This window comes from [Zimmermannella] bifida NBRC 103089 (genome assembly GCF_001570925.1).
Classification (GTDB): Bacteria; Actinomycetota; Actinomycetes; order Actinomycetales; family Microbacteriaceae; genus Gulosibacter; species Gulosibacter bifidus.
Map to the genome: position 1 here is coordinate 115,343 of NZ_BCSP01000003.1, position 115,343 is coordinate 230,685.

Sequence of the window (115,343 nt, forward strand, 5' to 3'; positions counted from 1 at the left end):
TCGGTGTGTTCGCGCTGCTCGGGCGAAGTGCGCACAACAGCGCACTCGACTTCGGCGGCTGGTTCGGCACCGCGTCGCCGTTCCTGGTGGCGCTCGCGGTGGGGTGGGCGCTGGCGCTGGCGCTCGGGATTGACCCGACGCGCGTGCGCCTGCCGGAGCTTGTGGTCTACGTGGTCACGGTCGCGCTTGGGCTTGGAATCCGGGTGCTCACCGGCGAGACTGCGGCGCTGCCGTTCGTGCTGGTGACGGCGGGGGTGTTGGCGGTGTTCTTGTTGCTGCCGCGACTGGTGATGCAACTGGTTACGCGACGCCGGTAGGCTCCCGACTGCGCCGCAGCGTTGCCGGGTATGGGTAGCGAAAGTTTCCGATACCGCCGGGTTCCTCCTTTGGAAGGATGTTCATGCGCTGTAGGCGGACAAATCGTGCAATCCCACATATGCGTTACCTAGACTGTCGGCAACGCAAACCCAACTTGCAGGAGAACACATGTCGAGTTCCGCGCTTAAGCGAAACCCATATTTCAACGGGCAGATTCAGAACGCCCCGCAGCAGCAGGCCGCACCGGCCGGCTACGGTCAGGCGCCGCAGAGCCAGTACGGCCAGCCACAGTACGGCCAGCAGTATGGCCAGCCGCAGTACGGTCAGAACGCGTACGGGCAGCAGGGCCAGCAGTACGGCAACCCACAGAACTTCCCATCGGCTCCCGGTCCTGAGCACCTGAACCGCCAGTTCGACATGCCGTCGCCATCGGCCGACAGCATGGACCGCATGACCGTTGAAGACTCGATCGCCAAGTCGGCTTCGCTGTTCGCCGTTGTCGTTGTGGTCGCGGCGATCAACTGGTTCATCGCCCTCGCCTCGCCCGCGCTCGGTATGGGGCTTGCAATTGCCGGTTCGCTCACCGCACTCGTGCTCTCGTTCGTCCTCGCGTTCAAGCGCGAGCCGAGCGTGCCGCTCATCATGCTCTTCGGTGTTGCTGAAGGTCTGCTCGTCGGCGGCTTCTCGGCAGCCCTCGAATCGATGTACAGCGGCATTGTGATCCAGGCCGCGCTGGCCACGCTGATCGTTATCGGCACCACGCTCGCGCTGTTCACCTCGCGCAAGGTTCGCACCACGCCAAAGGTCACCAAGTTCTTCATGGTTGCCGGCCTCGCTTACCTCGCGTTCTCGCTGGTGAACTTCGGCCTTACCGCGTTCGGCGTTATTGACTCGCCGTTCGGTATGCGCACCAGCGTCGAAATCTTCGGCATTCCGCTGGGCGTATTCCTCGGTATCTTCGCGGTTGTCATGGGCGCCTACATGCTCGTTGGTGACTTCGAGTTCATTGAGCAGGGCTCGCGTTCGGGTGCACCGCGCAAGTACGGCTGGATCGCCGCATACTCGGTTGTCTCGACGATCATCTTCATCTACATCGAGCTGCTGCGCCTCATCGCAATCCTGCGTGGCGACGACTAATTCGACGCACCGTTGAGGTTGCGTAATGCGGGTCCCGCTTCGGCGGGACCCGCATTCGTTTCCGCCGCGTGCTGGCGCCGCAGCTGAAGTGGCAGCGGCGGCGTCTCGTTGCCAAATGTGCTGCGACTCATCAAATCGGCGCGTTGTGGCGAATTTTGTGGGTGATATTGCCGGTTTTGATGAGTGGCGGCACGCCTCGCGTGTGTGCGCCGTGGAGGTTGCGCGGGGACCGACGTCGTTTGGCGCATCAATTTGGGGTGTTTGGCGCGGATTTCGGCATGAATGTCACGTTTTGATGAGTGAAACGACGCCGCGGCGGTCCAAGCGTCACAAATTTCAGCGCAATCAGCCGCTCCCCGGCTGCACCGCCGGGTGCTGGTGACAACGAAAACAACTTGCTGTGGCGGCAGCCGTCAGCTCAGGATGCGGCCGACCCAGGATGCGGTCGGCCCAGGATGTGGTCGGCCCAGGATGTGGCCGGCTCAGGATGCGGCGGGTGCAGGAATCGACTGGCTCAGGATGCGGTGGCCACAGGGCAGCTCAGCGCGGCGCGCACCGCCCTCGGGTCGTCGGCAAACACGGCATCGACGCCGGTCGCAGCCAGCGACTGCCAGTAGTCAGCAGCGCGCCCCGCAAACTCCGGCGGCAAGAACGTGTCTTCGCCACGCAGAGTGTAGGTGAGCACCTCGAGACCGCGAGCGTGCGCGCGCGACACGAGATCCGCATCCAGCAGCGTGGTTCGCACCGAAACACCGTCGAACCGCGCGGCGGCATCATCGAGCCCGGCATCGGTACATCGCGATGGCCCTTCCTCGCACGGGCGCACCAGATCGGCGTCTTCCACCAGCACGATGCGTTTGGCGTCGAGCAACCGCGGCCACCAGCTGGCTGCTTGTAGCCGGTCGAGCAACGGTGCCTCGAAACTCTCGAAGCGCACGCCGCGCAGAGCTGGCGCATCCCAGCAATCGGCGAGCTCACGGCCGAGCATCTCGACATAGTCAAACCCAGCGGCGCACATCATGGCATCGCTCTTGAGCTCAATCACCAGCCCGCAGTGTCGCCCGCGGGCGGCACCGGCGGCATCCACGAGCGCGACGAGCTCGCGCAGGCGAAGCAGCCCCTCTTCGCCAGAGTGCGCGTGCGATTGCGGGCGAAGCTGGGGGAGTCGCTCGACCGCGCGCAGCGTTTGCAGCTCGGCCCAGGTGAAGTCGTCGCTGTGCCACCCGGGCAGCCGGTCGGTCGCGGTGCGGCGGCGCTCGGCAAATTCGGGATGCGCGGCCACGTCGGTCGATTCGTCGAGGTGCGACTCGTGCCGCACCAGCAGCACGCCGTCGCGCGTGGGCACCACATCGGGTTCGACCAGATCGGCACCGTGGGCGATGGCGAGCCGGTAGCTCTCGGCCGTGTGCTCAGGAAGGTGGCTCGGGGCTCCGCGGTGGCCGATGATGCACGGAATGTCGGATGCCATTCGCCCAGTTTGCGCGTGCCGTGTGAACAGCGGGCAACGCGGTTCGTGAACGATCAGCGACTTTGCGAGATGCCTCGGCCAATTGGGTAGTGACGGATGCATTGGGTGTCGGAGGCAGCCCATAGGGTCGTTGGCAGCGTCGGTGGTTAGCCAACAACCGCTTCGTGTGACGCGGCTGCGTCGATGACGGCGGGACGGACTTCGGAGACGCAGACCCTAGGATGAAGGAGCCATGGAGATTCTGCTGCCTGACGATCACGCGTACCCTCGACCGGACATTCCGGCGCAACTTGTCGACGGGTTGAACCCGCCGCAGCGCGAGGCGGTTGAGTATCGCGGCGATGCCCTGCTCATCGTCGCCGGTGCGGGTTCGGGCAAGACCCGCGTGCTCACGCACCGCATTGCCGGGCTGATCGCAACGCGCGAAGCCTGGCCGAGCCAGATTTTGGCAATTACCTTCACTAACAAAGCCGCCGCAGAAATGCGCGAACGCGTGGGACAGCTGCTTGGTGACTCGGTCGAAGGCATGTGGATCTCGACGTTCCACTCGGCCTGCGTGCGGATTCTGCGACGCGAAGCCGAACGATTCGGCTACCCGCAGGGATTCACCATTTATGACTCGGCCGACTCGAAGGCGCTAATGAAGCGCATTGTGAAATCGCTCGAAGCGGAGTCGCTCGGCGTCACGGTACCGACAGCCCTCAACCGCATTTCGTCGTGCAAGAACGAACTCATCGACCCCGACGGGTTTGCGCGCAAGACCGATCTGACGAACCCGCGCGAGCAGCTCATCCTCGAAATCTACCGGCAGTACCAGCGCGAACTGCAGCGCAATCGCGCGTTTGACTTCGACGACCTCATCGCCCAAACGGTGTGGTTGTTCCGCGCGCACCCCGATATTGCCGCGCTCTATCAGCGCCGATTCCGGCACATCCTCGTCGACGAGTACCAGGACACGAACCACGCCCAGTACGCGCTGATTCGCGAACTCACCCGGCCGGTTGCGGCCGAGAACGTGCCGCTCGATACCCGCATCCAACTCGCTGCAGACGGCAGCATCCCACCCGCGAGCCTGACCGTGGTGGGTGACTCCGACCAGTCGATTTACGCATTTCGTGGCGCCGATATCCGCAACATCACCGAGTTTGAGCGCGACTTTCCGGGCGCGAAAACGATTCTGCTCGAACAGAACTACCGCTCGACACAGACGATTCTGGATGCGGCCAACGCGGTCATCGGCAATAACTTCGACCGTCGAGTAAAAAACCTGTGGACGTCGGCCGGTAGCGGCAAGCAGATTCAGGGGTACGCGGGCCGTTCGGCGCACGACGAAGCGCAGTTCGTGGCCGACGAAATCCACCGCATCCACGGCACTGGCGTCAGCTACAACGACATGGCCGTGTTTTACCGAACGAACGCGCAGACGCGTGCACTCGAAGAGATTCTGATTCGCGCGGCCGTGCCGTACCGACTCATCGGCGGCACGAAGTTCTACGAGCGCGCCGAGGTCAAGGACATCGTCGCGTACCTGATGTCGATCGCGAACCCGAACGATGAGCTATCGGTGCGCCGCATCATCAACTCGCCGAAGCGAGGCATCGGCCCGGCCAGCGAAACGACGATTTCGAACTACGCGGCCGATAACGACATGTCTTTCCGCGAGGCGCTTCGGCAGCCGGATGCGATGGGTTTCGGGCTAAAGATCCGTAACGCCGTTGCCGAGCTCGCCGCGGCCCTCGACGAAGCCGAAGCATCCTGCAACCCGCAGCGCCCCACGGGGGCCGTACCGGTTGCCACCATGCTGGAACGCCTGATCGAACGCATCGGCTACATCGAGAAGCTGCGTGCCACTGGCAATCCGCAAGACGACGCGCGTGCCGACAACGTCGAAGAGTTCGTCAACGTCGCCAAGGAATACGACAAGCAGAACCCGAGTGGCAACTTGGTCGAGTTCCTCACCGAGGTCGCGCTCGTTGCGGCGGCAGACGACATTGACGATGAGTCGGGAGTGGTGTCGCTGATGACGCTGCACACGGCCAAGGGCCTTGAATACGACACCGTGTTCATCACGGGCGTCGAAGAACAGCTGTTGCCGCACAAGATGAGCGCCGACGAGCCGGGTGGGCTCGCCGAAGAACGCCGCCTGTTCTACGTTGGCATTACCCGCGCACGCAAGCTGTTGCACTTGACCATGGCGATGTCGCGCACGCAGTACGGCGAAACGGCGCCGTCGCTGCCGAGTCGTTTTCTTGACGAAGTCCCGAACGAACTCATCGACTGGAAACAATCGCCGGCCGAGGTGCTGTCGGCACCGATGATGCGCGGCGGTGGCGGCTATGGCGGATCGAGCTACGGCAATTCCAGTTACGGCGGCTACGGTCGCGGCGGTGGCCGCGGCAATAGCGAACTCGGCGTTGCTCGCGGCTCGGGCCTCAAACAATCGTTCAAACCAACCCGCGGCAACCGTACCTTCGATAATCAGGTCACCGGCAAGGTCAAGGACAACTCAGCGCTCGAGCTCGCCTCGGGCGACCGCGTGCGCCACACCGACTTCGGCGAAGGCACGGTGCGCGCCGTGCTGGGCGTCGGCACCAAGCGCATTGCCGAAGTGGACTTCGACACGGCCGGTCGCAAGAAACTGCTCATCAAGATTGCCCCGCTCGAAAAGTGCTAGCGAGCGCGCTAAGGTCGCGGTCGCAAATGCATAGATCGGCGTGCGAAGCGCGGCGATCCGGATGCGGCCGGTAGGGTAATGCAGTCAAGGAGCGGTGCGACCCTGGTCCCGTTGCGCGATGGTGGGCACTTGGGGCGCGGATTGGTGAAGACACATGGATTTGCTCGAATACCAGGCACGCGAATGCTTCGCGTCATGGGGCATCCCGACCCCACTGGCGATCGTTGCCGCAACCACTGACGATGCTGAACAGGCCGCATCCCAGCTCATTGCTAACGGTGCGACCGGTGTCGTCGTCAAAGCCCAGGTGCCGACCGGTGGTCGTGGGAAGTCGGGTGGCGTGGCCGTGGTCGCAGACGCGCAGGCCGCACGCGAAGCTGCCGTCCGCATCCTGAACCAGCCGATCGCCACCCACCGAGTCGAATGCCTGCTCGTTGCCGAGGCCGTCGATATCGCCGAGGAATACTACGCCGCGGTGCTGCTCGATCGCGATGCTGGCGGTTACCGGGCACTGTTCTGCGCCGAAGGCGGCGTCGACATCGAAACGATCGCCAAGAACTCGCCCGATGCGCTGCTGCAGCAGGCCATCAACCCGCTCGACGGGTTCGATGTGGATGCGGCGCTCGCTTTCCTGCAGCCAGCCGCGCTCCCCGCGCCGGTTCGGGCACAGGCCGCCGAAGCGCTCGCCAAGTGCTATCAATTGCTGCGCGAAGGCGACGCCACACTGGTCGAAATCAACCCGCTGGCACGAACCACCAGCGACCAGGTGATCGCGCTCGACGCCAAGATCACGCTCGACGACAATGCGGCCTTCCGTCATCCAGAACGCGCGCACCTGTACGCCGCCGACCGCATCCGCGACCCGAACGAGCGAGCCGCGAGCGAAGCCGGCCTCAACTACGTAAAGCTCGACGGCGAAATCGGCATCATCGGTAATGGTGCCGGGCTCGTGCTCTCGACGCTCGACATCGTTACCACCGCGGGCGCGGCCGCCGGCGTTCGCCCCGCGAACTTCCTCGACATCGGTGGCGGGGCCTCGACCGAAACAATGGTCACCGCACTGCGCGTCGTGCTCGGCGACCCCCAGGTACGCAGCGTCTTCATCAATATCTACGGCGGCATCACCGCCTGTGACCTCATCGCCCGCGGCATGCTCGAAGCCCTCGAATCGCTTGCCACCGGCAACGAAACAGGTGCCGAAATCAAGCCAATCGTGGTGCGCTTCGACGGCAATGCGGCAGAAGCCGGGCTCGCGATCTTGCAGCAGGCAGCGCATCCGGCCGTCACTGTCTGCGACACCATGCACACCGCCGCCGAAACGGTCGTTGCCCTAGCCACCACCCGCGAGGAGCGCTAACGATGTCGATCTATCTGGACCGCGACTCGGTCATCATCATCCAGGGCATCACCGGCGCCGAAGGTCGCAAGCACGCCCAGCGCATGCTCGCCGCCGGATCGAACGTCGTCGGCGGCACCCACCCGAAAAAAGGCGGGCAAACGGTCACTATCGCCGGCCGTGAACTGCCGATTTTCGAATCGGTGGATGCGGCGATGCGCGCAACCGGCGCCAACGTCTCGGTGGTGTTCGTGCCCCCGGCACAGGCGAAAGCCGCCATGCTCGAAGCCGCCGAAGCGCGCATCCCACTGCTCGTGGTCATTACTGAGGGCATCCCGGTCAATGACACGGTCGACGCGCTTGCCCGCATCCGTGAACTCGGTGCGACGCGGATGATCGGCCCGAACTGCCCGGGCATTATTTCGCCGGATGCGGCGCTCGCGGGAATCACGCCGGCATCGATTTGCGGTTCCGGTCCCGTTGGCGTCGTCTCGAAGTCCGGCACGCTGACCTACCAAATCATGCACGAGCTGCGCGACCTCGGCGTCTCGACCGCGATCGGAATTGGCGGTGACCCGGTGATCGGTACCACCCACATCGATGCGCTCGAAGCGTTTGAACGTGACCCAGACACGCGTGCCATGGTGCTGATCGGTGAAATCGGTGGCGCGGCCGAAGAACGCGCGGCCGAGTACATCGCCGAGCACATCACCAAGCCCGTCGTGGCCTATGTGGCCGGCTTTTCGGCGCCCGAAGGTAAGACGATGGGGCACGCCGGTGCCATCGTGTCGGGGAGCGAAAGCACCGCCCAGGCCAAGAAAGCAGCACTTGAAGCGGTCGGTGTGCGCGTGGGAGAGACGACGGCGGAAACCGCGGCGCTGTTGCGGGATCTGCTTGCCGACAACTAGACAATTCGAGCGGGGTCCTCGCCGCGAGATCTCCAAAGTGGTGCAAATTTCAGTGGTCGGAGGTGCATAGCACCTCCGAGACTGCCAGGGTGCACCAGTTTGGAGATGCTCGATTTAGCAACTGGTTTTTCGGCAGCCGGCGGCTTGCCGAACGGGAGCCCGCAACCACCTCGACTACGCTCAAGTGCGCAATGTCACGCATCAGCACCATCCTCGCCGCCCTCGCCGACACCGCACTCGCGGTGGCAGTTGGCGTGCTCGTCCCGCTCGCGATCGGCACGATTGGCTGGTTCGCTTCGGGCAGCTACCAATCGGTGGATTGGGAAGTCACCCTCACGGTGGCGTTGGCGATCTGGACCCTCGGCCTGAACAGCGCTGTTGGTATCGAGATTCAGCCGCGGGACTATCCCGCGCTTGGCCTGGCCGAACCCTACGGGTTCGTGTTTGCGATCGCGCCGCTCGCGGTCACCGCACTCATCGCGTGGTTTGCGTACCGCACCGGCCTGCGCATCCTGAACGACGACGAAGACGAACCGTGGCTCGCATTTGCGGCGAGTGTGTTCGCCTTCCCGCTCATAAACTTTGCGGCGATCTCGATGCAGCCCGCCGAGAACGTTAGGCTCGAACCGACCGGCGTGCTCGTTGGCGGCTCGCTGCTGTGGCTCGGATTCGTCGCGATCGGTTTGCGTGTGTGGGAGTACGTGCCGTGGGCGGCGCGCCTGGGCGATGCCACCGGTGATGTGCTGCAATACCTGCGCGAGAGCCTGCGCAACGCCGCAGGCTACATTTCGGGACTCGCAGTGGCGGCTACCGCGCTGATGATTGTGGTGCTCTTCTTGCGCTTCGGCGAGGTCATCGGGCTCATGCAGATGCTGCAGCTCGATGGCTGGGGCGTCAGCGCCCTAGGACTTGCGCAGCTGGCGTACCTGCCGACGTTTGTGGTGTGGGCGATGAGCTGGATGCTCGGGGCCGGATTCGACCTCGGCGTCGGTTCGCACGCCGGCCCCGGTGGTACCGAAGCCGGGCCGCTACCGGTGCTGCCAATGTTTGGCCTGATTCCCGACGGCATCGAACCGTACTGGTGGGCGATTCTTGCCGTACCCGTTGCGATCGCCGCTGCGTTCGTGTTCGTGAGCCGGATGTTCGGGCTCGTGTCGGATGCGGGCACTCGGTTGCAGCGTGCCGTCGCGCCGCTCGGTGGGGCAGCGGTGGCGGCAATCGCGATGTGGTTGCTCGCGTACCTATCGCAGGGCGGCATCGGGCCGGGACGCCTGGTGCAGTTCGGGCCCAATGCTGGGCTGGTGCTTGTTGCATCGCTCGGACTGTTTGCGGTTGGTGGGCTCACTGGCGCGTTCGTGCCATTGCACGCGGTTGATCCGGGCCGCGAACCGGATGCAGATCGACGCGATGCCGATGCACACCTCACCGAGCCCGTGTTCGCCGACGAACAGGGCCTGCCGGTGCGGCGGGCACCGCGAACGCGCACCTGGCGCGACCGGATCCCGGGTGGGTTTGCGCCGTGGGACGACGCCGATGATTCCGACCGTGGTAGGGATGCAAAGGGTTCCGATCACGACGCGACCGCCGAGTTTGATCTCGACGAATTTGCCGAGCTCGACCGCAAATTTGGCGGTGCCGACGCCAAGTTCGACGGCGACAACGATGAGGCTGACGCGCATCCGACAACGGACCTCTCGGATGTTGACGTTGAAGTGGGAGACCGCACCGACCAAGCAATCGCTCATGTCGATGGCGAAGATACTTTTGCCGACGCAGCAAACGGCGATGCCGCATCCGCAAACACGCGACGTCAGCGCAGCACTATCGAAACGGATGCGGACCCCGGTCCATCGCGCCCGTCGCGCGGGCGTCGCGACAGTTCGCTGCGTGACGTGCTCGACCGTCCGGGCGAACCCGATATCTACGCCGACCTCGACTAGCACCGTGCGTGTCCGGGGCGACCGTAGCCGTCAAAACCGGCAGCACTAGGGTGTTGCGGCGCCGCGCGATAGAATCGACCGGTGCTAAACGTTGTCGTACTCATTTCTGGGACTGGCTCCAATTTGCGAGCCCTCCTCGAAGCCATTGACGACGCCGAACGCACGGGTACCCCGATGGGCGCCCGCGTCGTTGCTATCGGCGCGGACACTCCCGAGGCGAATCTCGCCCTCGCCACCGAACGCGGCATCCCGACGTTCGTCGTGCGCCCGCGCGACTACGAGAACCGTGCGGCCTGGGGCGATGCACTGCTGCAAGAAGTACAGCGTTTCACGCCCGACCTGACCATTCTCAGCGGCTTCATGCGGCTCGTTCCTCCCGCCTTCGTGGAGGCGCTCGCACCCGCACTGCTGAACACGCACCCCGCTTTCCTGCCCGAGTTCCCGGGCGCCCACGCCGTTCGCGATGCGATGGCCGCGGGCGCCACGCAGACCGGCGCCACGATCATGATCGTCGACAACGGTGTCGATACCGGACCAATCATCGAACAGCAACGCATCCCGATTCATCCCGAAGACACCGAAGCAACTCTGCACGAACGCATCAAGGTCGTTGAACGCGACCTGCTGATCCGCACCGTGCAGGGCATTGCCAACGGCACCATCAACCTCAAGGAGATCGCCGCATGAGTGCGCCGAAAATCACCGAAGCCCGCCGCGAACGCAACCAGGTCGCCATCCGTCGCGCCCTAATCTCGGTATCCGACAAGACCGACCTGCTGAAGCTGGCGACCGCCCTCGGTAAGGCCGGCGTCGAGATCGTCTCGACCGGTTCGACCGCGGCCCAGATTCGGGATGCGGGCATCGCCGTTACCGAGGCAAGCGAAGTGACCGGCTTCCCCGAGATGCTCGACGGTCGCGTCAAGACCCTGCACCCGGCAATCCACGGTGGTCTGCTCGCCGACCTGCGCCTCGAATCGCACGAAAAGGCACTGGGCGAGTTTGGCATCAAGCCGTTCGACCTGGTCGTCGTCAACCTCTACCCGTTTGCCGAAACGGTCGCGTCGGGTGCCCAGGGTGACGACGTGGTTGAGCAGGTCGACATTGGTGGTCCAGCCATGGTTCGCGCCTCGGCAAAGAACCACGCAAACGTCGCCATCGTGGTGTCGCCCAACAACTACGACGGCATCATCACCGCCCTCGAAAACGGCGGCACCACCCTCGAACAGCGCCGCAAGCTGGCCGCCGAAGCCTTCGCACACACCGCCGAATACGACGCCAACGTTGCTGCCTGGTTTGCCCAGGAAACCGCAACCGAAACGGCGAATGCAACCGACGCAGCTGCAGAATTCCCCGCATCCCTCGAACTCACCGGCAACCTCGAGGCCACGCTGCGCTACGGCGAAAACTCGCACCAGCAGGCAGCCCTGTACCAGCTGCCTGACGGCCGCGGTATCGCGCAGGCAACCCAGCTGCACGGTAAGGCCATGTCGTACAACAACTACGTGGATGCGGATGCCGCGCTGCGTGCGGCGTACGACTTCGATGCACCAGCCGTTGCGATCATCAAGCACGCGAACCCCTGCGGTATCGCGGTAGCACCGGCTGGTCTCGATGATGCTGCGGCCATCGCCGAAGCTCACCGCCGCGCTCACGCTACCGACCCGGTTTCGGCCTTTGGTGGCGTTGTGGCAGCGAACCGCGAGGTCTCGGCAGAAATGGCCGCGACCCTCAGCGAAATCTTCACCGAGGTTGTTGTGGCTCCCGGCTTTGCTGCCGAGGCTGTTGCAATTCTCAGCGCCAAGAAGAACATCCGCCTGCTGCAGTTGCCTGCCGGCTACGCGCGCGAAGCCGTTGAGGTGCGTCAGATCTCAGGCGGTCTGCTGGTGCAGACGCCAGACTCGTTCGTCGGCAACCAGATGCACGCCGGCTGGGAACTCGTTACCGGTGAAGCCGCCGACGAGGCCACCCTGCGCGACCTCGAATTCGCCTGGAAGGCCTGCCGCGCGGTGAAGTCGAACGCCATTCTGCTTGCCAACGACGGCGCCGCAACCGGCGTCGGCATGGGGCAGGTCAACCGCGTTGACTCCTGCCGCCTCGCCGTCGATCGTGCCGCCGACCGCGCGGCCGGATCGGTCGCCGCATCCGACGCGTTCTTCCCGTTCGCTGACGGCCTGCAGGTGCTGATCGACGCTGGCGTTCGCGCTGTCGTGCAGCCCGGTGGTTCGATCCGTGACGAAGAAGTGAAGGCCGCTGCCGAAGCTGCCGGCATCACCATGTACTTCACCGGCGAACGCCACTTCTTCCACTAAGCCGACGCAAATTAGGGGAGCGGTCGCCCGCACACGCGACCGCGACCGCTCCCGTCACACTCGCATCCGCATCCTCGACCGAAGCTCGACCCGAAGGCCATCTTGACCGAACACACCGAAACCACCCGCAACCTCGGCAAAGCCGTAGGCATCGCGGCCCTGCTCACGCTGTGCGCCACCATGTTCGCCACCAACGAGCGCGACATCACCATGGTGCTGCCTGCTTGGGACACGTTCATGCGTGCCTTTGGCATCGCCCTGGTGCCCACCGTGATCTACGCCGCGGTCATGTACCTCATCGGTTCGCTGTGGCGGTTGGATGCGGCGTGGAAGGCTGCGATTGCGGCGCTCGCAGGTGCGCTGGTTGGTCATGGCCTTGGCTACATCTTCCAAATCCTCTCGAACGGTGCCGAACTCAATGAGACCGCGTGGCAGCTCATCCTGACTGAGCCGCTCGGACTTTCATTCCCGTTCGTCATCAGCGCTGTCGTGATCGCCGCGATCGTCGTGCCGCTGGTGCTGCGCGACCGCGACGAAACCGAAACGGATGCGCGCTCGATGCGCCGTCCGGCACCGATTGCGGCCGTCGGCTCGGCGTTCATGCGCGTGCCTTCGGACGAGTTCCTCTCGTCGCTCGACGACGAAACGCAAGACCGCGCCAACGAGCAGTGGGAAGCGGTTGTGGCGATGCTCGAAGAACACGAGTGGGGTACGCAGGCAATCGGTGGCGCCGAGCAAGAGCACGATTCGCTCTACCTTGCCGACACTGCGCTGGTGCTCGGCGAGCAGGTCATCATGGCGCAGCCGGCCAAGTCGGATGAACGTCGACTGTTCACCGAGGTCCGTCGCGATCTCGAGGGTGCCGGCGCGATTTTTGATGAGCTCGAAGCTCCGGCCGAGTTTGACCCAATGGACGTCGTGCAGGCCGACGGCGCGCTCTACGTGGGCGTCGGTGCTCGCACCAACGCGGCAGCGCTGCGCGGCCTGCGTCGCTTGGTTACCGCGCGCGGCTACCGCGTGATTGCCGTTCCGGTAGCTGGCGGGATGCGGTTGGCTGAGGCCATGTCGGTCCTGCCCGATGGCACCAAGCTCGTGTGGGCCGAGGCCGTGCAGACGCCGAGCGTGCTCGGCGGGTTCATTGCGGTTCCCGAACCGCGCGGTGCGGCAGCAATCGCGCTGGACGCACAGACCATCGCGATGTCCGCATCCGCGACCCAGACCGCCGAACTGGTTCGTGCGCTCGGGTACCGGGTTGAGCTGCTTGAACTCGATGCGCTTGAAGCCAAGGGTGTGACCCTGCCGCGCATGTTGCTGCTTTCGCGCTAAGTTGCTGCCCACACCTGCTCGCGCCGACGATTAACTGTCGGAATGCGAAACGCCCCGTGCTTGCGCGCGGGGCGTTTCGACGTATCGGTGTGGTCTAAATGCAAAGTAATCTTTGCAGCGCTGGCTGTGAGGAGCGCCGGTTTGGCGACCTGACTCGCTGTGAATCTGCGGCAGAATCCCGGATGCGGACGGCCCTAGTCGAGTTGGCGACTGCCGATAATCTCGCCGTAGGGCGTGGTGTCAGTTTCGACGAAGCCGAGCGCGGTGAAGAACTTGCCCGGACCGTGTTCGCCTTCTTCCCAGATGGCGAACACGCGGTCGAGTCCGCGTCGACGAGCCTCGTCGAGTACGGCGTTCACGGCAAATCGACCGATTCCCTGACGCTGGTGATCGGCATCGACGTTCATGCGCAGGATAGTCGCGCGGTAGAGCTCGTCGTCGGTGGCGGGGTTGAAGGTGGCCATGATGAAGGCGACAACTTTGCCCTCGTCTTCGATGACTCGTGGCCACATGGTCTCTTGGTTGACGTATGCCTCGGCGATGGAGTGCGAAACTGGCGCAACAAAGGCCTCCTGACCCGGCTTCAGGGTCAGCGTGTTCGCCGCGACAACGTTGTCTGCGGTAAGTGGAACAAGTTGTAGTGCTGCCATGGCTGGAGCCTATACTGCCGTACTTGCAAGACTCCCGAAAAATCGCGGTACGTAGGACCCATGCGAGGTGGTGGAGCAGCGGATGCGAAACGCTGGGCATTTGCCCGGTGATGACCCGTTAATGAGGTTGCGCGAACTACACTGACATGAAGTTAAGCGAACCCGCGCGTGGCGTGGTGCGCCGAATGGCTGCGGGTGATCAGCAGCGTGGTTCGTTGATCTGAACTCGGAAGCGATGGAGGCCGCCGAATGGCGAAGAAGACAGCGGAGACTGACCGCTCAATCGAAGTGCTCGTGCGAGTTGATGGGCAGGGCGAGTTTCGAGACGGTGTCGAGCTGGTTCGTGCTTCGGCAGCGAATGCGGATGAACTTCGCGGCGAACTCATGGAACGCGCGATGCGTGCCGCGATGGAGTCGGGTGCCAACATTTCGGTTCGCATCATTGACGTCGACGGCATTTACCAACTGATCTGCGGCGCAGACGGATCGCTCGACCAAATCGGGGGAGTTGAACCACTGCAGCCCGGTGACACTGAGCTCACGCCAGCAACCGATGAGGCAGACGACGGCGAAGCGCAGACTGCCGACGAAGCCGACGAAGCCAACGCTGAGCCACGCGCTGAAATTGATGACGCCGACCTCGAGCACGCCGACCAGCACCTGCGGGAGCAGCGTGACGGCGGCTACCGCGAACTCTTTGTAGACGGTGCTGACGCCGTCTCGCAGCAGGTGCAGGAACCGTTCGTAGACGACCCAGCCACGCGCATCCCGCGCGAAGACATGCTCGCGCCGAGCTATGACGAGCTCATCACCCACAGCTCGGAAATCGACGAGATCGAAGACGCCCCAATTCAGCCGACCGGTCTCTTTGACGACGAGATTGCCGACGGTCTGGGTGAAGAATTCGATCAAACGGCGTTCGCAGATAGCAATGCGTCGGCGGATGCGACCGGTACCGCAGACGACCAGCTCGACTCGCTGCTCGCAACTGAAGAAGAACTGACCCCGGCGCAGCGTGGCCGACTTGCCGCGTTGAAAGCGGTGCGAGAACAGCGACGTGCGCAAGAAGAAACCCCCAAGGAGTGGGCGCCAGCCTTCCTCCGCGATCGCGGTGCTGCCGCAGAAGCAGCGAAGCAGCCAGCCGAGCCCACATTGCCGACCGCACCGGCCGCATCCGCGCCTACTGCCGCAGTTGCTGGCGGCGCTGGTACAACAGCAGCTGCCACGGGTAACGCACCAACGCTCGATGACTTCTTTGCCGACCGAAAGCCCGAACGCGCCATTCCCGCAGAACAGGGTTGGCGGGCCAGCGTGCGCCGCATGACCGGTGGCGCCATCACGCTCGGCCCGGGCAAGCGTGAACAGGCTGAGCGTGACGAACTCGCATCAATTCGCCGGGTGTTCGACGGACCGCGCACGATCGTCGTGGTCAACCCCAAGGGTGGCGCCCACAAAACCACCGCGACGCTGATGATCGCCGCGATGTTCGGCATCCACCGTGGTGGCTACACGCTCGCCTGGGACAACAACGAGACCCGAGGCACCCTCGGTTGGCGTTCGCAGCCGGGAAAGAACACGACGACCGCGGTCGACCTGCTGCGCGAACTGCCACGCTTCGCCATTTCAGGCGGCGCCACGATTGCCGATATCGACCGCTTCGTGCGCAACCAGGGCGACGCCAAGTTCGACGTACTCGCCAGTGACGACGACGCTGCCAGCGCCGCAATCATCGACGATGATGCCTTCAGCCGACTGCACTCGATGCTCTCGCGCTTCTACCGCGTCATGGTCATCGACACGGGAAACAACATGCGCGCATCCAACTGGGAAGCCGCGCTCGAAGTCGCCGACCAACTCGTGATCATCTCGACCGCGCGCGAAGACACCGCGGCCTCGGCTGCCTGGCTTGCCGACGGTCTGCGCGAACGCGGCTACGAAGACAAGCTCGCCAATGCGGTGACGATTCTTTCGTCGCCGAGCGCAAAGGAAGACGCGGAGCTCACCAACAAGCTGCGCAAGCACTTCGAAGCGCTCACCCGCGCGGTGGTTGCGGTGCCGTACGACCACGAATTTGTTGGTGGTGGCGCGTTGAACACGCAGCGCTTGGCACCCGAGACGCTGCGCGCGTGGCGACACGCAGCCGCGGTCATCGCCGAAGGACTCTAGGCCACCGTTAGGTCACTGCACGCTGGATTAGTGTTGTCCCATTCGTCGAGTCGATTAGCACGATCCGCTCATGTCGAAGCAGCCGCACTAATCTACGGCGCTGCGTCCGGTACCCGGTGGTCGGGAGCTCGTTCGGCATAAGTTGCACAAAATCGCGTTTATATCGCTGTGAGAGCAACATAGGCTCGATTTTGTGCACCTTAGTGCAAGTAGTCCTTGGCAACCTGCCCTCACTGCATGCCGGTTGCGGTGCAACCATCGACCGTGCCGCGCCGCTTCGTCGACAGGCTACGATTTTGGGATGCAGTGCAGCGTTCACGTAACCACCCGTTCGGCAGCTCCGAGCGAGCTTGACGACATCATTGACGGGCTCGACGCCCGTGCCGGTGTCGTGCTCGCCTCGGGCGTGGAATATCCGGGACGCTACACACGATGGGACCTCGGCTTCATCGACCCGCCGCTGGTGCTAGAAGGGCGTGGATTCGGGCTCGAACTTCGCGCGCTGAATGAGCGCGGACGAGTGCCGCTGGCGGCGTTTACCGATGCGCTCAGCGCGACCGAGGGCATCCACACCGAACCCGTTGCCGGCACCGAACTGCCGGCGCTGCGCATCACCGTTGCCCCGCAGCGCGACGAGATTCTGCCCGAAGAACAGCGCACCCGCCGCCGCTCGAGCTTCACTGTGCTGCGCGCCATGCTCTCGGCCCTGCCGAAGGATGCACACCCGCACCTCGGGTTCTACGGGGCGTTTGGCTACGACCTCGTGCGGCAGATCGAAGCACTCGATGCACCCGAAAGCGGCCTCGACGGTCAGCGCGACATGCTCGTTTACCTGCCCGACAGCATCCTCGCGGTTGATCGGCAACGAGCCGACGCCTACCGCGTCGATTTCGACTTCACCTACGCGGGTGCGTCAACCGTCGGCGTCGAACGTACGCCCACCGCGGCGCCGTTCGTACCACCGGCGTCATCGGCACGCGCGAGCCGCGACCACGCGCCCGGAGAATACGCCGCACTGGTGCAGGATGCGAAAGCGTCGTTTGCGCGGGGAGATCTGTTCGAGGTCGTTCCCGGTCAGGCTTTCCGCGAGCCGATCCGCACGTCACCGGCCCGCGTTTTCCGCAATCTGAAGCAGGCCAATCCGGCACCCTACGGTGCGCTGATGAACTTTGGTCGCAACGAGTTCTTGGTGACCGCATCGCCAGAGATGTTCGTGCGAGTTGACGGCCGCCGCGTCGAAACGGCGCCGATCTCGGGCACGATCGCCCGCGGCAGCGACGCGATCGCCGACGCCGACCAGATTCTCGAGCTGCTCAATAGCGACAAAGACCGCCACGAACTCACGATGTGCACCGACGTCGACCGCAACGATAAGTCGCGCATCTGCGAGCCCGGTAGCGTGCGCATCATTGGTCGCCGCCAGATCGAGCTCTACTCGAAGGTCATTCACACCGTCGACCACGTTGAGGGCCAGCTGCGTTCGGGGTTTGACGGGTTGGATGCGATTGCCTCGCACATGTGGGCAGTTACGGTTACCGGCGCTCCAAAGATTTGGGCGATGCGCTTCATCGACGAGCACGAGCGTTCACCGCGCACCTGGTACGCCGGTGCCCTCGGCGCGATCCTCGCGGACGGCACCGTCAATACCGGCCTCACCATTCGCGCGGCCATGATTCGTGACGGCATCGCCGAGGTGCGCGCCGGTGGCACGCTGCTCATCGACTCGGATCCGGCCGCTGAAGAACGCGAAACCGAGATGAAGTCGCAGGCACTCCTCGATGCCATTACGGCGGATGCGCCGCAAACCGCACCCGAAGCAACCGAAACGGTCGCGGCGGGCGCGGGACACCGCATCCTGTTCTTCGACCACGAAGATTCGTTCGTGCAAATGCTCGCCGGGTACATGCGCGAGACCGGCGCCGAGGTATTTACCGTGCGCGTACCGCGCGGGGGATTGGCGGCGGATACGATTCGCGCACAGATCCGTGCCTGCGATCCGACGCTTGTCGTCATGTCGCCGGGGCCTGGCAACCCGCAGGACTTTAACGATGCCCGGATCCTTGCCGAGGTCGACGCTGCCGGGTTGCCGGTGTTTGGTGTCTGCCTCGGGCAGCAGGCGATGGGCGAGTACTTTGGTGCGTCGCTCGGTCAGCTCGACTATCCGTTGCACGGTCAAGAGCGGGATGCGGTCGTCGTGGCCGAGGGGTTCCTGGATGCGTTGCCGCAGCGGTTCGTGACCGGTCGCTACCACTCGCTGTACATCGACCCGGCCACGCTGCCAGACGCACTCTACGTCGTGGCCAGCGATGACGACGGCATTCCGATGGCGATCCAACATCGCACGAAGCCCTGGTTCGCCGTGCAGTTCCACCCGGAGTCGCTCATGAGCCTGCGCGATCGCACGGGCAACCGCATTATTGACGCCGTACTGCAGCAACTGGGAACGCCAAACAACGCCTGATCAACGGACGGATTCGGGTTCGGAAAAGTTCACGAAATTTTCGCTATTGCGCGCACCCGGTTTGCGATTAAGATCGCAGAGCCGCGTCGACCGGACGCGAACCAATTTCAGCAGGCTGAGCACACCGCAACCCCGAACATCCGGTTGCGTGCAAAACGGTTAAGCGTTGACTGCACGGTGCATTTTGACGGTGCATCGTGACGGTGCATCTTGACGGTGCCCCGCACCGCGGAATGCAGATGCATTCCGCGAGGGACATCAACCCGCCCACCACGTTGCTCAGCCACGTTGCTGCCCGAAGCACGGCGTCACTGCCGCGCAAATGAAAGGACACCGACGTGACCAATCGCATTGAATTCCGTTACCTCTCCGAAGAAGACACGATCGCCGCGGGCGTCATGGACATGGCAGCGTGTGTAGACGCGATGGAAGAAACGTTCGCGCTCTATGCCAGCGGTGACTACCGCATGGCCGGTCCGAACAATGATTCGCACGGCGCGCGCATGATCTTCCCGGACGACCCGCCGTTCCCGACGATGCCGAAGAACGACGATGACCGTCGGTTCACGGCGATGCCGGCCTACCTCGGCGGCAGCTTCGGTACCACCGGCGTCAAGTGGTACGGCTCGAACCCGACCAACCGCGAACAAGGTCTGCCTCGCTCCATCCTCACGTTCATGCTGAACGACACCGACACCGCCGCACCGCTGGCGCTGATGTCGGCCAACCTGCTCTCGGCTATGCGCACCGGCGCCGTTTCGGGCGTGGCTGCACGCTACTTCGCGCGCGGTGACGCCCGCGTTGCCGGCATCATCGGCCCGGGCGTTATGGGGCGCACCACGCTGGCGGCGCTGGCGGTTGCTTGCCCGATGCTCGACACGGTGCAGGTTCGTGGCCGCAGCCAGCAGGGTATCGACGACTTCAAGGCGTGGGTTGCCAAGCACGTGCCGCAGATCAGCACGATTGAAGTGATGGACTCGATCGAGGCTGCCGTGCGCGGTGCCGATGTCGTAGCGTTCTGCACCACCTACCGTGCGGGCGACCCCGACAGCTACCCGATGTGTAAGCGTGAATGGCTCGAGCCGGGCGCGTTCGTGACCATGCCGGGTGCTGCCAACATCGACGAAGAACTCGAAGCACAGGATGTCCGCAAGGTCGTCGACAGCTACGGCCTCTACGAAGCCTGGGGCATGGAATACCCGACCCCGACGCACCACCATGTTGGCATCATCGGCAACAAGTTCCTTGACCTGGTGTCCGACGGCAAGATCCGTCACTGGGACATCGAAGAACTCGGCCCGGTCGTTGAACGCCGTAACGAAGGCCGACGCAGCATGGAAGAAATCGTCATCTGCTCGGTCGGTGGTCTGCCGATCGAAGACGTTGCCTGGGGCACCGTGGTGTACCGCAACGCCGTCGCGAACAACATCGGCACCGTGCTGCCGCTGTGGGATTCGCCATCGCTCGCCTAGCCGTGCGGGTATTGGTTCCGTAAACACCCAGTAGGGTGCGCCGCGGGGCGTCGGCTACTGCGCGGTGGTAGCGGGATGGACACCTGCTACCGCCGCCACGTTAGTTCGTTACGAACCTGAACTGTTCATGAATGCTATTGGTTTAGTGAATGCATTAACTTATGCTGAATATTTCGGCGACGAAGCAAGCATGCGACTTCACGCCGTAACCGGCAATCCGAATGTTTCGCGTTGAGCGGATGTTCTGGTTGTGGGGCCGCAGCTTCGTGTGCGCGACCGTGGAGTATTCATGACTGCTTGGAATCGATCCGGCGCCATCACTCAGTCCAGTTCTGCAAGGCGTTCGCGCTGGCGGATGTTCGCCGCGAGCATTGGGACGCTAGCGCTCACTGCAGCGACACTCTTGCTGCCCGGTTACGACGCGCAGGCCGCTACGAAGACCTACGAACTCTCGGGTGAGTGGGTTGACCAGCCCGAATCGGTGCGCTCCGAAGTTGAAGTTCTCGGCACCCGTTGGAAGTTCGACATCAATGATGATGGTGCAGCACCATCGAAGGAGGTCGTGCCGAACAACGTCGTCACCATTACGCTCGAGCATGCTCGCTTCGAGACGATGCCTTCGACGTGTCTGACCGAAGGACCGGATGCATCCGGTAACGAGGTTGCCCCCGCTTCGTCGATCAGCGAAGACGGCAGCACCCTCACCTGCAACCTCGGTAGCCGCGTGCAGGGCACTGCCGAGCAGCTGTTTGCCAGCGTCGTGCCTGTTGGCAATGCCGGTGACCTGGTCGGCGCCAGTGCAAGCTTCGGCGGGCAAACCGTCGAGCTGCCGAAGATTCCGATCACCAACGCGTTTTGGATGGATGCGAAGTTCAACGGTGGCGGGCCGCAGTCGTACACGGGAGACCCCGGCACCGAACAGTTCGTCAACTTTCCGTTCTCGCTCAGTCACGCGCGCAACACTCCGGAAGGGCCCTCATCCGTTACGTATGATCTGACCATCGAACACACGGGTCAGGCTACGAACCCCGAACTTGCGATCCGTGGTGCCGGGTGTGTTGCCAATAACCGTATTCAATCCGGTTACCCGTATTCGGCTGACGGTCATGACACGAATATGACCACGCGTTTCCCGGACTGCACGCTTGAAAAGACTGGACCGAAGACCTTCCGCTTGACGCTATCTAACCTGGACTATTCGCAAGGTCCGGAACTCGACTCGAACGGGCAGCCGCTGCCGTTGGGCAAGGATGTCATCGCCGCCGGAATGTTGGAGTTGCAGTTCCCGTACAAGCCCAATGGCGGGCAGGTAAAGCTCACTGCTTCGGCACCGACCTACACGGCCGCTGACGGTCAGGTTTCGAAAGACGATTCGGGGAACAACGCCAACGCTGTGCCAGTAGTTCGCGGCGGTTGGACCGGCGGTTGGGTGGTTGCTGCGCAGCGACCGGAGGCGTACCCGGGCTCACCGTGGACTGACACGTCTCGTGCACCCGCCGGAGCCACCATCATGTCGACTGGTTCGGTCAAGATTCCGCACCAGTGGAATCACAAGGATCACTGGGTTTGCAAGGTGCTTGATACGGATCACGTCACCTTTCAAGCGGCGCGAGTGAATATCAATGGTGACGCGAAACCCAACCTGTATTACGACACCTCGTATACCGGCGAAATCTGGTACTACACTGGGGAATTTGTCGACCCAGTGACGGGAGCCGCAGTCGACCCGAACGCGTTCCCGTGTGGCACGGTCGAAGACATGAACAATCCTGCGGCGGGTAGCCCGGCCGGATGGTCGACGACGCTTCCAGCAGACCTGTCCACGGTTAAAGCGGTCAAGGTTCGCGTGCCGAAGTCGATGGCTGGGCAGGCGACCACACCAAACGGCTCGGTGTTTTTGACTGTCGACCAGCAAATCAAGCCAGACACTCCCGTTGGTACCGATATCTGGACATGGACCGACACCTTGGAAGAGGGCGGATACGACTGGAAGTTTGATCCAGAAAGTCGAGAAGGTGCGGTCTATGACCGTACGACGAACCCGGCCAATGTGAAGCCGTACGGCATCAAGACACCGGACCTCACCTACCCCTACGCGGGCCCGGGCCGTGACGTGCTCCGTGTCGTCGGCTCGCAGCCGATCGTCGAGAAGTCTGTCGCAAAATCCGAGTATGGACCCGGCACCAACGTGGACTACACCGTCAAGTACGGCCTCGAATCGAACCTCGCGAATCCCGCACCCGACCAGGTTGTCGTAACCGACACGCTGCCTGTGGGCCTCGAATACGTGCCCGGTTCTGCCAGCCTCGAGCCGGTTGTCAGCGGTAGCCCAGCAACCGGGCAGACGTTGACCTGGACGATAGACGGGGTCATGCCAAACGACCCGCTGGCTGAGTTGACGTTCCAAGCCAAGGTTCCCGGCGATGCGAAGCCGGGAAGCGAGCACGTAAACAAGGTGACCGCGAAGAGCCAGGGCATCACTCGCGCGGCTGAAGCCGAGTTCGTCGTGCCCGACTCGGGCAACACTTCGCTGCTGAAGACCACCGAACACGACGTCATCGACAAATCCAAGAGCGAAACCACGAACTCGTGGACGGTTGCACTCACTTCGACCGACCCGAATGTCTCCGAGAAGACCGATCTGATCGACATCCTGCCGTATGTGGGAGACGAGCGAGGCACGATCCTTACGGGCGACTTGGTGCTGGATGCGGTGACCGCTCCGGCGGGTGCCACGGTCTACTACACAACAGCCGACCCCGCCACGATTGACGAAGATCCCAAGGCCGATAGCAACGGCGGTTTCGCCACGCCATCGGCCATGTGGTCGACGGACTACACCCCTGATGCGACCGCGATCCGCATTGTGGGCGGGCCGATTGCCTATGGCGAAACGCAGGAAGTGAAGATCGACGTATCGGTTCCGGATGCGGTGCCGGGCGACAAGCTGGTGAATACGGCAGTTGCTCGCGCAACGAGCACTGAGATGCGGATGCGGGCCTCGAACGACTTTGAGGTGATCGATTCGACGATTCCGACGGAGACTCCGACGGAGACGCCGACGGAGACGCCGACGGAGACGCCGACCGAAAGTCCGTCAGAGACTCCGACCGAGACTCCGACTGCAACCCCGACGGATACGCCTACCGAGACGCCGACCGAAAGTCCGACTGCAACCCCGACGGATACGCCTACCGAAACTCCGACTGACACTCCCACGGATACGCCGACTGACAGCCCGTCAGCATCGCCGACCGTGACGCCATCGGAGCCGCCAAGTGAGTCACCAACGGAATCGGCCACCGACGTGCCGATCCCGCCAACCGAAGAACCGGTACCGCCAACCGACGATGAACTCGCCGGAACCGGTGCCGACGATTGGCAGCCAATTGCGGGTGGCGCAGCCGCGGTGCTGCTGGCCGGTGCCATCTTGCTGATGCTGCACCAACGGCGCACACGTACCACCGCGTAGCACGCACACATTGGCCGTGGTGACGTAAACGGTGTCGACGCGCCGTAACGTCACCGCGGCACACAAAAACGGGCGGGGAAGCAATTCATGCCTCCCCGCCCGTTTTCGCTTGGCCGCACTGCGCGATTCGCAGCGATGCTGCCTTAGCGGAAGACGATCGTGCGGTGTCCGTCGAGCAGGATGCGGTGCTCGGCAAACCACTTAACGGCCTGCGTCAGCGTGCGAGATTCTTCATCCTGGCCCATCGCCTGCAACTGCTTCACCGTGTTCGTGTGGTCAACACGGCGAACGTTCTGTTCGATGATCGGACCCTCATCAAGATCCGTGGTGACGAAGTGCGCGGTGGCACCAACGAGCTTCACGCCGCGAGCGTGGGCCTGGCGGTAGGGGTTGGCACCCTTGAAGCCCGGCAAGAACGAGTGGTGAATGTTGATCGCCATGCCGGCAAGTTCTTCGCAAAGCTCCGGCGACACGATCTGCATGTAGCGGGCAAGCACCACGAGCTCGATCTGCTCTTCGGCGATGACCTCGCGCACGCGCTGCTCAAAGGCCGCCTTCTCTTCGGGGCCGGTCACCGGCAGGTGCTCGAAGGGCACGTCGTAAAAGCGCGCCAGATCGCCAAGCACCGCGTGGTTGGCCATGACGCGGGGGATCTCAATAGGGAGGTAGCCCGAACGCTGGCGGAACAACAGGTCGTTGACCGCGTGCGCGGCCTTCGAACCGAGGATGAGCGTGCGCAGCTTGCGCTCGGCGGGGTCGACCGTGATCTTCGCTCCCAAGCGTTTGGCAACCGGGAGCACCTCGGCCTGTAGATCAGCACCGTCCGCCACCGAAACTTCGGTGCGCAAGAAGAATCGGCCGGTGTCGGTCGAGGAGAACTGCTGCAGCTCTTCGATATTGCCACCGGCAGCAACGACCGCGCCGGTCAGGGCGTGCACGATGCCTGGCGTGTCGTCGCACACGAGCGTGATCACCCAGTGCGCGCGCGGATTTTCGATTTTCTCGGTTGCAAACTTCAGATCGGTCACCGCACCAGCGTAACCTCGAGACGTGACCAATACCGCATCCTCGCCCGAAGTGCGCCCGATGCCGTGGGCACAGTTACTCGCACTCGCCTCGGCCACGTTCATGTCGGTCACGATCGAGATGCTGCCCACCGGCGTCATGCCGATGATGTCGCACGACCTGCAGGTCAGCGAATCACAAATTGGCATGCTCATGACGATCTTCGCGATGTCGGTCGTATTCACCTCAACGCCGCTCATGTACCTGCTGCGGCACGTGCCCAAACGCATGCTGTTGGTTGGCGTCTTGTCGACCTTCGCAATCGGCACCATCGGCTCGGCACTGGCCAGTTCGTACGCGCTGCTGGTCGTGACCCGAATCATCACCGGTGTTGCGCACGGTGTCTTTTGGGCATCCGTCACCGCCTATGTTGGCCATCTTGTACACCGCTCGCAGCTCACCACCGCCGTCTCAATTACCTCCGGTGGCGGTGGCCTTGCGTTCGTGCTCGGTGTGCCGCTGGGTACGGCGCTCGGCCAGTGGCTCGGATGGCGCACCACGTTCTTCGTGCTCGCGGCACTCTGCCTTGTGGTCGCGGCACTGTTGCTGCGCATCATGCCGGCGCGCGTAGCCGAACCGCAGACCGACACCGCGGCAATCGAGATCCAGCCCGCACCGACCGCCATTGGCGACACCGAACGCGTCGGACGGGGAGCGGGGCTGCCACCACGACCCAAGAAGTCGATGCGGCTGGTCATTCTGGTTTGTCTGCTTTGTGGCCTGACGATCACCGGACACTTCACGTACTACACCTACGTCTCTATTCAGCTCCTTGGGCCGATGCAGCTGCCCGAGCAGTGGCTGGCAATCGCGCTCTTTGGCTACGGCGTCATGTCGTCGATCGCGACGTTCCTCACCGGCTCCCTCTTTGCCAACCGGTCGAGCCTCGGGTTCCGCATCGCGTATCTGCTCATGCTCGCCGGTGGTGCGATCGTGACGTTCTCGGGGGCAAACCTGTGGTTTGGGATGCTCGGGCTCCTGTGCTGGGGCGCGGCAATGGGCCTTATGCCCACGCTGCTGCAGTCCCGCCTGCTGGCCGTGGCGCCAAGCAAACACCGCGACATTGCCAGCGCCATCTACACCTCGGGCTTCAACCTCGGCATCTCCAGCGGCGCGTATTTTGGTGGTCTGCTGCTCGACGAGTTCACCATCTCAGCGCTCGGACCGGCCTTCATCATCATCATCGGGCTCGCCGCGGCCTACTCGATCACCCTCGATACGGTTTCGGCCCGGCGACAGCTGGCGCAATAATTTGTCGCATTCCACCGGCCACTAGGCTTGAGCAGTAACTAGGCAACTAGACTTATTCACCAATACGGGCCACTTCACCCGAATGCGCTCGTTCCCCATACCCATCAAGTCCACCGTCGAAGTCGCCTCAACCCAAAGCGACCGGCGCGCGAACTGATGTAACGCATCCGCAACGCCCCGAAGCCACGGGGAGAAAACACCAAGGAGTACGCGTGACCGACTACCAGAACCTGCCGCTCTCGCAGGTCGACCCTGACATTGCTGACGTGCTGCGTGGCGAGCTCGACCGCCAGCGCAACACCCTCGAAATGATCGCCAGCGAGAACTTCGTTCCTCGCGCCGTCCTCGAAGCCGTCGGCAGCGTGCTGACCAACAAGTACGCCGAAGGGTACCCCGGTCGCCGCTACTACGGTGGATGCGAAGTTGTTGACGTAGCCGAGAACCTCGCGCGTGACCGTGCCAAGGAACTCTTCGGCGCCGAATTTGCAAACGTACAGCCGCACTCGGGTGCCAGCGCCAACGCTGCAGTACTGCACGCGCTCGCCAAGCCCGGCGACACCATCCTCGGTCTGTCGCTTGACCACGGTGGTCACCTGACCCACGGCATGAAGATCAACTTCTCGGGCCGCCTCTACAACGTTGCCGCTTACGGCGTGAACTACGAAACCGGTCGCATCGACATGGACCAGGTTCGCGAACTCGCCCTCGAGCACAAGCCTGCCGTCATCATCGCCGGTTGGTCGGCCTACCCACGTCAGCTCGACTTCGAGGCGTTCCGCGCAATTGCCGATGAGGTAGGTGCCTACCTTTGGGTCGACATGGCACACTTCGCCGGTCTCGTTGCCGCAGGCCTGCACCCGAACCCGGTGCCACACGCCGACGTCGTATCGACCACCGTGCACAAGACCATTGGTGGCCCGCGCTCGGGCATCATCCTCACCAACAACGCCGACCTCAACAAGAAGATCAACTCGGCAGTATTCCCCGGCCAGCAGGGTGGCCCGCTCATGCACGTGATCGCCGGTAAGGCAGTTGCGTTCAAGCTGGCCATGACCCCTGAGTTCAAGGACCGTCAGGAGCGCACCCTGCGCGGCGCCCAGATCATCGCTGAGCGTCTCTCGCAGCAGGACGTTCGGGACGCCGGTATCGCCCTCACCACCGGTGGCACCGACGTGCACCTCGTACTCGTTGACCTGCGCGACGCCGCGATCGACGGCCAGCAGGCCGAAGACCTGCTGCACGAAGCGGGCATCACCGTTAACCGCAACTCGGTGCCGAACGACCCGCGCCCGCCAATGGTCACCAGTGGTCTGCGCATCGGTACGCCAGCACTGGCCACCCGCGGCTTCGGCGACGAGGAATTCCGCGAGGTTGCTGACGTGATCGCCCAGGCACTCATGCCAAACGCCGACGTTGAAGCACTCCGTGCTCGCACCACCGTGCTTGCCGAGCGCTTCCCGCTCTACGCTGGCCTGGTGTACGCATGACGGCCATCCGCCTCGATGGAAAAGCCGCTGCAGCACAGATCAAGCAGGAACTCCGCGAGCGAGTAGACGCACTGCGCGCTCGCGGGGTTACCCCGGGCCTTGCCACGGTGCTCGTGGGTGATGACCCGGCATCGAAGCTGTACGTGGGCGGTAAGCACCGCGACTGTGCCGAGGTTGGCATTGAGTCGATTCAGGTGGAGCTGCCGGCAACGGCAACGCAGCAGGAAGTCGAAGCCGCCCTCGACCAGCTCAACGCCGACCCGGCCTGCACCGGCTACATCGTGCAGCTGCCGCTGCCGAAGCACCTCGACCAAGACGCGATCATCGAACGAATTGATCCTGACAAGGATGCGGATGGACTGCATCCGACCAATCTTGGTCGCCTGGTGCTCAATGTGCGCGACGAAATCACCACGCCGCTGCCCTGCACCCCGCGTGGATGCATTGAGCTGCTGCAGCGCAACGGCTACGACCTGAACGGTAAGCACGTTGTCGTGATTGGACGCGGGGTAACTGTCGGGCGCTCGATTGGTGCGCTGCTCACCCGCCGTGACATCAACGCAACCGTGACGCTCACACACACCGGTACGCAAAACATGGCCGAGATCTGCAAGTCGGCCGACGTGATCGTCGCCGCTGCCGGTGCGGCCCACCTCGTGACACCCGAATGGGTGAAGCCCGGAGCTGCCGTGCTCGACGTAGGTGTTTCGCGCGTGCCGAACCCCGAGACCGGCAAATCGAAGGTGCTTGGCGATGTTGACCCGGCCGTGGCCGAGGTTGCCGGCTACCTCTCGCCGAACCCTGGTGGCGTAGGTCCCATGACTCGCGCACTGCTGCTCGCCAACGTGGTGGAGACCGCAGAGCGTCTGGCGTAACCACACGTACGACCTGCACAAACCGGGATGCTGTTTCGACGGCATCCCGGTTTTGTGTTGTTGCGGCGCGGGCGAAGGCTGGGGAAGCGCTGAGCCTGCAATAGGAGTACTTGACGATGTTTCAAGTGGCAGTGGGGAATGTTGGCATGACTACCGACGCGTTCGCAGAACACCTGCCCAAACCGCAGGATCGCGATCACTGATACCGGTCGACTGGCGTTCGGCGATTATCGAGCGGCGCTCAGCGAGATCCTCGGCGAGGGCCCACGTTGAGGCGCAGCCGGAGATCATTCGTAGCGTGAACTACGCGTCGCGGCGTGGGCCAGCCTCCGCAAATACCTGCTCGATGAGTGGCTCGCCCCAGCCATATTCGCCGTACGCATCGCGCACGTCGTTCGCAAACGCATCCACGTGTTGCTGCTCAATGATGATCGCAACGGCACCACCGAACCCGGAACCCGAAAGGCGCGCACCGTAGGCTTGGTTTGCCAGCGCGATCTCGCAGATCAGGTTGATGCGGTCGCTGGCGACCTCGAAGTCGTCGCGCATCTGGCGGTGCGATTCGTTCATGAGCGCACCGAATGCGCGCATGTCGCTCGAGCGCAGGGCACGGGCGCCGTCGAGTACGCGCTGCATCTCGTTCAGCACGAAGCTGGCACGGCGGCGGTCGGTTTCATCGATGTTCGCGGCACGTTCGAATTCTTCGGCAGGAACTTCGCGCAGGTACTGGTAGCCGAGTGCCTTGGCGACACGGTCGCAGGCATCGTGGCGGTCGGCCACATTGCGTTCCCAATTGCGGTGCGTTTCGCCCGAGTAGACGAGCAGTTCGACGAGTCCGAGCGCACCGAAGTCGGGTGCGGGGATGGGGGAGGCGTCGTTGCCGCGGGCGTCGTAAAAGACGCCGTGATTCGTGTCGGCGAGCAGGCAAGTGATGTGGTCGGCGGGGCCCGACGACGCACGCACATAGGCACGCTCGACGCGGTAGCCGAACTCGGCCAGACGCTGGTTGCTCAGGCCGAGGCCCCACAGGTCGTTAATGGCGAGTGCGACGGCACCGCAGACGGATGCGCTGGACGCGAGTCCCGCACCTACGGTCACGTCGGTCGTCAAGAAGATGTCTAGACCGGTTGGTTGAATCAGCACGGCCTCATCGCCGTCTGCTTCGGTGCGTTCCGAGTTCGTTTCGGCAACGAACCCGAGCGCGGCCCAGATCACGCCGAGGGGGTAGTCGTACCAGGCGTGCTCCTTTGGTGGGAGCAACTGCTCAATCGTGGTCTCGACCTCAAAGTCAGCGAGATCGCTGCGCACACGAATCGTGGAGTCCCCGCGGCGCGAGACGGCAACTGCCGAGCGCTTCGCGATGGCGTGACCGAACGTGAGGCCGTCCTCGATGTCCGTGTGGTCGCCCATCAGGCTGACGCGGCCTGGTACCGACCAGATTCCCTCTGGGTGGGCTCCGTAGGTCGAAACAAAACGATCAGCGACAACACCGGTCGTGTTACGAGTCATGGTTCTCCTGAAAGCAGCGGGGTGCGCAATCAAAGCTGCGGTCTGCACGATGCTACGCGTGATTGTTGAACGCTGCGAAATTTCTGCGCGGCCAGTGCGAAAATCCGGAGTGTTTCAACAACACGACGTGGTGAGGAACCAAGGTGTCATACCGAGTGAAATTTCACCTGAATTGCAGCGGGCGTTGATAGCGTCCTGCCATGTCAACGCACGACACCGCTCACAACGACGTGACCGCATCCGCGATGCGGGAGTAGCGCTGAGGCTGGCGCGACCGCATCGCGCGGCGCCGCGGCCTACCGCGTGTGGCGTAGTCGGTACGGTTCGATCGCTTCGCGAAGGCCTGGCCACGACGTCGCGAACCCGGGGTGCAGGGGACGCTCGGTGACCGCATCCACCGAAACCCAGCGAAGTTCTGCCGATTCGGTGTCGTTTGCTGAAGGTTCGAACGACTCGCTCGTGGTCACCACATACGTCGTGTAGCTCCAAAATCCCAGGTCAAAGGTGTGTTCGTGGATGCGCGTGAGCGGGGCTGCAGGCACGCTCGCTTCTTCGTGTGCCTCGCGCAGCGCGGCCTCGTACGGGGTTTCGTTGCGGTCACGGGCGCCGCCTGGGATGCCCCACGTGTCGCCCTGGTGGCTCCACGGCGCGCGGTGCTGCAGCAGCACGCTGTCGCGTTTCGGGTCGAAGACGACCAACCCCGCAGCACCGTAGCGGCCCCAATAACGTCGGCCCTCGGGGGAGGACACCCAGCCGTCGCCCGAGTAGGCAGTCGGCGCGGCAAGCAGCGAGCACACTGGCAGCAGCGCCTCGCGCTCGGTGGCATTCAACAGCTGCAGTGGTTTCGGTAGGCAGCTCGAAGCGGCGTAGTCGAGCATGTCGGCGAGCGTGGCGAGTACGCGCAGGCTGCCGTGGCGGTCGTTGGCGTGCCACAGCGGCGCGAATGCCGACGCCGCCTGCGGGTTTCGGGAAAGGTCGACCGTGATCTCGGGGAACAACCCGGCCAGCACCGAATACCAAACATCAAATCCGGCGGCCAGGTGCGCCGCACCCGTGGCATCGCCCGAGGTGCCGATAATGAACGACTCGGGCAGTGCTTCGCGCAGTTCGCGGATGCGGGTGGCCGGGTCGGTCGACGCCGGGGTTTTCCACGCCGTTACGTTCGGGATTTCGGCGACCGAGCGGTAGAGCTGGTCGTCGAACCGGAAGTTGGTCGTAGTCGGGTTGTCGTACGCGACGATCGGCAGGTCGGTGGCGGCCGCGACATCAACAAAGTGCTGCAGCACTTCGGATGCGGTGAGCGGCTGGTACGAGACGGGTGCGAGCAGGAGCGCGGTTGCGCCCGCATCCTGTGCCTCGAGCGCGTGGGTGATGGCTGCGCGGGTGCTTGGTGCGCTAATGCCGGCGGTTAGTGGCTTGCTGGTGGACCCGGCCGCGATCTGTACGATCCGGCGACGTTCTTCGCGCGTGAGGTACGCGAAGTTGCCGGTCGAACCCAACACCGTGACCGCATCCACCTCACTGGCATCGAGCCGCTCAAGGATGCGGGTGAACGCGGCCTCGTCAATCCGCTCGTCGCGCATCGGGGTGAGTGGGAAAGCGTTGACAGTCACACTCGGAGCTTAGCTACTTCGTCTCCGAAATCCGTCCGTCGACAACGGTCACAAGTTCGTCGAGCGCGTCGCTGTGAATGAGGTCGTGCGTGACCAGCAGCGTGGCGGTGTCGCGTTCGTGGGTGAGACGAGCGATGAGGTCCATGATCTCGGCGCCCTTTTCTTGGTCGAGCGCACTGGTGGGTTCGTCGACCAGGAGTACCTCTGGGTCGTGTACGAGACCGCGAGCAATCGCTACGCGCTGACGCTGACCGCCCGAAAGCTGGCTGGGACGCTTGTTTGCGTGCTCGAGCATGCCCACCGCATCCAGCAATTCATCGACCTTGGCGCGGACGCGATCGCGGCGCCGGGCCTTGCCGCTACCGCCGAGCTCCGCCATGACCTGCAGCTGTTCGCGTGCCGAGAGCGCCGGTAGCAGGTTCGACTGTTGGAAGACGATACCGATATGGTCGCGGCGAAGCTCGGTGGCCTCGCTGCGGCTGAGGGTGGCGGCATCGACCGCGGCGTTGCCGTTGCCGATCAGTACGCGTCCCGAGTCTGGGCGGATGAGGGTGGCCGCTACGGCGAGGATGCTCGACTTACCCGAACCCGACGGGCCGGTGATGCCGGTGACCTTGCCGTTGGCCCCGTGCAGCGTGACGTTGTCAACGGCGGTGATGCGCTGGGTGCCGTCGGGGAAGGTGAGGGTGACGTTTTCGAGAGTGATCATTGGAGTAGTCCTTAACGCGTGAGTCGAGCTGCGGTTAGCGGTTGCTGCCGAGAGCGGTGAGCGGGTCGGCCTTGGTTACCGAGCGCAGGGCGACGGCGGCACCGCCGAGGCCGAGGACCGCCATGATTCCGGCGGGAAGCAGTGTGGTCAGCGGCGAGAGCTCGAAGGGGAGCGCCTGGCCGGCGAGCGCGCCGAAGCCGACAACGGCCGCGAGCCCGACCCCGATGCCAGCGATCAAGACGATGAGCGCCTGACCGAGCGCATCCTTGATGAGCGACGAGGTGGATGCACCGAGTGCCTTGAGGACGGCGATGTCGCCGGCTCGCTGCATGGTCCAGACGGTGAAGAACGCGCCAACAACCAGCGCCGAGATGCCAAAGAGCAGCGCGATCATGAGGCCGAGCGAACCGATTTCCGATTTGAAGGCTTCGAGCGCGGTGAGGCTTGCGAGTGGGGCCTGTGCCGAAGTGTCCGTGTCGGCAGCGATGGCGTCGTAGTCGGCGTCGCCGGACACTGCGAGCAGTGTTGGGTTACCCGAGCCGCCGACACGGATGCTGGCTTCTTGCCAGGCGGATTCGGTGAGCGCGATGACGGGGGTGTGGCTGTACCAAAGGTCTTCACCGACGGTGGCGACGGTGAAGTTGGTGCCGGTGATGTTGATGGTGTCGCCGGTGGTGACGCCGAGGTCGTCGGCAGCGCCCTTTGAGAGGCCGACTTCGTCGTCTGCGGTCGGGACGATTGCACCGAGGTCGTTGTCGAGGGCGTCGGCAGGCATGCCGAACAGGGCGACGCCGGTGGCTTCACTCGCGGGGGCTGGGGCGCTGTCGACCTTGGCCGAAGCAACTTCGGGGGCGTTGCTGCTGGGCTTCGCGGGGGCTTCGGATGCGGCGCCGGCGGCTGCGCGCGACTGCACGATTCCGATTGCGGTCACGTTCTCGACGCCCGCTGCATCCTGCCAGCTGCGTTCAACCGAGGCTGAGATTTCTGAGGTGGCGTAGCTCGGGGAGCCTTCGGAAGGCTGCTGCAACACGATGCGGTCACTGGGGATCTGCAGCACGGCGGAAATGTTCTGTGCTGCGAGGCCGCCGGTGAGGCCCGAAAGGAATCCGACGAGCAGCGTGATGAGCGCTACGACAGCGCCGATGAGTAGAAAACGACCGCGGGCGTGCCGTAATTCGCGCCAAGCGACAAACATGTGAACCTCCTCTTCGCACACCTTGTGCGAGCGTTGGTTCTAGCTTCGTGATTTGCGCGTTCTGATACATCGCCTGAAGTTGCGGAATGTGGTTCAACCAAATGGTTGAGGTGGATGCGTTCGGTCGCGTTTCCTTCCCGTGAATCGGAGTGAAAATGTGCCCTTCTGCTGCCGCATAAGGGCACATTTCCGCCCCAATGTGGGGTGGTGTGTTGGGAGGAGCTCACCAAGGGGTTCTCGCCAACACAGGTCATAATCGAATGAGGCACCCCCTAATGGGAGTGCCCCATTCGATGGTGGACCTTCGCAGGTGCTTCTCAAAAACCCCGGAAGCCACTGAAAACCCTGATTTCCCGCGTTATCAAGGGATCCCGGCGCGGTCGGGGCAACCCGCCGCGCTCTCGGATCGCCGGTCAGCGCGGTCCTGTGCGCGAAAAATTCGGCTCAGACTCAAACCCGTTTGGGAGCCTCGAATCGAGCCGAACTGCTGGCTCGTACGCCGACGGTGTACCTGTTCGCCAGCTCGCAGCTCGATTCAAGGTGCATCGCGGGACTGTGAGTGAGATCGCGAGGCGTGCCGGACTCGAACCCCGCGTGCCGACGTAGCCGCAGGCGGTTCGTGAAGAGGCGACCCGCCTGTATGCCGGCGGTCTCACCTTGGTGGAGGTCGGTGCCGAACTGGGCATCAGCCACAATGCGGTGCCTTCCGCCGTTGTCGCGTGCGCTGGAACCGTACGCCCCTCGGGCCACCGCACCAGCTCCGTCTGATCCCTGCCCTCCTGTTGCCGTCGGCCGGGCTGATCCACCGGCTTGGCGTCCGGGCGCACCTTCCTCACGACTGAAGGAAGCGACATGGGCTGCATCATTGAGCAGACCAAGGACGAAGAGACCGCCAGGATCGCGCTTTCTCTATTCTCCGAACAAGGCGATCCCGTCACCGGGTGATTCATCCAGTACGTTGGCGCAATGGAAGCGGTGAGGCTATTGGCTCGCGATGGTGCGGTGTCAATCCTGAACAAGGAGGCGGCTCCGCTTTGGCGGAAGCACTTTCGACCTGACCAGCAGCTGAACGCACTGCGCGACGTGCTGCGGGCAACAGAGAAGCTCGGGCTGTCGCTTGTGGTGCCCGACCCGCACGGTTTCCCGGCGTCTCTCAACGACCTTGGTGAGCGCGTCCCGTACCTGCTTTGGGCGAGAGGTGACGTGCCACTCTTCGCCGGTGAGTTGGCCTCGCGGTGCTCAATCACCGGCTCTCGCGCCGCAACAGGCTACGGAGAGCACGTCGCTGGCGACACCGCGTCGGAGCTCGCCTCACAGGAAAAAGGTGCTGGTTTCTGGCGGGGCGTACGGGGATAAACGCGTCGGTTCACCGGGCGACGCTGGCTGCGTGCGGGTACGCCGCCGCGGTGATGGCGAGCGGTATCGACCGCCACCTACCCGGCTGGAAACCGCGAGTTGCTGGAACGAATCGGTGATCGTGCGTTGCTGGTCAGCGAACAGCCGCCGGATGCGGTGCCGACGCGTGGGCGGTTCATCGCGCGAGCGCGTCTCGTGGCTGCCCTGTCGGGATCGACGACGATCGTCGAAACAGCTTGGCGGTCAGGTGCCCTGGCAGTGGCGCACCAGGCGAAGGAGCTTGGCCGAGTCGTTGGTGCTGTTCCGGGACCCGTGACCGGTGCAACGAGCTCCGGAACCCATCGACTCTTGCAGGAAGGAGCGGGCAGTCTGGTTGCTGGCGCCTCGGACTTGCTGGAACTGCTCAGCCGAGGTGCAGATTCATCTCGAACTCGTGGCGTCCAACATCAGCCCGTGACCCAAGGCGTGCCACAGCGGCCGCCGTCTCCGAGCGCGCCGGTGCACGACTTGTAGTTAGCGCGATCCTACCGACGCAGGCTCTTCCTGTTGCTCGACCTGGGAACGGCGCACTGCCGCCGATTCGCGCAGGCGTGCTCGGATAAGCAGGACAATGCTGACCGGACCGATGCACACCAACTTGAGTGCACTCCAGATACAGACCAAGACGACGAGGTGTAGCCACCTCGGCCCGCCATTCGCTGCGGCCTCGGTGCTGAGGTTGGCAATCAGCAGGTACGGGATTGCCAGCAGCATGGCGGGTAGGCCCCACTTCAGCCCTCGGCGCGTGCGGATCGCGTCGAGCAGGACGTTGCTGGGCCTGCAGCGCCGCATGAAGTTACGGATGCTGGTACTTGCGGCCCACAGTAGGCGGATCATGGCTTCGTTCCTCTCCATCGCATGGTGCATCAAGTGAGGCCGTGCATTGAAGAGTGGCTACGAGAGCCTGCCGCAAGCGGGGCATTACATAGGAGGATTGGCCCCATCTCCACGATACGCCTAATCTCCGACACGCGGAAGGACTCGGTGTTCGAGCGCTATTCGACTGAGACTCGTCCGATACAGGTCCAGCCCGTTGACGCTCACAGTCTGCGTGTCACGCGATGGAGTCGTGGGGCGCGTCGTCCTGGTTTGTCCCGCACGGGCGAGTGCGGAACGTGCCCGCTCGGCGTCGATCTTCTGTGCTTCGGACGTCTGCGGCGTCCCAAGCGGAGTGTCGTCGGTGATGCGGTAGCGGTCTCGGTAGGCGGCGACTACTCGTGCGGCTTTCCGCCAAGTCGCGGCGCGGCGGGGCGTTGGGCGGCGTGCCGAGTGCTATTAACCAGAGCGTTGTCCGTGAGGGCGCCGTCGAGGACGGCATCGGTGCGGGATTCGATGAGTGCTTCTCGTTCGTCTAGCGCGGCTCGCATCTCAGTGTCGTGTACTCCGTCTGCGTGTGGGTTGAGACCGGCGATGAGCCTCGGTGCTTTACTGGTTCGACCCCATCTGACAGTGCGCGCGGTGGCATGGGCTACCTGGTAGCGGATGACGGCGGCGATGTCGTCAGCGTCTCCGAAACCTCGGGCCGCGATGAGGCGTGGGAGCATTGTCTCCATGTTGTCGTGGGTGGCTTCGGCGCGGCGAAGCTCTGCGGTCAGCGGGCCGGATGCTTCGGACTCAACCGCTGCTTGGGCTTGTTCGTCGGTGAGGCCGGAGGTTCGCACGAGGGACGCCCATCGATCGTGCTGGGCTGCGGCGGTGGCCTCGTACTCGGCGGCGAGCTGTGCGACCGACCCCCACTGCTCCTGCTCAGCAGTGATTGTCTCGTGAGTGGAGAGCTCTGCTCCGACGAGGTGGAGGACGCCGGTCAGGACGCTGCGGATGGACGCGTTCGGATCGTCGCCGGGGTGTGGCTGCTGGTGGTCGTCGGCGCGGTCGAGGATGACATACGCGTGGTTGGCCGCTCGGACTCGGGTCATGGAGACGTAGAGGTTCTCCCTCGTCGCGGTCAGATCGACCAGGACGTGGGCGGTGTCGCTCGTGACGCCTTGGGCGCGGTGAGCGGTGACTGCGAATCCGAGATCGACATGCTCGGCGACGTAAGCGGCGGGCAGCACGATTGCACCGCCGTAGGAGCGTCCAGGTCTGCGGATGGTGAAGCTTCCGTCGTCTCGAACGTCGGTGACAGTCCAGATGTCGCCGTTGCGCACCCAAACGTTGCCGTTGCTGGCCGTGATCTTCCGATCGTTTCGGCGGATGATCACGGTGTCCCCGATACCCGCATGGGCTCCGTCGCGCAGCTTGACCTCTCGATCTTGGGTGAGAGTCTCATCGATGAGGAGGTCAGCGCGGGCACGCTCGTTGAGAGCGGTCACTTGTTCGCGGGTCTCGGCGATCGGGACGGTGATACGCCCGTCGTCTCGGTCAGTCCGCCAAGCCGCGTAGGCGGCATCGGTCATCGTCTCTGCGTCGCCGTCACGGATGCGGTCGTGGGAGAAGCAGGTATCGATCACGGAGGTATGTCCGTGGCGCAGGTCGAGGGAGGCGAGCTTCTCCCACTGGTTGCGGAAGCGGTGGACGTCGATGAGTTCGGCGGCGTCGGTGTGGTCGTGGGCAAGCATCGAGAACGCGCCACCGGCGTCGACCGATTGGAGTTGGGCGTAGTCACCGACGAGCAGCACCTTCGCGCCCGCCTGTTGCGGGAAGCCGCTGATTCGATCTAGGGACAGGGTGCCGTCCAGGGATGCTTCGTCGACGATGACCAACTGGCCGGCGGTGAAGTTGAGTCCTTTGGTGAGGTGGTTCTGCCACCACATCGCGGTGTTCTTGGTCTTGATCCCGGGATCGTCGGTGAAGCCTGCGCGGCCACGGCCGACGCGGCGAGTCCGACCGCGGAGCTTGTGCCGTGCTCGGCTTCCCATGCTCGACGGAGCGCGTTCATGGCCGTGGTCTTGCCCGCCCCAGCCGGACCGATCAGCACATCGCGCGCCCGCCCTGAGACCGCGATCCGTGTCAACGCATCTGCCCGATCCTCACCCGGCAGCATCCCGTCCGCGTCGGGCTTGCGGATGACGCCCTTCACGGTTGTGAGGGAGACAGTGGGGCCGGTGAGGTCGCGGGAGCGTTCAAGGAGTCGGTCTTCCGCAGCGAGTTGGTCCTCGGAGGTGAAGACCTCGGAGTTGACCTGCCGGAACACCGACGTGCCATCGTCGCGCCGGAACGCTACGGGCGAGAGCGACAGCTCGGGCGGGGTGAGCCGGAGGGATACGAGCTGGGCGGCGTCGGTGACCATCGCGATCACCGATACGCGATCGCTCATGGTGGCGAAGCGCCACCCCATCGTCTGCCTCGCGGCTTCGGCCATGAGGTTCCACCTGCGCCAGGTCGAACGCCTCTCGCCAACTGTCTCGACGACGGAGCCGCAGATGTCGCGGATCACGTCGAGCGGGATGTCGCCGGTATGCAACAGCAACGGCCGGTCGTTGTCGGTCGCGTCCATCGCCCAACGGGTCGCGTCGCGACCGAGGATCGCGGTGGATCGAGTTCGCCATTCCTCGGTCAGATCGGCGAGGGACCGGATCTGCTTGTCGGGGCGTGTGGAGAGAGTCGCCTGCGCGCAGAGCTTCATCAGCGCTGCTGGTGTTGGGCGGCGGCCGTGCGCGGCGATGTATTCGTCGATGAGGAGGTTGGTCTCAATGTCGATATGGCGCACGCGGCTGGAGAACTCGCTAACCAGGGTTTCGGGAGCGGCGGTGATGGCCCAGGTCGGGTTGCGGTCGCTGCCCATGTCGCGGGCCTCCACTCGACGCCGAAGATGCGGGTCATGTGGTCCGCAAACACCGCCTCATGCAGCTCCGAGAACGCGACGGCGGCAGCGTGCATCGGCCTGCCATCCAGTGAGCGCCACTTCCCATCGAGCTTCGTCTTGGCCTTATTGCTGATGACGACATGGGTGTGGAGGTGGGGATCGCCTGCACGGGAGCCGAAGTGATCGAACGCCGTCGCGATCAGCCCCTCGACCTGGACCTGCGCAACCGCTCCGTCGCCTGCGGTTGCGCCTGTGCGAGTGGCCGCAACCTCCCATGCAACCACCTCCGCAACCGCCCGGTGATGCGCCGCCCCGATCATCGCCTGGACCCCGCGTCGGCGACCGCCCATAGCACGCTCGCGGACATCGGGATCGAGAATGTGAAGTCGAACCGCGCCACCACACGACGCACCGCGCAGGCATTCTCCTCGGTCACGATCAGTGCGACAGCCTCACCCTTCGCGCCAGGCGTCAGATCGGCATTGAGCTTCGCGATCCGGGCCTCGATCCGCTGCTCCGTCGTCTTGAAGGCAGGGAATGCGAGCCCGAGTTGCTTGCCGGTGACCGGATCACAGGCCGAGCCCATGAGGAGCTGGAGTTGGTCTTCAGAGACACAGTCACCTACGACCAGTTCGCCCATACCGAGAACCGCGACGCCTTTTCCGCGCCACCGACCCGGTGGTGTGCCTTCCTCGATGAAGTAGCGGGTCAGCGGCGTCGGTTGGGGGGCGGTCACCGTCGACGGACGCGACGGTCTTTAACAGGTACTTGCACCCACCCCCGCGCTCATCACAAGCATTGAAACCGTCATCACTGCGTCCTGTCCTGGCCATCAGATGAGGACCGCAAAACCGCTACCGAAGGCGCCAGCCCAGGGACTCAACCTCGACCTGCAAGAGGCGTGTCCACTCTGGAGATGAGGCCAAGAGGCGGGCGGCCTGAGTGACTGGAATCGGCGCTATGGGCGGGTCACGGCGGGTGACGTGACCTCGGAAGTGAGAACGGCGCGTGTGGCGTGATCGTGCACCTGACAGGTGACCAGCCCGGCATCAGTTCACGAAGAACCGAGGCCGGGGTCACCCGTCATCCGGAGGCCTCATGCATGACCAGGAAGACCAGCCGCGCCGACTCAAGATCGGGTTGCTGTTCAGCGGCTAAGGCGGTCTCGACCTCGCCGTCGAATACGTCTTCAACGCCATAACCGTGTGGTTCTCCGAACTCAACGAACCCGTCGCGCGCGTCTTCTCACGCCACTGGCCCGGCGTCCCGGACCTCGCTGACATCACCACCATCAACTGGAATGACGTGGAGCCCGTGGACATCCTCATCGGCGGCTTCCCCTGCCAAGACGTGAGCACGGTGGGCAAACGTGCAGGCCTCGCACCCGGCACTCGCTCCGGGCTATGGGCACACATGGCTGACGCCATCGACGCACTCCAACCCGAGTGGGACGTCATCGAAAACGACCGAGGGTTGCTGCCCTCACCGGCGTCGCGGCCACCAGTAGAAAGAGGTAACCGTGAACCACGCAACCCGAGCGACGCCCCCCCGACGATGCAACCCTTCGCGAATTGGAACCCGACTCGTGGCATCTGGGAGGCAACGCAGCTCGACTTCTACGGGGTCACGGCGCCGTTCTCGGCGATCTGGCCGTCCTGCGGCTGGATGCTCGATGGATCGGCCTACCGGCTTCCCTTGTCGGCGCTCCTCACCACCGCCTCCGCGTCTTCATCCTCGCCCACCGCACGCTGCCGCACCCCATTCGCGACGGACTCCTCGCGCGGCGACGAGACCCTCGATCAGGTGCGGGCACGGCGTGGAACGATCGCGTTATCGCACCAGATCATCGACTTCGCGCTCCACGGACCGCATGGCTCGCCGGCCAAGAGGCGCGAGTCGGAGACGCTGTGGTCCCTGATCGACGGACTGTACAACGATGGGGACGCTACGCCGACGCCATCGCCCGATGAGAACACATCACCGGACGACCAGCACCAGCCCCGACGCTCCTTAGCGACGCCGACGGCCCCGCTCAGCACCCGCGTTCGTCGAATGGCTCATGGGCCTGCCGACCGGATGGGTCACCGCCACTGGTGAGCTGACGCCGAACCAGCAAGTCACCGCACTCGGCAATGGCATGTTAACGCTACTGGCAACGGCTGCGTTGACCGGTGTTACGCAGTTGGGGAACAGGACTGCGGCCCGCTAGCTGGGAAGAGCACGGGCACGAGCGGTCGTCTGCGCGCCTCTGCGGCCTAAGTCAGGTGTCCTCGGCAGCTTGCGGGTAGACTTGCAGGTGGCTGTGCGCTCGCCACCAGATGGTTGTTGCGCACCGGAGCACACTGGCTCAAGGAGGACAGATGACTGACGTGCAGGATCGCTGGCTCTCTGTCGAGGAGATTTGCCAACACCTCGGAGTGAGCAGTGACACCGTCTACCTTTGGATCGACCGCTCAGCCATGCCCGCTCACAAGATGGGGCGAAACTGGAAGTTCAAGCGTGAGCAGGTTGACGCTTGGATGGAGGCTGGCGGTGCAGCCGGCGACGCACGCGAAGAGGCCTCAGAAAGCGGAGCCATATGACCACGCCCCGCATACGAATCAACGCCGTAGACCTGTTCAGCGGGGCTGGTGGACTGACCCACGGCCTTGCCAAGGCAGGAATCAACGTTCGGGTCGGCGTCGATGTCGACCCTGCATGCGAGTACCCGTACACGGAGAACAACAAGTCCAAGTTCCTTCTGAAATCGGTTGGCGACATTGAGTCGGACGAACTTGCTACCTACTACCTTCCGAATAGCGTTCGTCTGCTGGCTGGCTGTGCGCCGTGCCAGACGTTCTCTTCCTACAACCAGAAGGCGTCAAGCGACGACGACCGATGGTGGTTGCTGCGGCACTTCTCGCGGCTCGCGGGAGAGCTGCTCCCAGAGCTAGTCACGATGGAGAATGTGCCCGGCCTGCTCGACCATGCGGTCTTCGATGAGTTCGTTGCATCGCTCAAATGCAGCGGTTACGAGGTATCCAAGCAGGTAGTCAACTGCCAAGACTACGGTGTTCCCCAGCACCGGAACCGACTGGTTCTCCTCGCTTCGCGCCTTGGTCCGATCAGCCTGTTCACCCCCGCTCAGTTCAAGGCGAAACCGATGAGCGTTCGCGAGGCGATCGGCAACGGAAAGGTGCCAGCCCTGGCAGCGGGGTCAGCAGATGCAACAGATCGCCTGCACCAAGCCTCCGGACTGTCCCCGCTGAATTTGCGAAGGATCAAGGCGTCCAAGCCTGGCGGGACCTGGCGTGACTGGCCCGACGAACTTGTCGCCGAGTGCCACAAGAAGGAGTCCGGCAAGACCTACCCCGGCGTATATGGTCGCATGGCTTGGGACGAGGCCGCCCCCACCGTGACCACTCAGTTCTACGGGTTCGGCAACGGACGCTTCGGGCACCCATCCCAGGATCGAGCGATCTCTTTACGAGAAGGAGCCATCTTGCAGGGCTTCCCCCCGAACTACCAGTTCGTCGCGCCCGGTGCGCCCGTGCACATGAAGACCGTCGGCCGGCTCATCGGCAACGCAGTACCTGTCACCCTTGGCGAGCTCATCGGTCGGAGCATAAAAGCTCACGTCAAGGCTCATCGCGAGGATGTCCTCCGCCTGCTTGTCGAAGGCGAGCTCGCATGACGCCAGACCAAGCAGCCTCAGGTCAGACTGTTCCTGAACCCGGCCAGCTCGTCGAGGTACGTCGTCGCCAGTGGGTTGTGACCGAAGCGCCGACGGGGAGCGCGCTGCCCGGAACACATCCGCAGCATCTCGTCACACTCTCATCCTTGGACGAGGACGCGTTGGGGGAAGAGCTCCAGGTGATTTGGGAACTTGAGCCTGGTGCGCAAGTCCTCGAAAAGGCGGGTCTGCCAGAGATCACAGGCTGGGACTCAGATGACCGGTTGGAAGCCTTCCTTGATGCAGTGCGCTGGGGCGCAGCGACCAACGCGAACCGCACGTTCCTCCAAGCACCATTCCGCAGCGGCATCTCCATTGAGGACTATCAACTTGACCCACTCGTCCGAGCCATCGACATGGCGCGGGCCAATCTCCTCATCGCCGACGATGTGGGCCTCGGCAAGACCATTGAGGCAGGCCTGGTCGTCCAGGAGTTGCTGATCCGGCATCGAGCCCGCACGGTTCTCGTCGTTTGCCCAGCGAGCCTTCAGATCAAGTGGCAGACCGAAATGCAGGAGAAGTTCGGCCTGGAGTTCCGAATCGTAGATACGGAGTACGTCAAGCAGATACGACGCAGTAGAGGAGTCCACGCGAACCCGTGGACCTCGTTCCCACGGCTCATCACTTCAGTGGATTGGGCCAAGTCAGGCGAGGGCCTGCGGCTACTCAAGGACATCCTCCCTGGCGCGAATACGTATCCGCGTAAGTTTGACGTCCTCATTGTCGACGAGGCCCACAACGTCGCGCCCGCCGCAGCCACGCGATATGCCATGGAGAGCCAACGAACCAGGCTGATCCGGACCCTCGCGCCCAACTTCTCCCACCGCTTGTTCCTGACCGCCACCCCGCACAACGGCTACCAGGCATCCTTCACGTCGCTGTTGGAGTTGCTGGACGACCAGCGTTTCGCTCGATCCGTCATGCCAGATGAACGACAGCTGCAACGCGTCATGGTTCGCCGCCTCAAGAGCGATATCACAGACCCGGACGGGAAGCGCCTCTTCCCCGAGCGGAAGCTGGTCCCGCTCGAAGTCGCTTACACCAACAGCGAGACTGAAGCACACGCGCTGCTTCAGCGTTTCATCGCTGACCGCTCAAAGTCCGTCGGCGGCGGCAAGTATGCGTACGGCACGGATTTCGCTCACAAGCTCCTCAAGAAGCGATTGTTCTCTTCCCCGCTCGCGTTCGCGACGACGCTCGCTCGGCACCGCGAGACCCTGAGCTGGGGCTCACGCACCTCGAAGCCCCACGACGCCCTGGATGATCGCGTGTTGCGCAAGGCGATCCTTCGCGCCGAAGAGGATCAAGCAAGCGACTCAACGCTAGAAGATGCTCAGCACGAGGCCATGGAACTGGCCTCCGAACTAGCCGCGCCGCTGACCCAGAGCCAACGCGACACCCTGGACCGGTTGACCATCTGGGCCGAAAGCGCTCGCAACAAGCCGGACTCGAAAGCCGAAGCGATCCTCGAATGGATCGAGTCGCATCTCAAAGAACCCGATGGTCAATGGAACAGCAAACGCGTCATCCTGTTCACTGAGTACCGCGCCACGCACAGTTGGCTCCAGCAGATTCTCGCGAGCCGCGGGTACGGCGGCAACCGCTTGGCGTTCCTTCACGGCGATGTGGAACCGGATGACCGCGAGAGTGTGAAGGCGGCCTTCCAAGCTGATCCGGCGGTGTCCCCGGTGCGCATCCTGCTCGCAACAGATGCCGCTTCCGAGGGGATTGACCTCCAGAATCACTGCAACTACCTCATTCACGTTGAGATTCCTTGGAATCCGAACGTTATGGAGCAGCGCAACGGGCGCATTGATCGCCACGGTCAGAAGGAAGACACCGTCTTCATCTGGCACCCTGTGGGTCGATCACCTGGTGTCAGGGCACTCACACCAGGTGAAGTTGTTGGCGACCATGAGTATCTGATGCGAGCGGCCAACAAGGTCGAGACCATCCGCGAAGACCTCGGAAGTGTCGGACCTGTCCTCGCCCGGCAGATTGAAGAGATCATGCTCGGCCGGCGGAACGGCTTCGACACGGTCTCGGCTGAGGCCAACGCAGCTCGCACCCGCCGAATCGTCGCTGCCGAGCGTCAACTGCGCGATCGTATTCAGCGCCTGCACCAGACCCTCATCCAGGCGCGAAGCGAGTTTCGCATGTCGCCAGAGAACATTGAACGCGCAGTCACGGTGGCCCTTGACTTGGCCGAGAAGCCTTCTTTGACCCCGGTGAAGCTTTCCGGCGCGCCGGACGCCGTCATGTTCGCTGTACCTGAGCTCACTGGTTCCTGGGGCAAGGCGACTCGTGGGCTTGAGCATCCACACACCCAGGAGCGGCGCCCGATCACGTTCGATCATGAGGCTTCGAAGGGCCGCGATGACGTGGTGCTTGCGCATCTCGGGCACCGACTGGTCCAGATGTGCTTGCGCCTCTTACGCGAGGAAATCTGGAAGCCGGACGACACCAAGAAGTTGCACCGTGTAGCCGTCCGAGTAGTTCCGGACGCCCTTGCCGCGCGTCCCGCCGTCCTGCTTTGGTCGCGACTCGTCATCACAGGCGGAGATCACCGGCGGCTTCACGAAGAACTCACCCTGTCCGGGGGCGAGCTTGGCCACGACCGTTTCAGCCGGATTACCCAGGTTACCAAGCGTGAAGAGCTCCTCGCAGCAGCCGCTCCGGTCGAGCCGACCGATGCGCTGTTCGCCGTACTCAAGGAGAGATTCGCGAACAGCAAGCAGTCCATCATGAGCGCGGTCGAAGCCCGATCCAAAGAACGCCTCGACAGTCTCGACAAGACCCTCAACGACTGGCTGATCCACGATCTGACTGACCTCCACTCTGTTCTCGACGAGCTCGAAGAAGCAATCACAAGAGAGCTCAAAGCCGACGACGCCGAGAGCGATCTCTATCTACCTGGCCTGTCTCCGCATGAGATGAACCAGGTGTCCAAGCACATCGCTGCCCTCGAAAGCCGACTCGCCCGCATCCCGGCAGAACGCGCGGCGGAGGAGGCCGCTATCAAGCGTCAATACGCCGATCCGGTCGCACGCACCTTCCCCGCAGCGGTGATCTTCCTGGTCCCAGAGTCCATGGCCCGGAGGGGGTGAACGCGTGGTAGCGCAGCCACAGCAAGTTGAATGGCTCTCGTTGGTCGAGACTAGCGGGCCGTTCCTGACACTCACTGTCCTCGAACAGGCGTTCCCACAAGGCCTCGAATCAATCGAGACCCCTCGGTGCCAGCGGCTCCGCTATGCCTACTCTGAGTGGCGCGATGCCGTCGACGAGGATGATGAGCTTCTCCCTCAACTTCACGACGCCTGGGTGAATCTGGTCCTCACCGAGCTGCTTGAGTTCGACGAAGAGTCGGCAACACCGCGCTCCTCCTGGGTGGGCGGTGACCTGTCCATCTCGTCGTCCGATGGGGCCGCGCACTACGGACCCACATGGATCATCCACGCTCCAGGTTCAACTGACCCGCGCGCGTTCATCGCAGTGACTCACCCGGACGCTGATCTGGAGTCCGCAGCTCAGACAGACGACTGGATCGCAAGCGAAGTGGAGCGCATGACCCTGCTGTGCCGCGAACACGGGGTTCGAGTCGGGATCGTGACGAACGGCGAATCGTGGGTACTCATCAACGCGCCCGCAGACGCACCCTCTGGGAAAGCCGTCTGGCGCTCACGCTTCTGGTTCCAAGAGCCAGCGACGCTCAAGGCGTTCCAGTCGTTGCTCGGCGTGCGACGATGCTTCGGACCCACCGACCAGACCCTCGAAGCACTTCTCGACGAGTCGCTGAAGCACCAGGAGGAAGTCACCGACACTCTAGGTGAGCAGGTACGCCGGGCCACCGAAGTCTTGATCCAAGCGCTCGACAAGGCGGACCAGGACCGCAACCGGGAACTCCTGCGCGATGTGCCGCCCACGCTGCTCTACGAGGCCTCCCTCACAGTGATGATGCGCCTCGTGTTTGTCCTATGCGCCGAAGAGCGCGGCTTGTTCCTTCTCGGGGACCCTGTATACGATGAGAACCTCGCCGTCTCAACCCTTCGCGGCAAGCTCGCTGAGGAAGCAGACCAACTGGGCGATGAAGTGCTGGAACGCCGCTTCGACGCCTGGGCGAGACTATTGGCCGCGTTCCGCGCTGTGTACGCGGGCATTGAGCACGAAGACCTGCGACTGTCGGCCATGGGTGGCTCGCTCTTCGATCCGGACCGATATCCTTTCCTTGAAGGCCGTGCGATGGGCACCTCATGGCTGGAAACCACTTCGCAGCCCTTGCCGATCGATAACCGTACTGTCCTGCTGCTCCTAAACTCATTGCAGGTGTTGGAGCAATCTCATGGCGCGCTTTCTCTGTCTTATCGAGCTCTGGATGTCGAGCAGATCGGCCATGTCTATGAAGGCCTACTGGACCACACAGTGGTTCGCGTTCCGGACATCACACTCGGCCTTGAGGGCTCAGCGAAGAACCGCTATCCAACCATGAGCTTGGCTGAGTTGGAGTCGCTGCGATTCGAACACCAAGACACTCTCGTCTCCAAGATCGCCGAAGAGACGGGGCGAACTCCAACGACGATCGGAAAAGCACTCACGAGGCCGGCGTCAGATACAGTTCGGGCTGCCCTCCTCAGTGCGTCTAATGGCAATGGTGCGCTATTCGAGCGCATAGCCCCGTTCGCCAACCTTGTCAGAAACGATGCCTGGGGTGAGCCGATCATTTACGAGGCACACTCGTTTATGGTGACGCCCGGCGCCCATCGACGAGAAAGCGGCACACACTACACTCCGAGATCGCTTACTGAGCAAATTGTGCGCGTCGCGCTTGAACCTCTCGTCTACGTCGGACCAGCCGAAGGGAGAGCGAGAGACCACTGGGCGCTCAAGACCTCGGGGGCGCTTCTTGATCTTAGGATCTGCGACCCGGCCATGGGGTCGGGGGCGTTCCTCGTGCAGACCTGCCGGTATTTGGGAGATCTGTTGATTGAAGCGTGGGCGCGCGCTGAGGCTGACGGGCTTGTCGTCACGTCTGACGGTTCGACTCTGGAAGCACTTGGGTCACATGAGCCGATGCCTCGAAACCTGAATGAGCGGATCGTTGTGGCCCGGAGACTGATCGCCGAACGATGTCTGTATGGAGTTGACATCAACCCACTCGCCGTCGAACTGGCGAAACTCTCGATCTGGCTTGTAACGCTGGCCAAGGGGCGACCCTTTGGGTTTCTGGATCATAACCTCCGCCCTGGAGACTCATTGCTCGGGATGCACTCGGCCGGACAACTCGCCTCGTTCTCAATGTCTGCGTCGTTGGATGTGCACGTTCAGCCGACCGTTTTTACCCAGGTTGTCGAGGACGCGATAGCCGAAGCTCTCGCGCTCCGTCGACAATTACGTGCAACGGACGTTGCCGACATCTTGGACGTCGAAAACATGGCCGCGCTGGATCGAATGGCTCGTGCTAGGACACAGCAAGTGTCACTCCTGGCGGATGCGGTCCTGGCAGAAACGATTCGCTGTGAAGGGAAGAAGCGGTTGCTGCGAGCCGCGCTTTCTCACGTCAGTACCACAGCGATGGACTTTCTTGATGGTCACGAGGAAGCAACGCGTGCGATCTCTTCGATTATTCGAGACGGATTACCCACAGAGCGCCCCTTCCACTGGTTTCTGGAGTTCCCCGAAGTGTTTGACGGCGACAATCCGGGATTTGACGCGGTGTTGGGGAATCCGCCTTACATTAACGCGGTCGAGATGTATCTCGGAGATTCCCCTGTAGCTCGCAAGAAGTACTATTCCAGGCATTTCGCTGCCGCAGTTGGGAGCTATGACGCATTCGTGCTCTTCTACGAGCGGGCGATGACTGTTGCGGCCTTTGTTTCAACCATCGCGATGTTAATTCCCAACAAAGTTCTCAGCGCAGAGTACGCCGAGACCCTACGAGATCAAATAGTCTCAACATCCGCCGTGTACGCGCTGATCGATTTCTCGACAGCCGACGCATTCTCGGCGAGTGTCTACCCAGTTGCGCTTGTGATAACAAAGCCGTGCGTGGATATGAACTGCGTCGTTCTTGATGCGTCGAGCTCCGTCCGGTCCGTGGCTTCTCAAAGCTCTCTACAGACAGCACCGAGACACCTGTGGTCATTCTTACTTACGGACTTCGCTGATCTTCTCGGGGAAGCCCTATCAGCGAGCGTCGACCTCGGCAACTACTTCGACGTTTCGGCATCCGCAACGGTGTCGGAAGCCTACGAGATCGCGCCGTTCGTTCGATCCAATCGAGATGAAGCCCTCCCACCGGGACATGCACGCTTTATTGTCAGCGGGAACGTGAGACGATCCGCTACGAACTGGGCGGACTCCCCTGTTCGATACCTCAAAGAGCGGTACGTCTTCGCGTCAGTTGACCTGAGCGGGCTGCCCTCGGCGAGGAGACTCCAGACACGGACGCCGAAGCTCATCATCTCGGGCATGGCAAAACGTCCGACGGCCTTCTTCGACGCGGTCGGCGAGTACTGCGCGGGTGTCTCCACCGTGATCGTCATACAGGCCGACGAAGAAGGTATTTCACTTGAGACTCTGGAGCACGTCCTTAACTCTCGTGCTGGCGCATTGATATATAAAGGGCTCTACGCTGGCCTGAGTCTCGCTGGCGGATACCTGCGCTTCGGGTCGCCGCAAATTGCGGCTTTCCCGATCCCGAAGCGTCTCGCGCAAAAGCGCAGCTACGAAGCCGAGCTAGACGATGATGAAGTGGCCCGGCTCTACGGATTGGAACCCGAAATAGTAGATGCCGCCTTCGTTCGCAACTTTGGAGAGGGCGCTCTTACGTCCGCTCACGACGAACCTTCGACGAACGAGTAAGGAAGTTTCGATGTCAAATGCATGGGCGATAGCTGGCGATCTCACGCATCGTGAGAGATTCGCTGTGAGCATTGGGGCGAGCGACTTCGGCGCCAAGGCGCACAAAGGTGACGGACTGTTGTTCGCCGTCAATGGACTGGCTGTGGCCGTCGGGCGGGTTTATCGGACAAGGGAGACGGATGGCGGCACCACCGTTTATCTGGACACGCTCGCTCGTGCTGTTCGGCCGGTACCGCTCGAGAATCTGGACCTGCCCACGGTTCCCACGGGGGCTTCAATCCGACTTGAATGGGACGCATTCGAGGCCGCAGCAGCGGAGCTGACGGGAAAGCGATTCGACGCGTTACCTGCGCTGCCCGGAAAGACGAAAGAGGAGCAAGCCTATGTGCGAGAACTCCTCCGCCTCGCTGTCGTCGACGATCTCCTGGGGCCCGCGAACGGGCCGCACGAAGAGATCGTGGGCATGAGCGTGCGCGACCGGTACCTGGTGGGAAAGCTCGCGCCTCTGGACCCTGCGCACAACGCGCCACAGAACTCAGAGTTCGCTGAGGAAGAGATCACCGATGGCGACACGCCTGCTGATCTCCGCGTCTACGGGAACGAGGCACACATCAGCCGCGATTCCGTACCGGCCACGAGTCCGGCCGAGGAAGACGACGAACCAGAGGTCAACGCCTCAGAGAGCCAGTCATTGGTTCCGTCGTCCATGGGACTGACGTTCTGCGTTCCGGAGGACCAGCAATCTGTCGAAGTCACGGTGTCGTGGGGCCGCTACGAACGAAGCAAGTCGGCAGAGTCGGGGAAGCGTTGCTGGAAGCGAATTCCCGCTGGTGGCAAGGTCACGCTCACGCTGAGTGAAGGCCCGCTCACGCCATGCACCCTCGACACCGAAGTCCCCGAGGTTCGCCTCCAAGGCAGCGTCAGCCAGGCGGTCGGCCAAGGCGACCGCCTGGTGACGCTGTTTCTCGTCAACGGGCAGACCGAGCCGCATCAGAACCGTGACCAAGCCTGGGTCTTCCAGCCGGAGATAGTTGTACGAGACGACGCCGGCGGCGCTATCTTCCGCCGTCGGCCGTTGCTTGATGTGGAGCAGCACGACGAAGAACGGTTGTCGCTGGAGATGATCTACAGAAGACGCGTTGAGTTCGCAACCGGTCACGGAACCTCGGTGCATGCGGTGGTTAGTCGGTCCGACCCTGAACTGGCGACAGAAGTGCGGACGGCGGTCATCCCCGATCAGGAAATCCAGATCACCGAGGCCCCTGGGGCCGACCCTGCCGACCGCGCTGCGCTACGCGAGTTGAGGACGCAAGGCTCGCTTGACATGGAGAAGCTGGCTGATCCTGCGGAACTGTCCGACGACGAACTTCTAGCGGCACTCACTGCCCTCACAGGAGACTATGGGGACTGGATTTCAGAGAATCGCGCTGCCATCGGGGTAGCACACGAGGGTTATAACCCCCAAGCTCAGGAAGCTATGGAGCGCTGCGAGCTCATCCTCGAACGGCTCAAGGAAGGCACCTCGACGCTGCGCCTGAACACGGATGCCATGTCGGCGTTCCGCTTCGCCAACCGCGCTATGGCGCAACAGCGTGTTCGCGGCATCTACGCTCGCAAACGTCGCCAAGGCGACGCGGTAACGGTCGACGAGCTGAACATCCCTGCGAACCGTACGTGGCATCCTTTCCAATTGGCTTTCCTGCTCCTATCTGTCCCAGCGTTGGCAGACCCCGAGCACGCGGACCGGATAGAACCACTGGCCGCATACGCCGACTTGCTCTGGTTCCCAACCGGTGGTGGAAAGACCGAGGCGTACCTTGGTGTCGCGGCCTTCGCCATGTCGATCCGGCGCCTCCAAGGAACGCTTGGAGGCTTCGATGCCACGCGCGGGCTTGCCGTCATCATGCGCTACACGCTGCGCCTGCTCACCCTGCAGCAGTTCCAACGAGCATCCACCCTCATCTGTGCAATGGAAGTGCTCCGCAAACAAGACCCCGATACCTGGGGATCGGAGCCCTTCACTCTGGGCCTCTGGGTTGGCGGGAAGGTGACGCCGAACCGAACAGAAGACAGCCACGACGCGATTGAGAAGGAGCGCGACAACCGCCACGACACAGGCTCAACGCCCGCGCAGTTGACCAGCTGTCCCTGGTGCGGTTCTGCAATTAACCCAGGCCGAGATATCACTGTCGAGAAGTATCCTGGCGCTGGCCAGACCTTCATCTATTGCAGCGACAAGTACGGCCGGTGCGATTTTTCCAAAGCCCAATACCCCGAGCTTGGACTCCCAGTCGTTGTGGTGGATGAGGAGATTTATCGTCGTCCACCGTCGATGCTGATCGCCACCGTCGATAAGTTCGCGATGATGGCGTGGCGCGGACAAACGCGGACACTGTTTGGTTCCGCCACGTTGGAATGTCCGCGTCATGGCCTACTCTGGCCCGGGAGTCCTTGCCAAGGCAACCACAAGGCTGAGCGGGGCAAGCCCGCGACCAGGGTGAAGGCGATCTCACCGCTCCGGCCACCTGACCTCATAATTCAGGACGAGTTCCACCTCATCAGCGGACCACTCGGAACGATGGTTGGCGTCTACGAGACGGCCGTTGATGAACTTTGCACCTGGAGCCTGGACGAGAAGAAGGTCCGGCCGAAAGTCATCGCCTCGACCGCCACCGTCCGAAAGGCTGAGGAGCAGGTCAATAACGTGTTCCTACGCCAAGTGGCGATCTTCCCGCCACACGGGTTGGATGTCGAGGACAACTTCTTCTCGGTGCAGCGCTCCACAGAAGACCGGCCCGGTAGGCTTTACCTTGGAATCTGCTCACCGGGGAGCTCCCGGCCTGCGGTGCTCATCCGTGTGTACGTCGCAGTGCTCACTGCCGCGAAGACTCTTTTCCAAGACTTCGGTGCTGCGGCAGACCCCTACATGACCCTCGTCGGCTACTTCAACTCGCTACGTGAGCTCGGCGGTATGAGACGCCTGGCCGAGGATGATGTGCAGACCCGTGCATATCGGGTCGAGATGAGCGACGTGAGCCGTCCGGGCCTGACACAACGCTCGGTAAACCAGGTGGATGAGCTGACCTCAAGAGTGACGAGCAAGGAGATTCCGCAGAAGCTCGACCGGCTGGAGTTGCCGTTCAAGGAGAAGTGGGAGTCCGGAGAGGTCCGCGCCTACGACATCGTTCTTGCCACCAACATGCTGTCGGTTGGTGTTGATGTGAACCGTCTCGGCCTCATGGTCGTGAATGGACAGCCGAAGAACACCGCTGAGTACATCCAGGCTACGAGCCGCGTCGGGCGCTCGTTCCCCGGTCTCGTTGTCACGGTCCTCACCTGGAGCAGGCCGCGCGACCTTTCACACTACGAGACGTTCGAGCACTATCACTCGACGTTCTACAAGCACGTCGAAGCTCAATCTGTCACACCGTTCGCCCCCAGGGCACTCGATCGTGCCCTGACGGGCGCCATGGTCAGCCTTATGCGTCTTGGAAACGACTCTCTGAACCCGAATTTCGGTGCCCAGCTAATGGACAAGACCTCGGGTCCAGAAGCAACCCAGGCGATCGAAGCCGTCTCGGAACGGGCATGGAAAGCCAAAGACAAGGCCGCGCGTGATCTCGTTCTCGGGATGGCCCGTGACCGGACGGACCGTTGGGCGAGGGAAGCCAAAATGGGTGGGCGCCGTCTCGGCTACGAGACTGAGCGCCGGCAGGGAGATGTAGTCGGGTTGTTGCGAAAGCCTGGCACCCAGGCGTGGGATGAGTTCACTGTCCCGATGTCCATGCGGGAGGTAGAACCAGGTGTCCAACTCGTCATGGACGCGTCAAGACGCTCCGCTGACGCTCCTCCTTGGAAACCACGCCCCCGACCTAGTGATGGAGGAGCCGCATGAGTACGAACAACCACGTCGTCGGACAGGTCCGTCCGAGCCAGCTCCTGTGGGCCTACGGACCTGGTTCTATCGTTGATCTACCGAACCTGTCTGTGGTCACGATGGGGCTCAACAAGTGGGACCCCAACCGGTGTCCTCCAGTCGAAGAGGCCAGGCTGCTCGCCGAGGTCAAGCGCGTCCTCGGTCCGCAGGTGCAGCGGCTCCGCATCCCTCCGTTCCTCCAGGAGGATCGCCCTGACCCGTTCTCTGCCGAGGGCCGTGTTGGCGTCCCGGTCAGTCCGTTCCCGCGGTGGCTGCGTTGCATCAAGTGTGGACTTCTCGCCGAGTATGATTCGGGCCTGTTCGACATCAAGAGTTTTCCGTACCGGCCAGAGCGAACCCACTTCCTGCACACGAACTGCGACAAGGGGAAGCACGCGGACGCCGTGCCCGCTCGCTTCCTCCTTGCATGCCGTAACGGGCACCTGGACGACTTTCCGTGGGACTGGTTTATCCACGGTGGATCGGACTGCAAGGGCACGTTCCGCTTCTTCGAGCGGGGCGCGTCTCTGCAAACTGAGAACCTTTGGGTGAAGTGTGATACCTGCGATAACGCTCGCTCGCTCGTCCACGCATTCGGGAAGGGCGCCGCGGACAATCTCCCTGCGTGCCGGGGGCGGCATCCCCACCTTGACTCGTACGAGGAGTGCACCCAGGAACCACTCACGATCCTGCTCGGTGCGACCAACAGTTGGTTCCCCGTCACTCTCTCTGTGCTTGCCATCCCGCTAGAAAAGAACCAACTGAGCCAACTGGTCCTTGATGGTTGGGAGCACTTCGCGGACGTGGAGGACGAAGCCGAGCTCAGAGGTATTGTCAAGACCCTGATCCGAACCACTGCAGTGCCCGGAATCGACAAGTGGGATGTCCCGAGCATCTGGAACGCGATTGAACAGCGTAAGACCGGAAAAGGCATTGAGGTCGTTTCAGAAGGCGAGGTCAAAGGTCCGGAGTGGGAGGTATTGACCTCAAATAGTCCACCGAGCGACTGGCCCCACTTCATGAGCACAACCGTTGCTCCACCCGTTGGGTATGACACTCAGGTCAAGCGCGTGCTTCTGCTCGAACGGCTCCGAGAAGTCAACGCACTCATTGGATACACCCGAGTCGAAGCGCCCGAGGAAACGAGCGATCCTGATGAACGCCCACCAATGGCCGCGCTCACGCGAGGCACGACGGAGTGGGTGCTGGCCAGTGAAGTGCATGGCGAAGGAATCTTCATTGAGTTCAATGAGTCCGTCATCGAGTCGTGGGAGCAGAATGCGCACGTAGCCGACCGTAACAAGACTCTATTCGTCGGCCATCAGGGCTGGCGGAATGCTCGACATCTGAAGCCCGACGTTGGCTTTCCCTCGAGCCGGTACACCGTGCTCCACACGCTCGCGCATCTCCTCGTTCGCGAACTCGCGCTTGAGTGTGGATACAACGCCGCAAGCATCCGAGAGCGCGTCTACGCGAGTTCGGACCCCGACGCTCCCATGGCTGGCATCCTGCTTTACACGGCGGCTGCGGACTCGGACGGTACCCTCGGAGGCCTCGTTGACCTCGGCAAGCCAGACTTCCTCGGTCGGCTACTCGACCAAGCGCTCGAACGAGCCTCTATCTGCTCGTCAGACCCTCTCTGTTCTGAGCACGATCCGAGCAAGGACCGCTCGCTCCATGCGGCCGCTTGCCATTCGTGCACGTTCGTCTCAGAGACTTCGTGCGAACGCGGCAATCGCTACCTCGACCGAGCCCTCGTGATCCCTACCCTGAGGGACGATCAGGCCTGCCTGTTCCATAAGGGCAGTGCCTGACGTGGACGAGCTGCTTGCCGTTGTCGCGGAACTGGGATTGGAACTCCACCCTGACCGCGTTCGTGTAGTTGCCTCCAAGATCGAAGGACTCGGATCAGTGGAGCAGTTCACGCTGGCTCGCCCTGCCTTCGGACCGAACGCCGACAAGGCCCTCATCACCAAGTTTGGTCAGGCCTGGCACGGCGCGGACTCAATGTCGCCCCGGGACGTGGCGACCGCACTTCGAGGGGCATCAGCAACGGCCGTCGAGCAGCAGCGACGCGGTTCTGTGGAACTCACTTGGACAGGGCCGTCTTCAGGCCAGGTGCCAGTCCGGCACACCGAGCAGGTGCTCCTCGAAGTCATCAACGCAGCACAACGGCGTCTTTTCATTGTCAGTTTCGTGGCGTACCAGGTGCAGTCGATTGGTAAGGCGTTGACCGAGGCAGCCGAACGCGGGGTCCAGATCGACGTTCTGCTTGAGTCCTCGACCGCACATGGTGGGAAGGTCGATCACGACTCGGCGGAGGCGATGCGGAAGTTGGTTCCGTCGGCCCGGTTGTTTGCATGGTCGGCTCACGAGAAGGGTGCCGCAGACCAGTATCCCGGTGTAGTCCATGCGAAATGCGCCGTCGCCGACGGACGGGTCGCTTTCATCACTAGCGCGAATCTCACGTCTGCGGCTATGGAGCGCAACATGGAGCTTGGGGTTCTCGTCACGGGCGGGAACATTCCTGAAGAGCTGCACGATCATCTTGAGGCACTGATCGTGACTAAGGTACTAGAGCCGATCCGGCCCGCCATTTAGTCGCTCCGCACATCATCAGCGCTCTGCGGGAACTCATCACGGCCGAGTTCGACCGCCTTCACGCCACCGCTCGCCACGAACGTCAGGCGTACCAGCACGAACGCGATGAGTTGCTGGCCGAGCGGAAGAAGCTACTACAAGCCCGCTACGCCGGAGCGATCCCGCTCGATCTGATCGGCGAAGAGCAGGAGCGAATCGCCCGACGCATCGCGTTCCTCGAAGCACAAATCGAGGCCGGAGACATTGAGTACGAGCAAGCCCAAGCCCACATCGACGACTGCCTCGTGCTCGTAGGTGGCTGCCACGCCATCTACATGAGCATCGACGACTCACTGCGGCGAATCGCCAACCAAGCCATCTTCGACAAGCTCATCGTGCTACCTGAGGACGGCATCGTTGGCGAGCCAGGGGGAACCGTTCAACTCGTTCTTCAACCCTGAAGTCCAGACCCGCGCGGTCCGCTTCACTGAGCGGACCGCGGAATCTGGACCTCAAACCGCTGATGTCGGCGGTTTGAACAACGACGCTTTGGTGGGCCCAGCGGGGCTCGACTCCCTAACCATTCTCCACAGATCGCTGCGCGATCCGTGGAGCCTCGACGGTTAGGGGCCCACCAAGGGGTTCTCGCCAGCACAGGTCATATGCAGAAACGGCACCCCCATTCGGGAGCGCCGTTTCTGCATGTGGGCCCAGCGGGGCTCGAACCCGCGACCCATGGATTAAAAGTCCACTGCTCTGCCAGCTGAGCTATAGGCCCGCAGCAGACAGTCTAACGGGAAGTTTCACCCGCGCTCGACACATCATCCGAATCAGCGGCGCCCGAAACGCTTGAATCTTCATCGGAAACATCCGCAGCCAGCGACAAATCCGCATCCTGCTCGGCACGATCGGCGTCGTCAGCCCAGGCCGACTCGTCGAAGATCGAATCCGCATTATCAGCAGCATCCGCCTCATCACCGGGCACCTTGAACCGGCCACGCGACGGCCACAGCACCTTCTCGCCGCGGCGCCACCAACCAAACAGCGCCACTGCCGAAAACAGCGTCAGCATCATCGCCGCCAGCAGCCCAAACGTTGCGGGATGCGCACCCATCGTCGCGTTCAACCGCGCCCAGCCAAGTACCAACAGCCACAGCTGGCAGAACAGCGTGAACACTGCCCAGACACCAACCGTGCGGCCTGGAATCGCGCGCGGTGCGAACCAGCGCGTCAGCCACAACCCGGCAAGCACCAGCGTGGTCAGCGCGGGCAATCCGCCAAACAGGAAGTTCCCAAACCCGTTGAAGCCTGTCAGCGCGGGCAGCTCACCGATACCCAAACCAACGAACAGCATCTGCCAACCGGCGAGCGCCGGGGTCTTCTCGAGCAGGGGATAGGTTGCAATCCACCACGGCAGTACCATCACCACCAGCAGTGCGATGCCGACGATCGCCGCGGTCACACGCTTCTCGGACGCCTCTGGCAGCACTCGCGAGCTGACCTGAGTGCCCAACGGCGCGGATCCCGAACCTCGGGATTCTGCCCCGGTGTCGGATGAAGACGTGGAATTACTGCGCAAAGCCATGCTGCAAGCGTAACCAGGTATACGCCGCCGCACCGACTTGGCAGACTGGGAATGAGAAAGGGGCACCACACTTGGAACGATTCCATCGACCGGTCCGCATGCCAATCGAAGCGTTTGAAGCATTCATCGGCGCCGACGACCCCGCCACCACGAATCGAGTGGCGCACGACACCGCACAGGCGCTGCTCGACCGCGTGCGTAAGAGCGCTGACCCCGAAGTCGTGGAACGCACCATCAACTACGCCAACCAGCACGGTATCGACGACCTCGTGCAGCTTTGGGCCCCGGCATCCGCACAAACCCTGCCCGGATCGCTGTGGCGCCTGTACCTCATCCACATGGCCGTCGCGCAGAATCCCGAGGGTGCGAGCTACACCTACCGCCGGGGCGCCAGCATCGACCACTCCATCAGCCGCATCGTTGCCGGTGCGGTCGAACCCACCGGACCGACCGAGATCCTGAATCTCACCACGACGATTCTGCGCGGCGCGTTTACCGGTGATTTTGCGGATGCACTTGATCGCGCGGCAGCGTTTGCGGCGGTCATGTCGATGGGTGCGAATGCGCTCGCGGATGATGACGATGCCGTTGCGCCGGTACGCGCCGGCGCCTTTACCCTGCGCTCAGCTCGGTACCTCGAGTTCGCGCGCGACCTTGCGGCAAGTGCGCGCCTGTGGCGACACGGTGCACTCGACTAGCCCGGTGCACTCGACTAGCCCGCGCGTTTCGGTCGGCACGGATGCGGTGAGTTGCGTCCACAAATCGTGCACGTCCGCCGCTCGCGAACGAGAAATCTGCGGTCTTTGCTTGCGGTGAGCCGCCGCATCCAGCAAACTTGACTCCGCCGGGCCGCAGTAACCCCGGGCTCCATCATTTTGCCGCTTCGAGCGGCCTTTCGCCGAGAGGCGTTCTGCGGTCCGGCGTTTATTGTTTTCCCGCGTATCTCGGACGCGGTGACAGCTGTGCGGTTTCGGCCTTAACTTGCGTTGTGCTCCCGAGTTGTGGCCGACTTTGCACGTCATTTGCCAGGCATACCGTGCAAAGTGGGCCACAAGTCCCAGACTGTCGAGCCCTGCCAGCGTCAAGCGAGCCTGTCAATGGTCGGACACGTTCCGGAAACGCAAGTGGGGCAGACAACCGAAGTTGCCTGCCCCACCTAAACCAGCTGCAAGAGCTGCGTCGAGTGATCGGGTTTAGCCGAATCGACCGGTGACGTAGTCCTGAGTCTGCTTGTTCTGCGGGTTCTCGAAGATGTTGCGGGTGTCATCGAACTCGATGAGCTTGCCCGGCTTACCGGTACCGGCGATGTTGAAGAAGCCGGTGCGGTCCGAGACACGCGTTGCCTGCTGCATGTTGTGGGTCACGATGACGATCGTGTACTCGGTCTTGAGCTCGTGGATGAGGTCCTCAATTGCGAGGGTTGAGATCGGGTCAAGAGCCGAGCAGGGCTCGTCCATGAGCAGCACGTCAGGCTTGACGGCGATAGCGCGAGCGATGCACAGACGCTGCTGCTGACCACCCGAGAGGCCACCACCAGGTGCGTCGAGACGGTCCTTGACCTCGTTCCAGAGGTTGGCGCCGCGCAGCGACTTCTCGACGAGCTCAGCGGCGTCCTTGTTGCTGATGCGGCGGTTGTTCAGACGCACACCGGCAAGGACGTTTTCCTTGATCGACATGGTCGGGAACGGGTTCGGACGCTGGAACACCATGCCCACCTGGCGGCGAACGTTGACCGGGTCAACACCCTGACCGTACAGGTCGTCGCCGTCGAGCAGCACTTCACCGTCAACCCACGCCTTGGGGATGACTTCGTGCATACGGTTCAGGGTGCGAAGTACGGTCGACTTACCGCAACCCGATGGGCCGATGAACGCGGTAACGCTCTTTGGCTCGATGACCATGTTGACGTCTTCGACAGCCTTGAACTTGTCGTAGTAGATGTCCAGGTTCTTGATTTCAATACGCTTCGACATTTGAAAATCCTTCGTAAAACGTTGGCGCTAGTTAGCGGTTGCCCTTGGGCGAGAAGTAGTGGCGAACGACGCGACCGATGATGTTCAGCGCCATAACGATGAATAGCAGCACGAGCGCACCGGCCCACGAGAGCTGGGTGGCATCGACGTCGTGGAACTTCCACTGCTGGTACACAAATACCGGCAGCGAAGCCATCGAACCGCTCATCGGGTTGGTGTTCATACCACCGAAGTAGCCGGCTGCAACCAGCAGCGGGGCGGTTTCACCGATAACGCGTGCGATTGCGAGGAGCACACCGGTCACCAGACCACCGAGGCAGGTTGGGATAACCACCTTGGCAATCGTGCGCCACTTGGGTACACCGAGTGCGTACGAGGCTTCGCGAAGCTCGTTCGGAACCAGACGAATCATTTCTTCTGCCGAACGAACCACCGTCGGGATCATGAGGACGAGCAGCGCGATTGCGCCAACGAAACCGTTCTTGATCTGGGTGAGGTCACCACCGGTGCTCTTCGTGATCAGCATGAACAGCGTGAACGCGAACAGACCGGCAACGATCGACGGGATACCCGTCATCACGTCGACGAAGAAGTTGAGCGCACGCGAGAGGCGGTTGCCCTTGCCGTACTCGACGAGGTAGATCGCCGTGAAGATACCGATCGGCACTGCCATGAGCGTGGTGATACCGGTGATCCAGAGCGTACCGACGATGGCGTGTGCACCACCGAAGGCGTTCGGGTCGCGGCGCGAGTCGTTGAGGAAGAACGATGCCTTACTGATACCGGGCAGACCTTCAACAACAAGCGTGAAGATCAGCGAGGCCAGCGGAATCATCGCCATCAGGAACGCCACGGTGAGGAATCCGGTAACGAGTCGGTTCTTGGCCTGGCGAACGCCTTCGACCGCCGACGAAACAATCCAGATACCAACCAGGTAGAGGATTCCGGCAACAACGAGCCAGGCACCCCAGTTGAAGTTCATGGTGAGCTTGCCGGTCTTCTTCGTGACCGTGTAGAGCTCGTCACCGCTCGACATCCAGAGTGCACCGAAGATCAGCGTCGAGATGATGAGCGCACCGAGACCGACCATGGCGACCTGGAGACCCGAAAGGTGACCGGCAGCGAGACGGTTCTTCTTGGGCTTCACGGATGCGGGAGCAGCTGAAGGAGTAGTTGTAGTCATGATGGATGCTCCTACTTCTGCGAGCCGCGGGCGATGATCCAGCGGCCGAGCGAGTTGACGGCAAGGGTAATCGCGAACAGCACCAGACCACCAGCGATAAGGGTCTGCGTGTCCATGCCGTTAGCTTCTGGGAACTTTTTGGCGATAGACGCGGCGATCGTGGTCGGGTTCTCGGAAGTGAGCAGACGGAAGTTCACCGCGCCGCTCGCTGCGAGCACCATGGTTACCGCCATCGTTTCACCGAGCGCGCGGCCGAGGGCGAGGATGCCCGAGGCGAACATACCCGAGCGGGCGTAGGGGAAGACCGACTGCTGCACCATTTCCCACTTGGTCGCGCCAAGTGCGAGCGAAGCTTCTTCGTGCAGTCGCGGGGTCTGCAAGAAGATTTCACGGCTGAGCGAGGTAATGATCGGCAGGATCATGATGGCCAGCACGATGGATGCGGTCATCAGGTTCTTACCGGTCGGGGTTGCGCCGCCAGCAAACAGCGGGATCCAAGCCATGTGCTCACCGAGCCACTCGTACAGCGGTCCCATGATCGGCGCGAGAATCAGGATGCCCCAAAGGCCGAAGACAACCGAAGGTACGGCAGCGAGCATGTCGATGACGAAGCCCATGATGCCCGAGTAGCGACGGTTGGTGAAGTGGCTGATGAACAGCGCGACACCGATGCCGATAGGGAAAGCCATGAGCATAGCCAAGAACGACGACCAGAGCGTACCGAATACGAGTGGCCCGACGTAGCCAAAGAAGTTGCCTGCGTCAGCACGGAGGTTGTCGTCAGTTTCTTGGAGTGGCTGTACCACGGCTGGCAGACCCTGCACCAGAAGGAAGGTGAACACTGCGGCAAGAATTGCCAGAATCAGCGCGCCAGAGGTGGTCGAGATGGTCTTAAAGATGATGTCGCCTGGGCGACGAACTTTAGTAGCCGAAGGAGTAGCGGTGGTCGCCGCTGTTTCGGTACTGGTCATTGGGGGTGCCTTCCTTGCAACGTATTAGGCAAGTTGATAGTTCGAGTTACTAAACGGCAGGATGCCCGGCACCGTGACAATGCACGGCACCGGGCACCTACCTAAGCGAGATCCTGAACAGGATTCGCCTTACTTGATTGCGTCGACAGCAGCCTGAGCCTTCTCACGGATACCATCCGAGATCGGGGCCGAGCCAGCCTTCTCAGCTGCCAGTGCCTGAGCAGCAGGCGAGATTACGTACGAGAAGTAGTCCTTAACCAGCTTGCCGGTCTCAGCGTCCTGGTACTCAGCGCAACCGATCAGGTACGAAACGAGAACGATCGGGTAACCGCCGTTACCACCTTCGAAGTTGAGCTCGTAAGCGAGGTCGGTCGCAGCGCGGCCTTCTTCAAGCTTCGAGTTTTCAACGATTGCAGCAGCAGCTTCAGGGGTGTACTCAACGAACTCTTCGCCCGACTTCACTGCAGCGGTCTGCAGTTCGCCAGCGGCCGATGCGTCGAGGTAACCGATGGTTCCTTCGCCGCCTTCGATTGCAGCAGCTACACCAGCGGTCTGGTCAGCAGCTTCGCCGCCCTTGATTTCCTTCGGCCAAACCTTGTCAGCTTCGTACTTCCACGAGTCCGGTGCGACCTCCGAGAGGTAGTCCATGAAGTTCTCGGTGGTACCCGAGTCGTCACCGCGGTGAACCGGGGTGATCTTGGTGTCAGGAAGTTCAACGCCCTCGTTCAGAGCAGCAATAGCTGGGTCGTTCCACTTCTCGATCTTGCCGTCGAAGATCTTCGCGATGGTGTCAGCGTCGAGGTTCAGTGCCTCAACCTCAGGGAGGTTGTACGCAATAGCGATCGGCGAGATGTAGACAGGGATCTCAACGAGGTCGGTGCCGTCCTTGCAGACTGCGAACTTGTTTTCCTTGAGCTCTTCAGCCTTGAATGCACGGTCCGAGCCAATGAAGTTCGAGGTGCCCGCAACGAAGTTGTCACGGCCGGTACCCGAACCGGTTGCCTCGTACTTAACGTCTACGCCAGCCTGCAGGCCTGCGTAGTCTGCGAGCCAAGCAACCTGTGCCTTCTCCTGCGAGCTAGCGCCGGTGGCGCTGAGCTTACCCTCGAGCTGCTCTGCTGGGCTGTACTTAGGCAGGTCCGAGCCGCCCTCGTTGCCGCCCTGCTCGCCGCCAGCTGCACAGCCAACGAGGGTGAGAGCGGCGATTGCGGTCATGGCAACCGAAGTGCCAACGCGCGAAAGCTTCATTGAGTTTCCTCCGTAAGAAACGTCGTAATTCCGAACCAGACGATTTCTGGGTTCGACCTGAACGTATGCGCTTGTAGTGACGTAACGAAAGCGTGGAAGTGAACGGGAAGTTAACGCTGCTGAATGGTTAGATTTGTGGTCCGTGCGCCTCGGTCGCAACTAGCTGTAGGCCGGCTGGAGTCTTGGCAATATGCAGTGCGACGAATTCGGCAGTGGCGAGCATCCCGAGCCGTGTCAGCGACGAATCGCCGATCTCGCAACGGTTGCTCACCGCATCCAGAATTGGCGGAATCATTGGCGAGTGGCTGCACAACACGGTGGATACACCCGCATCGAGCACCTCCGAAACGGTGTCGGCAACGGCCGACCAGCCGAGCGAGAGATTCTGCGAGATCGATTCGGTGATTTCTGGCGTGAGGGCGGTCGCATCTGCCAGTGGTCCGAGCGTCGACAAACAGCGAACCGCGGTGGATGAAATGAGTCGAGCAGGCGCGTACGCCTGCAGCATTGGTGCGACCTGCATGGCCTGGGCCTGCCCGCGCGACGTGAGCGGGCGTGACTCATCATTGCCCGGCCAGCCGATCGCCGGTGTCGCCTGTGCGTGACGCAGTGCCATCAAGGCGAACGTGCGGGCCGTATTGCTCGCGATGCGTTCTTCGAGGATTTCGAGGAACTCCGCATCGCGCGCGTATGTCAGTGCCTTTCCGGCTTTACTGATCGACATCCACTTGATCGAACCAACTTCTTCGTTGGGCTCGAAGTGGTAGTTAGCGAACTGCTCAGCGCTCACCTCGGCAGCCCAGTAGTGCACCTCTTTGGGGCGGCCACTGGGGAGTTCGTATTCGGCGATACCGATTGGCGCGCCGAGCGATACCTTCAGGCCGGTTTCCTCCCAGATTTCTCGGGCTGCCGTCTCGGGCAGGGTCTCGCCGGGGTCGACCTTGCCCTTGGGGAACGAGTAATCGTTGTGTCGTTCGCGGTGGATGATGAGCACCCGCGGCTTGTCCCCATCCATGCGCCAAACGATCGCACCTGCCGCATAAACGGTTTCTTGAAAGTCGTCGTGCTGCGTGGTCTGCATGGTGTATCCGCCGTATTCGTTGGGGTGAAGCATGAAGTTGTGTTGGGGCTGGTGTGAGCCAGCTCAGAAAAGTGCGTGGTTTCGAGGAAATCATTCGTGGCCGGTCCACCGCAACATTGGGGGACCGGCCACGACGAATTAGCGCAGTGCGTGCAGCGTTGGGCGCGCTGCAACCAGCTGCATCACGGTGTTGTGCACATCCACGAGCGGCTTGCCATGCTCATCGGTGTGGCGACGGAACCACTCGCCGTTCGCCTGCAGGTGCCAGGTTGAGGACTCGTCGGACATGCCGAGGTCAAAGAGCTTGTGCATGTTTTCAATGTGTGTCGGGTCGGTGAGGCGCACGAGCGCTTCGATGCGGCGGTCGAGGTTGCGGTGCATCATGTCGGCCGAGCCGATGTAGATCTGCGCGTCGCCACCGTTGTGGAAGCTAAAGATACGCGAGTGCTCGAGGTAGCGGCCGACTACCGAACGCACGCGAATCGTCTCGCTGAGTCCGGGGACTCCCGGGCGCAGGCTGCAGATACCGCGCACCCAAATGTCGACCGGTACACCAGCCTGGCTTGCGGCATAGAGGGCGTCGATGAGCTGTTCATCAACCATCGAGTTCACTTTGATGCGGATGCGGCTGGCTTCGCCGCGCAGGGCCGCCTGTCGCTCGTTCTCGATCAGGTCGGTCAAGCCCTTGCGCAGGTGCAGTGGTGCCACCAGCAGGCGCTTGAAATCACGTTCAATGGCGTAACCCGAAAGCTGGTTGAACAAGCGGGTGAGGTCGCCCGAGACATCTTCGTTCACGGTGAACAGACCGAAGTCTTCGTAGATGCGCGAAGTCTTGGGGTTGTAGTTACCGGTACCGATGTGGTTGTAGATGCGCAGTCGGTGCTCTTCGCGGCGGATGACCTGCAGCAGCTTGCAGTGCGTCTTGAGGCCAACCAGGCCATAGACCACGTGTACGCCGGCCTTTTCGAGCTTGCGAGCCCAAACGATGTTGTTTTGCTCGTCGAAGCGGGCCTTGATCTCTACCAGGGCCAGCACCTGCTTACCCGATTCGGCCGCCTTAATCAGCGCCGCAATAATCGGCGAGTCACCCGAGGTGCGGTACAGCGTCTGCTTGATAGCGAGCACATCTGGGTCGGCCGCAGCCTTCTCGATGAACTTCACGACACTGGTCGAGAACGACTCGTACGGGTGGTGCACCAGGATGTCACGCTGCGCGATCGCGGCGAACATGTCCGGCTCTTCATTCGCATCCGACATGCGGAATGCCGGATGCGTGGTCGGTACGTGCGTTTCGTACTTGAGCTCGGGGCGGTTTACGCCGCCGAGCGCGAACAGTGCGGTGAGGTCGAGCGGGCCGCTGAGGACGGTCACCTCGTCGTCGGTGATGTCGAGCTCGTCCTTGAGGAGTTCGAGCGTCTCATCGTCCATGTCCTCGGAGACCTCGAGGCGAATCGGTGGGCCGAAACGGCGGCGCAGCAGCTCTTTCTCAAGCGCCTGCAGCAGGTTCTCGGTCTCGTCTTCTTCGATGGTGACGTCTTCGTTTCGCGTCACGCGGAAGGCGTGGTGGTCGATAACCTCCATGCCCGGGAACAGCAGGTCGAGGTGCTGGGCAATGAGATCTTCGAGCAGGATGTACCAGTGCTCGCCGTCGGGTGCGTCGAGCGGGTAGAGGCGCGGCAGCATTGGCGGCACCTTCAGGCGCGCAAAGTCGGTCTTGCTTGCCTCGGGGTTGCGCACGCGCACCGAGAGGTTGAGCGAAAGACCCGAAATATAGGGGAAGGGGTGCGCCGGGTCAACGGCGAGCGGCATCAGCACCGGGAAGATGTCGTTGGTGAAAATCTCGCTCAGACGCGCCTGCTGCTCGTGACCGAGGTCATCCCAACCGAGGATGTGGATGCCTTCTTCGGCAAGCTTGGGGCGCACCTCGTCACGGAAGTGTTCAGCGTGGCGGATCTGCAGTTCGCGGGCGCGATTACGGATCTGCGCAAGTTCCTTGCGTGGCGGCACACCAGCAGGAGTTGGCACGGCAAGGCCGAGGTCGATGCGGCGCTTCAAACCGGCGACACGAACCATGAACCACTCGTCAAGATTCGACGGGAAGATCGCCAAGAAGTTGGCGCGCTCAAGCAGTGGCACATCGCTGGCCTCGCCGAGCTCCAGCACTCGCTGGTTGAATGCGAGCCAGCTCATCTCGCGGTCAATATAGCGGCTGTATTCGGCGCGTTCGTCGCTGCCAACGGGAGAGTTATCCATGCCAGCATCCTTTCAATTCGGGGTAAACGGTGTCCTGAAAATCACGGTGAAAGTGCCCGAGAACCTGCAGGGGTTTGTTGTGGCCTGGTTGGTTCCAGCATCGTGTCATTACGTGTGAATCGCGTGGCCTAGTTAGCAGCGGTACTGCACGTCGACGAAGCGCTCGGAGTAGCCGAGGTTGCGATACAAGTCGACCGCACGTGTGTTTTCGCCGTCGACGTAGAGGAGCGATTCGGCGAATCCCAATTCAGCAATCTTCGCGAGGCCGGCACGCATCAGCGCACTGCCGATGCCACGGCCGCTGGCAGCCGGGTCGGTGCCGAGCACGTAGATTTCTGCTTCGTCCGCAGTGATCTTGCACCAGCAATAGCCGAGCAGGGGAGCAGCCGCGTTACTCTCCAAAGCGTCAGCATCGGACGTGATCGCCTCGGCAATAAAAAAGTGTTCCGCGTCGAACCAAGGTTGCTGCATCCGCGCATCCAAATCGGCTCGGGTTAGCTTCCCCTGTTCCGGGTGCGACGCAAAGATCTTGGCGTTGCTCGCAACCCAGGCATCAGCATCGCGTTCCGGGTTAAAGGTGCGGATGCGGACCCCGGCCGGTGCGTGCACCTCGCGCAGCGCCATGCGGTCAGCGTCCTGCACCGGTCGCGACAGTATGTAGAGCGTGCGGATTGCCACCGCATCCGACCCCGCGGCAAGCGCCTGTGCGCCAGGCAAATTGCCGTGTGCCCAGAACACGGGCGTGGCCGGGCCTAGCTGCCGCAGCGCGTCGAGCAGCGCGCGGCCGTGGCCTCGGCGGCGGTGGTCGGGATGTACGGCAAATTCGATCTCGATCGTGTCGGTGGATGCCGTTGGTTGCGCACACAGCGCCAGCCCGGCCAACGTGCCGGCCGCATCCCGCACCGCGAACGCGTGGCGAGCATCCAACGCCAACCGACTTGCCTCATTGAACGGTTCGGTGCCGTCAACCGCTGCGCAGGCAGCCGATAGCGCGGCCACCTCAGCGGCGAGCGATGCAGCAATTGGCAGTTCACGAACGTCCATATCGCCAGTTTAGGTAGCGGCGCCTAAACTGGTGGAATGACCACCGCGCCAGAGCCCCAAGACGCAGCTGTCCCCGAGACCGCTGCGCCTGAACTGGTGCGTGTACGCCACCTGAGTCGGATCCGGATCGGATTGGTGTGGCTCGCCGCACTGGTCATGGTGCTCGCGATCGGCTTTGTTGCCGGGCCTGCACGGCAACTGACCTGGGTGTCCATTGCCATGATGATGCTCGTGCTGATCACCGGCCTACTGCAGTTGCTCGACGGGCGGCCCGCCGGCTACATTCACCGGTTCGCGCTGAGCTTGGCCGGGGCCGCGATTATCTTGGCGATCGGCACCGTTATCTTCATGCTGCGGGGTGCTCAATCCTGGGTGCTCGTCTAGTTCGATCCCTGCCTGCCGAATAGGTAGCGGCGGCGCAACGCCTGCGCCCCAAGCCGAAGCGGACGCGCTAAGATCGAGGCATGGAACTGTTCTTTGAGATTCTCTTCATGGGCCTGCTCGGTGGCGCAATGGTCGGCATCCTCGGTGTTGGCACCGTCGTTCTGCGTCGTCTGTTCAAGGGCCAGAGCTAACCAGTACGTGCCAACTGGCCAAGCAAACACGGCCCGTTGTGTGAACAGCCAGTGAGCTAGCCGAGTTGCTGCGGATCCCGCACCTCGACTAGCTCATTACTGTTGGCTCGACCACCTGGCTGTAACGTGTTCGAACATCTACAACGCTTGAACACCCAAATCGCTGGAACATTGGGGGACCCCGCATGATGGAACTACCGGTCGACCTGCCCGCCGAACTCGTGCCACTCACCTGGGTGATCGGCACCTGGGAAGGCCTGGGAATGGTCGAATACAAAGTCGGTGACGAACTGCGCGAGCACGCTTTCCGCCAGCGCGTCGAATTCCGCCACAACGGCGGGCCGTTCCTCGAGTACCACTCGCAGGTGTGGCTCCTCGGCGAACCGCAGGGGCCCAGCGAGACCGAAGGCGACGATGCGGAGCCGGCTGCGGTCCCCACCCTCGAAGAAACTCCGCTCACCTCAGAATCGGGCTTTTGGCGTCTGGCTCGTTCGCGCACCGATGGTGACGTCGGCCCGGGCATGCTGCCGCCATCTGCGGCACCGAGCGTCAATAACGTCGACGACGTCGAAGCCTTGCGCAACAGTGACAACGGTTTCGATCTCGAAGTGACCCTGGCGCATCCGACCGGTGTCAGCGAGGTCTATTACGGCATGGTGCGCGGCCCGCGCATCGACCTCGCCACCGACGGCGTCTTGCGAACGGCCGGCGCCCGCGACTACCGCTCGGCCACCCGCATCTACGGGCTCGTCAACAACCGGATGTTCTGGGCTTGGGACATTGCTGCCCTCGATCAAGAACTCGCCACGCACGCATCGGCACAATTGGATCGCGTATGACCACGCCACTCGCTCAGCAGCGGGCGCTTGCGAACGGGGCCGCATCCGTATTGCTGCCAAATATTGGCGCCGTTGCGATTAGCGGGCCAGACCGGTTGAAGCTCATCCACTCGCTCACCACCCAGCACGTCGCAAACCTGCCTGCGGGCGAGTCGGTCGAAAACCTCGTGCTCTCGCCGCAGGGACGCATCGAGCACCAGTTCGGAATGATCGACGACGGTGATCGCGCGGTGCTGTTCAGCGAAACCGCGACCGCGCTGGGCGATTGGTTCAACCGGATGCGGTTCATGATGCGCGTAGAAATCGCTGCGTTGTCGGGGCAGGTCGTTGGTTCATTTGCGGATGCGGCGGATGCTGCCACGCAGTTCGGCGCGTCAGTTTCGTGGCGCGATCCGTGGGCCGAAGCGACGGGGTTGAGCTACGCCTCGCAACCCTACGGGGGAGCGGCGTACCCGCTGACGCTGCACCTGGTTGACACCCCGCCCGCAGATGCACTGGACGCTGCAACACTTACACCGTTGCGCATCGCCGCCTGGCGGCCACAGTTCAGCACCGAAGTCGATGACCGTGCGCTGCCGCATGAACTTGACCTATTGCGCAGTGCCGTGCACCTGAACAAGGGCTGCTATCGCGGTCAAGAGACAGTGGCCAAAGTCCACAACCTTGGCCACCCGCCGCGTCGCCTAGCTTTCTTGCATCTTGATGGCTTCGTGCCCGCATCCGGAGCGCTCGTGCGCCTGGAACCCGAGGGCAAACCGGTTGGTCGCATCACCTCGGCCGCGATGCACTACGAAGACGGCCCCATCGCACTGGCACTGTTGAAGCGCACCACCAACCCGGGCGCGGTGCTCTGTGTTGATGACGCCGATGCGCCGATTACGGCATCGCAGACCGTGATTGTGTCGCCCGACGCTGGCCGTACCGTGCAATTGCCGCCGCGTCGCTGAGAACGGGTGCGGGATGCATGACAAACGTCATGCAAATGTCGTGACGGATTGTAGAGCGCGGGAACGCGCCCCATTGCGATGCTTACAACATGAGCACGGCAGCCATTGAAATCCGAAACCTTCACAAGCACTTCCGCTCGCCGAACGGCACCGAAGTTCGTGCCGTCGACGGGCTTGACCTCACGATTGAACGCGGTGAAATCGTTGCGCTGCTTGGCGCCAACGGTGCCGGCAAGACCACCACGCTCGACATCGTTCTTGGGTTGACCCAACCTTCCGACAGCACCAGCTCGTGCAAGGTGCTTGGCGGTTCGCCCCGCCAAGCCGTGCAGGCCGGCAAGATCTCGGCCGTACTGCAGACCGGTGGCCTGCTCGGCGACATGCGCGTCGAAGAAACCGTACGCATGATTGCCAGCATGTACGACGACGCTATGCCGGTCATCGAGGCCATGGAAAAGGCCAACATCACCGGGATCGCGCACCGGCAAATCTCGAAGTGCTCGGGCGGTGAACAGCAGCGAATTCGCTTCGCGCTCGCGCTTCTGCCAAAGCCCGAGGTGCTCATCCTCGACGAGCCCACCGCCGGTATGGACGTCAACGCTCGCGCCGACTTCTGGGACACCATGCGAGACAACGCGCACGGCGGGCAGACGATCATCTTCGCCACCCACTACCTGCAAGAAGCCGAGCAGTTCGCCGATCGCATCGTGTTGATGAACAGCGGTAAGTGCATCGCCGATGGCAGCGTTGCAGAGATCCGTGACCTCGGTGGGCAGCGTCACGTTGAAGCAGTGCTGCCGGATGCGAATGCAGGCGCGTTGGCTGCGCTGCCGGCACACCAACTCATCGCGCGCGACGGCGACCGCATTACCTTCAGTGTGGCTGACTCCGACGCGTTCGCCCGCCACCTGCTGACACAAACCAGCGCCCACGACCTGCAAATCTCGGCCGCAAGCCTCGACCAAGCCTTTAGCCACCTCGTCAGCGCTGCCTCGGCAACGCAGGAAGCGAACTAGCCATGAGCACGCACGCACTTCCCACCTACGTCAACATTGAACTTCGCCGCCAGCTGCGCATGTTCAGCAGCGTTTTCTTCATGGTGGTGCTGCCAATCGCGCTGTACCTCATCTTTGGCGGTATGCAAGAGTTCGCCACCTTCGAGCTTCCCAACGGCCGTGGCAATATTTCGGGCTCGGTCGCCATCGCCTTCGCCGCATACGGTGCCATTACCGCCACGGCAGGACTGGCCGGATCTGCGGCACTCGAAATGCAACAGGGTTGGGGTCGACAGCTCGCCCTCACACCGTTCTCGAGCGGTAGCTTCGTCGCCGGCAAGACCATCGTGGCGCTGGCACTTGCGGTGCTGCCGGTGCTCGGTGTCTATGGTGCCGGGATGCTCACCTCAGCACGCATGCAACCGTGGGTTTGGGTTACTGCCGGCCTTATTATCGTGGCTGCATCGTCGGTGTTTGCCCTGTACGGGCTGGCCATCGGCCTGTGGTTCCGCAGCGAGGGGGCCGTGAGTGCCGCATCCGGCATGATCGTCATCCTGATGTTCCTTGGTAACGCGTTCGTACCGCTCTCTGGGTTCCTGCAAGACTTCTCGGTCTACACGCCGGTATGGGGCATCATGCAGCTCGCGCAGTGGCCACTCCTGGAAGGCGTGGTGTCAGACAGTCAGGGAAACCTGACGGAATACGCGCTGTGGCAACCAATTGTGAACGTTGTTGTGTGGGTTGCCGTGTTCGCTATCGCCGCGTACGTCGGTACGCGTCGCGGCACCGCGCGCCGATAGGCTGTCGAGAACGGGGCGGCGGCAACCGCATCCACTCGACCACAGCTCTAGCACCGCGATCAACCTGGCCAGATGCAGCGAAATAAGCAGAGAGGCGACGCCATGCAGAACCCCGACACCACCGCGGGTGACGCTGGCGTCGCCAATCCGTTTGAACAGCGCTGGTTCACCGCGATCTGGCTGGTATTCCTCGCGATCCCCATCCTGCTGGTGGCGTCGTATTCGACCGCTGGCATGGCATGGGACATCGCGGCCTATGCGGCTACCGCCGTGTTCGCCGTGACGTATGTCGCCGGCGCGGAACGGCTCGGGCACCGGGCACCCTGGCCGCAGCTGCTCACGTGGGCGGGCGCACTCGTAGCGATTTCGCTGGTTACGATTCCGTCGCTCGAGATCCGCGTGGTGTCCTATTCGCCATACGTCCTCGCCATCGGCCTGTGGTCATCCCCAATGCGCCGGGCAAAAATCTGGGCTGCCATCGTTGTTGCCGTGTCCATGCTGGTCGTCGTCGTACCGTTGGGACCAGCCGATGGCTTCCAGCAGATGCTCTCCATGTCGGGGGTGTATATCGCGCTCTTGCTGATGATCCTGTCGCGCCTGATTTCGGAACGCAGCATTGCGTTTGAAAATATGCAGCGAGAACTCGCCACCGTGCAGGAACGCGATGAGATTTCCCGGGACATTCACGACCTCCTCGGACACTCACTCACCGCGATTTCGCTCAAAGCCCAGCTTGCGAGCCGCCTGGTCGACGCCGACCCAGCGCGTGCCAAACAAGAACTCGACGAACTCCTGCAACTGACCGGCGCATCCCTCGATGAAGTTCGCGGCACCGTCGGGCGCCTGCGCACTCCCGACCTCAGCAGCCAAGTGCAATCCGTGCGCACCATGCTCGAGACCGCCGAAATCGACTACGAGATCATCGGCCGTGCCGATGCCGTACCCGTTGAGCGGCGCGCGCTCATGGCGTGGGCACTGCGCGAAGGCGTCACCAACCTCGTGCGGCACTCGGGCGCATCGACCGCGCAGATCTGCATTGCCCCAGACCACCTCAAGATTGTCGACAATGGTGTCGGCGTGCGCGGCGGTGAAGGTCACGGCCTCACCGGACTGCGACGGCGCGTCGAAGACGCCGGGGCGAGCCTGATGCTGCGGACACGTGACACAACCGACGGAGCGAAACATGGTGCATCCGGAACCGTACTGGAGGTGCGATTCGCATGACGATTCGATTGCTCATTGCTGACGACCAAGACCTCGTGCGCGGTGCGCTCGCGGCACTGCTTTCGCTCGAGCCCGACATCGAGGTCGTCGCCGAGACGGGCACCGGCAGTAACGTGGTGGACCTCGTGCGCGAACAGCGGGTCGACGTGGCACTGCTCGATATCGAGATGCCCGGATGCAATGGCATCGAGGCCGTGGCCGCGTTGCGTGAGTCTGGGCTACCGTGTCGTTCGCTCATCGTCACCACATTCGGTCGCCCGGGATATCTGCGTCGCGCGATTGCCGGTGGTGCAAGCGGATTCATCGTCAAAGACACCCCGGCCGACGAACTTGCCCGCGCGATTCGTGCCGTGCACGAGGGGCGGCGGGTCATCGACCCGAATCTCGCCAGCGAGTCGATTGGGATGGGGGAGAGCCCGCTCAGCGAACGCGAAACCGAAGTGCTGCGCGTGGCCGCGACCGGTGCATCCGTTCGCGAAATCGCTGCCGAGGTCCACCTGAGCGAAGGCACCGTGCGCAATCATCTTTCCGCGATCATCGGCAAGTGCGGGGCGCGAAACCGAGCGGATGCAGCACGACTCGCGGATGAGCGCGGCTGGTTGTAGCGTCCGCTCGGCTGCACGAATTGGCCGGCGTCGCTTAGCGGAAATCATTCGTCTTGGTTCGCTACGCTTACAGGTATGAACGAACCGCTCACGCTCATCCTGGTCCGTCACGGACAAAGCCAATGGAACGAAAAGAACCTGTTCACCGGTTGGGTGGATGTTGATCTCACCGACAAGGGACGTGCAGAAGCCGTTCGTGCCGGTCAGCTGATCCGCGAAGCCGGCCTCGCGCCCGACATCCTCTTCACCTCGCTGCTTACGCGTGCGATCGAAACTGCCAACATCGCGCTCAAGGAAGCCGGCTTCAACTGGATTCCGGTCAAGCGAAACTGGCGCCTCAACGAACGCCACTACGGCGCGCTGCAGGGTAAGGACAAGACCCAGGTTCGCGACGAATTCGGCGAAGAACAGTTCATGATCTGGCGCCGCTCGTACGACGTACCGCCGCCCGCGCTCGCTGACGACGACGAGTACTCGCAGTTCGGCGACCCCCGCTACGCTGACCTCGGCGACGACATGCCTCGCACCGAAGCGCTCAAGCTCGTTCTCGAGCGTCTGCTGCCGTACTGGGAATCGGACATTACCGAAGACCTCCGTGCGGGCAAGACGGTCATGGTTGCCGCACACGGTAACTCGCTGCGCGCGCTGGTCAAGCACCTCGACGGCATCAGTGATGACGACATTGCTGGTCTGAACATCCCGACGGGTATTCCACTGGTCTACAAGCTCGACCCGCAGACGTTGCGCCCGGTCGAACCAGCTCAGTACCTCGACCCCGAAGCTGCCGCAGCAGGTGCTGCTGCCGTAGCCAACCAGGGTAAGTAGTCGCGTGGCTGCCCGTTGGGGCAGCTGCGTCGAAACCACAACCGTGCCGGTGAGCAAATGCTTACCGGCACGGTTTGTTTGTGTTGTGGATGCGTTCGGTCACGCTTGCGGCACGACCTGCGGCCTGTTGCCTACTGCGCCGGTTCGTCTTCGAGGCTCCGGTGGATGCGGCGGGCAATCGAGACGGCGTGGTCCGAGAACCGCTCGAGGTAGCGGTTTGCGAGCGTGGCATCAACAACCTGTGACGAAGAAATCCAGAAATTCTCCTGCGGGCGGGTGAGCGTGTCGAGCACCTGCTTGTGCAGCGCGTCGACAGCGTCGTCGCCGTTGATGGTTTCGTCGATGTACTTCGGGTCTTCGGTGCGCAGCAGCGATTCGACGCGCTTCGCCTGCGAGATAGCGTGGTGGCCCATCTCAAGCAGTTGCTCGCGCACGACCTCAACACCGGCGCTCTCGGGGAACCGCATCCGTGCCAATTGCGCAATGTGTGCCGCGAGGTCACCCATGCGTTCGAGCGAGGCGCTCATGCGCATCGTGTCGACGATAAAACGCAGGTCGTTCGCAACCGGGGCCTGCAGCAGCAGAATCTCAAGCGTGAGGTCATCAATGCGGGCGCTGAGATCGTCAATGAGCAGATCGCCAGAGATCACCTGGTCGGCGAGCGAGACATCAGAGTGGTCAAGTGCGGCTACCGCGTTCTCGATAGCGAACACGACGTGCTGCGCAGCTTCGACGAGGCCCTGCTGGACCTCGGCAAGGTTTTGCTGAAAAACTTCGCGCATCGTATTCCTATCTGGTGGAGCTTATAGACGGTGAACACTACGCATTGCAGATTACCGAAGAGTGAACACTGGTTTTAGTTACCTTCTGTTTCTAGAGTTGCCTCGATGGATATCACGACGGCGATTTGGCTGGGGATTGCAATTGGCATCGTCCTCGGTGTCTCAGGAGTGTATGCCGTTCGCTGGTACCTCCACGCGCAGTCGCGGCGCGAACAGCTCGGTTCGCCGCTGATTCCGCACGGTGTCGAGGACTTGCTGGCAACGCTGCCGCAAACCGCGATCATTGTGGACTCGTCCTACAACGTGCTGCGTGCATCCGAACGCGCCTATGACTCGGGACTTGTGGTCAAGCCCGATGTGCTCTCGCAGCAGATGCGCGGTCAGGTCGACCGTACGCTCGAAACCGGTGAGCCCAGCGAATCCGAAGTCACGGTGTTGCGCGGACCGTTCGGGTCTACAGAACTGCATTTCCGCATCCGCGTGTCGACCATGGAGGGCGGCTACGCGCTCATTCTCGCAAATGACATCACCGAGTCGGTACGAGTTGAAGCCGTTCGCCGTGACTTCGTGGCCAACGTGTCGCACGAGTTGAAGACACCAATTGGCGCGGTGACGCTGCTTGCTGAAGCGGTTAAAGAGGCTGCCGACGATGTGGAACAGGTGCAGTATTTTGCCGACCGCATGCTGGTCGAGAGTGATCGCTTGGCGCGATTGACTCGCGAGCTCATCGACCTCAGCCGGTTGCAAGCCATGGACACGCTTGAAGAAGCGCAGGACGTTCGAGTTCACGCGATCTTGGAGCAGGCCGTTGAGCTGAACCGAGTGCTCGCCGAGAACAAGGACATTCGCGTGCAGCTGAAGGCCCCGGCCGACCTCGTGGTGTGGGGCGACGAAGGCTTGCTGCTGATGTGCTTCCAGAACCTCATTACCAACGCGATTGCGTATTCGCCCGAGGGGTCGCATGTGGGTATCGGTGCGCGTCGTGTTGATGACATCATTGAGATTTCCGTCGCCGACCGCGGCATCGGTATCTCGGAAGCGGATCGCAGCCGCATCTTCGAGCGCTTTTATCGGGTGGATTCGGCCCGATCGCGAAACACCGGTGGTACCGGTCTGGGCTTGAGTATCGTTCGACACATCATCCAAAACCACGGTGGTGACATCCAGGTTTGGTCGAAGGTCGGTGCCGGTTCGACCTTCACCGTGCGACTGCAGGCAGCGGATTCGCGCGTGTCACGTACCGGTGTGCAAGAGCCGCCGCGCGCAATCGAGCGCGACTAGTTCTGCGTAATCTCGCCATAAACTCCGCTGACGTTTCGGCGGGTTAACGTTGCGTTTCCTTCCTGTATGCACAATGGAGGGGTGACTCGAATCCTGATCGTTGAAGATGAATCATCGCTCCATGAGCCGCTCGCCTTCTTGCTTAAGCGAGAAGGGTATGAAACGGCCGTCGCTGAAAACGGTATTGACGCCGTAGAGCAGTTTGAGCGCGACGGTGCAGATCTGGTGTTGCTCGACCTGATGCTGCCGGAGATGCCGGGTACCGAGGTGTGTAAGCGCCTTCGTGCCATCTCGAACGTCCCCATCATCATGTTGACGGCCAAGGACTCCGAGATTGACATCATTGTCGGGCTCGAGCTCGGTGCCGATGACTACGTCACCAAGCCGTATTCGACGCGTGAGCTGCTGGCACGCGTTCGCGCCGTGCTCCGTCGCAGCGAGCAAGAAGAAGAGGATGAGGACGACGGCATCGTACAGGTGGGCGATATCCGCATGGACATCGATCGCCACACCGTGCTGGTGCGCGGTAACCTGACGCAGATGCCACTCAAGGAGTTTGAACTGCTCGAGTACCTCATGCGGAACGCGGGCCGTGTGCTGACCCGTAGCCAGCTCATCGACCGCGTGTGGGGGCCGGACTACTACGGCGACACCAAGACCTTGGACGTGCACATCAAGCGCATCCGCTCGCGCATCGAAGAAACCCCATCGTCACCGCGCCTGCTGGTGACCGTGCGTGGACTCGGTTACCGCTTCGAGGCCTAAACGCCGACTCGGTTACTACAGCTGGGCGTTCCGGAATTCACTCCGGGACGCCCAGTTTGTTGTTCACACACGCCAAACCACCGTTCTCGCAGAGCCACCGCTGCGGTCGACGGGGGAGTCTGACTGGTGCACACCAACCGAGTGCAAGCAATGATTGTTCGGAAACGACGCATCCCCGCAACCAAACGGTGCGGGGATGCGGGAAGTTGTCGTGCAGACTACTCGGCAGGTGCTTCTTCTACCGGTGCCTCTTCGTTGGGAACGTCGCCTTCGGCTGGCTGCGAGGCGGCTGGAGCTGCCGAACCGGTCGGTGCTGGGGCCTTGTCGCCGCCTGCCGGTGCAAGCTTCTGGTATTCCTTGAGGACGTTGTCGGCGTCAGTGTCGCCGAGTACTGGGACCTGCTGGTCGTCGACCGTCACGGTTTGGGTAGCGCCCTCAGCGTCGGTGTACGTCGCGGTGAATACCGGCGTTACCGACGAGCCGGTTTCGAACTTGCCCATGACGACGTTTTCGCCGGCGTCACCGAAACCGAACTCGGTTGCCGACTGCGTCTTGTCGAACTTGAGGTCGGCGGTGCTGACTGCACCGTCAAACTTGATTTCAACCTTGGCGTCAGCCGTGGTCGAGTTCACCGCGGTGAAGACCAGGTTTGCCTGCTTGCCGTCAGCGTCGGCAATCAACAATACGTTGCGCAGTGCGACGTCGCCGAGGTCAACGTGGACGCCGTCACTGGCGTCATACTGCATTGTGGTGCGCTGCGGGCTGATCATGTTGCAACCAGCGAGCCCGGCGCTCAGGGCGACGGCGAGTGCGGCTGCGGCTACGGCGCGAATCTTCACTGCGAGGGCCTCCATATATATGCGAACCGAGTTGTTCGCGAAGCATTGCTTCGGTAATCGTAGCCGATTGCTGCGATGAAATGCGTCGTTGCTGCCCGTGTTCGCGCAGAGCGGCGGCATCGTAGCACTAATTCGTGGTAATCTAGGAGATCTTGACGAGAAATCGGTGAACCTGGCGAAAGGGACCACATCAATGAATCTTGAGGTCGGCGAGACGGTCGTATACCCACACCATGGGGCAGCAACGATTGAAGAGATCAAGAAGCGCGTAATCAAGGGCGAAGAGCGCACCTACTTGAAGCTCAACGTGTCGCAGGGCGACCTCACGATTGAAGTTCCAGCAGAAAATGTTGAGCTCGTTGGCGTTCGCGATGTCATCGACGAAAAGGGCCTCGACGAGGTGTTCGATGTATTGCGCGCACCAATTACCGAAGAACCAACCAACTGGTCGCGTCGTTACAAGTCGAACCAGGAAAAGCTTGCCTCGGGTGACGTCATCAAGGTCTCCGAAGTTGTCCGCGACCTTTGGCGCCGCGACCAAGACAAGGGGCTTTCGGCCGGTGAGAAGCGCATGCTTGCCAAGGCCCGTCAGGTACTCGTTAGTGAGCTTGCTCTGGCCGAAGAGATCGACGAAGACGCTGCCAATGTGCGTCTCGATGACGTACTTGCGAGCTAGTTTCGCATGACTTGCACCGGCGTTGTTATCGGCGCTGCCGGTAACGGCACTCGACTCGGGCTGGGCACGCCGAAAGCATTCGTGCCCCTCGGTGGATCGGCAATGCTCGTGCACGCGTTGCGTGGGCTTTCTGCGATTGCTGGCGACGTCGCGGTTGTGGTCGCGGTACCACCCGAAGACGCTGAAGCGCAGCGCCAGGCTCGCGCATCGCTGGCGGCAGTAGCCGGCCAATTTGGTCAGCGACTGATTCACGCATCCACCGTGCCCGGTGGCGATACCCGGTTTGCCTCGGTGCGCGCGGCAGTTGACGCGCTGCCAGACCGCTGCGATGTCGTGCTGGTGCACGACGCGGCACGTGCGCTGACGCCACCGGAGGTGTTTGCGCGCGTTGCCGATGCCGTACGCGAGTCGAACTGCGGCATTGTGCCGGTGCTCCCGGTAGTGGACACGCTCAAGCGAGTTAATGGACACGACAATGTGACCGAAACTCCGGTGCGCAGCGAACTGCGCGCGGCGCAGACGCCGCAGGGCTTTCCAGCACAGGCGCTGCGCGATGCGTACGCAAGGGGTACGGATGCGGCCACCGACGATGCTGCGACCTTCGCGCAAGCGGGCGGTCAGGTCCGCACGGTTCCCGGTGATGCACTCGCGTTCAAGATCACGACGCCTGACGACCTGGCGCGCGCCGAACGCATCCTTGCCGACCGTGCCAACGTGACCACAGCCGATGCCGCAACCGAACCGGAACAGCCAGGCGGCGTGGCCCGCGACGGTCACCCGGTGGCAGCGACGTCGCAGCTGCCATGGCCCATGCCCGAGATGCGCGTTGGGGTCGGCACCGATATTCACGCCTTTGATGCCAATAGTGAATGCTGGCTTGCCGGCCTGCATTTTCCTGATGCACCGGGGCTTTCTGGGCACAGCGATGGGGATGCGGCTGCGCACGCGGTCGTGGATGCACTGCTCTCGGCAGCGGGCCTCGGCGATATCGGCGCGCTGTTCGGCACCGAAGACCCACGCTTCGCCGGAGCACACGGCCGAGTCTTCCTCACCGCCACGCGCGAACTGCTCGAATCCGAAGGGTGGCAGATCCAGAACGCTGCCGTACAGGTGGTTTGCCGGCGCCCGCGATTCGGTGACCGTGCCAGCGAAGCATCAGCGCTCTTGAGTGAGATCCTCGGCGCCCCGGTGTCGGTCGCGGCAACGACCAGCGATGGGCTCGGATTCATGGCCGACACGTCCAATGGCGGGGTATTCGCGTTCGCGACGGCCTGCCTGATTCGCCAGCCTCGACCGTAACCGGCAGCGGCGCGTGACGGTCGCACCTTCCTGAGCCGTGCATCCACCGATCGAAATTGGACGGTGTGTTCGCGCACGAGCCGATACAGCGCATCCAGGGAATGTGCGTCATATTCGACCGCGTCGCACCGCATGCCCAAGCACGCAAACTAGACTGACACCGTGACTCAACGCCTATACGACACTCGCACGCAATCACTCGTCGACTTCGCGCCGCTGCGCGACGGTGAGGTGTCGATGTATGTCTGCGGTCCGACCGTGCAATCAGGCCCGCACCTCGGTCATCTGCGTTCGGCGTTGGTCTACGACCAGATGCGTCGTTGGTTTACCTACGAGGGGCTGCGCGTCACCCTGGTTCGCAATGTCACGGACATTGACGACAAGACGCTCGCAAACGCCACCGAACACGAACCCTGGTGGGCGCTTGCCTACCGCGTCGAGCGTGAGTTCGGTGAGGTGTACGAAGCCCTCCGCATCCTGCCTCCTACGTATGAACCGCGAGCTACGGGTGCGATTCCCGAAATGCTTGAGCTGATTCAGCGCCTCATCGACCGCGGCCATGCCTACGCAGCCGAAGACGGTACCGGCGATGTCTACTTCGACACCGCAAGCTGGCCCGAATACGGTGCCCTCACGCATCAGCGAGTCGCCGATATGGTTGATGCCGCCGACGGTCCCACGCGTTCAAAGCGCAACGCCACAGACTTTGCGCTGTGGAAGGGGCAAAAGCCCGGTGAGCCGGACTCGGCTGCTTGGAACTCGCCCTGGGGTGCGGGCCGACCCGGCTGGCACATCGAATGCTCGGCAATGTCGACGAAGTATCTCGGTACGGCATTCGACATTCACGGTGGCGGTCGCGACCTGCGCTTCCCACATCACGAAAACGAGTTGGCGCAGTCGAGCGCGGCCGGGGATGCGTTTGCCAGCTACTGGATTCACAACGGTCTCGTTTCGCTTGGCGGCACGAAGATGGCCAAGTCGGTGGGCAACATCATCTCGGCAACCGAACTGGTGCGCACCCACCGTCCCATCGTCGTGCGCTACCTGCTCGGAACCGCGCATTACCGCTCCACGGTTGAAGCCGGCGACACCGCCTACGACGAAGCCGCTGCGGCATTCTCGCGCATCGAAACGTTCTTCGAGCGTGCGGAACGGACGCTTGGTGCGGTTGCTCCCGCATCCGAAGTGCCCGAAGGGTTCGCCGAGCACATGCGCGACGACTTTGCGGTGCCGCAAGCGATCGCGATCGTGCACGACACGGTTACCCGCGGCAACCAAGCGCTCGACGCCGGTGATGACGCCGCAGCTCGCACTGCCGTATCCGAAGCCCGGGCCATGCTCGACATTCTGGGGCTCGACCCCGTAGCCGATGAATGGGCTGAATCCACCACGAGCGATCTCGAACCCGCGTTGGACGCGCTGGTGAAGGATCTGCTGCAGCAGCGCGCCACCGCCCGAGCCGACAAGGACTGGGCTGCCGCCGACCGCATCCGTGATGCACTCGCATCCGCCGGAATCACGATTGAAGACACCCCACAGGGGTCGCACTGGAGTGTGAACTAGATGAGTAACTCACCCGCACAAAACCGTCCCGGCGCTATTCGCAAGAAGAAAAAGGGCGCGACGAAGGGGACCGGCGGACACGGACGCAAGGCGCTCGAGGGCCGTGGCCCGACGCCAAAGGCAGAAGACCGCCACTGGGCAAAGCAGCGCCGTCGCCAGCAGGCGGCAGGCGCGAAGACCCAGCAGCGTCCACAGCAGCGTCGCCGTCCTTCGGGTGCGCAGCCGAGTGATGTCGAGCTGGTAACCGGCCGTAACGCCGCGCTCGAAGCGCTGCGTGCCGGTATGCCCGCGACCACGGTGTACGTTGCCGCGAACATCGAGCTCGATGACCGCGTTAAGGAGATCATCCAGATCGCGGCCAAGCGCCAGATTCCGATGCTCGAAATCACGCGCCAAGAAATGGACCGCATGGTGCCGTTTGACTCGGTGCACCAGGGCATCACCATCAAGGTGCCGCCGTACGAGTACGCCGATCCGATCGAGCTGCTCGAGAAGGTCATCTCGCGAGGTGAAACCCCGCTGTTCATTGCGCTCGACGGCATTACCGACCCGCGCAACCTGGGTGCCATTATTCGTTCGGTGGCGGCATTCGGTGGACACGGTGTGATTGTGCCGCAGCGTCGCGCCGCCGGTGTTACCGCTTCGGCATGGCGTACTTCGGCTGGTGCCGCAGCGCGCCTGCCGGTTGCGCTGGCCACCAACCTCACCAACACGATCAAGCAGCTCAAAGAGCAGGGCATGTTCGTGATCGGGCTCGATGGCGACGGCGATGTCGATTTGCCGAACCTCGAGTTGGCAACTTCGCCGCTAGTGGTCGTTGTGGGCTCAGAAGGCAAGGGTATCTCGCGCCTGGTCGCCGAAAACTGCGATGAGATCGTGTCGATTCCGATCGACGGCGCAACCGAATCGCTGAATGCCGGTATCGCCGCGTCGATTACCTGCTACGAGATCGCCAAGATCCGTAACGCTGCCGCGCAGTAGCGCATCCGCAACGAACACGAGCCGGGCTGGAGCTGAACGCTTCGACCCGGCTCGTGTTCGTTCGTGCTGCCCCAGATTGGTTCCTGGTCTGTTGCGGCTGTGTGCTGCGATGCATCATTTGCGGCAAGATCGCCGAGAAATGCCCCAAGAACGGCGGTATTGATGAGTCGCGGCACACACGCTACTTGGCGTCGTCAGTGTGTACGTCGCCGAGCGGGAAACGGTGGATGCGGATGGGGTCGGGCTGCAGGCGGACTCGGTCACCGACCTGTGGGTGGTTGCGGCCGTCTACGCGAGCGGTCAAGGTAACGGGCTCGCCGGCAATCGTGGCGTTGGTGTGCAAGTAGCCGTCGCTGCCGAGCTCTTCGACGAGCTCGACCACGGCATCAATGCCGGTTTCGGTCTCAGCCACGACGCGCAGGTCTTCGGCGCGCACCCCGATGCGTTCGTTGCCCTCGGTCCAGAAGTTCATCGCCGGGGTACCGATAAAGCTCGCCACGAATTCGTTAGCGGGGGAGTCGTAGAGCTCCTGCGGTGTACCGAGCTGTTGCAGTTTGCCGTCGTTCAGGATGGCGATGCGGTGGCCCATGGTCATGGCTTCGGTCTGGTCGTGGGTCACGTACACGGTCGTCGTGCCCAATCGGCGCTGCAGGGATGCGATCTGCGCGCGGGTCTGCACGCGCAGTTTTGCGTCGAGGTTCGACAGCGGCTCGTCCATCAAGAACACGCGCGGTTCGCGAACAATGGCGCGGCCCATGGCGACGCGCTGGCGCTGCCCACCGGAAAGTGCTGACGGGCGGCGTTCCAGCAAGCCATCCAGATCGAGGAGCTTTGCGGCTTCGAGGACTTTGGCTTCGCGCTCGGCCTTCGGCACACCGCGGGTCTTCAGGCCGAATCCCATGTTCTGAGCCACGGTCATGTGTGGGTAGAGGGCATAGTTCTGGAAAACCATGGCAATGTCGCGGTCCTTGGGTGCCACGTTGGTGACATTGTCATCGCCGATCCACACCTCGCCAGAATTGACCGGGTCGAGTCCGGCGAGCATCCGCAGGGTCGTTGTCTTACCGCATCCCGACGGGCCAACGAGCACCAGGAACTCACCGTCGGCGATCTCGAGGTCGAGCGAATCAACAGCGTTGCGTTCGGCGCCGGGGTAGTGGCGGGTGACGTGCTTAAAGGAAACTGCGGCCATGCCCACCAATGCTAGTGGGCGCGCATGGATGCGGCAGGCAAGCGGCAGCGTGTGCTGGCAGTTCTCGCATTGTCGCGTAAGATGTGTTCGTTGCCGACTTAGCTCAGCTGGCAGAGCATCTGTCTTGTAAACAGAAGGTCACGAGTTCGATCCTCGTAGTCGGCTCTCATAAAAACCCTGGTCAACCAGCAAAATCGCCCCGCATCTCAACACGAGAACGCGGGGCTTTTTGCTGGCTGGGGTTATGTTGGGGTTATCAGAACGAAACCCCCACATCGAACGGGTGGGGATACGCCCCAACAACACCAACCCCCAAGTGCCGCCGGGGAGGTCATTTATTGGTTTGTCAGGTTCTAACGGTTTCGAGATCTCGTACCCGAGGTGCAGGGGAGTCTTGAGAATCTTCACACCGCGAGCGGCCCACACCCCCGCGGCCCTGGGGACGCTCTCCCCGAGGTTAATGGGGTCGCGCGAATAAGAGGCACCCCGTCCTCTCCCCGAAAGGTTTAGGCGAGCACCTACAAGGCGTTCAAGGCGGGCAAAGCTGCCTGTTCGTTGTAGCTCAGTGGGAAACTCTACGCCGGGGGTATTCGGCCCTATGCGGGGGCGTGCCGCCGGTAAGGGGGAGGGAGGGGAGTGCCCCCAGGGGTTCGAGCTGGCGAAACTTTGAACCCTTCGCGCGCTTTTTCGTTATTCCCGGCGGTCGTGGTATTCGCAGGATTGGTGAGGTGCCCCACCCTTGCGGTCATGTCCTCATGGATTCCCGGGTTCGTGCCCTAAGATGGACAGCATGACTCACAAGGACGACCGCAAGCGTGAACAAGAGGCAGCGGGGACGAATAGTGCCCGCGTTTCAGTCATGCCTAAACGTGAGCCTACGCCGGTAAAGGTTGTCACGATCCCACAGGATGCTGCGCTCGCGGCTGCCGCTCGGATCGTCGCCCGTAATACCGAACTGATGCGCCGCCTCGCGTAACCGTGTCCTTTTATTACCTCGACTACGACACGGTTGAGATTATCAACCGGGCGTTTTGTGGTCTTGGCGCAGGTGTAAGAGACCCGGGCGGTGTTCGTGCGGTCTTAGCCCGTCCACAGTCTGGTTATTCAGGGCAGGAGTTCTTCCCCACGGTCTTCGACAAGGGTGCCGCGTTGCTGCATGGATTCGTTACAACGCAGTACTTTTTTGACGGAAACAAGCGCACAGGTTTCCTGTCCGCAACGGTGTTCCTTGAATGCAACGGATTCAATTGGGATGGGCCGGATGTTGACGCGGCTGAAGGGTTCTTATTGAGCGTCGCCGCGGGGTCTGTTGAGGTTGAAGAAGTGGCAGACTGGTTGGCCGCTTGGTGCTCGCCAGCTGAATGACGAAATTCCTTGAGCGCGCCTTTAGCGCTCCGTCCTGCCTAGTCGAGAGCTCCGAACAGCAGTGCCCAGGACGCGTGTGCGTGGGGACTGGATGCCCCAAGGTGGCCTCGGGCATGTCTAACGGGTGGCAGCACCGCAACGCCCTGACAGCATGGGCCATTGCGGGCCTGTCGATTGTTAGGCGGCTAGGCGGGCGGCTGCGCTCGCGGAAGTCACCGCTAGTTGTTCGGGTAGCAGCGGGAACACGGGGTTGCCTGAGGCTATGAGTTCCCACAATTCACGATGCTGTTCGAGCGGGTATTGGTCAGGGGTTCTAACCGCGGCGTGCGTAATGCTCACCCGTTTACAGATTCCCCAGCCGTCGAGGTATTCGGTTTCTGACTTGTAAACGAAGGTCACGAGTTCGATCCTCGTAGTCGGCTCTCAATTCTTGGCTCTACAGTCGCCCGCGACAGGGCTGCCGCAGGTGATCTATGCCGCTAACTTGCCTGTGTGTCGGGTGTGAAGGTCAGGCACACTGAGTTCATGCAATACCGGTTACCGGTTGGCGTGCCGTAGCCGTCGGGGAAAACGTGTCCGAGGTGCGAACCGCATTTCGCGCAGCGTACCTCGACGCGCTTACGCCCCACGGTGAAGTCGTCGTGGTACTCGACCGCACCGTCTCGCAGCGGTTCCCAGAAACTCGGCCAACCGCATCCGGCATCGAATTTTGTGGATGCGGCAAAGAGTTCGTTTCCGCAGGCGCGGCACGCGTAGGTGCCGGGGCGGGCTTCATCGAGCAGCTCGCCGGTAAAGGGGTGTTCGGTGCCAGCTTGGCGGAGCACCTCGTATTCGAGCGGTCCGAGCAGGTCTCGCCATTCAAGGTCGCTGCGTTGGATTTCGTAGTTCATATTGGGCTCCGAAGGTCGGGTGCAAGGGAAGTGGCACGGGAAAGGGAGAGCGCTGCGCCGCAGTCACCACGGCACTACAAATGCTGGCAAGCATACGCGCGCCGCCAGGGGAACCCATAACCAGCCGCGTACACTTTCGTCACATAGGGGCCGTTCTTGGCTTTCGGCGGCGGCGCTGATTTCGCTAGCCGACCAGGATGCTTGCGCCCGCGCAACCCGTGTTTGTAACGCCGCTTGACCCACAGAGAACCCGATTAGGAGGATGCGATGTCGACGCAACTCGACCGCCGTGACCCCGCGCCTTCGCACGGGTTACTCGGGGACGAAGACGCGCGCATCCTCGAATTTGAAGAGGAAAACCCTCGGCACACCGTTCACAAAGAGGCAAAGATTCGACGCCAATTTGGATATTCGACTGCCCGTTACTACCAAATACTCGGTACGCTCGTTGAATCCCCCGCTGCGCTGGTGGCGTATCCGATGCTGATCAACCGACTTCGTCGGATCCGCGACGAGCGGCGCGAGCGGCGTAACCGTCCGACTTCGGACTACTAACCGTCAGAGAGACCAATTGTGAAGTACCCCAAGGACCGTTTCGACGACCTTCCCCGCACGCTGCTGCGCCGGGGTGCGCACCGTGCACCGCGAACCCGACTCTCGAAAATGTGGTCGTGGCTCGTCGCGCTGTGTGCCTTCATGCTGTTGGTCGGTCTTGGCGTGGGCATCATGTGGATGATCGACAAGCAGGTGCAGTTCATCGCGAACGATGAACCGGCGAAGTCGGAACCCGCAGCCAGTGAAACGGCCGCACCCGAACCGACACCGACGCAGACCGAGCCAACTGCCACCGTTGACCCCAACGTGACGGTGACCGTATTGAACGGTGTGGGCACCGGTGGTCTGGCCACGGCAGGATCGGAAGCACTGGCCGGTGCTGGGTTCACGATTGGGAACGTTGCCGACGCTGATTCGTTCGACAACCCAACTTCGAAGGTCGTTATCGCTGACGAAACCGCCCGTGGCGCAGCCATGGGTGCCGTTGAAGCGCTCGGCGGCGGTGAGATCGTGGTCGACCCGAATATTGCGCAGCCGGGCGAGATGATCGTCACGATCGGTGCAGATATCGCTGATCGACTCCTGGGCGGCGAATAACGCGCATTCGGGTGGCCCTGCCTTGCCGATTCGTTCGGTGAGATGTCGCATGCCCGTTACCCGCCGTACATCCACCGTGCACGCATCCGCTGCCGATCTTGCATACGTTCGTTTGCGATTACTTGTCTCAACGAAAGTGTGTGCCACATGTCGACTGGCCAGGTTAAGTGGTTTAACGCCGAAAAAGGCTTCGGATTCATCACGGTGAATTCCGAGGATGCACCGGGGCAGGACGTGTTCGTCCACTACCGCTCGATCAGCATGCCGGGTTTCCGTACCCTCGAAGAGGGACAGCTCGTGTCATTCGATATTGCCGCGAGCGACAAGGGGCCGCAGGCTGAGAACGTGCAGCCCGCTGACGCTGCCAACTAGCTCGCATCCACCTACTTGCCCCACCCGCATCCGGAACCTGTTGCTTCCCGGATGCGGGTGATTTTTTGTGTTGCGGTGGGTTGGCTGATCGCCAATGGCGAATCCGAGCGGGTCGTTGCCCCGCTCACTTGCACTCTCAGGTGTCGAGTGCCAACATTGTCGTTAGCACTCAACGACCCTTAGTGCTAAGACGAACCCGATTCACGTCCGGAAAGGACGACACTTTATGTCGAAGATGATTGCCTTTGATGAAGAGGCCCGCCGCGGTCTTGAGCGCGGTCTCAACGTGCTCGCCGACACCGTGAAGGTGACGCTTGGCCCACGTGGACGCAACGTTGTTCTCGAGAAGAAGTGGGGCTCGCCCACGATTACGAACGACGGTGTTTCGATCGCCAAGGAAATCGAGCTCGAAGACCCGTACGAGAAGATCGGTGCGGAGCTCGTTAAGGAAGTTGCAAAGAAGACTGACGACGTTGCCGGTGACGGTACGACCACCGCAACCGTGCTCGCACAGGCACTGGTTAAGGAAGGTCTGCGCAACGTTGCTGCAGGTGCCGACCCCGTTTCGGTCAAGCGCGGTATCGACAAGGCTGTAGAAGCCGTTACCAAGTACCTGCTCGAAAGCGCTGTTGAGGTTAGCGGCAAGGAGCACATCGCTGCTACCGCTTCGATTTCGGCTGCTGACCCACACATCGGTGCGCTCATCGCCGAAGCCATCGACAAGGTTGGCAACGAAGGCGTCGTAACCGTTGAAGAGTCGAACACCTTCGAAACCACCCTCGAGCTGACCGAAGGTATGCGCTTCGACAAGGGCTACCTCTCGCAGTACTTCGTCACCGACGTTGACCGCCAGGAAGCCGTATTCGAGGACCCATACATCCTCATCGCCAACTCGAAGATCTCGAACGTCAAGGACCTCCTCCCGGTCGTTGACAAGGTGATGCAGGCTGGCAAGCAGCTGCTCATCATCGCCGAGGACGTTGACGGCGAAGCACTCGCAACTCTCGTTGTGAACAAGATCCGTGGCATCTTCAAGTCGGTTGCCGTTAAGGCACCTGGCTTCGGCGACCGCCGCAAGGCCATGCTGCAGGACATCGCCATCCTCACCGGTGGTCAGGTCATCTCGGAAGAGGTCGGACTCAAGCTCGAGGCAACCACCCTCGACATGCTTGGCCGCGCACGCAAGGTCATCATCACCAAGGACGAGACCACCATCGTTGAAGGTTCGGGTAACGCCGAGCAGATCGAAGGCCGCGTCGCACAGATCAAGGGCGAAATCGCGAACACCGATTCGGACTACGACCGCGAGAAGCTGCAGGAACGCCTTGCCAAGCTCGCCGGTGGTGTTGCCGTCATCAAGTCGGGTGCCGCTACCGAGGTTGAGCTCAAGGAGCGCAAGCACCGCATTGAGGACGCTGTCCGCAACGCGAAGGCTGCGGTCGAAGAAGGCATCGTCGCCGGTGGTGGCGTTGCGCTGACCCAGGCATTCTCGGTTATCGACGGCCTCGAACTCGAAGGCGACCAGGCAACTGGTGCCAAGATCGTTCGCGCTAGCCTCGACGCACCGCTCAAGCAGATCGCTATCAACGCTGGCCTCGAGCCGGGCGTTGTGGCAGAGAAGGTCCGCAACCTCGAACTCGGTCACGGCCTCAACGCCGCAACCGGTGAGTACGTTGACATGATCGAGGGCGGCATCCTTGACCCGGTTAAGGTCACCCGCTCGGCGCTGCAGAACGCAGCTTCGATTGCCGGTCTCTTCCTCACCACCGAAGCGGTCGTTGCCGAAAAGCCTGAGCCTGCCGGCGCAGCTGCGGCAATGGACCCGGGCGCAGGAATGGACTTCTAAGACATTCGGTGCAGCGGCAGTGCTCGGCGCTGACCGCTGAACCCAAGTGATTGGGGCGGCAACCACTACGGTTGCCGCCCCTTTTGCATATCGCAATGTCATACCCGGCAGGGCTACGAGAACAAGCGGACCACATCCTGCTCGGTGGTGCCGTACGACGTTGCTGCCGAACCGAGCGCCGTATTGATGTTGTTGATCGCTTCTTCTACCTGCTTCTGGGTAGCGCGCCACTGTTCGACGACGCCCTGGAACGCGGCAGAGGCCTGGCCCTGCCACGAGGCTTCGAGATTGTTCAGCTGCGTTGTGAGCTGATTCGAGTGGGTCTGAACGGCGTCGATCTCGCCGCGAACGGCTCCGACGGCGGACTGTAGCTGGTCGCTGTCAACGGTGAACTTGGCCATGGGTCGCTCCTTTGTGCGGTGTTCCCGCACCCCGTGGTGCAGGTAACGCGACCACCGTAGAGGGAATTTCAGTCCGCATCCGGCCGAGTTGAACTGCCTGTGGATGACTCGTTATCCACAGGTGGCGCCGTGAGTAGTGGGAAGTGCAACCGGAACGTTGCACCGCCACCGGGCGTCTCCACGACGTCCACCTGGCCATCGTGTGCCTGCATGATCGCCGAAACGATCGCGAGTCCGAGCCCCGAACCACCCGTTTCGCGGGTGCGCGAGGTGTCGGCACGCCAGAAGCGCTGGAAGATCTGCTTGCGGGTTTCCTCGGGGATGCCGTCGCCGTGGTCGATGATCTCGATAATCGCCTTGTCGCGCAGCGCATCGACAACCACACCCAGCTCGAGCGGAGTGCCCTCCGGGGTGTAGCGCAGGGCGTTCCCGAGCACGTTCTGAATTGCCTGGCGAACCTTGTCGCTATTGCCGTGCACCATGGCGGGAATCTCCACCACACTCGGGTCAGGAGCTTCGGCGAAGGGCATCGCCGTATCCGGTTGCGAGGCGGGCAGCGCATCTTCGGTGGCTGCAGCCGTGTTGCTGACCGTGTTCTTGTCGGATGCGCTGCGGCGGCGTCGCGACGGCAGCATGCGGCCCAATCGGCGTCGGGTCGAGCGCGACTTTCCGGCGGATCCGGGGCGAACGGCAGCCGAGGCACCGTGCGGTACCGAGATCAGCGGTTCCGGCAGCGAAGCGGCCTGGGAAGCCTGCCCAAACGCGGTGAGTTCCGGATCGTATGCGTCGGCGTCGTCGGCCACGATGCGGATCGGGAATACGCGCACAGTGCGATCGGGAGCCTGCGCCGTGGTGTCCATTGCGGCATCTTCGACGAGTGGCTCCAGGTCGATAACGTCCTTTGGCATTTCCCGATTCTCATCGAGGCGCGCCAATTGCAGCAGGTCCTCTACGAGCCCGCCCATGCGCAGTGCCTCGCCTTCGATTCGGTCCATTGCCTGACCGACCTTGTCGGCGTCATTCAGCGCGCCCATGCGGTACAGCTCGGCGTAACCACGCACGGTCACCAGCGGTGTACGCAGCTCGTGCGATGCATCCCCAACAAACCGACGCATCTGTGAAATCGTGCGGTCACGTTCGATCAGGGCGCTGTCGATGCGGCCAAGCATGCCGTTGAGCGAGCGCGAGAGCCTGCCAACTTCGGTATTGGGCGTGGCTTCAGGCAGGCGCTGATCGTAGTCTCCGGCCGCGAAGGCGGTCGCGGTTGATTCGACCCTGCGCAGCGGCCGCAGCGTCGCCGACACGAGTAGGCGTGTACTTACCGCCGCAAAAATCAGCACCGAGAGGCCGAATCCAAAGAAGATCGCCAAAAAGCTTGCCATCGTGGCGTTGACATTGGACATCGGCAGTGCGATGACGAGCCGACCGATCGGTGCATCGGTGGTGTAATCCTCACCGGTCGCGACGACAACACGCCAGGCAGCTCCGGACGCATCCCGAGTTTCAGAAACGTAGAGTTTTGGCCCTTCGCCGTCCTGTGGCCGTGGGATAGCCGGAGCCTGTGCGTCCGGGCGGCCCTCCCAGTTATCGGCGATTTTCGCACCGTATTTGTCCAACACGGCAACGTAATACGGCTGCGGTGCGCGCTGCACATGCGTAATCGAGAACTGCCCCTCGGAAGCCTCGCGGCCGAGCACAAGCGATGGATCGGCCGCAATTGAGCGCAACGAAGCATCGGTCTGCCCAACGAGCGTTGGGCGAAGCAGCAGTGTTGTGCCGGTTCCCGCAACGATGAGCGAGAGCGCCAGCAACACTACGTTCACAATCGTGAGCTGGTTACGAAGGGAAAGCTGTTCCCAACGCGCAGCGCCGCGTCGTGTCACGGTGTAACGGCCTAGGCCTTAACTCCGGGCACCTTCAGCATGTAGCCAAAACCGCGCTTGGTCTGGATCAGCGATTCGGTGGTGCGCTGGTCGAGCTTGCGGCGCAGGTACGAAATGTAGGACTCGACGATGCCGGAGTCGCCGTTAAAGTCGTACTCCCAAACATGGTCGAGGATCTGTGCCTTCGACAGCACGCGGTTCGGGTTGAGCATCAGGTAGCGAAGCAGCTTGAACTCGGTGGGGGAGAGATCGATCGGCTCATCGTTGATGAACACTTCGTGGGTGTCCTGATCCATGGTCAGCTCGCCCACGCGAATGACGGCTTCTTCTTCGGAGTGCATCGTGCGGCGCAGAATCGCCTTGATGCGGGCAACGATCTCGTCGAGGCTGAAGGGCTTGGTGACGTAGTCGTCGCCGCCCGAGTTCAGACCCTCGATCTTGTCGTCGGTCTCATCCTTGGCCGTGAGGAAGAGGATGGGCGAGGTGTAGCCCGAAGCGCGCAGACGCTTGGTGACCGCGAAGCCCGACATATCGGGGAGCATGACGTCGAGCACGATCAGGTCGGGTTCTTCGTCGATAACCGCTGCGATCGCACCGGCACCGTTACCAACCGTGCGAACCATGAATCCGGCAAAGCGCAGGCTCGTTGAGAGCAGCTCGCGGATGTTCGGCTCGTCGTCGACAACAAGGATCTTTGGTCCACCATCAGTCATGACAACCAGTATTGCGGTCGTTGCCTGTGGAAATTCTCAGGCAAGCCGGATGCGCGCGGTCGGGCGGTGCGATCGGGGCACGTTCGTGCCGGTGCTCGCGCAATGTCGTAGCGGTTTCGGATGCGGATGCAGGCTAAAGGTCTGCGGCGTCCACGATGGAATACGCGTAGCCCTGTTCGGAAAGGAAACGCTGACGGTTCTGTGCGAAGTCCTGGTCGACCGTGTCTCGCGAAACCACGGTGTAGAACGTGGACTGCTCTCCGGTTGAGCTTGGGCGCAGCAGCCGACCGAGGCGCTGGGCCTCTTCTTGCCGGGAGCCGTACGATCCGGACACCTGGATCGCGACCGATGCATCCGGCAAATCGACCGAGAAGTTCGCCACCTTCGACACAATCAGGACGCTGATCTCGCCGGTACGGAAAGCGTTGAAGAGTTCCTCGCGTTCGGCGACCGGCGTCTTACCGGTGAGCTTTGGTACGCCGAGGGTCTCGGCCAGCTCGTCGATTTGATCCAAATACTGGGCAATGATCAGTGTTCGCGACTTCGGGTGCGCGTCGACGAGCTGTCGCACCACATCGATCTTGATCGGCGCGGTGGCGGCAATTCGATAGCGGTCTTCGTCGCTCGCCCCGGCATATTCGAGGCGCGTTGATTGGGGGAGCTCGACGCGTACTTCGACGCACTCGGCCGTGGCGATGTACCCCTGCGCTTCAATGTCCTTCCACGGCGCATCGAACCGCTTGGGGCCGATAAGCGAGAACACGTCACCCTCGCGGCCGTCTTCGCGCACGAGCGTTGCGGTGAGGCCAATGCGGCGGCGCGCCTGCAGCTCGGCCGTGAGCTTAAACACCGGCGCGGGCAAGAGGTGCACTTCGTCGTAGACGATGAGCCCCCAATCCAGGGCATCGAGCACCGAGAGGTGGGCATACTTGCCCCCGCGGCGGGCGGTCAGGATCTGATAGGTCGCGATCGTAACCGGACGAATCTCCTTGACCTCGCCCGAGTACTCGCCAATCTCATCCTCGGTGAGCGTAGTGCGGCGCAGCAATTCATCGCGCCACTGACGTGCCGAAACGGTATTGGTGACGAGGATGAGGGTGTTCGCCTTGACCGCGGCCATGGCACCGGCACCGACGATGGTCTTTCCCGCACCACAGGGCAGCACGACAACGCCGGAGCCGCCCGAGACGAAATTGTCGACGGCATGCTGCTGGTATTCGCGCAGCTGCCAGCCGTCTTCGACCAGGTCGATTTCGTGCGGCGTACCGGGCGTGTAGCCGGCGAGATCTTCGGCAGGCCAACCGAGCTTTACGAGTTGTTGTTTGAGGGCGCCGCGCGCCCAATCGTCTACGCGCAGCCCGCCCTGCTTCGCCTCCCCGAGCAGCATTGGCGCCACGCGCTTGTTCGTTGCGACCTGGCGCAACACCGCGTCGTCGGTGCTGCGCAGTACCAGTCCCTCGTCGTCACGATCAATGGTCAGCTTGCCGTATCGATTGACGGTGTCGCGCAGATCGGTCGCCACCGCATCCGGAACCGGAAATTTGGCGTACTTGTTGAGCGTCTCGAGCATCTCGTCGGCAGTGTGGCCCGCGGCGCGTGCGTTCCAGAGGCCGAGTCGCGTGATGCGGAAGGTGTGAATGTGTTCGGGGGCCCGCTCAAGTTCGGCGAAGACTGCCAAATCGTGTCTTGCGGTGTCCGCATCCGGATGTGCCACTTCAAGCAGCACGGTGCGGTCGCTTTGCACGATTAGCGGTCCAAGACTCATAACGACCCAGTCTAGGACGCTTGCGTTACGCGCAGGTCGGCGCCCCGCAATCTTGGGATTCGTTAGTCCGCGTCGAGCTCGCGTTAGTCCTCGTCGAGTTCGTCTGTGTCGAAGTCGTCCGGCTTAAGCTCATGAACCGAGAGCACCGAACGCAACGGCACTGTGCGCTCGACATCCGCATCCCCATCCCGAGCGCGCACCCGTTGCTCGGTCACGGCCAGTGGCAGCACGGTGAGCTCGACAGGGGGCTTGCGCGGCACGTCGATCTCGAGCACGACCCAGGTCTTGCTGCGGCGCGCGAGCTCGAGTTTGCGACGAATCCAGGTGCGTTCGTCATCCGGTGCCGACTGCGCCAGCTCACCGATGAGGGCGCTCGCGAGTTCGAGGATGGCATCGCTGGGCGAGGCCACCGGCGGCTGGTCGATGGACTTGGGCGTTGTCGGGGGAACCAGTTCACCGTCAGCCGACTCGAGCGCGGCCGGATACCGCGCCGTAATCAGCGTTGCAAGCGCGGTTTCGGGGGAGACCCGGGTCGAGAACTCGCGTACCGGTATCGAGGATGCGTCATCGGTCGGGGACACGCCAGGTGCTGTTGCGCGCAGCGCCGCGTCGAGCGGTACCTCAACCGGTGCGATCGCCGAGAGCGCCGTGTCAATTCGCAGGGATGCATGCTGCGTTTCGGTCAGCGCACGGAACCGCGCCCCGGCGCCCGCGGCGCGTACTCGGACGCTGCCGAACCGGGACTCGCAGGTGTTGAGCAGATACTGCGCTGGTTGCGGCAGGCCAGTGCACGACAGGCGCGTCAATGTGTCCTCGATCGCGTCAATCCGCATCCCGGCGCGCAGTGCTCGCATGATGGACTGCTCGGACACGCGGAATTGCGATGCCGTGGCCCGGTGCTCGAGGTCGGCAACAGCACGAATAGCGCAGTCATCCGCACCCGAAAGGGGGCCGGGCGCAATGACCGTCAGATCCGGCTGCAAGTAGACCTGGTCGACCGCGCTGGGGAAGTGACGCTCGGTAAGTGCGCGTGCGGTCGCGAAATCGGTGTTGAGGATGCAGGCGCCAAGCGGAGTGCGGATTCGCCGACCGGTTGCCTGGTCGGTTTCGGTAACGCCGAGTTCATCGCCCAGCGGAAGTTCTGGTTGGTCAGCATCGATGGGTGCCAACATGGTTGGTTCGAGCTGGTCGAACCAAGCGGCTGCGAGTTGCAGCCAGCGTTCGGTGTGATCGGCAAGTAGGAATGAGTCACCGGTATGGGTGAGCGACCAGTGTGTGTTGCCGGGCGCGATCAAGCCTGCCTGGTGCAACAGCGGGCCGAGCAACACGATGATGGCGGGTTCGGATTCCGGCAGGTTGGCGGCGAGCCGGCGAAGATCCGCGCTGCGAACACGAATCCCGTGTCGGTCGGTACGCACCGGCACTTCGCGGTGTCGAAACTCCCACAGCAGGTCGGCGGCAAGCTGCGCCGTTTCGAAGGCGTGCTGAATGCCTGCGGTGGCTTGGTCGGGCTCGGTAGCCGCGCGCTGCGCTTCGGGGTAGGTAACCGGATGCGGCACGAGCGTGCGGAGTGCCTCGCGGGTGACATCAAGCAGTGTGCAGTCACCAGGCGCATCATCGGTGGCTTCGGGATCTTGGCCAGCTTCGTGAGCAGTCGTTGCGAGCGCGAGCTCCTGCACCTGTGACAGTGCCGCTGGCTGCTCAGCTCGCAGCGCGAGCACCAGTCGCAGCGGCAAACGCAGTAGGGCAGCAGTGACCGATTCTGGATGGCACAGACCTTCGGCCACATCGAGGGGCTCGTTGACGCCGCGTGGGCTCACCCGTCGCGCAGTCAGCAGCTCCGCCAGGCTCGCGGCATCGAGTTCGCGGAGATAGCGAAGGATGCGGAGCGAATCTGGCGTGGTCATGGCGGGAGTTCCAGAACTAGTCGGTTGCGTTAGCGTGCTTGCGGTTCGACCACACGCGCGTGATCACCAGCGCCACGACGCACAGCAGTGCGAGTGGGAAACCGTAGTACGCGACCGCCATCACGATCGCCCAAAATGTAGGCGCGCCAACACCAAAGTCCACACCCGTGAGCGGCGCAATGAGCAGCGTCATCATGGCAATGAACGCACTGATGGCGAACACCGCGGCACCGTAGGCGAGGGTACGTTCGACGACGCTTGCGGCGGCTACCTCTGCGGCGGGGTTGGATGCGGTGTCGACAGTCGACGACACATTTCGTTCGTTGGCGGAATTGGTCACCCGTCTAGCCTAAGTGACGCCGGGTTGACGGCACCATCAGGCGGGGCTGATGGTCCGATAGATCCGTAGCTTCGGCGCGCTGACGTTACGGATACGCGGGTCACTATGCCCAAAGCGGACGGCCTGCATCCGGGACCGAATGATCGCTAGAATAGGGGGTATGCGGCGCGCAGCGTCGAGCATGTCAAATCGTTCGAACTATTCCGATGTTCGGGTGCCGCGGATGCCGACGAACTTTCGCCAGCGGTGACGATCTGCAACAACGCTCACCGGTGAGGATCTGCGGATGCCGCGCCATTTTTTTATCCACGACGATTGTCACCCGCAACGGTGGTGACAAAAGGAGAAGTGCCATGCCCACTGGCAAGGTGAAGTTTTACGACGCCGACAAGGGATTCGGTTTTATCCACGGTGATGACGGTCAAGAAGTCTTCTTGCACGCGACCGCGCTGCCACCAGAAGCGCCGGCTCCGCGCGCCGGTACGCGTCTCGAATACGGCATCGCCGACGGTCGCCGCGGTGCGCAGGCGCTCTCGGTGCGCATCATTGACGCCCCGGCATCGGTTGCCCGTGCACGTCGCAAGCCCGCTGATGACATGGCCGTCATCGTTGAAGACCTGGTGAAGGTGCTTGACCGTATTGGCGGTCAGCTTCGTCGCGGTCAGTATCCTCAGGGAGCTGCGGCGACTAAGGTAGCGGCAATGCTTCGCCGCGTAGCTGACGATCTTGACGCGTAGCGCGCGGCATCGCGGCGCACCGCAATCGGAGGACACTGACATGACCGAATCCCCGCAAGAACAGCCGGCCGACGACACCGTCGAGCAGGTGCCTGAACTGGAAACGGTGCCCGAACCCGCATCAGCGCAGGCTCCTGAGCCCGCGACCGAACAAGAAGACGAGCAGCAGGTAACGGATGCGGACGGTCCTGAGGCAAGCAGCCCGATCGAAGTGACCGATATCGCTCCGCTCGCAGAACTGCAGCAGCTGGCCGAAGTCGCGCTTAACGAGATCGCTGAGGCGGATGAGATCGGCGAGTTCGTCGCAGCTTCAGTTGAAGGGGATGCGGTCGCGGTGCTCCAATACGCCGTTCGCGTGCCCGGTTACACCGATTGGTTTTGGACGGTGCTGTGCACGCGCGTGCCAGATTCAGCGCCGACCGTGCTCGAGTGCTTCATGCTGCCAGGCGAGAACGCACTGTTGGCGCCGGCATGGGTGCCCTGGGCCGAACGACTGGCCGAGTTTCGGGCAACCCACGACAGCCAAGGCAATCTGCTTGTTGCTGATGAAAACGACGCTGAAGGCGACACAGAAGCCGAGCGCGAACCGCGCGAACGTGTCCGCACTATGGCGCGTACACGCGTGCGTCGCCGCCGTCGCCGCGACCACCGTGACACGGACGGTGCGGCAGCCGATGCCGCGGATGCGGAGAACTCGCCCGAGTAGGTGACCGGCGGTCGCGTAACGCGACACGGTGCATCCCAAAACGACATCAATAACAGCGCCCCGCACTCGTCCTGTTCGGACGAACTGCGGGGCGCTGTCGTGTTGGCGGCAGAACCCGGCCGCCCGAGGCCTACTTGGCGATACGCTCGGCAACCCAGTCGATCGACGCCGCAAGTTGCTTGATGTCTTGCAGCTCGACGGCAGCAAAGGTGCCGATACGAAGCTGGTTGCGGCCAAGGCTGCGGTACGGCGCGATATCGACAATGCCGTGTTCGCCGAGGACGCTGCGCAGCTGTGCGCCGTCGATCGATGCATCAAGGTCGAGCGTTACGACGACCTGCGAGCGGTAGGCCTCGTCGACGAACGGCGTTGCCCAGTCACGTTCGGCAGCCCACTGGTAGAGGAAATCCGAGGACGCGCGGGTGCGCGCATCCATCGCGGCCAGACCGCCATGTTCGAGCATCCACGAAATCTGCGATGCGAACAGCGAGAGCGAAGCCACCGCGGGGGTGTTGAGCGTCTGCTGCTTGCGCGAGTTGTCGAGTGCTTTCTTGAGGCTGAGGAAGCTCGGAATGTATCGACCCGAGGCGTTGATTTCTTCGACGCGTTCGATTGCGGCTGGCGACATGATCGCAAACCACAGACCGCCATCGCTACCGAAGTTCTTTTGCGGTGCAAAGTAGTAGACGTCGCATTCGCGCATGTCGAGGTCGATGCCGCCAGCGGCACTGGTCGCATCGATCATCGTCAGGGCGCCGTCTTGGGCCACGCGCGTAACCGGCACCATGGCACCGGTCGAGGTTTCGTTGTGCGGTGTTGCAAACAGGTCAACGCCTTCGGCTGGAGCCAGTAGCGCCGCGCTGCCAGGGGCAACTTCGCGTACGTCCGGTGCCTGCAGCCATGGCGTCACCGCTGCCTTGGCAAACTTGCCACCGAACTCACCGAACACGGCAGCCTGCGCGCGCTCGCGCACCAAACCGAATACGGCCGCATCCCAAAACGCGGTCGAGCCGCCGTTACCGAGCACGACCTCGTAACCATCGGGAAGACGGTAGAAGTCCGTGAGACCTTCGCGAATCTGCTGCACCAGCTGCTTAACCGGCTGCTGGCGGTGTGACGTACCCATGACCGTCTTGCCGCGGGCGGCGAGGTCATCCATCTGCGCCTGGCGCACCAGGGAAGGGCCAGAGCCGAAGCGGCCGTCGGTGGGGAGAAGTGCTGAAGGGATGCGAAGCTCAGTCATGCCTCTAGCCTACGGTGGCTGCGCGGTACTCGAGATGCAGGACGCGGCTGGCTGCACCGTGAAGTCAGGCATCGTCGGCTGATAGCGATAAGCTCTAAGTAGTCGACTCAACGATCTGGCGCGAGCGAGATCAATGTTGAGCAGCGCGGGACTCACCACCCCGCCGCGCGGGAACACTGCGCGAACCCAAATGATTTGCTGAAGGAGGCGGCGCAGTGACGAATCTCGTTGATACGACGGAGATGTACCTGCGCACGATTCTCGACCTCGAAGAAGAGGGAATCACGCCGCTGCGCGCGCGAATCTCGGAGCGGCTCGGCCACTCCGGGCCAACCGTTTCGCAAACGATCGCGCGCATGGAACGTGACAGACTCGTTGAAGTTGCGCCCGACCGTACGTTGGTGCTCACCGACGAGGGGCGCGATACTGCCGTGCGCGTGTTGCGTAAGCACCGAATCGCCGAGGCCCTGTTGGCCAACGTCATTGGTCTTGACCTCAGCCTGGTACACGACGAAGCGTGCCGCTGGGAACACGTCATGAGTGATGAAGCTGAATCCCGTATCTATGCACTGCTCGGCGAGCCGGCGGAATCGCCCTACGGCACACCGATCCCGTCGCTGAGCGACCTGTACCGCAACGCATCCGACACCTTTCGCGAGGGCGTAGTCGCGCTTGACGAATTGCTGGATGCGCGGGGTGCTGCTGCCACCGCAGATTCGGAACCGTTATTGGTCACGATCCGCCGCCTTGGCGAACCGGTGCAATCGGATGCCGCCTTGCTCTCGGAACTGCGACAGCTTGAACTCTTGCCACCGGCAACTGCTGCCGTGCGCCGCGACGGTGATGTCGTGGAGTTCGTAAACGAGTCGCATAGCGACGCGCTGCGCGTGCCGGTCGAGTTTGCAGCGCACATCTATGTAACGCCCCGCGACGCGTAGCGGGGGATGCATTGGGTCGCGATTGCGGCCGTTCTGTCGGCCAGCCGCTGCACTCAGACCGCCAGCCGTGGGCTCACAACTTGGGTGAAATCGTGGCGAACTTGTCGCTTGGTAACGCGAAAACATGCGCCCATCGCCATTGATAACAAGAAAATCACAGCAATTTTTTCTGCGCTGACCTGGGGATTGTTACCAAGATGTGAAAAACCTCGTTACCAATGCGTGACATTGCCGTGATGTTTCGTTACAGTCGATACCTGTCGACGAACACACACGTGTTCACGCAGTACCGGGGCGCCACTCCCTGCCACTCGGTATAGCGAAAAGAAACTCAGGTGCGGGGGAGGGCAACCTCAAGGCGCGGAGGGTCGTAAATTTGGATAACATCACGCAGATCACCGAAGCACCGCTTACGCGCCGCCAGGCTCGTGAGATCGAGCGCCGCACTGGCGTTCGCCCGGTTGCTAAGCGCGACGCCAGCGCGTTCGTAAAGGACACGGGCAAGATCGAGCGCAACGACATGGAAGCGCTGATCTCTGCAGTTCCTACCGAGGTTCTGGCCAAGGTTGCTGCGCCGATCGTTAACGAAGCTCCGCTCGTCACTGACGAAGCACAGGCTGACGCCGAAGTTCGCAGCCTCACCATTCGTGCCGCTGTGCCAGCATCGCTCGTTGCCAAGCGCCGTCGCCGCGCTGCCGGTTCGTTCGCCGCTGCCGCATCGGTTACCGCACTTGCTGCTGCCGGCTTCTCAAGCATGGCTACCGCAGATGTTGATGTTGCTGCTGGTGAACACCAGGCCAACCTGGTCTCGGCGGCAAACGGCAAGCAGGACGCTGTTAAGAACCCAGTTGCGGTCAAGGCTCCTGTTGTTGACGCAAAGGCCATCAAGGCTGAATCGGACCAGGCTGCTGCCGTTGAGTCGTTCGACGCAGCTTCGGTTGCAATGGCGGTAGAGCAGGAAGCTCCGGCTCCAGCTGCTTCGGTGGCAACCGAGAGCTATGACGAGGGTTCGTCGGACGACAACGGCGCAGCTGCAGCACCGGTTTCGGTCGCAGCAGTTGGTGGCATCCAGGATGCAATCGTGGCCGGTGCCATGGCACAGCTCGGTATCTCGGGCCTCGACTGCACCGACATGGTGCAGAACGCCCTCGCTTCGGCCGGTCTCACCACCAGCCGCTTCGACGGTGGCTACGACATGGGTGTTGAGTCGTTCTACCAGTTTGGTAGCGTCATCCCAGCATCGGAAGCACAGCCCGGTGACATCATGATCGCTCCTGGTCAGCACGTGGCCATCTACATCGGTAACGGTCAGGCTGTTCACGGTGGTTGGAACGGTGGCGCAGACGACACCGTCATCGACGGCGTCAACACCTACGCATACGACTACGTACGCGTAAACGGCTAGGTTTACCGTCTCGCGTCTAGCGCGAGATTGGTTGAGGGCGGTTCCTAAGGGAGCCGCCCTCAACCGTTTCCTCTCGAGCGTGTGCGCAGCGCCTTGGTAGGGCTGCAGAATTGGGTTGCCAGCGGGTGAACTCTGCGTAACGCATCCCGCGGAACGGTGGTAATCGTGTCGGAATGCTCGGATTGGGTCGTTACCATACCTCGCGTATGCACCTTTCGGTGCTGCACAAATGACACATTATTAGTGAAACTCGGAGCGATTATGACCCGGATGCGTACGCACCAGCTGGCACACCACCAGCGGGTTCGTGGTGCCTGGTCGGGCTTCGAGCATCATGTTCACCACGACATAGCTCCGTTGCACGCGAGCGTCGCAGGAATCCCTGCGCACAAGTGTGCATGCGTGAAGGCACTGCCATTAGGCGGTGCCTTTATTGGTTTCCGTAGCGGGGCAGAAAGAGGACACGCATGCGCACACTAGTTTTGAACGCTGGATACGAGCCAATTGCCGTAGTCAGTGATCGACGGGCCCTGGTGCTCATCCTCAACGGCAAAGCTGCCGCGATCGAAGCCGACAACGTGCATCCACTGCGAACTGTTGACGCCGAGTACGCGCGTCCGCGAGTTATCTTGCTCAACCGCTATGTGCGCATCCCCATGGCCCGCCGAAACCCGGTCTCGCGCAAGGGGGTGCTGCGACGCGACAACCACACCTGCGGGTACTGCGGCAAGTTCGCGAACACGATCGACCACGTCATGCCACGCTCGCGCGGCGGCAAAGACAGTTGGGAAAACTTGGTTGCGGCCTGCCTGCGTTGCAACAACGTCAAGGGTGACCGGACTCCGCAAGAAATGGGTTGGGAGCTGCGTCGGACGCCGGGAAGCCCAACCCCACGCCAATGGCAGGTGCGCGGCGTTGAGCGCCGAGACACCGTCGAATGGGCTGCTTACCTCGAACCGGAACGACTCGTCGCCTAGCGTGTAATGCGCGCTGCCGGATTAGCAGCGCGATCTTGAGGGCCCAGGCCTCGAGCTACGCCCGGCCCCGCACGACATCACGATGACGTGCATCTGGCGCGAGCTCGCCGGTAGCAAGCCGCTGCATGAGCCCAACGTCGCGGGACGCGGCCTTGAAATCGGCCATGCGCACATCGAGTTCGCGCTTGAGTGCCTCGACCACGCCGCGTTCGAGCTGCGGTGCAAAGACCGGTGCCTTGTGCGCAAACGTGATCTTCCACGTGACGCGGGTTTCGTCGCCTACGGGCGAAAAATGCCAGCCTTCACCGTACGCATCAAGCCACCACGGCCCCTTGACCATCGATGCGCTCGAGAGCTGGCCGGGAAGCCAGATGTCCTGACGCAGAATCAAGCGCCGGCCGTTGCGCACCCGCTCAAACACGTGGGCGCCCTCACCGAGCGCGGTCGCCTCGCGAAGCAGCATCCGCTTAACCACCTGCGTATCCCAAGTGGTGCGGTCGCTGCCGAGCGAATGGGCCAGTACAAACGCTTGCTGCGGGGAAAGCGCTACGAGCGCCGAAACTTCATACGACTGAGACATAGCTTCAGTGTAGGAAGTCGGCGCTCGCAGTGTGTGGGGGAGCTGTGTGAACAGACTCGAGTGGGGCGAAACCTAGCTGGCAGCCGAGAGGACCGGCAAGCCTTCGGACGGCTGGATGATGACGAAGCCGGGGCCGTGGAAAGCGAGCTGGAATGACTCGCCCGAGCCGCGACCGATGAGCGAGCCCATCTTGAAATCATTCTTGATGGTCGGGGTGAGGTTTGCTGACCAGCACACCGTTGCCTGCGGGTCGGTGTAAATCGGGCCCTGTGAGGCATCGAGGATGAGCGGGGTACCGTCGCTGACGACCGCGAGCATGCCCGAGCCGCCAACTTCAAGGTTGAACAGGCCACCGGCCATCAGACCGGCGTTGCCGAGCATCTTAGGCTCGTAGTGCAGGGTGGCGTCGAACGCGAGCACGTGCTCGGTGTTCAGCGTGAGGCCCTCGTTCTCGAGCTCCATGAGGAAGATCTCCTGGGCACGAATCGCGAGCCACGTTTCACCCTGGCCCGAGACCTTCATCAGGTTTTTGCCCTCACCGGTGAGCTGCTTCTTGAGGAACTGGCCCATGCCCTTCGAACCCTGGTGAGCAAAATCGAGGTTGCCACGGTAGGCGACCATTGCCCCCTTCTGTGACACGATGTCTGGGCCGAGTCCGACGCGCAGCAACTTGCTGGACTCGAGAACATAGCGATCGGTGGATGGGTCGCGGTGGTTGGCCTGGTCGAAAATTGGACTGCGCACGGTTACCTCTTTGTCGGTGGATGGTGTGTCGGTGGCGTTGCCACGAGTCGTGGCAAGATATGCCAACACAAGTCTTTCGCGTTTTCGCGCCGTGCGGCACGTGCCTGCGAACGAACTGGCATCATCCGCAAGTTGCACATGTATGGGGGGGGGCAATTTGGGCACGGTGGATTGACAGATCGACTGGCTCGGCCAGTAGGCGACCGGAGCGCGGCGGAACTTAGCTACGATTAACGAGATTGCCCCCGTAGCTCAGTGGATAGAGCATCCCTCTCCTAAAGGGTGTGCGCAAGTTCGATTCTTGTCGGGGGCACCACATGTGGCGCGGTTGGCGTTGAGATCAAACCACCGAATCGATACCGAATCCCGGGTGGCAACAAATCCGCACTGCCGGAATGCATGAAACTCCCGGCCCACTGCAAGATTCGGGGCGTGTTGTCACTTAGGTTGAATGCTGTGTGGGGCATTTTCCGTAAGCGAGACAACGACCGTGCCGACGGTGCGCATACGCGTAACGTCCCCGAGTCGAGCGCAAATGAGACCGAACCGATCCTCGACCGCGAGAACACGCTCGAAGAAGAACGTGACCTCGTTGATGGCGTAGGTAAGGGGGAGCGTCCCAGCGACTGGATTGACCAGGTTCGCGCCACACGTGCCGGTGCATCCGACACCGCTTTCGCGCCGCCTGCTGACGACGACCGTTCCGAAGCGCCGGAGTCGGAACCAATCACCGCCTCGGCGAGTGATGCTGCGAGCGCTCAACACGACATCGACCTGTCGGTTGATGACATGGACGACGCCCCGGGTCGTGACAATGCGCATGCTGCCGAATCGGCCAACTTGACGGATGCGGGCGACGTGGTCGACGACGCACCATTCGAGCGTCCCGAAACGATTGACGAACGTGTTGCCCACGAGCGCTGGCGCAACGAGGTCGCCGCGCTCGGTGGGAAATCGCCGCAGCTCTACTTCAGCGGCCGACGTGGCACCTACATCGACCTCAGCACCGCGCATCCATCGGGCATTGCGCTGCTGCTGGCCCGACGCCCGGTCATGCTTTCGAGCCTGTTGCGTGAGCCCCTCACCTTCCGCAACGCGCTTGACGCTGCCGGCCACATCACCCGCCTTGGTGCCGAACTCGAAGCCGCACGTGGCTTGAACACGATTCAGCTGGCTGCTGGTTTCGCCACCTGGACGGGCACCGGTGGTATCGAACGGAACGCTCCGATTTTCTTGCGTCAAGCATCGCTGCGTCGACTCGGTCGCGACTACGAGATTCGCCTTCGCGGCAAGCTGCAGCCAAACGTTGCGCTGCTGCGGGCCATGTACCACGAGGGCGCCACTCTGCGTGCGAGCGAACTCATGCAGCAGGTAGAAGCATCGGATGCGCTGCTGCCAGAAGCCGCATTTGCGTACGTTCGCGAGGCGGGTCGTGGACTCAGCGGATTCACGGTTGACTCGATCGCGGCGCTTTCGACCTTCGCCGACTTTGCGGACGCGATGTACGACGACCTTGGCACCCTCGACCAGCCCATTGTTCGCGCGCTGGCCGGAAACGCCGGTGCCCGCGACTTCCTTGGTCGTCCCATCCGTGCGGAGCAGGCCATCGATCCGGATCACCGCGACCCGTCTTCAGATCGCCTGCTGCTCGATGCCGACACCCAGCAAGAACGCGTTGTTGACGCGATTCTTGGCGGTTCCAACCTGGTTGTGGAAACGCTGCCGGGAACCGGTGTGACACAGACCGTCGTCAACGCGATCGGCCAATTGCTCGACCGCAACCGGCGCGTGCTGGTCGTAACCCCGCGGACCGCATCCGTGCGCACTATTCGCGCGCGCCTCAAGCACGTTGGCCTCGAAGGGGTCGCGGTCACCCCACGCACGCTGCGCCGCGACATCATCGCCGGCATCACCCGCAACGAGCGCGCCGAGCGACCAAACACTGCCGAGCTCGACGACGCACTCGTACGTCTGCGTCGCGTGCTCTCGGACTACCGAGCGGCCCTTGCCACCAAGCACGAATCGTTCGGCGTTTCACCGCTCGACGCCCTCGAGGCCCTCAGCCAACTCGAGCTGCTCGAGGTACCGCCTTCGACCACGGCCCGCCTGCGCCGCGACGAGCTCGACACCTTTGCTGAGGTGACCGCGCGTGCCGAAGCGGGCGAGCAACTGCGCGAACTCGGCGAACTCGGCCAGTTCCGACTCAACGAAGAAGACTCGCCCTGGTTCGGCGTCGCCTTTGGCAGCACCGACGAAGTCAGCGAGGTCTACGGCACTGCAGTTGAACTCGCCGATGGTCGTGTCACCGAGTTCCTGGATGAAACGCGCAAGATCGTGCAGCAGACCAATCTGCGCGAACCCGAGACCTTTACCGAGCTCGGCATTTACCTGCGCCTGCTCGCAGATATTCGTGAGACGCTCGACCGCTTCACCCCAGAGGTCTTTGACGCCGACCTCGCTGAGCTCATTGAAGCTACCGGTGGCCGCCGCGAAGGCAGCGATATGCCGTCGGCTCGTCGCCGTGAGCTGCGCCAGCTCGCCCGCGAATTCGTACGCCCCGGTGTCACCGTCAATGAGCTTCACGAGTCGCTCAAGTACGTACAGCGTCAGCGCATCCTCTGGCATCGTTACGTGCAGGACGCCGCTCAGCCGAGCGTGCCGATCGGCATCGACACGGCCCGCGACCACTGGCGTGACCTCTCCGCCAAGATTCAGTTGGTCGATGGGCCATTCGAAGACGTTGGCCACCAGACCCTCGCGACGACGCCCCTTGACGAGCTCGAATCGCGAATTGCGCGATTGGCAGCAAAGTCTGAGGTGCTCGATAACGCCGTTGACCGACTCGCACTGAACGAACGGTTGACCGCTCGCGGTCTTGGCGACCTCATCACCGATCTCGCCGAGCGACACATCGAACCTGAGCATGTCGCCGACGAACTCGAACTCGCCTGGTGGCAGTCGGTGCTCGAAGAACTGCTCGTAAACGACAAAGCGCTCCTCAATGCGAACACGCGCGTGGTGACCCGCCTCGAGAGCGACTTCCGCGTCGTCGACGAAGCACACACCGCATCCACCGCCAGCCAAATTGCCTGGCAGCTCGCCGAAGCGTGGAAGGTCGCGCTCGTTGACGGCGATGACCAGGCCGAAACGTTCCGCCAATTGCTGCGCAGCCCGGGCACGTCATCGCGACAGCTCGTGAACAAGGCACCGTCGATCTCCGAACCGCTCACGCAGGTTTGGTTGGCTTCGCCGTACGACGTGCACCGCATCGACGAACGCATCACCTTCGACACAGTGCTGCTCGTTGATGCCGGCGCATTCACTACCGCAGAGGCCATCGGCGCCATTCGCCGCGCCAATCAGGTTGTTGCCTTCGGCGACCCGGTCACGCAGTTCCCAACGCCGTTCGAAGTCGCTGTGCAGCCGCCAATGGAAGCGCAGCGCGTTGACGCGAAGTTGTCGAAGGAAGACGTTGCGCGGCTCACCGACGACTCGATCTACGCGAGCCTGGCCGAGTTCCTGCCCGGAATCTCGCTGACGCGTTCCTACCGCGCAGGTGGGGAAGACCTCACCGAACTGGTCAACGAGCGCTTCTACGACGGGCGCTTGGATTCGATGCCGTGGGCCGGAGCCTTCCTCGGACACTCCTCACTTACCTATTCGTACGTGCCAAACGGCACCGGCATGCCCGACCCCCGCACCGGTGCGGTCGAAGCAACCGACGCCGAGGTCACCCGCGTTATCGAACTGGTGCTTGACCACGCCATCCACCGCCCTCGCGAATCACTCATGGTCGTGAGCGCCTCGGCTGCGCACGCACAGCGCGTCGAGCAGGCCGTGTGGTCGGCAGTTTCGCACCGCGCGGATGTGGCGGAGTTCTTTATGCGACCACGAAACGAACCGTTTGTGGTCACCACGATCGAAGGCGCTGCGGCCCAATCGCGCGACCGCGTCATCTTCTCGCTCGGCTACGGCGTCACCCCGCACGGGCGCGTGCTGTCGGAATTCGGCGTGCTGGCCGGACCGCTCGGCACGAAGTCGCTGGCGGTGACCATGTCGCGTGCGCGACGGTCGCTGGTAATCGTGAGCTGCATCCGCCCCGAACAGCTCGATTTGAGCCGACTCACCCCGGGCGTGCTGCAATTGTGCGAGATTCTCACCGAGCTTGATGAGCGCGATGCGGATGCGCGTCTCGCGTCGCCTGCGCAGGGCAACGCGTCGGCGGATGCGGCTGGTGCCGTAGCCACGCGCCAGCGCCGACCGATGCTGGTCGACCTGGGCCGACGACTCGAGAGCTTCGGCATGCGTGTCGAACTCGACTACCGTGGCCGCATCCCGCTCGCTGCCTCGTACGGACACCGTGCGATCGTGGTCGATATGGAAGCTGTGGGTCGCGGAGAATCTGACCAGGCGGTCAAGCACACGCTGCGTGAGACCCTGCGACTGCGTCCCGAGCTGCTTAAGCGTCTGGGTTGGTACTACCTGCGCGTGCACGCGTTCGAGCTGTTCGCGAACCCCGAGGCGGTCGCGCAGCGCATTGCCACGGCGCTTGAAGTGCCAATCGGTGATCAGGACGGCGAGACCCTGGCGATTGAAGCGGCGCCAAAGGCGATCGCCGAGCGCGAGGCGCCCCGCGCAATCGAACCGGGTACTTCGGGCTCGAACCTGTTCGACACCGATTCGGAATAGTTGATCGCTGGCGAGCGGGCAGCAGGCTGCTGTTGCCCGCTCGTCTGCCTGTCGAGCGCGGCATTCTGGGTGCCGGCGCCGAGCCTTCCACACACCCGAACGCGGGCTACCTGCGAGTCGGGTCACCGGATCCTGATAGAACAGGGAATATGCACACCAACACGTCCCGGGATGCGGCCGCTGCGGCACCGCGTCCGCGTCGCGCTCGCCGCCGGGTCATTGTGCCCGCGCCCGAGGGCGTGGACCTCACCCCGCAGCGGGTTCCGCGCAGCGCACTGAACCCGACCGGAATTGTCGCCGAGCTCGCGACCGAAGACCAGTCGATTGCTTGGGGCGACGAAGACGGCCCCGAGATTCGAGCCGATCACGCCTCCGGTTCCAACGACGAACGAATTCGAGAAAACATCCCACCGCACAATGTCTGACAGATCGAACTTGAACGCTGACGTTCCAGATTCGTCATCCGGTCACGAACCCAACGAGGCAACGTCGCCTTCACCCGAAACCGAACCGATTACGGTCGTGCAAGCAGCACAGACCGACTACAACACGCTTGAAACCGGGCAGATTTCGCTCGACCACATCCGCGATGCGCTCGAAGCGGAACGGCGCGCACCTGAAGCACCCCCGCGCATCCCGCGCGAAATTTGGGCACTGACGGCTGCGACATTCTTGATCGCGATCGGGTTTTCACTCGTCGTGCCGGTGCTGCCGCAATATGCCGAAAGTTTCGGTGTTTCTGCCACGCTGGTGACGGTTGTGGTGAGCGCCTTCGCGCTCGTGCGGCTGGTGAGTGCCCCATTTGCCGGACGGATGCTCGAAGGGATCGGCGAACGCCAGATCTACGTGATCGGGCTCGTCATCGTGGCGGCATCAAGCATCGCGATGGCGTTCGCGGCGACCTACACGCAGCTGCTCATTTTCCGCGGGCTCGGTGGCATCGGCTCGGCCATGTTTACCATTGCTGCGGCCTCGATGATTGCGAAGTATTCGCCACCGCAGATTCGCGGCAAGATTTCGGCACTGTGGTCGGGCACCTTCTTGATCGGTAATGTCACCGGCCCGCTCTTTGGTGGTTTGCTCGGTCAGGCCGGTATGACCGTTCCGTTCATTAGCTACGGCGTCGCGCTGCTGCTTGCGGCAGTTGTGGTGTCGACCGTGCTGCGGTCAACAGCGAAACAGCGAACCGACGGCGCCGACGCCCCGAAACCTGCACTGACGCTCGCACACGTGTGGTCGAACAAGTCGTTCCGGGCATCGCTGGTGTTCTCGCTGGCAAACGGTTGGGCCAATATGGGCATCCGCATCGCGGTGGTGCCACTGTTTGTGGGCGTGGCGCTGACTCACGAACCGTGGGCCGCTGGTCTCGTGGTGGCGGTCGGTGCGATCGGCAACATGATCGCGCTGCAATGGTCGGGACGGGCGAGCGACCGGCGTGGGCGCCGTCCGCTGATCATTGCCGGGCTGCTGGTGTCGGCCATTGGCGTTGTCGGCATGATCTGGGCTGACCGACTCGAAGTGGTGCTGGCTGCCATGTTCGTGTCGGGCCTCGGCTCGGGGCTGTCGATGCCGGTGTCGCAGGCAGCGATGTCGGACATCATTGGCCGCGACCACACTGGCGGCCGGCCGCTGTCGGTGTTCCAGATGATGCAAGACCTTGGCATGATCCTGGGCCCGATGATCGCCGGTGTGCTCATCGACGTTGCCGGCTATTCGTGGGCGTTTGGCGTTGCCTCGGTCGTGCTGCTCCTGCCAGTTGTCGCTTGGCTGCTCGCACCCGACACGATCAGCAAGCGGGCAAACTAGCCGAGGCGTAAGCTCGCCGGGGCGGGCAAACGTACCGGCGCCCGCAAACGCAACGGCGCAACGACCGGGTGCCTGCTCAACAGCATGCCCGGAAACCAATGGTGGGACGGCCTGAGCCGTCCCACCATGTTGTGCATCCCATCCGCATCCGTAGCAATTGCGGATGCGGGGGAGCAGGTAATTAGTTCTGTCGCGCAGCGAGCAGGTCGCGGATCTCGGTGAGGAGATCGGTTTCGCTGGCGGCTGCCTCTTCTTCCGAAGGCTTGTGGCCGTGCTTGCGAACGTACATCTGCTCCTGCAGCTTGTTCAGTGGCGCGATGATGATGAAGTACACAACTGCTGCGATGAGCAGGAAGTTGATGACTGCGGCGATAACCATGCCGATGCCGAACTGAATTCCGGCGATGTCAACGACTGCCGATTCGATTGCATCGGCCTTGAAGATTGCGGCGATGAGCGGGTTGAAGATGCCGTCGACGATGGCATTAACAATTGCGGTGAATGCGTTGCCAATGATTACTGCGGTGGCAAGTTCAACGACGTTGCCGCGCATGATGAATTCTTTGAAGCCCTTCAAGGCTCCCCCTTCGTTGTTGCTGTCAAAGCGACTACCGACTTTAGTCGTGAACGACGGCAAAAGATAGGGATTTCGTTATTTGTTCAGATAATGAATTGTGTGGTGGTCGAATTGGGCAGATGCTACCTAGTAATGGTTGCGTTTAGTTTGTGCGCTTGCCGAAATCTGTGACGAACCAGGTCGACGGTGTGACGATGCCGTGTACTGGAATATCGTGCGGTTCATGCGGCAGGGATGCGAGTACTTCGTCGTCGTGGACGAGCGCGACTCGCAGCAAGTGCGGGGGCGCGCTGGCGAGCATGCGGTCGTAAAAGCCACCGCCCCAGCCGAGGCGCGCACCGGCGGTGGTGACCGCCGCCGCCGGCATGATGAGCAGGTTGCAATCGAGCACGAAGCTGTCGGCAACGGGAGCTCCGACCGGCATCGGCACCCGTAGCGAGGGATGCTGTGCGCGGGTGCCCGCATCCGGAACCCAACTGAGTGAGCCGTCGTCATTCGGTACGGGCAAGAGGACTCGGTGGTTGGCGGCGCGTTGCTGTGCCAAGAACAGCTCGATAGGTGGTTCGAGTGGCGTGCTGCAAAAGGCTGCGATCTGCTGCGCCTCGGGTGCGAATGCACCAATCGCGGCCGTCAATTGGGCGGCAACAGACTCGGCGAGTGCAGCGGTGCGTTCAGCGCCGCGTTCGCGCCGTTGTGCGCGGATTTCGCGACGGATTGCATCCTTGCGAGGGATCTTTCCCTGCGGAATTGCGGCCATGCATCCACGGTAGCCGGTTGTTGCATATCGCGGCGAGTAGAATGCACCGTATGAACGAGCAGGTAACGAAAGCAGTTATTCCCGCGGCAGGGCTTGGTACGCGATTTCTTCCGGCAACCAAGGCCCTTCCCAAGGAGATGTTGCCGGTCGTTGACCGTCCTGCGATTCAGTACGTCGTCGAAGAGGCGGTTCACGCTGGCCTGAACGACATTCTGATGGTGACCGGCCGCAACAAGACCGCGCTCGAGAACCACTTTGACCGTGTTGCCGAGCTCGAACAGAACCTCGAAGAGCGCGGCAAGGACAAGCTGCTCGAAGAAGTTCGACGGGCCACCGATCTTGCCGACGTGCACTACCTGCGCCAGGGCGACCCGCTCGGACTCGGCCATGCAGTCTTGCGTGCACAGCAGCACGTGGGTGATTCGTCATTTGCTGTTCTGCTTGGCGACGACATCATCGTCGACGGTGGCGAACTGCTGAACGACATGATTGCCGTGCACCTCGAAACGGGTGCCAGCGTCGTGGCGGTACAAGAAGTGCCGCTCGAACAGGTGTCGAGCTACGGCGTCGTGGCACCGGCGAAGGTCAACGGTGAATTTGAGCGGGCCGGTGACCACAATTGGCCGACCTACTGGGTCGATGAACTCGTTGAGAAGCCGGCACCAGAGGATGCACCGTCGAACTTTGCGGTAATTGGTCGCTACGTGCTCGGGGCCGAGGTATTCGGAGTGCTCGAGACGACCAAGCCCGGTCGCGGCAACGAGATTCAGCTGACCGATGCCCTGCAGACGCTGGCATCGACCCGCGGCAACGGCTCGGGCGGTGTTGTGGCGCTGGTGTACAGCGGACGACGCTACGACACCGGGAACAAGCTTGACTACTTGAAAGCCAATGTTGAATTGGCCGCGAACCACCCAGAGATCGGTGCCGATGTGCGCGCCTGGATTCAGGAGTATGCCGCCGAACAGCGCGGTCAGTCGCAGGCCTAGCCCGGGGAATCCATGACATTGCTTGGCCGAGCTGTGCTGCCAATCCTTGAGGATCGCGGTCTCGTGGTGCGTGGGCTACGTACCCGGGATGCGCGTGATCTCGAGCGCGTGCTCCTCGCGCACCGCGAGTGGCTGCAGCCGTGGGAGGCGACCCTGCCGCACGGGCAAGGGCGTTGGAATGTTCGCGGGTCGGTGCGTTCGATGCTCGAACAGGCCCAGGAAGGCAAGTCGCTCCCGTTTGTGATGGAACACGAAGGGGAGCTGGTTGGGCAATTGACGGTGGGCAATATTCAATACGGCGCGGTGATGGCTGGGACCATCGGGTATTGGATTTCACCGGAGGTTGCTGGGCGGGGATTTACCCCAACCGCGGTGGCATTGGTTACAGATTATTGTTTTCAAGAAATCGGTCTGCATCGGATGGAAATCTGTATTCGCCCCGAAAATGCGGCGTCATTGCGGGTCGTTGAAAAACTTGGATTCACCTACGAAGGTCGCCGAAATCGGTATATCCACATTGATGGCGATTGGCGCGATCACTATTGCTACGGAATTATCCACGAGACCGTTCCCGAAGGTGTCTTGAATCGTTGGAAGTCGGGCCGCGTTGATCCGACGCTGGCGCAGCGCCCAGCCAGCGGTCCGTTTGCTTAGCTGGCGCCCGCCGTATTGGCTTCGCGATGTGTGAATGGTGTGGTTCTGTGTGTGCAGATGGTCGAGTCATGCCTGGCGATTGAATGCGTCAACTGTGCATACTCGGAGCGAATATCGCGCGACTCCTGCGGCATTCTTGTTAGAAACCTCAGAGTTCACTCAATTCACATTAGACACTCCATTAACAATGCGGTGTTCGGGGGAGTCAGGCTCGTAACGTTGCGGCATGCAGGAATTTGGTGGCGCCAGCGGCATCGCAATTGCGCTGGTTGTGCTCGTAACCGTCGGGATCTACGTCCCGACGGTTATTCGTGAGCGCAAGCTGCGCCACAGCGAACGCAATGCCCTTCGCCTGCAGCAAACGATTCGTGCCATGGCTGAGGCAAGCGAGGCGCCGGGTGTCATTGAGCTTGAAGCCAACACGCGCACGGTGCGTGCACGTCGTCGCGAGCTCGCCCAAGCACAGAAGCTCGAAGTTGCCGCGCAGCGTGAGCAAGCTCGCGTCGAAGCCGAGCAGCGGGCCGCGGCCGCGAAACTTGAACTTGAACGGGTCGCACAAGAAGAACGCGAAGCGAAACTTCGTGAGGATGTTTGGCGCGCGGCAGCGGCTGCCCGAGAAGCAGAACTTAAACACGAACGAATGATGGCGCAGGAACGAGAGGCAGCAATGGCAGACGCAACCGCACGGCAAGAAGCAGCAGCGCGAGCACGAGCAGCCGCAGCAGTGGCAACCGCACGTGAAGCGCAGTTCGCGGCGACGGGAAAGACGGCGGCGGACCGCTGGGCGAACGGTGCTTCGGGCTCTCCACGCGCGATTGAGCGCCGACTCACTGCGGAGCAGCCCGTCATTGGTGTGCAGGGCGAAACCGCAGCACGTCGTCGTCGCGGCCGTCTCGCGTCGACGGGAGTCGGTGCATCCGGAATCATCGTTGCGATTGTCGGCCTCATTATCGCCATTCCATTCGTGTTGATCGCCGGCATTGTCGTGGCGGCGGCAGCGGCCTGGATGCTGCACCGTATTAACGAGGTCTGGCTCGCCACGCAGCGCGACACGACCGTTGCTGAAGTCGACACACTGCTCACCGAGCCGGTTGCGGAAACTGCACCCGTCGCAACGGCAGCACCGTTTACTGCCATTGAGCTGGATGAGCCGGCTGCCGCGGAACCAGAACCTGCTCCTGGCACCTGGACTCCGGTACCGCTGCCGAAGCCGCTGTACCTTGACCACGAGGTTCCGACTGAATCGCCTGATCCAGACGGCCCAGGCGGTGGCGATCGCTTTGACGAGCACCTGGCGCAGCTGCTTCGTGAAGAAGCGATCCGTTCGACCGAGGCGCTGCGTGCCGCGCAGCAGCAGGTGCCGGCAATTGGTGATCGCGGTGGCAACCGTGCCGAAGCCGAGGCCGACCAGCTGAACGCGGAGCGCATCCGCCCAATCACCGTGTCGAGCGACTCGACGTGGGCCAAGATGGGCGACATTGCCGCAATCGCAAACGCAGACTCGGCAAGCGACCTGACCGACCTGAACGCGGTGCTCGCACGCCGCCGCGCGAGCTAGTACCCGACCAACAGCCGTGGCAGCGCCACGCTAACGATGAAATCTAATGCGGTTTCATCGCAGAGCTGGGTAGACTAATCGGTCTAGCGGTGGATGCCGCATTGAGGTTGGGGAGTTAGATGCCTCGCGTTTCGCGATCAGAGTGTTTCAGCAACACGGACAACACGCAGTTGTCGGTGGCTGCTGGCACGTTTGTGGCTGAAGGCGTTGACCGGCAGCGTACGGGTGCAACGAATGCCCGGAGCATGACGGACAAGTCAGGTCTCTTCGGGCTACGTGCGGCATCGCAGCAGCAGCGAGTCAATATCCTTACGATGGTCGCTATCTTGGCGCTCGTCATGGTGCTCTTGCCAATGCTGATTTCGGTGGTGGGTTCGTCCCGTCGTGAAGCGATTTTGGCGGCCGAACGCGATTCGGATGACCGACCGCAGATGGTGGTAATTGACCCCGCAGTTGACGAGGCTGAGGGATCGGTCAACGGTGTGCTCGGCGCCTATGCGATGTCTTCGGCCTACGCGCCAAAAGACGAGGCTGGGAAGATGCGCGAGCAGCTTGAGAAGGTTTCGTCGTCTGTGCGCAACAACGACGCAGGCGAAACCCAGCGTCTTGCGGATGAAGCTCGCAAATACTTCATGACCAAGTACGCACCGGCACTGGCCAATCGTGGTGTTCCGCTCTCGGATGAGTGGGGCGACATGAATTGGGACACCTACGTTGCGATTGAAGAAGCCGTTGCAGCGTTGCAAGCCAAACTCGCGGCGAACGACCAGGCTGGTGCGACGCAGGCGGTCATTGACCTTGCTTCGCTGCTTGGTCAGGGCCGAGATGAACACTTCCAGAACCGCGTGACGTACGTGCCGCCACCTCCGCCACCACCTCCTGCGCCGGAGCCGCCTAAGACGGAACCGCCTAAGACGGAGGAGCCGAAGAAGCCGGAAGCTCCGAAGCCCGTTGAGACCAAGCCTGCGGAGCCGAAGCCTGAACAGCCGAAGCCAGAAGATCCGCCAGTTGATCCTAAGCCTTCGGTCGCACCAAAGCCCGCTGGTTAGGCGATACGAGATCACTGTCCGCATCCACGAAATGGATGCGGACAGTACTCGTTTCCCGGGTCCGTCACGCGGTGCTAAAATTGTTGGATGCACTCGGGCCTATGGCGCAGTTGGTAGCGCGTCTCGTTCGCAATGAGAAGGTCGGGGGTTCGAATCCCCCTAGGTCCACAACACAACACCGCCACCCCTTGTGGGTGGCGGTGTTGTGTTGTGTTGTGTGTCTTGCG

92 protein-coding genes, 4 tRNA genes and 2 pseudogenes (1 of these 98 cut by a window edge) are annotated in these 115,343 nt (G+C 62.4%); 62 read left to right on the forward strand and 36 right to left on the reverse strand.

The window, feature by feature from the left end:
• Window positions 1-317: the 3' portion of a DUF3054 domain-containing protein gene (locus ZBI01S_RS09470; protein WP_110477035.1), read on the forward strand. 118 nt of this gene lie to the left of the window's left edge; the window shows 317 of its 435 coding nt (coding positions 119-435); its start codon lies off the left edge, out of view; it ends in the stop codon at window positions 315-317.
• A gap of 169 nt (window positions 318-486) precedes the next feature.
• Window positions 487-1,455: a Bax inhibitor-1/YccA family protein gene (locus ZBI01S_RS03930; protein WP_066056664.1), complete on the forward strand. Its 969-nt coding sequence runs from the start codon at window positions 487-489 to the stop codon at window positions 1,453-1,455.
• A 514-nt stretch (window positions 1,456-1,969) separates the two neighbouring features.
• On the opposite strand, the gene ZBI01S_RS03935 is transcribed toward ZBI01S_RS03930, so the two are convergent.
• Window positions 1,970-2,923, reverse strand: coding sequence for a glycerophosphodiester phosphodiesterase family protein (locus ZBI01S_RS03935; RefSeq protein ID WP_066056667.1), 954 nt, complete (start codon window positions 2,921-2,923; stop codon window positions 1,970-1,972).
• Between the two features lie 232 nt (window positions 2,924-3,155).
• On the opposite strand from ZBI01S_RS03935, the gene ZBI01S_RS03940 reads away from it, so the two are divergent.
• The 7 genes from ZBI01S_RS03940 (at window position 3,156) to ZBI01S_RS03970 (ending at window position 13,416) form a co-directional block, all read left to right on the forward strand.
• A complete protein-coding gene (locus tag ZBI01S_RS03940) occupies window positions 3,156-5,597 on the forward strand; it encodes an ATP-dependent helicase (protein ID WP_066056672.1) in 2,442 nt (813 codons plus the stop codon).
• Between the two features lie 154 nt (window positions 5,598-5,751).
• Entirely contained in the window at window positions 5,752-6,954 is a 1,203-nt protein-coding gene (gene sucC / locus ZBI01S_RS03945) for an ADP-forming succinate--CoA ligase subunit beta (RefSeq protein ID WP_066056675.1), read from the forward strand.
• 2 nt (window positions 6,955-6,956) lie between these two features.
• On the forward strand, window positions 6,957-7,841 hold the full coding sequence (sucD, locus tag ZBI01S_RS03950) for a succinate--CoA ligase subunit alpha (protein WP_066056678.1): 885 nt from the start codon (window positions 6,957-6,959) through the stop codon (window positions 7,839-7,841).
• 191 nt (window positions 7,842-8,032) lie between these two features.
• Window positions 8,033-9,781, forward strand: coding sequence for a cell division protein PerM (locus tag ZBI01S_RS03955; RefSeq protein WP_066056681.1), 1,749 nt, complete (start codon window positions 8,033-8,035; stop codon window positions 9,779-9,781).
• A gap of 81 nt (window positions 9,782-9,862) precedes the next feature.
• Window positions 9,863-10,468 carry a phosphoribosylglycinamide formyltransferase gene (gene purN, locus ZBI01S_RS03960; protein ID WP_066056688.1) on the forward strand — a complete coding sequence of 202 codons (606 nt, stop codon included), beginning with the start codon at window positions 9,863-9,865 and terminating at the stop codon, window positions 10,466-10,468.
• The gene (gene purH / locus ZBI01S_RS03965; RefSeq protein WP_066056691.1) at window positions 10,465-12,090 is read left to right on the forward strand and encodes a bifunctional phosphoribosylaminoimidazolecarboxamide formyltransferase/IMP cyclohydrolase; all 1,626 of its coding nucleotides are present in this window, start codon (window positions 10,465-10,467) and stop codon (window positions 12,088-12,090) included. The genes purN and purH overlap by 4 nt, the downstream gene beginning before the upstream one ends.
• A gap of 102 nt (window positions 12,091-12,192) precedes the next feature.
• Window positions 12,193-13,416, forward strand: a complete 1,224-nt coding sequence (locus tag ZBI01S_RS03970) for a hypothetical protein (protein ID WP_066056694.1) — start codon at window positions 12,193-12,195, stop codon at window positions 13,414-13,416.
• A 194-nt stretch (window positions 13,417-13,610) separates the two neighbouring features.
• On the opposite strand, the gene ZBI01S_RS03975 is transcribed toward ZBI01S_RS03970, so the two are convergent.
• Window positions 13,611-14,066 carry a GNAT family N-acetyltransferase gene (locus tag ZBI01S_RS03975; RefSeq protein ID WP_066056697.1) on the reverse strand — a complete coding sequence of 152 codons (456 nt, stop codon included), beginning with the start codon at window positions 14,064-14,066 and terminating at the stop codon, window positions 13,611-13,613.
• Between the two features lie 249 nt (window positions 14,067-14,315).
• Between ZBI01S_RS03975 and ZBI01S_RS10005 the strand changes: the two genes are divergently transcribed.
• From ZBI01S_RS10005 to ZBI01S_RS03995, 4 genes are all read left to right on the forward strand, one after another.
• Window positions 14,316-16,232: a MinD/ParA family ATP-binding protein gene (locus tag ZBI01S_RS10005; protein WP_222822364.1), complete on the forward strand. Its 1,917-nt coding sequence runs from the start codon at window positions 14,316-14,318 to the stop codon at window positions 16,230-16,232.
• A gap of 301 nt (window positions 16,233-16,533) precedes the next feature.
• Window positions 16,534-18,693, forward strand: a complete 2,160-nt coding sequence (locus ZBI01S_RS03985; RefSeq protein WP_066056700.1) for an anthranilate synthase component I — start codon at window positions 16,534-16,536, stop codon at window positions 18,691-18,693.
• Window positions 18,694-19,031: 338 nt separating this feature from the next.
• Window positions 19,032-20,165 (forward strand): tyramine oxidase subunit B, encoded by a 1,134-nt coding sequence (locus tag ZBI01S_RS03990; RefSeq protein ID WP_066056702.1) that lies wholly within the window; start codon window positions 19,032-19,034, stop codon window positions 20,163-20,165.
• Between the two features lie 289 nt (window positions 20,166-20,454).
• Window positions 20,455-23,637 (forward strand): DUF11 domain-containing protein, encoded by a 3,183-nt coding sequence (locus ZBI01S_RS03995; RefSeq protein WP_159421377.1) that lies wholly within the window; start codon window positions 20,455-20,457, stop codon window positions 23,635-23,637.
• A gap of 143 nt (window positions 23,638-23,780) precedes the next feature.
• Here the strand turns inward: ZBI01S_RS03995 and ZBI01S_RS04000 are convergent, their stop codons facing one another.
• Window positions 23,781-24,665 carry a formyltetrahydrofolate deformylase gene (locus tag ZBI01S_RS04000; protein ID WP_245610532.1) on the reverse strand — a complete coding sequence of 295 codons (885 nt, stop codon included), beginning with the start codon at window positions 24,663-24,665 and terminating at the stop codon, window positions 23,781-23,783.
• Between the two features lie 22 nt (window positions 24,666-24,687).
• On the opposite strand from ZBI01S_RS04000, the gene ZBI01S_RS04005 reads away from it, so the two are divergent.
• The 3 genes from ZBI01S_RS04005 to ZBI01S_RS04015 all read left to right on the forward strand — a co-directional run bounded on the left by ZBI01S_RS04005 (window position 24,688) and on the right by ZBI01S_RS04015 (window position 28,315).
• Window positions 24,688-25,953 carry an MFS transporter gene (locus ZBI01S_RS04005; protein WP_066056708.1) on the forward strand — a complete coding sequence of 422 codons (1,266 nt, stop codon included), beginning with the start codon at window positions 24,688-24,690 and terminating at the stop codon, window positions 25,951-25,953.
• Between the two features lie 212 nt (window positions 25,954-26,165).
• Window positions 26,166-27,440 (forward strand): serine hydroxymethyltransferase, encoded by a 1,275-nt coding sequence (glyA, locus tag ZBI01S_RS04010; RefSeq protein WP_066056711.1) that lies wholly within the window; start codon window positions 26,166-26,168, stop codon window positions 27,438-27,440.
• Window positions 27,437-28,315 (forward strand): bifunctional methylenetetrahydrofolate dehydrogenase/methenyltetrahydrofolate cyclohydrolase, encoded by an 879-nt coding sequence (locus tag ZBI01S_RS04015; protein ID WP_066056714.1) that lies wholly within the window; start codon window positions 27,437-27,439, stop codon window positions 28,313-28,315. Before glyA ends, ZBI01S_RS04015 begins: the two co-directional genes overlap by 4 nt.
• A gap of 303 nt (window positions 28,316-28,618) precedes the next feature.
• Here the strand turns inward: ZBI01S_RS04015 and ZBI01S_RS04020 are convergent, their stop codons facing one another.
• The 4 genes from ZBI01S_RS04020 to ZBI01S_RS04035 all read right to left on the reverse strand — a co-directional run bounded on the left by ZBI01S_RS04020 (window position 28,619) and on the right by ZBI01S_RS04035 (window position 33,341).
• Window positions 28,619-29,824: a galactokinase gene (locus ZBI01S_RS04020; RefSeq protein ID WP_066056717.1), complete on the reverse strand. Its 1,206-nt coding sequence runs from the start codon at window positions 29,822-29,824 to the stop codon at window positions 28,619-28,621.
• Window positions 29,825-30,120: 296 nt separating this feature from the next.
• Window positions 30,121-31,437, reverse strand: a complete 1,317-nt coding sequence (locus tag ZBI01S_RS04025) for a dihydrodipicolinate synthase family protein (protein ID WP_066056720.1) — start codon at window positions 31,435-31,437, stop codon at window positions 30,121-30,123.
• 13 nt (window positions 31,438-31,450) lie between these two features.
• Window positions 31,451-32,146 carry an ABC transporter ATP-binding protein gene (locus ZBI01S_RS04030; RefSeq protein ID WP_066056723.1) on the reverse strand — a complete coding sequence of 232 codons (696 nt, stop codon included), beginning with the start codon at window positions 32,144-32,146 and terminating at the stop codon, window positions 31,451-31,453.
• 34 nt (window positions 32,147-32,180) lie between these two features.
• Window positions 32,181-33,341 (reverse strand): ABC transporter permease, encoded by a 1,161-nt coding sequence (locus tag ZBI01S_RS04035; protein ID WP_066057022.1) that lies wholly within the window; start codon window positions 33,339-33,341, stop codon window positions 32,181-32,183.
• Window positions 33,342-34,307: 966 nt separating this feature from the next.
• Between ZBI01S_RS04035 and ZBI01S_RS10085 the strand changes: the two are divergent.
• Window positions 34,308-35,210: pseudogene (locus ZBI01S_RS10085) on the forward strand (DNA-processing protein DprA).
• Here the strand turns inward: ZBI01S_RS10085 and ZBI01S_RS04055 are convergent.
• From ZBI01S_RS04055 to ZBI01S_RS10260, 5 genes and pseudogenes are all read right to left on the reverse strand, one after another.
• Window positions 35,211-35,573, reverse strand: coding sequence for a hypothetical protein (locus ZBI01S_RS04055; RefSeq protein ID WP_066057025.1), 363 nt, complete (start codon window positions 35,571-35,573; stop codon window positions 35,211-35,213).
• Window positions 35,574-35,947: 374 nt separating this feature from the next.
• Entirely contained in the window at window positions 35,948-37,489 is a 1,542-nt protein-coding gene (locus tag ZBI01S_RS10150) for an ATP-dependent DNA helicase (protein WP_281173222.1), read from the reverse strand.
• Entirely contained in the window at window positions 37,393-38,460 is a 1,068-nt protein-coding gene (locus ZBI01S_RS10175; RefSeq protein WP_370664365.1) for an AAA family ATPase, read from the reverse strand. Before ZBI01S_RS10175 ends, ZBI01S_RS10150 begins: the two co-directional genes overlap by 97 nt.
• Before the next feature lie 62 nt (window positions 38,461-38,522).
• Window positions 38,523-38,831, reverse strand: a pseudogene (locus tag ZBI01S_RS10265) (relaxase domain-containing protein); the annotation flags it as partial.
• Complete coding sequence (locus ZBI01S_RS10260; RefSeq protein ID WP_390279959.1) at window positions 38,798-39,217, reverse strand: relaxase domain-containing protein; 420 nt, start codon at window positions 39,215-39,217, stop codon at window positions 38,798-38,800. The gene ZBI01S_RS10260 and the pseudogene ZBI01S_RS10265, both read right to left, overlap by 34 nt.
• Before the next feature lie 467 nt (window positions 39,218-39,684).
• On the opposite strand from ZBI01S_RS10260, the gene ZBI01S_RS04065 reads away from it, so the two are divergent.
• The 9 genes from ZBI01S_RS04065 to ZBI01S_RS04105 all read left to right on the forward strand — a co-directional run bounded on the left by ZBI01S_RS04065 (window position 39,685) and on the right by ZBI01S_RS04105 (window position 56,008).
• Window positions 39,685-40,578: a DNA cytosine methyltransferase gene (locus ZBI01S_RS04065; protein WP_245610533.1), complete on the forward strand. Its 894-nt coding sequence runs from the start codon at window positions 39,685-39,687 to the stop codon at window positions 40,576-40,578.
• Window positions 40,579-40,841: 263 nt separating this feature from the next.
• Complete coding sequence (locus ZBI01S_RS04070; protein ID WP_066056735.1) at window positions 40,842-41,063, forward strand: helix-turn-helix domain-containing protein; 222 nt, start codon at window positions 40,842-40,844, stop codon at window positions 41,061-41,063.
• Window positions 41,060-42,154 (forward strand): DNA cytosine methyltransferase, encoded by a 1,095-nt coding sequence (locus tag ZBI01S_RS04075; RefSeq protein WP_066056737.1) that lies wholly within the window; start codon window positions 41,060-41,062, stop codon window positions 42,152-42,154. The genes ZBI01S_RS04070 and ZBI01S_RS04075 overlap by 4 nt, the downstream gene beginning before the upstream one ends.
• Window positions 42,151-45,300, forward strand: coding sequence for a DISARM system SNF2-like helicase DrmD (gene drmD / locus ZBI01S_RS04080; protein WP_066056740.1), 3,150 nt, complete (start codon window positions 42,151-42,153; stop codon window positions 45,298-45,300). The genes ZBI01S_RS04075 and drmD overlap by 4 nt, the downstream gene beginning before the upstream one ends.
• Before the next feature lie 40 nt (window positions 45,301-45,340).
• Complete coding sequence (locus ZBI01S_RS04085) at window positions 45,341-49,051, forward strand: Eco57I restriction-modification methylase domain-containing protein (RefSeq protein WP_159421379.1); 3,711 nt, start codon at window positions 45,341-45,343, stop codon at window positions 49,049-49,051.
• Window positions 49,052-49,061: 10 nt separating this feature from the next.
• Window positions 49,062-52,946 (forward strand): DISARM system helicase DrmA, encoded by a 3,885-nt coding sequence (gene drmA, locus ZBI01S_RS04090; protein ID WP_066056745.1) that lies wholly within the window; start codon window positions 49,062-49,064, stop codon window positions 52,944-52,946.
• Window positions 52,943-54,781 (forward strand): MrfA Zn-binding domain-containing protein, encoded by a 1,839-nt coding sequence (gene drmB / locus ZBI01S_RS04095; protein ID WP_066056747.1) that lies wholly within the window; start codon window positions 52,943-52,945, stop codon window positions 54,779-54,781. The genes drmA and drmB overlap by 4 nt, the downstream gene beginning before the upstream one ends.
• Window position 54,782: 1 nt before the next feature.
• The gene (gene drmC, locus ZBI01S_RS04100; RefSeq protein ID WP_066056749.1) at window positions 54,783-55,568 is read left to right on the forward strand and encodes a DISARM system phospholipase D-like protein DrmC; all 786 of its coding nucleotides are present in this window, start codon (window positions 54,783-54,785) and stop codon (window positions 55,566-55,568) included.
• Between the two features lie 110 nt (window positions 55,569-55,678).
• Window positions 55,679-56,008, forward strand: a complete 330-nt coding sequence (locus tag ZBI01S_RS04105; RefSeq protein ID WP_066056752.1) for a hypothetical protein — start codon at window positions 55,679-55,681, stop codon at window positions 56,006-56,008.
• 244 nt (window positions 56,009-56,252) lie between these two features.
• On the opposite strand, the gene ZBI01S_RS04110 is transcribed toward ZBI01S_RS04105, so the two are convergent.
• Together ZBI01S_RS04110 and ZBI01S_RS04115 are read right to left on the reverse strand one after the other, a co-directional pair.
• Window positions 56,253-56,325, reverse strand: a tRNA-Lys gene (locus ZBI01S_RS04110).
• Between the two features lie 12 nt (window positions 56,326-56,337).
• Window positions 56,338-57,132, reverse strand: coding sequence for a hypothetical protein (locus ZBI01S_RS04115; protein ID WP_159421380.1), 795 nt, complete (start codon window positions 57,130-57,132; stop codon window positions 56,338-56,340).
• A gap of 98 nt (window positions 57,133-57,230) precedes the next feature.
• Here ZBI01S_RS04115 and ZBI01S_RS04120 point away from each other — a divergent pair, with 98 nt between their 5' ends.
• Window positions 57,231-57,830 carry a DNA-directed RNA polymerase subunit beta gene (locus ZBI01S_RS04120; RefSeq protein ID WP_066056757.1) on the forward strand — a complete coding sequence of 200 codons (600 nt, stop codon included), beginning with the start codon at window positions 57,231-57,233 and terminating at the stop codon, window positions 57,828-57,830.
• Window positions 57,831-58,325: 495 nt separating this feature from the next.
• On the opposite strand, the gene pstB is transcribed toward ZBI01S_RS04120, so the two are convergent.
• The 7 genes from pstB to mshD form a co-directional block, all read right to left on the reverse strand.
• On the reverse strand, window positions 58,326-59,105 hold the full coding sequence (gene pstB / locus ZBI01S_RS04125; protein WP_066056759.1) for a phosphate ABC transporter ATP-binding protein PstB: 780 nt from the start codon (window positions 59,103-59,105) through the stop codon (window positions 58,326-58,328).
• Window positions 59,106-59,136: 31 nt separating this feature from the next.
• Window positions 59,137-60,288 (reverse strand): phosphate ABC transporter permease PstA, encoded by a 1,152-nt coding sequence (gene pstA, locus ZBI01S_RS04130; RefSeq protein ID WP_083524491.1) that lies wholly within the window; start codon window positions 60,286-60,288, stop codon window positions 59,137-59,139.
• An 11-nt stretch (window positions 60,289-60,299) separates the two neighbouring features.
• A complete protein-coding gene (pstC, locus tag ZBI01S_RS04135; RefSeq protein ID WP_066056764.1) occupies window positions 60,300-61,259 on the reverse strand; it encodes a phosphate ABC transporter permease subunit PstC in 960 nt (319 codons plus the stop codon).
• Between the two features lie 129 nt (window positions 61,260-61,388).
• The gene (pstS, locus tag ZBI01S_RS04140; protein ID WP_066056766.1) at window positions 61,389-62,507 is read right to left on the reverse strand and encodes a phosphate ABC transporter substrate-binding protein PstS; all 1,119 of its coding nucleotides are present in this window, start codon (window positions 62,505-62,507) and stop codon (window positions 61,389-61,391) included.
• 127 nt (window positions 62,508-62,634) lie between these two features.
• A complete protein-coding gene (locus ZBI01S_RS04145) occupies window positions 62,635-63,621 on the reverse strand; it encodes an NUDIX hydrolase (RefSeq protein ID WP_083524492.1) in 987 nt (328 codons plus the stop codon).
• A gap of 105 nt (window positions 63,622-63,726) precedes the next feature.
• The gene (locus ZBI01S_RS04150) at window positions 63,727-65,841 is read right to left on the reverse strand and encodes an RNA degradosome polyphosphate kinase (RefSeq protein WP_066056770.1); all 2,115 of its coding nucleotides are present in this window, start codon (window positions 65,839-65,841) and stop codon (window positions 63,727-63,729) included.
• A gap of 132 nt (window positions 65,842-65,973) precedes the next feature.
• Window positions 65,974-66,885 (reverse strand): mycothiol synthase, encoded by a 912-nt coding sequence (gene mshD / locus ZBI01S_RS04155; protein WP_066056772.1) that lies wholly within the window; start codon window positions 66,883-66,885, stop codon window positions 65,974-65,976.
• 36 nt (window positions 66,886-66,921) lie between these two features.
• Between mshD and ZBI01S_RS04160 the strand changes: the two genes are divergently transcribed.
• The 8 genes from ZBI01S_RS04160 to ZBI01S_RS04195 all read left to right on the forward strand — a co-directional run bounded on the left by ZBI01S_RS04160 (window position 66,922) and on the right by ZBI01S_RS04195 (window position 73,695).
• Window positions 66,922-67,269, forward strand: a complete 348-nt coding sequence (locus tag ZBI01S_RS04160; RefSeq protein WP_066056774.1) for a hypothetical protein — start codon at window positions 66,922-66,924, stop codon at window positions 67,267-67,269.
• 376 nt (window positions 67,270-67,645) lie between these two features.
• Complete coding sequence (locus ZBI01S_RS04165; protein WP_066056776.1) at window positions 67,646-68,299, forward strand: heme-binding beta-barrel domain-containing protein; 654 nt, start codon at window positions 67,646-67,648, stop codon at window positions 68,297-68,299.
• Window positions 68,296-69,246: a CAF17-like 4Fe-4S cluster assembly/insertion protein YgfZ gene (gene ygfZ / locus ZBI01S_RS04170; RefSeq protein ID WP_066056778.1), complete on the forward strand. Its 951-nt coding sequence runs from the start codon at window positions 68,296-68,298 to the stop codon at window positions 69,244-69,246. Before ZBI01S_RS04165 ends, ygfZ begins: the two co-directional genes overlap by 4 nt.
• 89 nt (window positions 69,247-69,335) lie before the next feature.
• The gene (locus ZBI01S_RS04175) at window positions 69,336-70,262 is read left to right on the forward strand and encodes an ABC transporter ATP-binding protein (protein ID WP_066056780.1); all 927 of its coding nucleotides are present in this window, start codon (window positions 69,336-69,338) and stop codon (window positions 70,260-70,262) included.
• A 2-nt stretch (window positions 70,263-70,264) separates the two neighbouring features.
• Entirely contained in the window at window positions 70,265-71,041 is a 777-nt protein-coding gene (locus ZBI01S_RS04180) for an ABC transporter permease (RefSeq protein ID WP_066056782.1), read from the forward strand.
• A 102-nt stretch (window positions 71,042-71,143) separates the two neighbouring features.
• Complete coding sequence (locus ZBI01S_RS04185; RefSeq protein WP_066056784.1) at window positions 71,144-72,265, forward strand: sensor histidine kinase; 1,122 nt, start codon at window positions 71,144-71,146, stop codon at window positions 72,263-72,265.
• Window positions 72,262-72,870, forward strand: a complete 609-nt coding sequence (locus tag ZBI01S_RS04190; RefSeq protein ID WP_066056786.1) for a response regulator transcription factor — start codon at window positions 72,262-72,264, stop codon at window positions 72,868-72,870. The genes ZBI01S_RS04185 and ZBI01S_RS04190 overlap by 4 nt, the downstream gene beginning before the upstream one ends.
• Before the next feature lie 75 nt (window positions 72,871-72,945).
• On the forward strand, window positions 72,946-73,695 hold the full coding sequence (locus ZBI01S_RS04195; RefSeq protein ID WP_066056787.1) for a phosphoglyceromutase: 750 nt from the start codon (window positions 72,946-72,948) through the stop codon (window positions 73,693-73,695).
• A gap of 131 nt (window positions 73,696-73,826) precedes the next feature.
• Here ZBI01S_RS04195 and phoU read toward each other — a convergent pair whose 3' ends face one another.
• A complete protein-coding gene (phoU, locus tag ZBI01S_RS04200) occupies window positions 73,827-74,477 on the reverse strand; it encodes a phosphate signaling complex protein PhoU (protein WP_066056788.1) in 651 nt (216 codons plus the stop codon).
• 105 nt (window positions 74,478-74,582) lie between these two features.
• Between phoU and ZBI01S_RS04205 the strand changes: the two genes are divergently transcribed.
• Together ZBI01S_RS04205 and ZBI01S_RS04210 are read left to right on the forward strand one after the other, a co-directional pair.
• Window positions 74,583-75,758 carry a sensor histidine kinase gene (locus ZBI01S_RS04205; protein WP_066056790.1) on the forward strand — a complete coding sequence of 392 codons (1,176 nt, stop codon included), beginning with the start codon at window positions 74,583-74,585 and terminating at the stop codon, window positions 75,756-75,758.
• A gap of 81 nt (window positions 75,759-75,839) precedes the next feature.
• Window positions 75,840-76,523: a response regulator gene (locus ZBI01S_RS04210; RefSeq protein WP_066056792.1), complete on the forward strand. Its 684-nt coding sequence runs from the start codon at window positions 75,840-75,842 to the stop codon at window positions 76,521-76,523.
• A gap of 218 nt (window positions 76,524-76,741) precedes the next feature.
• On the opposite strand, the gene ZBI01S_RS04215 is transcribed toward ZBI01S_RS04210, so the two are convergent.
• Window positions 76,742-77,362 carry a hypothetical protein gene (locus ZBI01S_RS04215; RefSeq protein ID WP_159421381.1) on the reverse strand — a complete coding sequence of 207 codons (621 nt, stop codon included), beginning with the start codon at window positions 77,360-77,362 and terminating at the stop codon, window positions 76,742-76,744.
• 193 nt (window positions 77,363-77,555) lie between these two features.
• Between ZBI01S_RS04215 and ZBI01S_RS04220 the strand changes: the two genes are divergently transcribed.
• From ZBI01S_RS04220 to rlmB, 4 genes are all read left to right on the forward strand, one after another.
• Entirely contained in the window at window positions 77,556-78,038 is a 483-nt protein-coding gene (locus ZBI01S_RS04220; protein ID WP_066056797.1) for a CarD family transcriptional regulator, read from the forward strand.
• A 6-nt stretch (window positions 78,039-78,044) separates the two neighbouring features.
• Window positions 78,045-79,337, forward strand: a complete 1,293-nt coding sequence (locus tag ZBI01S_RS04225) for a bifunctional 2-C-methyl-D-erythritol 4-phosphate cytidylyltransferase/2-C-methyl-D-erythritol 2,4-cyclodiphosphate synthase (RefSeq protein ID WP_066056800.1) — start codon at window positions 78,045-78,047, stop codon at window positions 79,335-79,337.
• Between the two features lie 162 nt (window positions 79,338-79,499).
• Entirely contained in the window at window positions 79,500-80,900 is a 1,401-nt protein-coding gene (gene cysS / locus ZBI01S_RS04230) for a cysteine--tRNA ligase (protein WP_066056803.1), read from the forward strand.
• Entirely contained in the window at window positions 80,901-81,881 is a 981-nt protein-coding gene (gene rlmB / locus ZBI01S_RS04235) for a 23S rRNA (guanosine(2251)-2'-O)-methyltransferase RlmB (protein WP_066056805.1), read from the forward strand.
• Between the two features lie 181 nt (window positions 81,882-82,062).
• On the opposite strand, the gene ZBI01S_RS04240 is transcribed toward rlmB, so the two are convergent.
• A complete protein-coding gene (locus tag ZBI01S_RS04240) occupies window positions 82,063-83,073 on the reverse strand; it encodes an ABC transporter ATP-binding protein (RefSeq protein ID WP_066056807.1) in 1,011 nt (336 codons plus the stop codon).
• A 92-nt stretch (window positions 83,074-83,165) separates the two neighbouring features.
• On the opposite strand from ZBI01S_RS04240, the gene ZBI01S_RS04245 reads away from it, so the two are divergent.
• From ZBI01S_RS04245 to ZBI01S_RS04255, 3 genes are all read left to right on the forward strand, one after another.
• Window positions 83,166-83,238, forward strand: a tRNA-Thr gene (locus ZBI01S_RS04245).
• A 625-nt stretch (window positions 83,239-83,863) separates the two neighbouring features.
• On the forward strand, window positions 83,864-84,049 hold the full coding sequence (locus ZBI01S_RS04250; RefSeq protein WP_159421382.1) for a hypothetical protein: 186 nt from the start codon (window positions 83,864-83,866) through the stop codon (window positions 84,047-84,049).
• Window positions 84,050-84,051: 2 nt separating this feature from the next.
• Complete coding sequence (locus ZBI01S_RS04255; RefSeq protein ID WP_066056813.1) at window positions 84,052-84,438, forward strand: type II toxin-antitoxin system death-on-curing family toxin; 387 nt, start codon at window positions 84,052-84,054, stop codon at window positions 84,436-84,438.
• A 479-nt stretch (window positions 84,439-84,917) separates the two neighbouring features.
• Here the strand turns inward: ZBI01S_RS04255 and msrB are convergent, their stop codons facing one another.
• Window positions 84,918-85,328, reverse strand: a complete 411-nt coding sequence (msrB, locus tag ZBI01S_RS04260; RefSeq protein WP_066056816.1) for a peptide-methionine (R)-S-oxide reductase MsrB — start codon at window positions 85,326-85,328, stop codon at window positions 84,918-84,920.
• 267 nt (window positions 85,329-85,595) lie between these two features.
• On the opposite strand from msrB, the gene ZBI01S_RS04265 reads away from it, so the two are divergent.
• The 4 genes from ZBI01S_RS04265 (at window position 85,596) to groL (ending at window position 88,698) form a co-directional block, all read left to right on the forward strand.
• Window positions 85,596-85,883, forward strand: coding sequence for a DUF3263 domain-containing protein (locus ZBI01S_RS04265; RefSeq protein ID WP_066056818.1), 288 nt, complete (start codon window positions 85,596-85,598; stop codon window positions 85,881-85,883).
• A gap of 18 nt (window positions 85,884-85,901) precedes the next feature.
• Window positions 85,902-86,480, forward strand: a complete 579-nt coding sequence (locus tag ZBI01S_RS04270; RefSeq protein ID WP_066056821.1) for a LytR C-terminal domain-containing protein — start codon at window positions 85,902-85,904, stop codon at window positions 86,478-86,480.
• 147 nt (window positions 86,481-86,627) lie between these two features.
• Entirely contained in the window at window positions 86,628-86,852 is a 225-nt protein-coding gene (locus tag ZBI01S_RS04275; RefSeq protein ID WP_066056824.1) for a cold-shock protein, read from the forward strand.
• Window positions 86,853-87,078: 226 nt separating this feature from the next.
• A complete protein-coding gene (groL, locus tag ZBI01S_RS04280; protein WP_066056825.1) occupies window positions 87,079-88,698 on the forward strand; it encodes a chaperonin GroEL in 1,620 nt (539 codons plus the stop codon).
• 113 nt (window positions 88,699-88,811) lie between these two features.
• Here groL and ZBI01S_RS04285 read toward each other — a convergent pair whose 3' ends face one another.
• The 6 genes from ZBI01S_RS04285 to ZBI01S_RS04310 form a co-directional block, all read right to left on the reverse strand.
• Window positions 88,812-89,099, reverse strand: a complete 288-nt coding sequence (locus tag ZBI01S_RS04285) for a WXG100 family type VII secretion target (protein WP_066056829.1) — start codon at window positions 89,097-89,099, stop codon at window positions 88,812-88,814.
• A 68-nt stretch (window positions 89,100-89,167) separates the two neighbouring features.
• Entirely contained in the window at window positions 89,168-90,982 is a 1,815-nt protein-coding gene (locus tag ZBI01S_RS04290) for a sensor histidine kinase (RefSeq protein ID WP_066056833.1), read from the reverse strand.
• 11 nt (window positions 90,983-90,993) lie between these two features.
• Window positions 90,994-91,695 carry a response regulator transcription factor gene (locus ZBI01S_RS04295; RefSeq protein ID WP_066056836.1) on the reverse strand — a complete coding sequence of 234 codons (702 nt, stop codon included), beginning with the start codon at window positions 91,693-91,695 and terminating at the stop codon, window positions 90,994-90,996.
• Between the two features lie 133 nt (window positions 91,696-91,828).
• Window positions 91,829-93,460 carry a DNA repair helicase XPB gene (locus tag ZBI01S_RS04300; RefSeq protein WP_066056839.1) on the reverse strand — a complete coding sequence of 544 codons (1,632 nt, stop codon included), beginning with the start codon at window positions 93,458-93,460 and terminating at the stop codon, window positions 91,829-91,831.
• 83 nt (window positions 93,461-93,543) lie between these two features.
• The gene (locus tag ZBI01S_RS04305; RefSeq protein ID WP_066056843.1) at window positions 93,544-95,367 is read right to left on the reverse strand and encodes a helicase-associated domain-containing protein; all 1,824 of its coding nucleotides are present in this window, start codon (window positions 95,365-95,367) and stop codon (window positions 93,544-93,546) included.
• A 16-nt stretch (window positions 95,368-95,383) separates the two neighbouring features.
• A complete protein-coding gene (locus ZBI01S_RS04310) occupies window positions 95,384-95,707 on the reverse strand; it encodes a hypothetical protein (protein ID WP_159421383.1) in 324 nt (107 codons plus the stop codon).
• A 353-nt stretch (window positions 95,708-96,060) separates the two neighbouring features.
• On the opposite strand from ZBI01S_RS04310, the gene ZBI01S_RS04315 reads away from it, so the two are divergent.
• A complete protein-coding gene (locus tag ZBI01S_RS04315; RefSeq protein WP_066056849.1) occupies window positions 96,061-96,444 on the forward strand; it encodes a cold-shock protein in 384 nt (127 codons plus the stop codon).
• 40 nt (window positions 96,445-96,484) lie between these two features.
• Window positions 96,485-97,150, forward strand: coding sequence for a DUF3027 domain-containing protein (locus ZBI01S_RS04320; RefSeq protein ID WP_066056853.1), 666 nt, complete (start codon window positions 96,485-96,487; stop codon window positions 97,148-97,150).
• Between the two features lie 130 nt (window positions 97,151-97,280).
• Here the strand turns inward: ZBI01S_RS04320 and serC are convergent, their stop codons facing one another.
• Entirely contained in the window at window positions 97,281-98,393 is a 1,113-nt protein-coding gene (gene serC, locus ZBI01S_RS04325; protein ID WP_066056856.1) for a phosphoserine transaminase, read from the reverse strand.
• 215 nt (window positions 98,394-98,608) lie between these two features.
• Between serC and ZBI01S_RS04330 the strand changes: the two genes are divergently transcribed.
• The 3 genes from ZBI01S_RS04330 (at window position 98,609) to ZBI01S_RS04340 (ending at window position 101,713) form a co-directional block, all read left to right on the forward strand.
• Window positions 98,609-99,331, forward strand: a complete 723-nt coding sequence (locus ZBI01S_RS04330) for a metal-dependent transcriptional regulator (RefSeq protein WP_066056858.1) — start codon at window positions 98,609-98,611, stop codon at window positions 99,329-99,331.
• Between the two features lie 376 nt (window positions 99,332-99,707).
• Complete coding sequence (locus ZBI01S_RS04335; RefSeq protein WP_066056861.1) at window positions 99,708-100,736, forward strand: NlpC/P60 family protein; 1,029 nt, start codon at window positions 99,708-99,710, stop codon at window positions 100,734-100,736.
• A gap of 467 nt (window positions 100,737-101,203) precedes the next feature.
• Window positions 101,204-101,713 carry an HNH endonuclease gene (locus tag ZBI01S_RS04340; protein WP_066056864.1) on the forward strand — a complete coding sequence of 170 codons (510 nt, stop codon included), beginning with the start codon at window positions 101,204-101,206 and terminating at the stop codon, window positions 101,711-101,713.
• Window positions 101,714-101,768: 55 nt separating this feature from the next.
• On the opposite strand, the gene ZBI01S_RS04345 is transcribed toward ZBI01S_RS04340, so the two are convergent.
• Both ZBI01S_RS04345 and ZBI01S_RS04350 read right to left on the reverse strand, forming a co-directional pair.
• Window positions 101,769-102,293, reverse strand: coding sequence for an SRPBCC family protein (locus ZBI01S_RS04345; RefSeq protein WP_066056866.1), 525 nt, complete (start codon window positions 102,291-102,293; stop codon window positions 101,769-101,771).
• A 72-nt stretch (window positions 102,294-102,365) separates the two neighbouring features.
• A complete protein-coding gene (locus ZBI01S_RS04350) occupies window positions 102,366-103,037 on the reverse strand; it encodes an AIM24 family protein (RefSeq protein ID WP_066057029.1) in 672 nt (223 codons plus the stop codon).
• A gap of 241 nt (window positions 103,038-103,278) precedes the next feature.
• On the opposite strand from ZBI01S_RS04350, the gene ZBI01S_RS04355 reads away from it, so the two are divergent.
• The 4 genes from ZBI01S_RS04355 to ZBI01S_RS04370 all read left to right on the forward strand — a co-directional run bounded on the left by ZBI01S_RS04355 (window position 103,279) and on the right by ZBI01S_RS04370 (window position 109,532).
• A tRNA-Arg gene (locus ZBI01S_RS04355) sits at window positions 103,279-103,353 on the forward strand.
• 140 nt (window positions 103,354-103,493) lie between these two features.
• On the forward strand, window positions 103,494-107,726 hold the full coding sequence (locus ZBI01S_RS04360; RefSeq protein WP_066056869.1) for an ATP-binding protein: 4,233 nt from the start codon (window positions 103,494-103,496) through the stop codon (window positions 107,724-107,726).
• Window positions 107,727-107,875: 149 nt separating this feature from the next.
• Entirely contained in the window at window positions 107,876-108,151 is a 276-nt protein-coding gene (locus tag ZBI01S_RS04365; RefSeq protein ID WP_066056872.1) for a hypothetical protein, read from the forward strand.
• Window positions 108,144-109,532 carry an MFS transporter gene (locus ZBI01S_RS04370; RefSeq protein WP_066056875.1) on the forward strand — a complete coding sequence of 463 codons (1,389 nt, stop codon included), beginning with the start codon at window positions 108,144-108,146 and terminating at the stop codon, window positions 109,530-109,532. The genes ZBI01S_RS04365 and ZBI01S_RS04370 overlap by 8 nt, the downstream gene beginning before the upstream one ends.
• Before the next feature lie 181 nt (window positions 109,533-109,713).
• Here ZBI01S_RS04370 and mscL read toward each other — a convergent pair whose 3' ends face one another.
• Both mscL and ZBI01S_RS04380 read right to left on the reverse strand, forming a co-directional pair.
• Window positions 109,714-110,109 (reverse strand): large conductance mechanosensitive channel protein MscL, encoded by a 396-nt coding sequence (gene mscL, locus ZBI01S_RS04375; RefSeq protein WP_083524504.1) that lies wholly within the window; start codon window positions 110,107-110,109, stop codon window positions 109,714-109,716.
• A 142-nt stretch (window positions 110,110-110,251) separates the two neighbouring features.
• Window positions 110,252-110,866: a 5-formyltetrahydrofolate cyclo-ligase gene (locus tag ZBI01S_RS04380; protein WP_066056878.1), complete on the reverse strand. Its 615-nt coding sequence runs from the start codon at window positions 110,864-110,866 to the stop codon at window positions 110,252-110,254.
• 50 nt (window positions 110,867-110,916) lie between these two features.
• On the opposite strand from ZBI01S_RS04380, the gene galU reads away from it, so the two are divergent.
• The 5 genes from galU to ZBI01S_RS04405 all read left to right on the forward strand — a co-directional run bounded on the left by galU (window position 110,917) and on the right by ZBI01S_RS04405 (window position 115,284).
• Entirely contained in the window at window positions 110,917-111,855 is a 939-nt protein-coding gene (gene galU, locus ZBI01S_RS04385; RefSeq protein WP_110477036.1) for a UTP--glucose-1-phosphate uridylyltransferase GalU, read from the forward strand.
• 12 nt (window positions 111,856-111,867) lie between these two features.
• On the forward strand, window positions 111,868-112,509 hold the full coding sequence (locus tag ZBI01S_RS04390) for a GNAT family N-acetyltransferase (protein WP_066056886.1): 642 nt from the start codon (window positions 111,868-111,870) through the stop codon (window positions 112,507-112,509).
• 226 nt (window positions 112,510-112,735) lie between these two features.
• Entirely contained in the window at window positions 112,736-114,067 is a 1,332-nt protein-coding gene (locus tag ZBI01S_RS04395; RefSeq protein ID WP_066056888.1) for a hypothetical protein, read from the forward strand.
• Between the two features lie 245 nt (window positions 114,068-114,312).
• Entirely contained in the window at window positions 114,313-115,116 is an 804-nt protein-coding gene (locus tag ZBI01S_RS09685; RefSeq protein WP_159421384.1) for a hypothetical protein, read from the forward strand.
• Between the two features lie 95 nt (window positions 115,117-115,211).
• Window positions 115,212-115,284 (forward strand) — tRNA-Ala (locus ZBI01S_RS04405).
• The last annotated feature ends 59 nt before the right edge of the window (window positions 115,285-115,343 follow it).

Excerpts from the sequence above, each read along its gene's own strand:
- ZBI01S_RS03930 (WP_066056664.1), top strand. The coding sequence starts at position 487 with ATGTCGAGTTCCGCGCTTAAGCGAAACCCATATTTCAACGGGCAGATT.
- sucC (WP_066056675.1), top strand. The coding sequence starts at position 5,752 with ATGGATTTGCTCGAATACCAGGCACGCGAATGCTTCGCGTCATGGGGC.
- ZBI01S_RS04395 (WP_066056888.1), top strand. The coding sequence starts at position 112,736 with ATGCAGGAATTTGGTGGCGCCAGCGGCATCGCAATTGCGCTGGTTGTG.
- ZBI01S_RS10175 (WP_370664365.1), bottom strand. The coding sequence starts at position 38,460 with ATGGGCAGCGACCGCAACCCGACCTGGGCCATCACCGCCGCTCCCGAA.
- sucD (WP_066056678.1), top strand. The coding sequence starts at position 6,957 with ATGTCGATCTATCTGGACCGCGACTCGGTCATCATCATCCAGGGCATC.
- ZBI01S_RS03935 (WP_066056667.1), bottom strand. The coding sequence starts at position 2,923 with ATGGCATCCGACATTCCGTGCATCATCGGCCACCGCGGAGCCCCGAGC.
- ZBI01S_RS04190 (WP_066056786.1), top strand. The coding sequence starts at position 72,262 with ATGACGATTCGATTGCTCATTGCTGACGACCAAGACCTCGTGCGCGGT.
- ZBI01S_RS04020 (WP_066056717.1), bottom strand. The coding sequence starts at position 29,824 with ATGACTCGTAACACGACCGGTGTTGTCGCTGATCGTTTTGTTTCGACC.
- ZBI01S_RS04055 (WP_066057025.1), bottom strand. The coding sequence starts at position 35,573 with ATGATCCGCCTACTGTGGGCCGCAAGTACCAGCATCCGTAACTTCATG.
- ZBI01S_RS04205 (WP_066056790.1), top strand. The coding sequence starts at position 74,583 with ATGGATATCACGACGGCGATTTGGCTGGGGATTGCAATTGGCATCGTC.
- ZBI01S_RS04030 (WP_066056723.1), bottom strand. The coding sequence starts at position 32,146 with ATGATCACTCTCGAAAACGTCACCCTCACCTTCCCCGACGGCACCCAG.
- purH (WP_066056691.1), top strand. The coding sequence starts at position 10,465 with ATGAGTGCGCCGAAAATCACCGAAGCCCGCCGCGAACGCAACCAGGTC.
- ZBI01S_RS04250 (WP_159421382.1), top strand. The coding sequence starts at position 83,864 with ATGACTCACAAGGACGACCGCAAGCGTGAACAAGAGGCAGCGGGGACG.
- ZBI01S_RS04115 (WP_159421380.1), bottom strand. The coding sequence starts at position 57,132 with ATGGCTTTGCGCAGTAATTCCACGTCTTCATCCGACACCGGGGCAGAA.
- rlmB (WP_066056805.1), top strand. The coding sequence starts at position 80,901 with ATGAGTAACTCACCCGCACAAAACCGTCCCGGCGCTATTCGCAAGAAG.
- pstC (WP_066056764.1), bottom strand. The coding sequence starts at position 61,259 with ATGACCAGTACCGAAACAGCGGCGACCACCGCTACTCCTTCGGCTACT.
- mshD (WP_066056772.1), bottom strand. The coding sequence starts at position 66,885 with ATGGACGTTCGTGAACTGCCAATTGCTGCATCGCTCGCCGCTGAGGTG.
- galU (WP_110477036.1), top strand. The coding sequence starts at position 110,917 with ATGAACGAGCAGGTAACGAAAGCAGTTATTCCCGCGGCAGGGCTTGGT.
- ZBI01S_RS04275 (WP_066056824.1), top strand. The coding sequence starts at position 86,628 with ATGTCGACTGGCCAGGTTAAGTGGTTTAACGCCGAAAAAGGCTTCGGA.
- ZBI01S_RS04305 (WP_066056843.1), bottom strand. The coding sequence starts at position 95,367 with ATGACCACGCCAGATTCGCTCCGCATCCTTCGCTATCTCCGCGAACTC.
- serC (WP_066056856.1), bottom strand. The coding sequence starts at position 98,393 with ATGACTGAGCTTCGCATCCCTTCAGCACTTCTCCCCACCGACGGCCGC.
- ZBI01S_RS04300 (WP_066056839.1), bottom strand. The coding sequence starts at position 93,460 with ATGAGTCTTGGACCGCTAATCGTGCAAAGCGACCGCACCGTGCTGCTT.
- ZBI01S_RS10005 (WP_222822364.1), top strand. The coding sequence starts at position 14,316 with ATGGCGAAGAAGACAGCGGAGACTGACCGCTCAATCGAAGTGCTCGTG.
- ZBI01S_RS04120 (WP_066056757.1), top strand. The coding sequence starts at position 57,231 with ATGCCAATCGAAGCGTTTGAAGCATTCATCGGCGCCGACGACCCCGCC.
- pstS (WP_066056766.1), bottom strand. The coding sequence starts at position 62,507 with ATGAAGCTTTCGCGCGTTGGCACTTCGGTTGCCATGACCGCAATCGCC.
- ZBI01S_RS03975 (WP_066056697.1), bottom strand. The coding sequence starts at position 14,066 with ATGGCAGCACTACAACTTGTTCCACTTACCGCAGACAACGTTGTCGCG.
- ZBI01S_RS04160 (WP_066056774.1), top strand. The coding sequence starts at position 66,922 with ATGACCACCGCGCCAGAGCCCCAAGACGCAGCTGTCCCCGAGACCGCT.
- ZBI01S_RS04315 (WP_066056849.1), top strand. The coding sequence starts at position 96,061 with ATGCCCACTGGCAAGGTGAAGTTTTACGACGCCGACAAGGGATTCGGT.
- ZBI01S_RS04145 (WP_083524492.1), bottom strand. The coding sequence starts at position 63,621 with ATGCTTCACCCCAACGAATACGGCGGATACACCATGCAGACCACGCAG.
- ZBI01S_RS04150 (WP_066056770.1), bottom strand. The coding sequence starts at position 65,841 with ATGGATAACTCTCCCGTTGGCAGCGACGAACGCGCCGAATACAGCCGC.
- drmD (WP_066056740.1), top strand. The coding sequence starts at position 42,151 with ATGACGCCAGACCAAGCAGCCTCAGGTCAGACTGTTCCTGAACCCGGC.
- ZBI01S_RS04185 (WP_066056784.1), top strand. The coding sequence starts at position 71,144 with ATGCAGAACCCCGACACCACCGCGGGTGACGCTGGCGTCGCCAATCCG.
- ZBI01S_RS04390 (WP_066056886.1), top strand. The coding sequence starts at position 111,868 with ATGACATTGCTTGGCCGAGCTGTGCTGCCAATCCTTGAGGATCGCGGT.
- ZBI01S_RS04340 (WP_066056864.1), top strand. The coding sequence starts at position 101,204 with ATGCGCACACTAGTTTTGAACGCTGGATACGAGCCAATTGCCGTAGTC.
- ZBI01S_RS03955 (WP_066056681.1), top strand. The coding sequence starts at position 8,033 with ATGTCACGCATCAGCACCATCCTCGCCGCCCTCGCCGACACCGCACTC.
- ZBI01S_RS04285 (WP_066056829.1), bottom strand. The coding sequence starts at position 89,099 with ATGGCCAAGTTCACCGTTGACAGCGACCAGCTACAGTCCGCCGTCGGA.
- pstB (WP_066056759.1), bottom strand. The coding sequence starts at position 59,105 with ATGTCGAAGCGTATTGAAATCAAGAACCTGGACATCTACTACGACAAG.
- ZBI01S_RS04295 (WP_066056836.1), bottom strand. The coding sequence starts at position 91,695 with ATGACTGATGGTGGACCAAAGATCCTTGTTGTCGACGACGAGCCGAAC.
- ZBI01S_RS04345 (WP_066056866.1), bottom strand. The coding sequence starts at position 102,293 with ATGTCTCAGTCGTATGAAGTTTCGGCGCTCGTAGCGCTTTCCCCGCAG.
- ZBI01S_RS04070 (WP_066056735.1), top strand. The coding sequence starts at position 40,842 with ATGACTGACGTGCAGGATCGCTGGCTCTCTGTCGAGGAGATTTGCCAA.
- ZBI01S_RS04265 (WP_066056818.1), top strand. The coding sequence starts at position 85,596 with ATGTCGACGCAACTCGACCGCCGTGACCCCGCGCCTTCGCACGGGTTA.
- ZBI01S_RS04380 (WP_066056878.1), bottom strand. The coding sequence starts at position 110,866 with ATGGCCGCAATTCCGCAGGGAAAGATCCCTCGCAAGGATGCAATCCGT.
- ZBI01S_RS04175 (WP_066056780.1), top strand. The coding sequence starts at position 69,336 with ATGAGCACGGCAGCCATTGAAATCCGAAACCTTCACAAGCACTTCCGC.
- ZBI01S_RS04015 (WP_066056714.1), top strand. The coding sequence starts at position 27,437 with ATGACGGCCATCCGCCTCGATGGAAAAGCCGCTGCAGCACAGATCAAG.
- msrB (WP_066056816.1), bottom strand. The coding sequence starts at position 85,328 with ATGAACTACGAAATCCAACGCAGCGACCTTGAATGGCGAGACCTGCTC.
- ZBI01S_RS03985 (WP_066056700.1), top strand. The coding sequence starts at position 16,534 with ATGCAGTGCAGCGTTCACGTAACCACCCGTTCGGCAGCTCCGAGCGAG.
- ZBI01S_RS04180 (WP_066056782.1), top strand. The coding sequence starts at position 70,265 with ATGAGCACGCACGCACTTCCCACCTACGTCAACATTGAACTTCGCCGC.
- ZBI01S_RS04365 (WP_066056872.1), top strand. The coding sequence starts at position 107,876 with ATGCACACCAACACGTCCCGGGATGCGGCCGCTGCGGCACCGCGTCCG.
- ZBI01S_RS09685 (WP_159421384.1), top strand. The coding sequence starts at position 114,313 with ATGACGGACAAGTCAGGTCTCTTCGGGCTACGTGCGGCATCGCAGCAG.
- ZBI01S_RS04035 (WP_066057022.1), bottom strand. The coding sequence starts at position 33,341 with ATGTTTGTCGCTTGGCGCGAATTACGGCACGCCCGCGGTCGTTTTCTA.
- ZBI01S_RS04240 (WP_066056807.1), bottom strand. The coding sequence starts at position 83,073 with ATGGCCGCAGTTTCCTTTAAGCACGTCACCCGCCACTACCCCGGCGCC.
- ZBI01S_RS03995 (WP_159421377.1), top strand. The coding sequence starts at position 20,455 with ATGACTGCTTGGAATCGATCCGGCGCCATCACTCAGTCCAGTTCTGCA.
- ZBI01S_RS04165 (WP_066056776.1), top strand. The coding sequence starts at position 67,646 with ATGATGGAACTACCGGTCGACCTGCCCGCCGAACTCGTGCCACTCACC.
- ZBI01S_RS04220 (WP_066056797.1), top strand. The coding sequence starts at position 77,556 with ATGAATCTTGAGGTCGGCGAGACGGTCGTATACCCACACCATGGGGCA.
- drmA (WP_066056745.1), top strand. The coding sequence starts at position 49,062 with ATGTCAAATGCATGGGCGATAGCTGGCGATCTCACGCATCGTGAGAGA.
- pstA (WP_083524491.1), bottom strand. The coding sequence starts at position 60,288 with ATGACTACAACTACTCCTTCAGCTGCTCCCGCATCCGTGAAGCCCAAG.
- groL (WP_066056825.1), top strand. The coding sequence starts at position 87,079 with ATGTCGAAGATGATTGCCTTTGATGAAGAGGCCCGCCGCGGTCTTGAG.
- ZBI01S_RS04320 (WP_066056853.1), top strand. The coding sequence starts at position 96,485 with ATGACCGAATCCCCGCAAGAACAGCCGGCCGACGACACCGTCGAGCAG.
- ZBI01S_RS04225 (WP_066056800.1), top strand. The coding sequence starts at position 78,045 with ATGACTTGCACCGGCGTTGTTATCGGCGCTGCCGGTAACGGCACTCGA.
- ZBI01S_RS03940 (WP_066056672.1), top strand. The coding sequence starts at position 3,156 with ATGGAGATTCTGCTGCCTGACGATCACGCGTACCCTCGACCGGACATT.
- ygfZ (WP_066056778.1), top strand. The coding sequence starts at position 68,296 with ATGACCACGCCACTCGCTCAGCAGCGGGCGCTTGCGAACGGGGCCGCA.
- ZBI01S_RS10150 (WP_281173222.1), bottom strand. The coding sequence starts at position 37,489 with ATGTGGTGGCAGAACCACCTCACCAAAGGACTCAACTTCACCGCCGGC.
- ZBI01S_RS04075 (WP_066056737.1), top strand. The coding sequence starts at position 41,060 with ATGACCACGCCCCGCATACGAATCAACGCCGTAGACCTGTTCAGCGGG.
- ZBI01S_RS04195 (WP_066056787.1), top strand. The coding sequence starts at position 72,946 with ATGAACGAACCGCTCACGCTCATCCTGGTCCGTCACGGACAAAGCCAA.
- phoU (WP_066056788.1), bottom strand. The coding sequence starts at position 74,477 with ATGCGCGAAGTTTTTCAGCAAAACCTTGCCGAGGTCCAGCAGGGCCTC.
- drmB (WP_066056747.1), top strand. The coding sequence starts at position 52,943 with ATGAGTACGAACAACCACGTCGTCGGACAGGTCCGTCCGAGCCAGCTC.
- ZBI01S_RS04370 (WP_066056875.1), top strand. The coding sequence starts at position 108,144 with ATGTCTGACAGATCGAACTTGAACGCTGACGTTCCAGATTCGTCATCC.